At 71.2% G+C, this 114371-nt stretch carries 102 protein-coding genes, 3 tRNA genes and 2 pseudogenes (2 of these 107 cut by a window edge); 46 read left to right on the forward strand and 61 right to left on the reverse strand.

Annotated elements, in window-relative coordinates:
* Together OG736_RS18840 and OG736_RS18845 are read right to left on the reverse strand one after the other, a co-directional pair.
* Positions 1–1118, reverse strand: the start of a protein-coding gene (locus tag OG736_RS18840) for an SUKH-4 family immunity protein (protein WP_327187644.1). Its footprint begins 1852 nt before the window's first position; 1118 of the gene's 2970 nt are visible here — the first part of the coding sequence; it begins with the start codon at positions 1116–1118; its stop codon lies beyond the left edge, outside the window.
* 8 nt (positions 1119–1126) lie between these two features.
* Complete coding sequence (locus OG736_RS18845; protein ID WP_327183484.1) at positions 1127–2125, reverse strand: SMI1/KNR4 family protein; 999 nt, start codon at positions 2123–2125, stop codon at positions 1127–1129.
* Between the two features lie 307 nt (positions 2126–2432).
* On the opposite strand from OG736_RS18845, the gene OG736_RS18850 reads away from it, so the two are divergent.
* Both OG736_RS18850 and OG736_RS18855 read left to right on the forward strand, forming a co-directional pair.
* Entirely contained in the window at positions 2433–3020 is a 588-nt protein-coding gene (locus OG736_RS18850) for a YwqJ-related putative deaminase (RefSeq protein WP_327183485.1), read from the forward strand.
* A gap of 83 nt (positions 3021–3103) precedes the next feature.
* Complete coding sequence (locus OG736_RS18855) at positions 3104–3598, forward strand: SUKH-3 domain-containing protein (RefSeq protein WP_327183486.1); 495 nt, start codon at positions 3104–3106, stop codon at positions 3596–3598.
* Between the two features lie 24 nt (positions 3599–3622).
* Here the strand turns inward: OG736_RS18855 and OG736_RS18860 are convergent, their stop codons facing one another.
* The gene (locus tag OG736_RS18860) at positions 3623–4909 is read right to left on the reverse strand and encodes a sensor histidine kinase (protein ID WP_327183487.1); all 1287 of its coding nucleotides are present in this window, start codon (positions 4907–4909) and stop codon (positions 3623–3625) included.
* 329 nt (positions 4910–5238) lie between these two features.
* On the opposite strand from OG736_RS18860, the gene OG736_RS18865 reads away from it, so the two are divergent.
* The 6 genes from OG736_RS18865 (at position 5239) to OG736_RS18890 (ending at position 10132) form a co-directional block, all read left to right on the forward strand.
* Positions 5239–5313: transfer RNA gene (locus OG736_RS18865), tRNA-Gln, on the forward strand.
* Positions 5314–5425: 112 nt separating this feature from the next.
* On the forward strand, positions 5426–6874 hold the full coding sequence (gene glmU / locus OG736_RS18870) for a bifunctional UDP-N-acetylglucosamine diphosphorylase/glucosamine-1-phosphate N-acetyltransferase GlmU (RefSeq protein WP_327183488.1): 1449 nt from the start codon (positions 5426–5428) through the stop codon (positions 6872–6874).
* A 134-nt stretch (positions 6875–7008) separates the two neighbouring features.
* Positions 7009–7983: a ribose-phosphate diphosphokinase gene (locus tag OG736_RS18875; RefSeq protein ID WP_020128448.1), complete on the forward strand. Its 975-nt coding sequence runs from the start codon at positions 7009–7011 to the stop codon at positions 7981–7983.
* Between the two features lie 177 nt (positions 7984–8160).
* A complete protein-coding gene (locus OG736_RS18880) occupies positions 8161–8748 on the forward strand; it encodes a 50S ribosomal protein L25/general stress protein Ctc (protein ID WP_054244131.1) in 588 nt (195 codons plus the stop codon).
* A 70-nt stretch (positions 8749–8818) separates the two neighbouring features.
* The gene (pth, locus tag OG736_RS18885; RefSeq protein WP_054244130.1) at positions 8819–9421 is read left to right on the forward strand and encodes an aminoacyl-tRNA hydrolase; all 603 of its coding nucleotides are present in this window, start codon (positions 8819–8821) and stop codon (positions 9419–9421) included.
* Between the two features lie 264 nt (positions 9422–9685).
* Positions 9686–10132 carry a hypothetical protein gene (locus OG736_RS18890; protein ID WP_442817181.1) on the forward strand — a complete coding sequence of 149 codons (447 nt, stop codon included), beginning with the start codon at positions 9686–9688 and terminating at the stop codon, positions 10130–10132.
* Between the two features lie 101 nt (positions 10133–10233).
* Here the strand turns inward: OG736_RS18890 and ppc are convergent, their stop codons facing one another.
* Complete coding sequence (ppc, locus tag OG736_RS18895; RefSeq protein WP_327183489.1) at positions 10234–12975, reverse strand: phosphoenolpyruvate carboxylase; 2742 nt, start codon at positions 12973–12975, stop codon at positions 10234–10236.
* Positions 12976–13287: 312 nt separating this feature from the next.
* Between ppc and OG736_RS18900 the strand changes: the two genes are divergently transcribed.
* Both OG736_RS18900 and OG736_RS18905 read left to right on the forward strand, forming a co-directional pair.
* Positions 13288–14301: an acyl-CoA desaturase gene (locus OG736_RS18900; protein WP_327183490.1), complete on the forward strand. Its 1014-nt coding sequence runs from the start codon at positions 13288–13290 to the stop codon at positions 14299–14301.
* A complete protein-coding gene (locus tag OG736_RS18905) occupies positions 14298–14978 on the forward strand; it encodes a TetR/AcrR family transcriptional regulator (RefSeq protein WP_062645257.1) in 681 nt (226 codons plus the stop codon). Before OG736_RS18900 ends, OG736_RS18905 begins: the two co-directional genes overlap by 4 nt.
* 189 nt (positions 14979–15167) lie before the next feature.
* Here OG736_RS18905 and OG736_RS18910 read toward each other — a convergent pair whose 3' ends face one another.
* The 3 genes from OG736_RS18910 to OG736_RS18920 all read right to left on the reverse strand — a co-directional run bounded on the left by OG736_RS18910 (position 15168) and on the right by OG736_RS18920 (position 16574).
* Complete coding sequence (locus tag OG736_RS18910) at positions 15168–15341, reverse strand: CsbD family protein (RefSeq protein ID WP_020128441.1); 174 nt, start codon at positions 15339–15341, stop codon at positions 15168–15170.
* 65 nt (positions 15342–15406) lie between these two features.
* Positions 15407–15775 carry a VOC family protein gene (locus OG736_RS18915; RefSeq protein WP_327183491.1) on the reverse strand — a complete coding sequence of 123 codons (369 nt, stop codon included), beginning with the start codon at positions 15773–15775 and terminating at the stop codon, positions 15407–15409.
* A 1-nt stretch (position 15776) separates the two neighbouring features.
* On the reverse strand, positions 15777–16574 hold the full coding sequence (locus OG736_RS18920; RefSeq protein WP_327183492.1) for a trans-aconitate 2-methyltransferase: 798 nt from the start codon (positions 16572–16574) through the stop codon (positions 15777–15779).
* 89 nt (positions 16575–16663) lie between these two features.
* Here OG736_RS18920 and OG736_RS18925 point away from each other — a divergent pair, with 89 nt between their 5' ends.
* On the forward strand, positions 16664–17161 hold the full coding sequence (locus OG736_RS18925) for a MarR family winged helix-turn-helix transcriptional regulator (RefSeq protein ID WP_020128438.1): 498 nt from the start codon (positions 16664–16666) through the stop codon (positions 17159–17161).
* A 58-nt stretch (positions 17162–17219) separates the two neighbouring features.
* On the opposite strand, the gene OG736_RS18930 is transcribed toward OG736_RS18925, so the two are convergent.
* Positions 17220–17993 carry a LuxR C-terminal-related transcriptional regulator gene (locus OG736_RS18930; protein WP_327183493.1) on the reverse strand — a complete coding sequence of 258 codons (774 nt, stop codon included), beginning with the start codon at positions 17991–17993 and terminating at the stop codon, positions 17220–17222.
* A 269-nt stretch (positions 17994–18262) separates the two neighbouring features.
* Between OG736_RS18930 and OG736_RS18935 the strand changes: the two genes are divergently transcribed.
* A complete protein-coding gene (locus tag OG736_RS18935) occupies positions 18263–18718 on the forward strand; it encodes a GNAT family N-acetyltransferase (protein ID WP_327183494.1) in 456 nt (151 codons plus the stop codon).
* A 173-nt stretch (positions 18719–18891) separates the two neighbouring features.
* Here the strand turns inward: OG736_RS18935 and galK are convergent, their stop codons facing one another.
* From galK to galT, 3 genes are read right to left on the reverse strand one after another with little or no spacing between them, the layout of a single operon-like run.
* On the reverse strand, positions 18892–20049 hold the full coding sequence (gene galK, locus OG736_RS18940) for a galactokinase (RefSeq protein WP_327183495.1): 1158 nt from the start codon (positions 20047–20049) through the stop codon (positions 18892–18894).
* The gene (gene galE / locus OG736_RS18945) at positions 20049–21044 is read right to left on the reverse strand and encodes a UDP-glucose 4-epimerase GalE (protein WP_327183496.1); all 996 of its coding nucleotides are present in this window, start codon (positions 21042–21044) and stop codon (positions 20049–20051) included. The genes galK and galE overlap by 1 nt, the downstream gene beginning before the upstream one ends.
* Entirely contained in the window at positions 21041–22102 is a 1062-nt protein-coding gene (galT, locus tag OG736_RS18950) for a galactose-1-phosphate uridylyltransferase (protein WP_327183497.1), read from the reverse strand. Before galT ends, galE begins: the two co-directional genes overlap by 4 nt.
* A 149-nt stretch (positions 22103–22251) precedes the next feature.
* Between galT and OG736_RS18955 the strand changes: the two genes are divergently transcribed.
* Entirely contained in the window at positions 22252–23952 is a 1701-nt protein-coding gene (locus OG736_RS18955) for a sodium:solute symporter family protein (RefSeq protein ID WP_054244119.1), read from the forward strand.
* Positions 23953–23988: 36 nt separating this feature from the next.
* On the forward strand, positions 23989–24396 hold the full coding sequence (locus OG736_RS18960) for a hypothetical protein (protein WP_327183498.1): 408 nt from the start codon (positions 23989–23991) through the stop codon (positions 24394–24396).
* 81 nt (positions 24397–24477) lie between these two features.
* Here OG736_RS18960 and OG736_RS18965 read toward each other — a convergent pair whose 3' ends face one another.
* Both OG736_RS18965 and OG736_RS18970 read right to left on the reverse strand, forming a co-directional pair.
* On the reverse strand, positions 24478–24747 hold the full coding sequence (locus OG736_RS18965; protein ID WP_327183499.1) for a hypothetical protein: 270 nt from the start codon (positions 24745–24747) through the stop codon (positions 24478–24480).
* A gap of 55 nt (positions 24748–24802) precedes the next feature.
* Positions 24803–25255 (reverse strand): annotated as a pseudogene (locus tag OG736_RS18970) (ATP-binding protein).
* Here OG736_RS18970 and OG736_RS18975 point away from each other — a divergent pair.
* Positions 25256–25375: pseudogene (locus tag OG736_RS18975) on the forward strand (transcriptional regulator); the annotation flags it as partial.
* A 201-nt stretch (positions 25376–25576) separates the two neighbouring features.
* Here OG736_RS18975 and OG736_RS18985 read toward each other — a convergent pair.
* The 13 genes from OG736_RS18985 to rsmI form a co-directional block, all read right to left on the reverse strand.
* The gene (locus OG736_RS18985; RefSeq protein ID WP_327183500.1) at positions 25577–26149 is read right to left on the reverse strand and encodes a dihydrofolate reductase family protein; all 573 of its coding nucleotides are present in this window, start codon (positions 26147–26149) and stop codon (positions 25577–25579) included.
* Between the two features lie 77 nt (positions 26150–26226).
* Positions 26227–26682 carry a hypothetical protein gene (locus OG736_RS18990; protein WP_327183501.1) on the reverse strand — a complete coding sequence of 152 codons (456 nt, stop codon included), beginning with the start codon at positions 26680–26682 and terminating at the stop codon, positions 26227–26229.
* A gap of 83 nt (positions 26683–26765) precedes the next feature.
* Entirely contained in the window at positions 26766–27464 is a 699-nt protein-coding gene (locus OG736_RS18995) for a helix-turn-helix transcriptional regulator (protein ID WP_327183502.1), read from the reverse strand.
* Positions 27465–27730: 266 nt separating this feature from the next.
* Complete coding sequence (locus tag OG736_RS19000) at positions 27731–29791, reverse strand: outer membrane protein assembly factor BamB family protein (RefSeq protein ID WP_327183503.1); 2061 nt, start codon at positions 29789–29791, stop codon at positions 27731–27733.
* Between the two features lie 77 nt (positions 29792–29868).
* Positions 29869–31674, reverse strand: a complete 1806-nt coding sequence (locus OG736_RS19005; protein ID WP_327183504.1) for an outer membrane protein assembly factor BamB family protein — start codon at positions 31672–31674, stop codon at positions 29869–29871.
* A gap of 191 nt (positions 31675–31865) precedes the next feature.
* Entirely contained in the window at positions 31866–33671 is a 1806-nt protein-coding gene (locus OG736_RS19010) for an ABC-F family ATP-binding cassette domain-containing protein (protein WP_327183505.1), read from the reverse strand.
* A gap of 313 nt (positions 33672–33984) precedes the next feature.
* On the reverse strand, positions 33985–35316 hold the full coding sequence (locus OG736_RS19015; RefSeq protein WP_327183506.1) for a HEAT repeat domain-containing protein: 1332 nt from the start codon (positions 35314–35316) through the stop codon (positions 33985–33987).
* A gap of 98 nt (positions 35317–35414) precedes the next feature.
* Positions 35415–36320 (reverse strand): 4-(cytidine 5'-diphospho)-2-C-methyl-D-erythritol kinase, encoded by a 906-nt coding sequence (locus OG736_RS19020; protein ID WP_327183507.1) that lies wholly within the window; start codon positions 36318–36320, stop codon positions 35415–35417.
* The gene (gene rsmA / locus OG736_RS19025; protein ID WP_327183508.1) at positions 36317–37243 is read right to left on the reverse strand and encodes a 16S rRNA (adenine(1518)-N(6)/adenine(1519)-N(6))-dimethyltransferase RsmA; all 927 of its coding nucleotides are present in this window, start codon (positions 37241–37243) and stop codon (positions 36317–36319) included. Before rsmA ends, OG736_RS19020 begins: the two co-directional genes overlap by 4 nt.
* Positions 37244–37290: 47 nt before the next feature.
* On the reverse strand, positions 37291–38814 hold the full coding sequence (locus OG736_RS19030) for a resuscitation-promoting factor (protein WP_327183509.1): 1524 nt from the start codon (positions 38812–38814) through the stop codon (positions 37291–37293).
* Positions 38815–38928: 114 nt separating this feature from the next.
* Positions 38929–39819 carry a TatD family hydrolase gene (locus OG736_RS19035; protein WP_327183510.1) on the reverse strand — a complete coding sequence of 297 codons (891 nt, stop codon included), beginning with the start codon at positions 39817–39819 and terminating at the stop codon, positions 38929–38931.
* Positions 39820–39874: 55 nt separating this feature from the next.
* On the reverse strand, positions 39875–40294 hold the full coding sequence (locus OG736_RS19040; RefSeq protein ID WP_327183511.1) for a hypothetical protein: 420 nt from the start codon (positions 40292–40294) through the stop codon (positions 39875–39877).
* A gap of 271 nt (positions 40295–40565) precedes the next feature.
* Positions 40566–41426: a 16S rRNA (cytidine(1402)-2'-O)-methyltransferase gene (gene rsmI / locus OG736_RS19045; RefSeq protein ID WP_327183512.1), complete on the reverse strand. Its 861-nt coding sequence runs from the start codon at positions 41424–41426 to the stop codon at positions 40566–40568.
* Positions 41427–41488: 62 nt separating this feature from the next.
* Here rsmI and OG736_RS19050 point away from each other — a divergent pair, with 62 nt between their 5' ends.
* From OG736_RS19050 to OG736_RS19060, 3 genes are all read left to right on the forward strand, one after another.
* Positions 41489–43240, forward strand: coding sequence for a dolichyl-phosphate-mannose--protein mannosyltransferase (locus OG736_RS19050; RefSeq protein WP_327183513.1), 1752 nt, complete (start codon positions 41489–41491; stop codon positions 43238–43240).
* A 121-nt stretch (positions 43241–43361) separates the two neighbouring features.
* A complete protein-coding gene (locus OG736_RS19055; RefSeq protein ID WP_327183514.1) occupies positions 43362–44999 on the forward strand; it encodes a penicillin-binding transpeptidase domain-containing protein in 1638 nt (545 codons plus the stop codon).
* A 145-nt stretch (positions 45000–45144) separates the two neighbouring features.
* Positions 45145–46824, forward strand: a complete 1680-nt coding sequence (locus OG736_RS19060; protein WP_327183515.1) for a penicillin-binding transpeptidase domain-containing protein — start codon at positions 45145–45147, stop codon at positions 46822–46824.
* 70 nt (positions 46825–46894) lie between these two features.
* Here OG736_RS19060 and OG736_RS19065 read toward each other — a convergent pair whose 3' ends face one another.
* Positions 46895–47251, reverse strand: coding sequence for an SsgA family sporulation/cell division regulator (locus OG736_RS19065; protein WP_327183516.1), 357 nt, complete (start codon positions 47249–47251; stop codon positions 46895–46897).
* A 227-nt stretch (positions 47252–47478) separates the two neighbouring features.
* Here OG736_RS19065 and OG736_RS19070 point away from each other — a divergent pair, with 227 nt between their 5' ends.
* The 6 genes from OG736_RS19070 (at position 47479) to OG736_RS19095 (ending at position 52516) form a co-directional block, all read left to right on the forward strand.
* Complete coding sequence (locus tag OG736_RS19070; RefSeq protein ID WP_327183517.1) at positions 47479–48549, forward strand: energy-coupling factor ABC transporter permease; 1071 nt, start codon at positions 47479–47481, stop codon at positions 48547–48549.
* Positions 48550–48553: 4 nt separating this feature from the next.
* Positions 48554–49315 (forward strand): cobalt ECF transporter T component CbiQ, encoded by a 762-nt coding sequence (gene cbiQ / locus OG736_RS19075; RefSeq protein WP_327183518.1) that lies wholly within the window; start codon positions 48554–48556, stop codon positions 49313–49315.
* Entirely contained in the window at positions 49303–50091 is a 789-nt protein-coding gene (locus tag OG736_RS19080) for an energy-coupling factor ABC transporter ATP-binding protein (RefSeq protein WP_327183519.1), read from the forward strand. Before cbiQ ends, OG736_RS19080 begins: the two co-directional genes overlap by 13 nt.
* Positions 50088–50555 carry a MarR family winged helix-turn-helix transcriptional regulator gene (locus tag OG736_RS19085; RefSeq protein WP_327183520.1) on the forward strand — a complete coding sequence of 156 codons (468 nt, stop codon included), beginning with the start codon at positions 50088–50090 and terminating at the stop codon, positions 50553–50555. The genes OG736_RS19080 and OG736_RS19085 overlap by 4 nt, the downstream gene beginning before the upstream one ends.
* Positions 50556–50787: 232 nt before the next feature.
* On the forward strand, positions 50788–51252 hold the full coding sequence (locus tag OG736_RS19090; protein ID WP_142264737.1) for an organic hydroperoxide resistance protein: 465 nt from the start codon (positions 50788–50790) through the stop codon (positions 51250–51252).
* A 76-nt stretch (positions 51253–51328) separates the two neighbouring features.
* Positions 51329–52516: a serine hydrolase domain-containing protein gene (locus OG736_RS19095; protein WP_327183521.1), complete on the forward strand. Its 1188-nt coding sequence runs from the start codon at positions 51329–51331 to the stop codon at positions 52514–52516.
* 81 nt (positions 52517–52597) lie between these two features.
* Here OG736_RS19095 and OG736_RS19100 read toward each other — a convergent pair whose 3' ends face one another.
* From OG736_RS19100 to OG736_RS19130, 7 genes are all read right to left on the reverse strand, one after another.
* On the reverse strand, positions 52598–52870 hold the full coding sequence (locus OG736_RS19100) for a DUF1876 domain-containing protein (protein WP_327187646.1): 273 nt from the start codon (positions 52868–52870) through the stop codon (positions 52598–52600).
* A 74-nt stretch (positions 52871–52944) separates the two neighbouring features.
* Positions 52945–53853, reverse strand: a complete 909-nt coding sequence (locus tag OG736_RS19105; protein ID WP_327183522.1) for an arylamine N-acetyltransferase family protein — start codon at positions 53851–53853, stop codon at positions 52945–52947.
* 53 nt (positions 53854–53906) lie between these two features.
* Positions 53907–54752 (reverse strand): EamA family transporter, encoded by an 846-nt coding sequence (locus tag OG736_RS19110; RefSeq protein WP_327183523.1) that lies wholly within the window; start codon positions 54750–54752, stop codon positions 53907–53909.
* A complete protein-coding gene (locus OG736_RS19115) occupies positions 54749–55240 on the reverse strand; it encodes a YbaK/EbsC family protein (RefSeq protein ID WP_327183524.1) in 492 nt (163 codons plus the stop codon). Before OG736_RS19115 ends, OG736_RS19110 begins: the two co-directional genes overlap by 4 nt.
* A 52-nt stretch (positions 55241–55292) precedes the next feature.
* Complete coding sequence (locus OG736_RS19120) at positions 55293–55487, reverse strand: hypothetical protein (protein ID WP_327183525.1); 195 nt, start codon at positions 55485–55487, stop codon at positions 55293–55295.
* 116 nt (positions 55488–55603) lie between these two features.
* A complete protein-coding gene (locus OG736_RS19125; RefSeq protein ID WP_327183526.1) occupies positions 55604–57853 on the reverse strand; it encodes an MMPL family transporter in 2250 nt (749 codons plus the stop codon).
* Positions 57854–57991: 138 nt separating this feature from the next.
* Positions 57992–58597 carry a TetR/AcrR family transcriptional regulator gene (locus tag OG736_RS19130; protein ID WP_020128396.1) on the reverse strand — a complete coding sequence of 202 codons (606 nt, stop codon included), beginning with the start codon at positions 58595–58597 and terminating at the stop codon, positions 57992–57994.
* 158 nt (positions 58598–58755) lie between these two features.
* Here OG736_RS19130 and OG736_RS19135 point away from each other — a divergent pair, with 158 nt between their 5' ends.
* Positions 58756–62124: a S41 family peptidase gene (locus OG736_RS19135; protein WP_327183527.1), complete on the forward strand. Its 3369-nt coding sequence runs from the start codon at positions 58756–58758 to the stop codon at positions 62122–62124.
* A gap of 176 nt (positions 62125–62300) precedes the next feature.
* On the opposite strand, the gene OG736_RS19140 is transcribed toward OG736_RS19135, so the two are convergent.
* From OG736_RS19140 to OG736_RS19155, 4 genes are all read right to left on the reverse strand, one after another.
* Entirely contained in the window at positions 62301–62579 is a 279-nt protein-coding gene (locus OG736_RS19140) for a hypothetical protein (RefSeq protein WP_327183528.1), read from the reverse strand.
* 93 nt (positions 62580–62672) lie between these two features.
* Positions 62673–63557 carry an SDR family oxidoreductase gene (locus OG736_RS19145; RefSeq protein ID WP_327183529.1) on the reverse strand — a complete coding sequence of 295 codons (885 nt, stop codon included), beginning with the start codon at positions 63555–63557 and terminating at the stop codon, positions 62673–62675.
* Positions 63554–64498, reverse strand: coding sequence for an alpha/beta fold hydrolase (locus tag OG736_RS19150; protein WP_327183530.1), 945 nt, complete (start codon positions 64496–64498; stop codon positions 63554–63556). The genes OG736_RS19145 and OG736_RS19150 overlap by 4 nt, the downstream gene beginning before the upstream one ends.
* Positions 64495–66003, reverse strand: a complete 1509-nt coding sequence (locus tag OG736_RS19155) for a flavin-containing monooxygenase (RefSeq protein WP_327183531.1) — start codon at positions 66001–66003, stop codon at positions 64495–64497. The genes OG736_RS19150 and OG736_RS19155 overlap by 4 nt, the downstream gene beginning before the upstream one ends.
* Before the next feature lie 141 nt (positions 66004–66144).
* Here OG736_RS19155 and OG736_RS19160 point away from each other — a divergent pair, with 141 nt between their 5' ends.
* On the forward strand, positions 66145–66789 hold the full coding sequence (locus OG736_RS19160) for a MerR family transcriptional regulator (protein WP_171397788.1): 645 nt from the start codon (positions 66145–66147) through the stop codon (positions 66787–66789).
* 189 nt (positions 66790–66978) lie between these two features.
* On the opposite strand, the gene OG736_RS19165 is transcribed toward OG736_RS19160, so the two are convergent.
* Entirely contained in the window at positions 66979–67782 is an 804-nt protein-coding gene (locus OG736_RS19165; RefSeq protein ID WP_327183532.1) for an exodeoxyribonuclease III, read from the reverse strand.
* Between the two features lie 138 nt (positions 67783–67920).
* Here OG736_RS19165 and OG736_RS19170 point away from each other — a divergent pair, with 138 nt between their 5' ends.
* On the forward strand, positions 67921–68403 hold the full coding sequence (locus tag OG736_RS19170) for a GNAT family N-acetyltransferase (protein WP_327183533.1): 483 nt from the start codon (positions 67921–67923) through the stop codon (positions 68401–68403).
* A gap of 40 nt (positions 68404–68443) precedes the next feature.
* Here the strand turns inward: OG736_RS19170 and OG736_RS19175 are convergent, their stop codons facing one another.
* Complete coding sequence (locus tag OG736_RS19175) at positions 68444–69055, reverse strand: LuxR C-terminal-related transcriptional regulator (RefSeq protein WP_327187647.1); 612 nt, start codon at positions 69053–69055, stop codon at positions 68444–68446.
* Positions 69056–69075: 20 nt separating this feature from the next.
* Complete coding sequence (locus OG736_RS19180) at positions 69076–70449, reverse strand: sensor histidine kinase (protein ID WP_327183534.1); 1374 nt, start codon at positions 70447–70449, stop codon at positions 69076–69078.
* A gap of 133 nt (positions 70450–70582) precedes the next feature.
* On the opposite strand from OG736_RS19180, the gene OG736_RS19185 reads away from it, so the two are divergent.
* Both OG736_RS19185 and OG736_RS19190 read left to right on the forward strand, forming a co-directional pair.
* Positions 70583–71359: an ABC transporter ATP-binding protein gene (locus OG736_RS19185; protein ID WP_327183535.1), complete on the forward strand. Its 777-nt coding sequence runs from the start codon at positions 70583–70585 to the stop codon at positions 71357–71359.
* Entirely contained in the window at positions 71353–73809 is a 2457-nt protein-coding gene (locus tag OG736_RS19190) for an FtsX-like permease family protein (RefSeq protein ID WP_327183536.1), read from the forward strand. The genes OG736_RS19185 and OG736_RS19190 overlap by 7 nt, the downstream gene beginning before the upstream one ends.
* A gap of 118 nt (positions 73810–73927) precedes the next feature.
* On the opposite strand, the gene OG736_RS19195 is transcribed toward OG736_RS19190, so the two are convergent.
* From OG736_RS19195 to galU, 7 genes are all read right to left on the reverse strand, one after another.
* A tRNA-Ala gene (locus OG736_RS19195) sits at positions 73928–74001 on the reverse strand.
* Between the two features lie 82 nt (positions 74002–74083).
* Positions 74084–75412, reverse strand: a complete 1329-nt coding sequence (gene sepX / locus OG736_RS19200; protein ID WP_327183537.1) for a divisome protein SepX/GlpR — start codon at positions 75410–75412, stop codon at positions 74084–74086.
* A 144-nt stretch (positions 75413–75556) separates the two neighbouring features.
* A complete protein-coding gene (locus OG736_RS19205; protein ID WP_314222200.1) occupies positions 75557–76153 on the reverse strand; it encodes a GNAT family N-acetyltransferase in 597 nt (198 codons plus the stop codon).
* Positions 76154–76179: 26 nt separating this feature from the next.
* The gene (locus OG736_RS19210) at positions 76180–76716 is read right to left on the reverse strand and encodes a MogA/MoaB family molybdenum cofactor biosynthesis protein (RefSeq protein ID WP_327183538.1); all 537 of its coding nucleotides are present in this window, start codon (positions 76714–76716) and stop codon (positions 76180–76182) included.
* Entirely contained in the window at positions 76713–77192 is a 480-nt protein-coding gene (gene moaC, locus OG736_RS19215; protein WP_327183539.1) for a cyclic pyranopterin monophosphate synthase MoaC, read from the reverse strand. Before moaC ends, OG736_RS19210 begins: the two co-directional genes overlap by 4 nt.
* 63 nt (positions 77193–77255) lie before the next feature.
* Positions 77256–78581 (reverse strand): molybdotransferase-like divisome protein Glp, encoded by a 1326-nt coding sequence (gene glp / locus OG736_RS19220; RefSeq protein ID WP_327183540.1) that lies wholly within the window; start codon positions 78579–78581, stop codon positions 77256–77258.
* Between the two features lie 5 nt (positions 78582–78586).
* Complete coding sequence (gene galU / locus OG736_RS19225; RefSeq protein ID WP_327183541.1) at positions 78587–79489, reverse strand: UTP--glucose-1-phosphate uridylyltransferase GalU; 903 nt, start codon at positions 79487–79489, stop codon at positions 78587–78589.
* Between the two features lie 104 nt (positions 79490–79593).
* On the opposite strand from galU, the gene OG736_RS19230 reads away from it, so the two are divergent.
* Positions 79594–80208: a 5-formyltetrahydrofolate cyclo-ligase gene (locus OG736_RS19230; RefSeq protein WP_327183542.1), complete on the forward strand. Its 615-nt coding sequence runs from the start codon at positions 79594–79596 to the stop codon at positions 80206–80208.
* Between the two features lie 69 nt (positions 80209–80277).
* Here the strand turns inward: OG736_RS19230 and OG736_RS19235 are convergent, their stop codons facing one another.
* Positions 80278–83067 (reverse strand): penicillin acylase family protein, encoded by a 2790-nt coding sequence (locus tag OG736_RS19235; protein ID WP_327183543.1) that lies wholly within the window; start codon positions 83065–83067, stop codon positions 80278–80280.
* Between the two features lie 267 nt (positions 83068–83334).
* Here OG736_RS19235 and OG736_RS19240 point away from each other — a divergent pair, with 267 nt between their 5' ends.
* From OG736_RS19240 to mscL, 6 genes are all read left to right on the forward strand, one after another.
* Positions 83335–84834: a potassium/proton antiporter gene (locus tag OG736_RS19240; RefSeq protein WP_108221780.1), complete on the forward strand. Its 1500-nt coding sequence runs from the start codon at positions 83335–83337 to the stop codon at positions 84832–84834.
* A 277-nt stretch (positions 84835–85111) separates the two neighbouring features.
* On the forward strand, positions 85112–86404 hold the full coding sequence (locus OG736_RS19245) for an MFS transporter (protein WP_327183544.1): 1293 nt from the start codon (positions 85112–85114) through the stop codon (positions 86402–86404).
* Positions 86405–86471: 67 nt separating this feature from the next.
* Entirely contained in the window at positions 86472–86792 is a 321-nt protein-coding gene (locus OG736_RS19250; protein ID WP_327183545.1) for an FmdB family zinc ribbon protein, read from the forward strand.
* 75 nt (positions 86793–86867) lie between these two features.
* Positions 86868–87710, forward strand: coding sequence for an S-methyl-5'-thioadenosine phosphorylase (locus tag OG736_RS19255; protein WP_327183546.1), 843 nt, complete (start codon positions 86868–86870; stop codon positions 87708–87710).
* A gap of 165 nt (positions 87711–87875) precedes the next feature.
* A complete protein-coding gene (locus tag OG736_RS19260) occupies positions 87876–88544 on the forward strand; it encodes a hypothetical protein (protein WP_442817051.1) in 669 nt (222 codons plus the stop codon).
* Between the two features lie 108 nt (positions 88545–88652).
* On the forward strand, positions 88653–89120 hold the full coding sequence (gene mscL / locus OG736_RS19265; RefSeq protein ID WP_314222208.1) for a large conductance mechanosensitive channel protein MscL: 468 nt from the start codon (positions 88653–88655) through the stop codon (positions 89118–89120).
* Positions 89121–89196: 76 nt separating this feature from the next.
* On the opposite strand, the gene OG736_RS19270 is transcribed toward mscL, so the two are convergent.
* Entirely contained in the window at positions 89197–89379 is a 183-nt protein-coding gene (locus OG736_RS19270; RefSeq protein ID WP_054244066.1) for a hypothetical protein, read from the reverse strand.
* A gap of 119 nt (positions 89380–89498) precedes the next feature.
* Here OG736_RS19270 and OG736_RS19275 point away from each other — a divergent pair, with 119 nt between their 5' ends.
* From OG736_RS19275 to OG736_RS19290, 4 genes are all read left to right on the forward strand, one after another.
* Positions 89499–90767, forward strand: a complete 1269-nt coding sequence (locus OG736_RS19275; protein ID WP_327183548.1) for a low temperature requirement protein A — start codon at positions 89499–89501, stop codon at positions 90765–90767.
* A 50-nt stretch (positions 90768–90817) separates the two neighbouring features.
* The gene (locus OG736_RS19280) at positions 90818–91846 is read left to right on the forward strand and encodes a P1 family peptidase (protein ID WP_327183549.1); all 1029 of its coding nucleotides are present in this window, start codon (positions 90818–90820) and stop codon (positions 91844–91846) included.
* 145 nt (positions 91847–91991) lie between these two features.
* Positions 91992–93212 carry a L,D-transpeptidase gene (locus tag OG736_RS19285; protein WP_327183550.1) on the forward strand — a complete coding sequence of 407 codons (1221 nt, stop codon included), beginning with the start codon at positions 91992–91994 and terminating at the stop codon, positions 93210–93212.
* A gap of 177 nt (positions 93213–93389) precedes the next feature.
* Positions 93390–94136, forward strand: coding sequence for a DUF6227 family protein (locus OG736_RS19290; protein WP_327183551.1), 747 nt, complete (start codon positions 93390–93392; stop codon positions 94134–94136).
* 55 nt (positions 94137–94191) lie between these two features.
* Here OG736_RS19290 and OG736_RS19295 read toward each other — a convergent pair whose 3' ends face one another.
* The 5 genes from OG736_RS19295 to OG736_RS19315 form a co-directional block, all read right to left on the reverse strand.
* Complete coding sequence (locus tag OG736_RS19295) at positions 94192–94455, reverse strand: hypothetical protein (protein WP_327183552.1); 264 nt, start codon at positions 94453–94455, stop codon at positions 94192–94194.
* A gap of 239 nt (positions 94456–94694) precedes the next feature.
* A complete protein-coding gene (locus OG736_RS19300) occupies positions 94695–96797 on the reverse strand; it encodes a PTS fructose transporter subunit IIABC (RefSeq protein WP_327183553.1) in 2103 nt (700 codons plus the stop codon).
* A 367-nt stretch (positions 96798–97164) separates the two neighbouring features.
* Positions 97165–98112 carry a 1-phosphofructokinase gene (gene pfkB / locus OG736_RS19305; RefSeq protein ID WP_327183554.1) on the reverse strand — a complete coding sequence of 316 codons (948 nt, stop codon included), beginning with the start codon at positions 98110–98112 and terminating at the stop codon, positions 97165–97167.
* Positions 98109–98870 carry a DeoR/GlpR family DNA-binding transcription regulator gene (locus OG736_RS19310; RefSeq protein ID WP_020131916.1) on the reverse strand — a complete coding sequence of 254 codons (762 nt, stop codon included), beginning with the start codon at positions 98868–98870 and terminating at the stop codon, positions 98109–98111. Before OG736_RS19310 ends, pfkB begins: the two co-directional genes overlap by 4 nt.
* Positions 98871–99202: 332 nt before the next feature.
* The gene (locus tag OG736_RS19315) at positions 99203–100762 is read right to left on the reverse strand and encodes an MFS transporter (RefSeq protein WP_327183555.1); all 1560 of its coding nucleotides are present in this window, start codon (positions 100760–100762) and stop codon (positions 99203–99205) included.
* A gap of 62 nt (positions 100763–100824) precedes the next feature.
* Here OG736_RS19315 and OG736_RS19320 point away from each other — a divergent pair, with 62 nt between their 5' ends.
* Positions 100825–101856 carry a helix-turn-helix transcriptional regulator gene (locus OG736_RS19320; RefSeq protein ID WP_327183556.1) on the forward strand — a complete coding sequence of 344 codons (1032 nt, stop codon included), beginning with the start codon at positions 100825–100827 and terminating at the stop codon, positions 101854–101856.
* Here OG736_RS19320 and OG736_RS19325 read toward each other — a convergent pair.
* Positions 101853–102653, reverse strand: coding sequence for a TetR/AcrR family transcriptional regulator (locus tag OG736_RS19325; RefSeq protein WP_327187648.1), 801 nt, complete (start codon positions 102651–102653; stop codon positions 101853–101855). The two genes, OG736_RS19320 and OG736_RS19325, sit on opposite strands and share 4 nt — an antisense overlap.
* A gap of 920 nt (positions 102654–103573) precedes the next feature.
* Entirely contained in the window at positions 103574–104572 is a 999-nt protein-coding gene (locus tag OG736_RS19330; RefSeq protein ID WP_054244055.1) for a sigma-70 family RNA polymerase sigma factor, read from the reverse strand.
* A gap of 185 nt (positions 104573–104757) precedes the next feature.
* Between OG736_RS19330 and OG736_RS19335 the strand changes: the two genes are divergently transcribed.
* Entirely contained in the window at positions 104758–105297 is a 540-nt protein-coding gene (locus tag OG736_RS19335) for a GNAT family N-acetyltransferase (protein WP_327183557.1), read from the forward strand.
* A 126-nt stretch (positions 105298–105423) separates the two neighbouring features.
* On the opposite strand, the gene OG736_RS19340 is transcribed toward OG736_RS19335, so the two are convergent.
* Positions 105424–106233 carry a dioxygenase family protein gene (locus tag OG736_RS19340; RefSeq protein WP_314222220.1) on the reverse strand — a complete coding sequence of 270 codons (810 nt, stop codon included), beginning with the start codon at positions 106231–106233 and terminating at the stop codon, positions 105424–105426.
* Between the two features lie 232 nt (positions 106234–106465).
* Between OG736_RS19340 and OG736_RS19345 the strand changes: the two genes are divergently transcribed.
* On the forward strand, positions 106466–106975 hold the full coding sequence (locus OG736_RS19345; RefSeq protein WP_327183558.1) for a MarR family winged helix-turn-helix transcriptional regulator: 510 nt from the start codon (positions 106466–106468) through the stop codon (positions 106973–106975).
* Positions 106976–106988: 13 nt separating this feature from the next.
* On the opposite strand, the gene OG736_RS19350 is transcribed toward OG736_RS19345, so the two are convergent.
* A complete protein-coding gene (locus OG736_RS19350) occupies positions 106989–108527 on the reverse strand; it encodes an MFS transporter (protein ID WP_327183559.1) in 1539 nt (512 codons plus the stop codon).
* Positions 108528–108769: 242 nt separating this feature from the next.
* Entirely contained in the window at positions 108770–109417 is a 648-nt protein-coding gene (locus OG736_RS19355; RefSeq protein WP_327183560.1) for a TetR/AcrR family transcriptional regulator, read from the reverse strand.
* A gap of 436 nt (positions 109418–109853) precedes the next feature.
* Here OG736_RS19355 and OG736_RS19360 point away from each other — a divergent pair, with 436 nt between their 5' ends.
* From OG736_RS19360 to OG736_RS19370, 3 genes are all read left to right on the forward strand, one after another.
* Positions 109854–111176 carry a M6 family metalloprotease domain-containing protein gene (locus OG736_RS19360; RefSeq protein ID WP_327183561.1) on the forward strand — a complete coding sequence of 441 codons (1323 nt, stop codon included), beginning with the start codon at positions 109854–109856 and terminating at the stop codon, positions 111174–111176.
* 343 nt (positions 111177–111519) lie between these two features.
* On the forward strand, positions 111520–113124 hold the full coding sequence (locus OG736_RS19365) for an IclR family transcriptional regulator domain-containing protein (protein ID WP_327183562.1): 1605 nt from the start codon (positions 111520–111522) through the stop codon (positions 113122–113124).
* Between the two features lie 63 nt (positions 113125–113187).
* Positions 113188–113260 (forward strand) — tRNA-Arg (locus tag OG736_RS19370).
* 105 nt (positions 113261–113365) lie between these two features.
* Here OG736_RS19370 and OG736_RS19375 read toward each other — a convergent pair.
* Positions 113366–114371, reverse strand: partial view of a tyrosine-type recombinase/integrase gene (locus tag OG736_RS19375; RefSeq protein ID WP_327183563.1) — the 3' portion only. The gene runs 128 nt beyond the window's last position; the window shows 1006 of its 1134 coding nt (coding positions 129–1134); its start codon lies off the right edge, out of view; its stop codon occupies positions 113366–113368.

Genomic DNA, 114371 nt, shown 5'->3' on the forward strand with positions numbered 1-114371 from the left:
GGACCGGCCGCCGAAGACGAGGACAGGGAAGCACCCGCGGAAGAACCCGGGGACGAGGACGGAGCCCCGGGACCACCCGGCGCGCCCTCGCCCGGCCCCTGCGGGTAGCCGTACGACGAACCTGCCGCACCGGCCGGACCGGACGGCGGAGTCGGCGGAGCCGGAGCGGTCGGCGGGGTCGGGGAAGTCGGAGGAGCCGGGGAAGTCGAGGAGCCCGGTGTGTTCCCGGCCGCACCCGCGCCACCCGGCCCCGTGCCACCCGCCCCCGGAGCGTCGAGCGCGGGGGCGACCGCCGTCCGCGGAAGCTGGCTGCCGCCCGAGATGAGCGCCGTCTTGGCGTCCGGCGCGGACGTCGGCGGCGACGTCTCGTCGTCGGAGCCGCTCAGCGGCGGCGCGAACACGGTCGCGGGCAGCGAGACGGAACGGTCGTCACCGGCGTCGGCGTTGGTGTCCGTCCCCGCCCACGGCGTCGCCCCGACGGGAGCGGCGGGCGCGGACGACCCACCGGAACCCGGACCCGCGGGCACCCCCGCCTGTGTCTCGGGCAGCCCGCTCCCCGACACCCCACCCTGCGTCCGGGGAAGCGAGGGGTCACCGCCCGGCGCGACACCGGACGAACCGGAACCCGAACCCGCACCGGCACCGGCACGTACGCCGGACCCCGGCGCCGAAGCAGCCTCGCCGTTCCCGGAACCAGCCGCGGAACCGGAACCAGCCCCCGAACCGGCCTCCCGACGATCCGCGATCCCCAGCTTGTCCGCCGCCTCCTGCAACCACTCCGGCGGCGACAACAAGAACGACGTCTGATTCAGATCCACCCGTGCCGCGGGCGCCGGCACCGCGTCGGCGGGGGCGTCCGTGCGGCCGTACTCCTCCTCGTACCGGCGGATCACCTCGCCCACCGGCACCGAGGGCCACAGCGTGGCCTCCCCGCTGTCCCGGGCGATCACCAGCCGCTGCGCGCCGCCGTCCGAACGCGGTCCCTCCGCGCGGTCCTCGGCCCACACCACGAACCCGAGTTCGAACTCGCGCACCCGCACCTCACGGTGCTGGTACGCCGGCACATCCCCGTTGATCCACTCTTCGGCGCGCTCCTGCGCCTGCGCGAACGTCACCATCGTCCAGCTCACTCCCCCACCGAAGACGCGGCCGCCGCCGGCACCGCACGCGCGAACCCGCCGTCCACCATCAGATTGGCCACCGTCTCCAACTCCGGCGGATTACCGGCCAGCCTCGACAGGAAGACGTCGAAGTCCTCACCGCACGGCAGCAGCAGCCGCTCCATGCGCTCCGCGGGCGACCACGCCGGGTCGACGTCCCGGATGTCGTCGTACGCGCAGAACCACACCGAACCGGCCCGCTCGCCCCGCACCTTCACGGCGAGCAACCCGCCCTGCACGAACGCGACGCCCAGGTAGTCCTTGGTCAGGTGGTCACGCAGACACTTGTTCACGTACACGAGGTCGTTGACCGCCGCCTCGTCGCGCACCGTGAAGAACGGCTGATCGACGAGGAGCCCCAGTTCCGCGTCCAGGGCCGCGCCCACCGGCGCACACCCACCGGCCGCCTTCACGAACGACCGGTACGCCCCCGGCAGCCGGTACCCGAGGTCCTCCTCGACCCCCTGGACCTGCTGTTCCGTCACCGCCACGCCCGACTTCGGCAGCCCGAAGTGCACCGGACGCGTCTCCTGAAGCGGCCGCGTCCCGCGCTTCGCCTGGTCCACGACCGCCGACGACACCCCGCCGTGATGCCGCAGCAGCGCCTTCACCTCGACCGGAACCAACTCCAGCCGCCGCGAACCCACGACGTGGTGCCACGTCCAGCCGTGCGGTGTCGCCACGCTCGACACCGTGTCCCACAGCTCGTGGCCCGACGCCGCCAGCACCGCGTTCGCCGAAACGTAGTCCGTCAACCGCAGCTCGTCCACGCCGAAGCCCTCCGGCGGATCCGCGATCTCCGCCGCCGCCCGCGCATAGGGCGAGAAGTCGGGGTAGCCCCGCTCGTCCATCCGCACACCTCTCGGGTGCCGTGCCGCCCGGACCGGATCCGGGAAATGCACGACCTGCCCGGCATAGGCCGCGTTCGGCGGCGCGGCTTGCTGCCCGAGCCGACCTGTCGTCATGGCGGTTGCCCCCTGCGGCACTCTGTACGGCCCGCAGCGGCCGGTTCCGCTTCCGGATCCACCCACCACGCCCCGTATCGACTGTCTCCAACAATCTCCAACGCGCGTCAACCGCGCGCCGACGGTGCCGACAGCCTATGCGGTACGACGACAGCGGTCACCGGCCCTCCGCTTCCGTGACCAGCCGTCACCCCGCCGTGACAGCCCGCCCAAACCCGGGCGTGTCGAACCGCCCCAGCTTCCGCACCCGCCACGCCATTTGGCACTCTGTGACGTCCGGGGGGATGCACGGGAGGGGAAAACGATCATGAACGCGACTCAGACGGGGTCTCACACCGGCAGGTCGGACGACCTGTACACCGGCAACACGGCCGCCCACGACACCGGCCGCACCGGCGATCCGCACACCGGTCGGTCGGGCGATCCCCGCATCGGCTGGTCCGCCACCGAGACCCCGCACGCGCCCGTCCTCCGCCACCGCCGCGACGGCATACTCCCCACCGTCGCCGCCGCTCTCTCCGTCCGCGGCGCCACCCTCACCAGCACCGCCGCCCGCGCCGACCAGCCGCCGCCCCTGCACCCGCTCGTCCAGGACTTCCTCGACACCCTCACCAGCACCCAACGCGACCGCTTCACCGGACGCTGTGCCGAGGCGCTCCTCATCTCGCGGCATCTCACCGCCGCCGACGCCGCCCGCAGCAGACGCGCCGCACGCCGCCCCATGACCAACGGCGAAGCACGCAAGACCCTCAGACAGGCCAAGCTCACCACCCGCCGCATCCGCGAGGACGGCGACCCCCTGCACGGCAGCTTCGCCGCCCCGTGCCGCGCCTGCACCGCGCTCAGCGCCCACTTCGGCGTCCGCATCGTCGACCCGTCGACCGCAGGCGACTGAACCGCCCCCTACCGCCACCCCGCGCAGGACGACACGACGGCCCCACCGGGCCACGCACCACCAGCTCGACGAACGAAGGGCCGATGCACCCCGACCGCACCTCCACCACACGCTTCCCCGTCCCCCTCGACGCCGCACTGCGCGCCGCCGGCTGGCAACCCGGACGCTGGGACATCAAGCAGGCCGAGATCTGGGCCGACACACTCCGCGAACACACCTCGCCCGCCGGACACCGACACGCCGTCTTCCCCGCCGCCGTCGAGGCCTGGGCCGAATTCGGCGGCCTGACCATCGCCCCCACCGGCCCCGGCCGCCAGGTCGCGCCCACCACCGTCCACCTCGACCCCCTGCACGGCCTCCACCTCGCCCGTACCCTCGCCGACCTGGGCCGCGCCCTCGACACCGACGTCGCCCCCCTCGGCACCGAGACCGACACCCAGGGCATCCTCGCCATCGACGCCGAAGGCCGCGTCTACGCCCTCGACCACACCGGCGACTGGTACCTCGGCCCCGACATCGACCAGGCCCTCGGCGCCCTCGCCGCCGGCATCGAACCCCTCCGCCTCACCGCCGGCTGACCGGCCGACGCGGGCCTCCGAGGGCTACGACGCCGGAATCACCGCCGACACCCGGAAACCCCCCGCCTCCGTCGGCCCCGACACGAACACCCCGCCCAACGCCATCACCCGCTCCCTCATCCCCACCAACCCGTTGCCCCCCGACGGGAACCCCGCCGACAACGCCGACACCTCCGGCGGCGGCCCGTTCTCCACCTGCATCGCGATCTCCCCCTCCCGATGCGCCAGGCGCACATGCGTCTTGGCACCCGCCGCGTGCTTGTGGACGTTCGTCAGAGCCTCCTGCACCACCCGGTACGCCGTCTGCTCGACCTCCGCCGCATACGCCCGCACCTCCCCCTCCACCAGCAGCTCCACGACCATCCCCGCGGCCGCCGACTGCCCCACCAGCTCATCGAGCTCGGACAGACACGGCCCCTCGCCCTCCTCCACCACCACCGCGGCGGCCACCCCCACCGCCACCACCGGCACCGACGCCGCCCGCTCTCCCGGACCGCCACTGCGCAGCACCCCGAGCATCTCCCGCAACTCGGTCAACGCCTGCCGCCCCATGTCACCCACGAGCGCCGCGTTCCGCACCGCCTTCTCCGGGTCCTTGCGCGCAACGGCCTGCAACGCCGCGGCGTGGACGACCATCAGACTCACACGATGCGCGACCACGTCGTGCATCTCCCGCGCGATCCGGGTCCGTTCCTCGCCGCGCGCCCACTCCGCCCGCTCCTCCGCCCGCTCCGCGAGCAGCTGCAACTCCCGCTCGAGGCTGTCCGCCCGCTCCCGCAGGCTCTCCATGAGCCGCCGCCGAGCACCGACGTACATCCCGAGCAGCAGCGGCGGGGCGGTGAGCCCCAGCGAGGTCGTGATGGCGGCGAACGGGATGAACCAGTCCCCGATGGTCAACCGGCCCTGGTCCATGCTCTGCCGCACCCGCACGAACGTCACGATCAACGTCCCCACCAGCTGCATCCCGGCGAGCGAGGCGATGATCCGGCGGGGCAGCTCCGAGGCGGCGAGGGTGTACAGCCCCACGATGCCCATCAGGTAGCCCATCTGGGCCGGGGTGATCGCGATCGACACCAGCACCACCGCGATGGGCCACTTCCGGCGCACCACCAGGACCGACCCCGCGAGCAGTCCGAACACCACCCCCACCGCCGACGGGATCCCCGCGTCCCGCGCGAACGGAACCCCCTCCACCGCGCACTCCACGGCGGACACGAGCCCAAGGCTCCAGTCGAACGCCGCGCTCCGCCATCTGGCCCACCACCACGGCCCTCCCAGGGCCGCCGTGTCCTCTTCCCCCGTCGTGGTCATGCCTCCAGCCTACGGGCGCGACCCCCGGCTTTTCCGGCGACTTTCCCCGACCGGCCGACACCACACTCCGTAACCGAACAGCATCGAAAACCACCGGTATCCCTCGAACTGCTGAACCACGCCCGTTCGAGGGCGGAACCGACGATTCCACCCCGGGTCACGCCAGGGCGGACGGGCGCCGCCGACCCCGGCGAAGGCGACCACGATTGCCCTGCGGCGACGGTGCCCCGGAGCACCGGCCAACACCGTCGCATCGAGGGCTGATGGTGCGGCATAGTAGGAGGCGCCACTCGACGGCCTGACGGATTGTCCGGTCGCGTCGTCATCATTCCCCCGTGGTGTAATTGGCAGCACCGTGGCTTTTGGTGCCATTTGTCCGGGTTCGAGTCCTGGCGGGGGAGCCATACCAGAATCGGGCCCTGACAGCACTGTCAGGGCCCGCTCTCATGTCCCCAAAGAAACGCCCCGGTATCCTTCGGATGTCCCACCCCACTCCACAGCCGAAGGGCAACTTCCGTGAGCGCCATTCGCCCGGCAGCCGTCGTCGTTCTCGCAGCGGGTGAGGGCACCCGTATGAAGTCCGCCATACCGAAGGTCCTGCACGAGATCAGCGGCCGCTCCCTCGTGGGTCATGTGCTGGCCGCGGCCCGTGAGTTGGACCCCGAGAACCTGGTCGTCGTCGTCGGACACGCACGGGAGAAGGTCACGGCGCATCTCGCCGAGGTCGACGCCGGTGTACGCACCGCCGTGCAGGAGGAGCAGAACGGCACCGGGCACGCCGTCCGCATGGGGCTCGAGCAGCTCGGTGACGGCGTCGACGGCACGGTGGTCGTCGTCTGCGGCGACACCCCGCTGCTCACCGGCGCGACCCTCGCGGAGCTCACCGCCACCCACCACGCGGACGGGAACGCCGTCACCGTGCTCACCGCCGAGGTGCCGGACGCGACCGGCTACGGGCGGATCGTCCGGGACGGCGCCTCCGGCACCGTCACGGCGATCGTCGAGCACAAGGACGCGAACGACGCGGTGCGCGCGATCCGTGAGATCAACTCCGGGGTCTTCGCGTTCGACGGGCCGCTGCTGGCCGACGCGCTGAAGAAGGTCCGCACGGACAACAGCCAGGGCGAGGAGTACCTGACCGACGTCCTCGGGATCCTGCGGGAGGCCGGTCACCGGGTCGGCGCGTCCGTCGCCGCCGATCACCGGGAGATCGCCGGCATCAACAACCGGGTACAGCTCAGCGAGGCCCGCCGCATCCTCAACGACCGGCTGCTGACCGCCGCGATGCTGTCCGGCGTGACCGTGGTCGACCCGGCGACGACCTGGATCGACGTCACCGTCACCTTCGAGCGGGACGCCGTCGTCCTCCCCGGTACGCAGCTGCACGGCAGCACGCACCTCGGTGAGGGCGCGGAGGTCGGCCCCAACAGCCGGCTCAAGGACACCCAGGTCGGCGCGGGAGCCCGGGTCGACAACACCGTGTCCGACGGCGCCCGCATCGGTCCGGACGCGTCCGTGGGGCCGTTCGCGTACCTCCGTCCCGGCACCCGTCTCGGGGCGAAGGGCAAGATCGGCACGTACGTGGAGACCAAGAACGCCGCCATCGGCGAGGGGACGAAGATCCCGCACCTGTCCTACGTCGGTGACGCGACGATCGGTGAGTACACCAACATCGGCGCGGCGAGCGTGTTCGTGAACTACGACGGACAGGACAAGCACCACACGACCGTCGGGTCGCACTGCCGTACGGGTTCGGACAACATGTTTGTGGCTCCTGTCACGGTCGGGGACGGCTCGTACACCGCCGCCGGGTCCGTGATCACGAAGGACGTGCCGCCCGGTTCGCTGGCCGTGGCCCGTGGTCAGCAGCGGAATATCGAGGGTTGGGTGGCCCGCAAGCGTCCGGGCAGCGCGGCGGCGAAGGCGGCCGAGACGGCCTCCCGCCAGGCGGAAAGCGAAAGCTGACCGGAAACAGGCACGTCGGACACGGCGTACCGTGATAAGTGCACACCCGCACCCCACCAGCTGAGACGGCCCCGTCGCGCCCAGCGGCGAGGTCTCTCGACACCCAGCTGAGACACCTCTGAGGAGACAGTGCTGTGACCGGGATCAAGACGACCGGCGAGAAGAAGATGATGTTCTTCTCCGGCCGCGCCCACCCCGAGCTTGCCGAGGAGGTCGCCCACCAGCTGGGTGTCGGGGTCGTCCCGACGAAGGCCTTCGATTTCGCCAACGGTGAGATCTACGTCCGCTACCAGGAGTCGGCGCGAGGTGCGGACTGCTTCCTGATCCAGAGCCACACGGCTCCGATCAACAAGTGGATCATGGAGCAGTTGATCATGATCGACGCGTTGAAGCGCGCGTCGGCCCGCTCGATCACCGTCATCGTGCCGTTCTACGGCTATGCCCGGCAGGACAAGAAGCACCGCGGACGTGAGCCGATCTCGGCCCGCCTGATCGCCGACATGATGAAGACGGCGGGCGCGCACCGGATCCTGACGGTGGATCTCCACACGGACCAGATCCAGGGCTTCTTCGACGGCCCGGTGGATCACCTCTTCGCGCTGCCGCTGCTCGCCGACTACGTGGGCAGCAAGGTGGACCGCGACAAGCTCACGGTCGTGTCCCCGGACGCGGGCCGGGTGCGGGTGGCCGACCGCTGGTGCGACCGGCTGGGCGCGCCGCTGGCGATCGTGCACAAGCGGCGCGACAAGGACGTGGCGAACCAGGTGACCGTCCACGAGGTCGTGGGCGAGGTCAAGGGCCGGGTCTGTGTGCTCGTCGACGACATGATCGACACGGGCGGCACGATCTGCGCCGCCGCGGACGCGCTGTTCGCGCACGGCGCCGAGGACGTCATCGTGACGGCGACGCACGGTGTGCTGTCGGGTCCGGCGGCCGACCGCCTCAAGAACTCCAAGGTCAGCGAGTTCATCTTCACCAACACCCTGCCGACGCCGGGTGAGCTCGAGGTGGACAAGATCACCGTGCTGTCGATCGCGCCGACGATCGCGAACGCGGTGCGCGAGGTGTTCGAGGACGGTTCGGTGACGAGCCTCTTCGACGAGCAGTGACGGTCCTCGTCTAGATCGATTTCCTGTACGGCCTTCCCGCTGCGTAAACTGCCACAGTTGCTCGGCGAGGGAGGCCGTACACGTCTGTGTACAGCTGTCCGTTATCGACGCGCTCTTCGTAGCAGGCCGATGGTTTGGCCGGGTGACCACCTTTCCCCAGTTCTACGAGGAGTGAACATGGCCGAGGTCAAGCTCGCAGCCGAGACCCGCACCGAGTTCGGCAAGGGCGCCGCCCGCCGTATCCGCCGTGACAGCAAGGTTCCCGCCGTGGTCTACGGCCACGGTGCCGACCCCGTGCACATCACGCTGCCGGGCCACGAGCTCCAGCTCGCGCTGCGCACCCCGAACGTCCTGCTCAGCCTCGAGATCGACGGCAAGACCCAGCTGGCCATCCCGAAGGCCGTGCAGCGTGACGCGATCAAGGGCTTCCTGGACCACGTCGACCTGCTCCTCGTGAAGCGTGGCGAGAAGGTCAACGTCGAGGTCTACGTCCACACCGAGGGCGAGCTGGCCCCGGGTGCCTACCTGCTCGAGCACGTGCTGAGCACGCTGAACGTCGAGGCCGAGGCCACCCACATCCCCGAGTCGGTCACCGTCTCCATCGCGGGCCTGGAGGCCGGCGCGGCCATCCTCGCCAAGGACATCCCGCTGCCCAAGGGCACCACGCTGGCCACCGACGAGGACGCGGTCGTCCTCCAGGTCCTGGCCGCCCAGGCGGAGGAGGCCCCGGCGGAGTCCGCCGAGGCCGAGGGTACCGAGGCCTGATTTCCCGGCACCTCATCCCGTCGGCCGCCGCTTCCTCCGGGGAGCGGCGGCCTGCGCGTATCAAGGAGACATGGACGTGACGACCGACGCCAATGCCCCCTGGCTGATCGTGGGTCTCGGCAATCCCGGCCCCGAGTACGCCATGAACCGGCACAACGTCGGTTTCATGGTGGCGGATCTGCTGGCCGAGCGGATCGGGGGAAGGTTCAAGCGGGCGGGCAAGGCGCAGGCCCAGGTCGTCGAGGGCCGGCTGGGTCCGCCCGGTACGGGGAGCCGGCGGGTGGTGCTGGCGAAGCCGATGTCGTTCATGAACGTGTCGGGCGGGCCGGTGAACGCGCTGCGGGACTTCTACAAGGTGCCGGTGGCGAACATCGTCGCGGTGCACGACGAGCTGGACATCGACTACGGCGTGCTGCGGCTGAAGCTCGGTGGTGGCGACAACGGGCACAACGGTCTGAAGTCGATGACGAAGGTGATGGGCCCGGACTACCACCGGGTGCGGTTCGGGATCGGGCGGCCGCCGGGGCGGATGCAGGTGGCGGACTTCGTGCTGAAGGACTTCTCCTCGGCCGAGCGCAAGGAGCTGGACTACTTCGTGGACCGTGCGGCGGACGCGGCGGCGGCTCTGGTGCTCGAGGGGCTGGAGCGGGCGCAAAGCACGTACAACTCCTGACTTGTCACCCGCCCAGGTTGACGGGCCGTTCAGGCATGGCCAATGATCCCGGCCATGCCTGCCACAGCAGCCTCGTCCCACCGCCGCCCGGGTCACTCCCGTAAGGGCTCGGCCAAGAGCTCGGCCAGAGGCGCGGTCCCGGCCAAGGGCTCGGGTTCCGGCTCCGGCTCCGGCTCGGCCAAGGGATCGGAATCGGCCAAGGGGTCTTCCGGGGGCGCGGCCAAGGGATCCAGGTCGGCCAGGAGTTCGGCTTCGGGGACCGCGTTGCGGTTCGGGCGGTTCGTGGCGATGGGTGCGGTCGCGGTGCTCATCCTGCTGGCGGGGGTGTGGGGTTCCTGGGGGTCCGCGCAGCACGTGATGCTGACGAAGGGCCGGGAGCAGGGCACGGTCGAGGTGACGCGGTGCGGTGACGACAGGTGTGTGGGGCCGTACACGCCACTGTCCGCCGGATCGACGGCACGCGCGCGCGTGGAGATCGAGAAGTCGGTCGCGGTGCGCAAGGGCGGGATCTACACCGTGGTGATCAAGCCGGGCAGCGACGAGGTGGTGCGGTCCGGTCCGGCCGGGGTCCTGTACGCGTGGGTGCCGCTGGGCGGAGCGCTGCTGCTGGCGTCGGTGGTGGTCGCGGGCGGTCTGGGGCGGGTGCGGGTGGGCTGGGCGCTGGCGGGGTCGGGCGTCGCGTTGCTGACGGCGGCGTTCCTCGCGGTGTGAGCGTGTGAGCGTGTGAGCGTGTGAGCGTGTGAGCGTGTGACAAGAGGGTGCCCCCGGGTTCGTACGAACCCGGGGGCACCCTCTTGTGCGGAGTGCGGGGGTCAGCCGGTGTTGCGCAGGCCCGCGGCGACGCCGTTGACGGTGAGGAGCAGGGCGCGGGCGAGGAGCGGGTCGGGCTCCGCTCCCGCGGCCGCGGCGTCACGCTGCCGCTTGAGCAGGGTGACCTGGAGGTAGGAGATCGGGTCGAGGTAGGCGTCGCGGATGGTGAACGTCTGCTTGAGCACGGGGGTGGCGTCGAGCAGTTCCGGTTCGCCGGTGATCTTCAGTACCTCGGCGACGGTCAGGGCGTGTTCGGCCTTGATGCGGTCGAAGACGTGCTTGAGGTCGTCGGGGACGAGGGTGTCGACGTAGTGCTGGGCGATGCGTAGATCGGTCTTCGCGAGGGTCATCTCGACGTTGGAGATGAAGTTCTGGAAGAAGTGCCACTGTTCGCGCATCTCGTCCAGGACGGTGTCGAGGCCGGCGTCGCGCAACGCCTTGAGCCCGGAGCCGACGCCGAACCAGCCGGGGACGATCTGGCGGGACTGGGTCCAGCCGAACACCCACGGGATGGCGCGCAGGCCGTCGAGTCCGGCACCGGAGTCGGGCCTGCGGGACGGGCGCGAGCCGAGGTGCAGGTCGGCGAGCTGGTCGACCGGGGTGGAGGCGAAGAAGTAGGGCGGGAGGTCGGGGTCCTCGACGAGGGCGCGGTAGGCGTCGTGGGCGGCGTCCGAGACGACGTCCATGGCGGCGTCCCAGCGGGCGAGGGCCTCGTCGGACTGGCGGGGCGCGGTGTGCAGGGCGGAGGCCTGCAGCGTCGCGGCGACCGTCAGTTCCAGGTTCTCCCTGGCCAGGGAGGGGATGAGGTACTTGTCGGAGATGACCTCGCCCTGTTCGGTGACCTTGATCTCGCCCTCCAGGGTGCCCCAGGGCTGGGCGAGGATGGCGTCGTGGGAGGGGCCGCCGCCGCGGCCGACGGTGCCGCCGCGGCCGTGGAACAGCCTCAGCCGGACGCCGTAGCGGTGGGCGACGTCACGCAGTCGGCGCTGGGCGCGGTGGATCTCCCACTGGCTGGTGGTGATGCCGCCGAACTTGGAGGAGTCCGAGTAGCCGAGCATGACCTCCTGGACGTCTCCGCGCAGCGCGACCAGGCGCCGGTAGGAGGGGTCGGAGAGCATGTCCTCGAGGATGGTGTCGGCGGCCTTCAGCTCGTCCGTGGTCTCCAGGAGCGGCACGATGCCGATCTTCGCCCAGCCGGCGTGCAGGTCGACGAGACCGGCCTCGCGGGCCAGGACAGCCGCCGCGAACACGTCGTCGGCGCCCTGGCACATGGAGATGATGTACGACTCGATGACCTCGGGCCCGAAGACGGCGAGGGCCCGCTTGACCGTCTGGAAGACACCGAGGGTCTTCTCGCCGGCGGCGTCGACGGGGGCCGGGCTGGGGGCGAGCGGCCGACGGGAGCGCAGTTCCTTGGCGAGGAGCTTCGTGCGGTACTCGCGGGGCATGTCGGCGTAGCGCCAGGACTCCTCGCCGAGGCGGTCGAAGAGCTGACCGAGGGCGTGGTGGTGGGCGTCGGCGTGCTCGCGGACGTCCATGGTGGCGAGCTGGAGGCCGAACGCGGCGAGGGTGCGGATGGTGCGGTTCATCCGGCCGTCGGCGAACAGCCCGCCGCGGTGCTCGCGCAGGGACGTCTGGATGAGGGTGAGGTCCGCGAGGAGCTCGCTGGTGCCGAGGTAGTCGCGCCCGGCCTCGTGCGGGATGCCCTTGGCGAGGCGCTGCTTGGTGTTCTCCAGCTTCTGCCGGATGCAGGTGGCCTTGAGGCGGTAGGGCTCTTCGGCGTTGAGGCGCTTGTAGCGGGGGCTGATCTCGGGCAGCCGTTCGAGGTCGCCCTTGAGCGACTCCAGGAGTTCCTCGGTGGCGCCGGTGTAGCGGATGGAGTTGGAGAGGAAGCCGCGGAGCTCGTCGATCATCTCCAGGGCGTCGTTGATGCCGTGTTCGTGCTGGAGGATGAGGACGTCCCAGGTCACCTGGGGGGTGACGTTGGGGTTGCCGTCGCGGTCGCCGCCGATCCAGGTGCCGAAGGTGAGCGGGCGGGTGTTCTCGGGGAGCTTGACGCCGACCCGCTCCAGTTCGGCGGTGAGGTCCTCCAGGACGTCGCCGACGGCGCCCGCGTGGAGTTCGTCGAGGTAGTAGATGGCGTTGCGGGCCTCGTCGGCGGGCTCGGGGCGTACGACCCGGAGCTCGTCGGTCTGCCAGACGAGGTCGATGTTCTCGGCCAGGCGGGTGTCGTAGCGGCGGCGGTCGGCCTCGATGACGGGGGTCTCGAGGAGCGCGGCGATGCGCCGGAGCTTGTTGAGTACCGACCGGCGCGCGGCTTCGGTGGGGTGCGCCGTGAACACGGGGCGAACGTTGAGGTGGCGGACCGTCTGCTGGACGTGTTCGGGGTCGACGTCCTTGAGGCGGTCGGCGGTGCGGGCGAGGAGGCCGCCCTCGGCGGCGCGGCGCTCGCGCAGTTCGCGGCCGCGGTGGACCTGTTCGGTGACGTTCGCGAGGTGGAAGTAGGTGGAGAAGGCGCGGACCAGCTTGGCCGCGGTCTCCAGTTCGATGCCACGCAGCAGTTCGGCGGCGGCTTCGCCGTCCTCGCGGGTCAGGCGGCGGACCTTCTCGACCAGGTCGAGGAGTTCCGGGCCCTCCTGCCGTACGAGGGTCTCGCCGAGCAGGTCACCCAGTCGGCGGATGTCGGCGCGCAGGTCGGTGCTGGTCGTTGTGGTGGCCTGGCCAAGGTCGTCGGCACTGCTCACAGGTGCGGCTCCTTGCAGTGTTGAAGCTCGTCCGGGGGGAACTCGGACTACGGCCCCGCGGCGGGCGTCGCATAGGGGCCGGACATCCGGGAAGAAAACAGAGCGGACCGCGCTGTCCGACTGTCTCCAAGGATAGGTGTCCATGGGGACGCGCAGGTTGGCGGGCTCTTGCCGCCGGGCAGGGCGCTGCCATACTTACGATGCCGTAGGTTACGGAACCGTAGGGAGCATGGCATCGGTTCGCTGTGTGACCTTCCGCGGTGTGCGGAACAACGGCATCTCCCTCAATCCAAGACCCCCCAGGGGACGCGCATGACCACAGGCAGCTCCAACGTGATCGATGACCCTTCGAAAGCGCCCGACGACACCCCCGCGCCCTCCGCCACGCTCGGTGGCGAGCAGAAGCGTTCGATCGAGCAGATCATGCTGCTGATCTTCATCGTCGTCCCGTTCCTGGCGGTGCTGGCGGCGGTGCCGCTGGCGTGGGGCTGGGGGGTGAGCTGGCTGGACCTCGGTCTGCTGGTCTTCATGTACTTCCTCGGCTGCCACGGCATCACGATCGGTTTCCACCGCTACTTCACGCACGGTTCCTTCAAGGCCAAGCGGCCGCTCAGGATCGCGTTGGCGGTCATGGGGTCGATGGCGGTGGAGGGCCCGCTCGTGCGCTGGGTGGCCGATCACCGCAAGCACCACAAGTTCTCCGACGCGGACGGCGACCCGCATTCGCCGTGGCGGTTCGGCGAGACGCTCCCGGCCCTGATGAAGGGCCTGTGGTGGGCACACATCGCATGGATGTTCGACGAGGAGCAGACCTCGCAGGAGAAGTACGCGCCGGATCTGATCAAGGACCCGGCGATCCGCGCGGTGTCCCGGCAGTTCGTCTACTGGACGATCCTGTCGCTGGCGCTGCCGCCGCTGGTGGGCGGGCTGGTGACGATGTCCTGGTGGGGCGCGTTCACGGCGTTCTTCTGGGGCTCGCTGGTGCGGGTGGCCATGCTGCACCACGTGACGTGGTCGATCAACTCGATCTGCCACGCGGTGGGCAAGCGCCCCTTCAAGTCGCGGGACCGCTCCGGCAACGTCTGGTGGCTGGCGATCCTGTCCTGCGGCGAGTCCTGGCACAACCTGCACCACGCGGACCCGACCTCGGCGCGGCACGGCGTGATGCGCGGCCAGCTGGACTCCTCGGCCCGGTTCATCCGCTGGTTCGAGATGCTCGGGTGGGCCTACGACGTGCGCTGGCCGTCACGCTCGCGTATCGATTCACGCCGTAACACCGGTGAGGACGGCTCCCGACGGGGGAAGGCCACCGCCGAGGCGGCATGATTGACGGCGTGGCGACCGATCCCAGCAGCACCCCCAGTAACGAAGCCAAGCCGCGGCGCGCCCGGCGCACCCGTATGACGGGTGCGGAGAGGCGGCAGCAGCTGCTCGAGATCGGTCGCACCCTGTTCGCGGCGAAGGGTTTCGAGGGCACCTCGGTGGAGGAGATCGCGGCGAAGGCCGGGGTCTCCAAGCCGGTGGTGTACGAGCACTTCGGCGGCAAGGAGGGGCTCTACGCGGTCGTGGTGGACCGGGAGATGCGCCGGCTGCTGGACATGGTCACGTCGTCGCTGACGGCGGGCCACCCCCGTGAGCTCCTCGAACAGGCGGCGTTCGCGCTCCTCGACTACATCGAGGAGTACACGGACGGCTTCCGGATCCTGGTCCGGGACTCCCCCATCCCGCAGTCGACCGGGTCGTTCGCGTCCCTGATCTCCGACATCGCCACCCAGGTGGAGGACATCCTGGGCCGCGAGTTCAAGAGCCGCGGCTTCGACCCGAAGCTGGCCCCGCTGTACGCCCAGGCCCTGGTCGGCATGGTCGCCCTGACCGGCCAGTGGTGGCTGGACGTACGCCGCCCGAAGAAGGCGGAGGTGGCGGCCCACCTGGTGAACCTGTCCTGGCACGGGCTGGACGGGCTCGAGGCGAAGCCGCACCTGATAGGACGCCGAAAGGCCTGACGCGACGCCGTACGCACGTACGAACGGCGCGCCGTCCACGCATACGGACGGGTCGCCGTCCACAGAAGAACGCGGCACCACATACGAACGCGGCACCACATGCGGGCGGGGCCCCGACCACGAAGGTCGGGGCCCCGCCCGCATGTGTGCCGTCGGCGCCCGCGGGCGCGTCAGTGCCTCACGACGTCCTCAGTGCTTGAAGACGTCCTTGGTCTTCTCCTTGGCCTGACGGGCGTCGCCCTTCGCCTGCTCGGCGCGGCCCTCGGCCTCCATCCGCTCGTTGCCCACGGTGCGGCCGATCGTTTCCTTCGCCTTGCCCTTGGCCTGTTCCATCTTCGCCTTGGACTTCTGCTCGCCTGCCACTGTCCATCACTCCCAGTCAGGTCTGCGTGTGGTCTCAGTACTGCGAGTGACCCGTCCCGCGCCCCTCAAACCCCGCTGACGGGCTCCAGGAACTCCAGCCGGTTGCCGACGGGGTCCAGGGCGTAGAAGCGGCGGTGTCCCGGCAGGTCCGTGTCCCAGGTGACCGGTGTGCCCTCGGCCTCCAGCCGGGCGGCGTACGCCTCGATGCCGGTGACCCGCAGCCCGGGGTGGGCCTTCGCGGACGGTCGGAAGCCCGGCTCGATCCCCAGGTGCAGGTGCACGGCTCCCGCCCGGAACCAGCATCCTCCCTTCGCCGCAAGCACCGGCGGCTTGGGGACCTCGGTCATCCCGAGGGTGCCGATGCAGAAGCGGCGCAGCAGGTCCTCGGAGCCGGGCGGGGCGGCGAGCTGCACGTGATCGACGGCGGTCAGCACGTCAGGCCCCCTTCACGGCCACCGCGAACAGGCGGCGGAACGGCAGCACGGTGCCGTACTCCGCGCTCGGGTAGGCCTCGCGGAGCAGGTCGCGGTAGTCGGTGACGAAGGCGTCGCGGGCCTCGGGGTCGTCGGCGAGGGCGTCGAGGGCGGGGCGCAGGCCGGTGCCCTTGACCCAGTCGAGGACGGGGTCGTCGCCCTGGAGCACATGGAGGTAGGTGGTCGTCCAGACATCGGTGGCGCAGCCGAGGCGGGCCAACCGGTCGAGGTAGACGCCGGGGGCGTGGACGGAGTCCTCGTGCCGCAGGACATGGCCGAGGCGGCCCTTCCAGCGGACGCTGTTGCCGAGCTCGCGCATGAGGGCGTGCAGGGGCGCGTCGATGTTGTGGGGGACCTGGAAGGCGAAGGTGCCGCCGGGGGCGAGGCCGTCCAGCCAGCCGGCGAAGGCGTCGAGGTGGCCGGGCACCCACTGGAGGGCGGCGTTCGAGACGAGCAGGTCGTACGTCTCCTCCGGCGTCCAGGTGGCGAGGTCGGCATGGGCGAAGTCGAGGCGCGCGCCCGCGTGCGCCGCCGCGTCGGCGAGCATCTGCGGCGAGTTGTCGTAGCCGGTGACGCGGGCGGTGGTCCAGCGGTCGGCGAGGACGGCGGTGAGGTTGCCGGGGCCGCAGCCGAGGTCGGCGATCCGCGGCGGGTCGCCGGGCAGGCCGGGGACGCGGGCGAGGAGGTCGCCGAAGGGGCGGGCGCGGTGGCCGGCGTGACGCAGGTACTGGGCGGGGTCCCAGCTGGGGTTGGTCGTCATGCCCGGTACTTTCCCCTCCCATTTATCTTGATGTCAAGAGACTCGACATCAAGAGACTTCACGTCGACACAACCACTACACTGATCGTCATGGAGGACGAGGTCGATCGGCTGGTCGCAGCGTGGCGCCGGGAGCGCCCGGACCTCGACGTGGAGCCGCTGGAAGTACTCAGCCGGGTGAGCAGACTGGCCCGGCACCTGGACCGCGCACGCCGTCTGGCGTTCTCCGAGCACCAGCTGGAGCCCTGGGAGTTCGACGTCCTGACGGCGCTCCGGCGCGCGGGGGCGCCCTACCAGCTCTCGCCGGGCCAGCTGCTGACGCAGACGCTGGTGACCTCGGGCACGATGACGAACCGTATCGACCGGCTCGCGAAGAAGGGCCTGGTGGAGCGGCTGCCGGACCCGAGCGACCGCCGGGGTGTGCTCGTCCGCCTCACGGACGACGGCAAGGACCGCGCCGACCAGGCACTCGCCGGACTGCTCGACCAGGAACGAGCGATCCTGGCCGAGCTCTCGAACGCCCAGCGCGGCGAACTGGCGGGCCTGCTGCGCCAGCTGACCGCCCCGTTCGACAACATCCCCGGCTGAGGGCCTGCCGGGCCGATCAGGCCCGAGACGCGGGGTCCGGCACGCTCACCCGTTCCGATCAGGCGCTGTGGGTTTCCTCCGGCCTGATCTGTCCGGCAGCCCCCAGGTCGGCAGGTCCCACGCCCGCCCGGCGTGCGAGGGCGACCGCGGCGAGGGTGGAGTGCACGCCCAGCTTGCCGAGGACGTTCTGCATATGGGTGCGGACGGTGTGCGGGGAGAGGAACAGCCGGTCGGCGACCGCCTTCCTGCCCAGTCCCGCGACCATGCAGCGCAGCACTTCCCGCTCCCTCGGCGTGAGCGACTCGACCAGCCGTTCGCTCTCGGTGCGGTGCTTGCGGGCGGCCGTCAACTCCCGCAGGACGCCGGTGAGCAGGGCGGGCGGGAGGTGGGTCTCCTCGCGCAGCACGCCTCTGATGACGGTGAGCAGACGGGACAGCGAGCAGTCCTTCGCCACCCAGCCGGACGCCCCGGCCTGGAGGGCGAGGGCCGCGCGGCGCGGCTCGTCCTTCTCGGCGAGGACGACGATGCGGACATGGGGCTGCGCGGCACGGACCCCCACGACCAGCGATATCCCGTCGACGAGCCCGTCCTCCCCCACCTCCTGCACGGGCACGGCGGGCCGTATGCCCGGCAGCGCGGCGCCCAGGTCGGCGTCGACGAGCAGCACGTCGTACCGGCGCCCCTCGGCGGCCGCGCGCTCCAGACTGCGCAGTGCCGCCGGGCCGCTGCCGGCCGCGGACACGTCGACGTCGGGCTCGGCGGCCAGTGCCGCGGCGAGTGACTCGGCGAAGATGCGGTGGTCGTCGACGACCAGTACACGAATGCGAACCACGAAACCCCCTCCCCCAAGCTCCTTGACAGAGCAGGGGATACCCCAAGGTCCGGAGACGGAGAACGACGACCGCGCGGACACGACGCCCGGAGGGGATGCCACTGCCGCAACGGCCGCCGCCGTGCAGAGACTGCTACCCCCACCGCGGGCGCCGTACCCGACTGTCTCGCCCCCTGATCAGCACCGGCCCCCACCGGCACTGTTCACAGGGTAGGGCCGCGGGCGTAGAGCGGAAGGCAAATTGCAGGATTGGTTCGGCCACCGCGCTTATGGTGTGCCGCATGTTTCGTCTTGAGACAGAAGTCGACAGGACTCGCCGCGATCTTCTCCGTTCGCGGCTGCTCGCCACCAACACCGAGGCCTCCCCGGTCCTGCGCGCACTGCGCGGCACCCCCGCGGAACGCGAATCGGCGCTGCACGTCTGGGCCTCGGACCCGGGCGGCGATCTGGCCGGCGGTCTGGTGGGCCACACCTGGACGACCTGGCTGCACGTCACCTACCTCTGGGTGGACGCCCGGCACCGGGGCACGGGCCTGGGCAGCGCCCTCCTCGCCGAAGCGGAGCGCATCGCCCGCGAGCAGCGCGGCTGCGACCGCGTACGCCTGGAGACCTGGGACTTCCAGGCCCCGGAGTTCTACCGGCGCCGAGGCTACGAGGTGGTCTGCGTGATCGAGGACTACCCCCCGGGCCTGACGGAGTTCACCCTGACGAAGAGACTGGGGTAGCCCCTCCAACCCGTCCGGCCCCTCCAGCCCTCCAGCCCGTCCGGCACTTGAGGACGAGGCCCTTTCGGGGCCGACCCTGGGGTCTGGGGCACAGCCCCCAGGGTCGGGAACGGGAAGGGGCGGCGGGGGCGAGACTCACTCGCACACCCACCGCCCCGCGGAAAGGAAACCGCTCAGTTCAGCCGGCGCGCCCCCGCCGCGGGCACCGCCTCGAACACCCTCGGCGCCTTGTGCCCCGCGGCCGCGAACGCCTCTTCGACGGCCTTGGTGAGCGTCTCGACATCGGTGGCCTCGGCCAGCACGATCGCCGAGCCGCCGAAACCCCCGCCGGTCATCCGCGCACCGAGCGCCCCGTGGGCGAGAGCGGTGTCGACGACGAGGTCCAGCTCGGCGCAGGAGACCCGGAAGTCGTCCCGGAGCGAGGCGTGCCCCGCCGTCAGGACCGGCCCCACCGCGCGGGTGTCGCCGCCCGACTCCAGAAGGGCGACGACCTGCTCCACCCGCTGGTCCTCGGTCACCACATGACGGACCAGGCGGCGGACCTCCTCCTCGTCACCGAGCCGGGCGAGGGCCGCGTCCAGGTCGGCGTACGCGATGTCGCGCAGCGCGTCGACGCCGAGGAGGGCGGCGCCCTTCTCGCAGCCGGCCCGCCGCTTGCCGTACTCGCCACCGCTGTGGGCGTGCGTGACCTGCGTGTCGACGACCAGCAGGCGCAGGCCCTCGGCGGCCAGGTCGAGGGGGATCTGCTTCTGCGAGAGGTCGCGGGTGTCGAGGAACAGCGCGTGGCCTGCCTCGCAGCACGCGGACGCCGTCTGGTCCATGATGCCGGTGGGCGCGCCGACGTAGACGTTCTCGGCGCGCTGGCACAGGCGGGCGAGCTGCCAGCCCTGGAGCCCGAGGTCGTAGAGGTCGTTCAGCGCCAGGGCCACGACGACCTCGATGGCCGCGGACGACGACAGGCCCGCGCCCGACGGGACCGTCGAGGACAGGTGGACGTCGGCGCCGGTCACCGCGTGCCCGGCCTCGCGCAGGGCCCACACGACTCCGGCCGGGTACGCCGTCCAGGCGTCGTCGGACTCGGGCGTCAGCTCGTCGAGCCGCAGCTCGGCGACGCCGCTTTCGAGGTCGGCCGAGTGCAGCCGCAGCACGCCGTCGGTACGCCGTGCGACCGCCGCGACCGCGATGTGCGGCAGCGCGAAGGGCATCACGAAGCCGTCGTTGTAGTCGGTGTGCTCACCGATGAGGTTGACGCGGCCGGGCGCCGCCCAGACGCCCTCGGGCTCGGCCCCGTACAGCCGGACGAAACCCTCGCGAACTTCCTGTGCCCCCACTACGACTCCCTTGCGCTGCTTGCGATGTGCTGCGCGAACTCCCACGCGTCCGCGACGATACCCGCGAGATCCGCGCGGGACGGGTTCCAGCCCAGCTGCTCACGGGCGGTGGCCGCCGAGGCGACCAGCACGGCCGGGTCTCCGCCGCGACGAGGGGCCACGACCTCGGGGATCGGGTGGCCGGTGACCTCGCGGACCGTCTCGATGACCTCGCGCACGGAGAAGCCGTTGCCGTTGCCGAGGTTGCAGATGAGGTGCTCGCCGGGCTCGGCGGCGGCGACGGCGAGGAGGTGGGCCTCGGCGAGGTCGGCGACGTGGATGTAGTCGCGGACGCAGGTGCCGTCGGGGGTCGGGTAGTCGTCGCCGAAGACGGAGATGGCCTCGCGGCGGCCCTGCGCGACCTGGAGGACGAGCGGGATGAGGTGCGACTCGGGGTCGTGGCGCTCGCCCTGCTCGCCGTACGCGCCGGCCACGTTGAAGTACCGCAGGGAGACGGCACCGAGCCCGTGGGCGGCGGCCTCGCCGCTGATCATGTGGTCGACGGCGAGCTTGGAGGCGCCGTAGGGGTTCGTGGGCTGCGTCGGCGCGCTCTCCACGATCGGGACCTGCTGCGGCTCGCCGTACGTCGCCGCCGTGGACGAGAAGACCAGCTTGCGCACGCCGGCCTCGCGCATGGCGCCGAGCAGGGCCATGGTGCCGCCGACGTTGTTGTCCCAGTACTTCTCGGGCTTGACGACGGACTCGCCGACCTGCGAGAACGCGGCGAAGTGGAGCACGGCGTCGAAGGAGGCGTCGAGCCACTTGGCGGCGTCGCGGATGTCACCCTCGATGAACGAGGCACCCGCCGGGACACCCTCGCGGAAACCGGTGGAGAGGTTGTCGAGCACGACGACCTCGTGGCCGGCCTCCAGCAGATGCTGCGCGACCACGCTGCCGACGTAGCCCGCGCCACCCGTGACCAGATACTTGCCGCTCGTGCCGGTGGTGCCGCTCATGAACTCGCTACCTCTCGCAGTCGCTGGGCCGCGAACTCCGGCGGCACGTCGTTGATGAAGACGTTCATGCCTGATTCGGAGCCCGCGAGAAACTTCAGCTTGCCGGAAGTGCGGCGAATGGTGAAAAGCTCGAGATGGAGCGCGAAGTCGTCCCGGTTGACACCCTCGAACTCCTCCAGCGCGCCGAACGGCGCCTGGTGCCAGGCGGAGATGTACGGCGTGGGCGGTTCACCTTCGCCGAAGATCCGGTCGAAGCGCCTCAAGAGTTCCAGATAGACCTGGGGGAACTCTGTGCGCGCCTCCTCGTCGAGGGCGAGCAGGTCCGGCACCCGGCGCTTCGGGTAGAGGTGCACCTCGTACGGCCAGTGCGCCGCGTACGGCACGAACGCGACCCAGTGTTCACCCTCCAGGACCACCCGCTCGTCGGCGAGTTCACGCTCCAGGACGGCGTCGAAGAGGTTCTCCCCGCCGGTCGCCTCTTTGTGCGCCGCGACCGAACGCAGCATCAGGGCGGTGCGCGGAGTGGTGAACGGGTAGGCGTAGATCTGCCCGTGCGGGTGACCCAGAGTCACACCGATCTCGGCGCCACGGTTCTCGAAGCAGAACACCTGTTCCACGGAGGGCAGATGCGACAGCTCGGACGTCCGGTCAGTCCACGCGTCGAGGACCAGTCGCGCCTGCTCCTCGGTGAGGTCAGCGAAGGACGCGTTGTGGTCGGAGGTGAAGCAGACCACCTCGCAGCGCCCGGAGTCGCCGGCCAGCGAGGGGAAACGGTTCTCGAAGACGACGGCGTCGTACGACGAGTCCGGGATCTCGCTGAGCCGGTCGCCCTGGGAGGGGCAGAGCGGGCACTCGTCGGCCGGCGGATGGTAGATGCGCCCCTGCCGGTGCGAGGCCACGGCGATGGAATCGCCGAGCAAGGGGTCCCGCCGTACCTCCGAAGTGGTGACCGTGGGGTCCAGCGGACGCCTGTCCACCGCGTCGCGCACCGAGTCGTCCCGCTGGTCGTAGTAGATCAGCTCACGACCGTCGGCCAAGCGGGTCGAGGTCTTCTTCACCGCGACTCTCCATCCGTACCTCTAGACCCGCAGACCTAGATCCGTACACCTAGCGAAGCTTCCAACAGAACCAAACACATAAAACCATAAACCCCCACGCGAGTCACCAGCACAACCAAACAAAGAACACCAAACGAAGTGAGCAGGGCATGCGAACCCCCACAGACCCGGCCTACACGGCAGCACAGCTGGCGGCAGAGCTGCGGCTGCCGACGAACTGGCTCGACTACACGATCCTCGGCATCTACTTCGTCGTGGTCCTGGGCATCGGCTTCGCCGCTCGCAGATCGGTGAAGACCAGCCTCGACTTCTTCCTCTCCGGACGCTCGCTGCCCGCCTGGATCACGGGCCTCGCGTTCGTCTCGGCCAACCTGGCCGCCACCGAGATCCTGGGCATGGCCGCGAACAGCGCGCAGTACGGCGCGTACACCGTCCACTGGTACTGGATCGGCGCCATCCCGGCGATGGTCTTCCTGGGCATCGTGATGATGCCGTTCTACTACGGCAGCAAGGTGCGCTCCGTCCCCGAGTTCCTGCTGCTGCGCTTCGACCGGGGCGCCCACCTGCTGAGCTCGGCCCTGTTCGCCTTCGCGGCGATCCTGATCTCCGGCGTGAACCTGTACGCCCTCGCGATCGTCGTCGAGGCGCTGCTGGGCTGGCCGCAGTGGGTGGCGATCGTGGTCGCCGGCGCCTTCGTGCTGGCCTACATCACGCTCGGCGGCCTCTCCTCGGCGATCTACAACGAGGTCCTCCAGTTCTTCGTGATCCTGGCGGCGCTCATCCCGCTGTCGGTGCTCGGCCTGAAGAAGGTGGGCGGCTGGGACGGCCTGACGGACTCCCTGACCGAGGCCCACGGCGACGACTTCGTCACCGCCTGGGGCGGCACGGGCATCGGCAGCGACAACCCGCTCGGCGCGAACTGGCTGACGATCGTGCTGGGCCTCGGCTTCGTCCTCTCCTTCGGCTACTGGACGACGAACTTCGCCGAGGTGCAGCGCGCCCTGTCGGCGAAGAACCTGTCGGCGGCCCAGCGCACCCCGCTCATCGCCGCGTTCCCGAAGATCTTCATCGTCTTCCTGGTGATGATCCCGGGCCTGGTGGCGGCGGTGCTGGTGCCGAAGATCGGCACGGCCGACTCCGACCTCCAGTACAACGACGCGATTCCCTACCTCATGCAGGAGCTGCTGCCCAACGGTGTGCTGGGCATCGCGGTGACCGGCCTGCTGGCGGCGTTCATGGCGGGCATGGCGGCGAACGTCTCGTCCTTCAACACGGTGTTCACGACCGACATCTGGGCGAAGTACGTGGTGCGGGGCCGGGAGGACGCCTACTACGTGCGCTTCGGCCGTCTCATCACGGCGATCGGCGTCGCGGCCTCGGTGGGCACGGCGTTCCTCGCCTCGTCCTTCTCGAACATCATGAGCTACCTCCAGACGCTGTTCAGCTTCTTCAACGTGCCGATGTTCGTCGTCTTCATCGTCGGCATGTTCTGGAAGCGGGCGTCGAAGAAGTCGGGCTTCTGGGGCCTGCTCGCGGGCACGACGGCCGCGATGGTCAACTACTTCGTCCTCTACAAGCAGGACATCATCGGCATCCCCACCGACCAGGGCGCGAACTTCGTCTCCGCGATCGCGGGCTTCGTGGCGGGCGCGGTCGTGATGGTGGCGGTGTCGCTGTTCACGGCCCCCAAGCGGGACGAGGAGCTCCAGGGCCTGGTCTACGGCACCGTCTCCCCCGGCATGGCCGAGCCGCCGGCGGCGGGCGACGACGCGTGGTACCGGCGCCCGGCACTGCTGGGCTGGAGCGCGCTGATCCTGGCCGCCCTGTGCTACATCCCGTTCTCGTTCTGAGCCCGGTCGCGAATACCGCGGGAGACTGGAGAGACCATGTCCGACCAATTCGAACCCTCCGAACCCTCCGAATCCGCCGAGCGCGCCGAGCGTGCCGAGGCAGCCGAGCGGCTGCGGCGGGCGGGGTACTCCGAGGCCGACGTCCAGCGTGAGGTCACGGAACTCGAGGAGAAGTCCGCGACCGCGGCCCGCATCTTCGACCTGCGCCGCATCATCGGCGGCCTGTTCGTCGTCTACGGCGTGATCGTCACGATCGCCGGCATCACGGACAGCGACGCGGAGATCGACAAGGCCCAGGGGATCAACATCAACCTGTGGACCGGCCTGGCCATGCTGGCCCTGGGCATCTTCTTCCTGGCCTGGCTGAAGCTGCGGCCCGTGGCGCCGGTCACCCCGACGCTGCCGCCCGAGGCGCTGGAGGGGAAGCCCTCGCGCGGCGAGTAGCCGCGGGCCGAATGTGCAGGTCACGAAGCCGAGCCGGCTCCTGGATCCGTTGCGTCGGGTCCCGGAGCCGGCTCAGTTCGTCTACTCGTGGTCGGCGACGTTCGCGTTGATGGCGTCGTCCCCGTTGTTGCAGATCTGCTGCGTCGCGTCGTGGTTCGACGAGAGGCCGAGCAGCGGAAGGTTCAGGTTCGGGATGTTGATGAGGCCGAACGAGATGTTCTCCACGTGGTTGGAGCACTCCCGGGAGTCCCCGTCCGCGCCGTAGGCGGCGGCAGAGGCGAATCCGGCGCCGGCCATGCCGAGGCTTCCGATCATGGCGGCCACGAGAGCGGTGTTGCGGAGCTTGCGCATTGCATACCCTTTTCCGTCTGGATGGCATGCCTCGCTACAGAGCGAGACGTTACGGTTACGCACCGTATGACGTGATTATCCGCTTTGCATCACGGAATGAGCCGCATGACACCGCCAGCTCGCACCACACGAGCTTGCCCCGATGACCCATTCGGGACAGCGGCTGCCAGTGCCAGAGGTCCGAGCAGGCCCGGACGAGGGCCATACCGCGCCCACTCTCGGCGTCGGCGAGGCCCTCCAGTCGTCCCGGCGGCTCGGCGGCTCGGCTCAGGGTCCGCGTCCCAGGCGCCGATCCGGAGGACCCCGTCCCGGAAACGGAGACGCAGACAGGCGGGGCCCTTCGCGTGCAGTACGGCATTGGAGCCAGCTCCGAGGCGAGCGGCTCCGCGGTGTCCACGAGGTGGATCAGGCCGTGCAGGGTGAGGATCAGACGCAGGGTGCGGCGGCAGACGGTCACGGCGCGGGGGTCGCCGGGGATGTAGAGGGAGTACTCCCAGGGATCGGACATTTCATCGATGCGGAGCCTCAACTGGCCCAACTCCGAACCCTCTTCCGTAGGGTGGAGAAAGCGACGCTGGAACCGGCAGCTTCACGTGACTTCATCCACCGCCTGGAAAAGGGGCTGTGAGGCACCCCATGGACCACACCTTGCGCTGGCAGAAGTCCACGTTCTCAGACGGTGGGACGGCAACACCTGCGTCGAACTCGCCGCCTCCCCCGCCCCCGTGACCCTTCACCTCCGCGAGAGCGACACCCCGGACACGGCCCTCAGGACCACACCCGTCGCCCTCGCCCACCTCCCGGCAGGGATACGCACCGGACTCGCACCTCAGCGGACGACGTCGAAGACGTTCTTCTGAAGGCCGTTGGCGTACGCCTCGTGCTCGACGAGCTTCAGCTTCTGCGTGTCCTTGTCCGTGGCGCTGAAGAGCCGCTTGCCCGCGCCGAGCAGGAGCGGGAAGACGAGCAGGTGGTAGCGGTCGATCAGGCCGGCGTCCGAGAGGGCCTGGTTCAGGGAGGCGCTGCCGTGGACGATGATCGGGCCGCCCTCGGCCTCCTTCAGCGCGGCGACGTCGTCGAGTGAGCGCAGGATCGTCGTCTCGCCCCAGTTCGAGACGAGGTCGTCATCGGTGAGGGTGGTGGAGACGACGTACTTCGGCATCACCTTGTAGTCGGCGAAGTCCGCCATGTCGGGCCACACGGGGCTGAACGCCTCGTAGCTGGTCCGGCCCAGCAGCATCGCGGTGGCCTCGGTCTGCTCCCGGCCCTTGATCTCGAAGGCCTCGGGGAGGAAATCGATGTCCTTGAAGGTCCAACCGGCGTTCCGGTAACCGGGCTCGCCGCCCGGGGCCTCCACGACGCCGTCGAGCGAGATGAATGCGGTGCTGATCAGGGTGCGCATCTGAGGTCCTCGGGGTCTCGGGTCCGGTTCGGTCATGATCTCTGACCGCGGATCACGGCGAAACTCATCGGCGGCCGTCAGTGTCCGGTGCCGTACCCGGCGATGTCACCGCTGCGGGCCGCCGCCACCAGGGCGATCGCCAGGGTCGCCGACCAGGTGAGGAAGTGGATCGACGGCGGGTAGCTCGCGAGGGTGTAGCCGTCTCCGGTCAGGGCGGCGACGGAGAGGGCCGCCACCGGCAGCCCCGCGGTGAGTGCCGCCAGCAGGCCGCGCAGCGGGGCGCGTGTGAGGAGGCCGCGGGGAGCGAGCGCCAGGGCGAGGCCGGTGGCCGTGCCCACGGTGACGCCCACCGCCATGCTGCCGAGTACGGCGAAGGTGCCCGTGACCGTCAGCGTCCACGCGGTGCCGTCGTGGCCGCCGGCCAGGCAGACGAACGCCGCCACCAGGCACAGGGTGCCGACGATCCCCGCGGGCCAGACGCCGATCGTCACACCGAGGCGCGCTCCCCGCCAGACCACCGTCCGCACCCTCATGCGGTCAGCCTCGCAGCTTCACCGACCGGGTGTCCAGGACCGTTTGCCCCAGCCGCAACTCCACGGCACGGGGCCGGAGTTCGTCAGAACTCCGGCCCCGTACCCGTTTCCGTGTCCCGGGAGGTGTGCGGCAGCGGGCCCGCGCGGTCCAGCAGACCCGTGCGGGCCGCGAGCGCCGCCGCCTCCAGCCGGGAGCCGACGCCGAGTTTCATCAGGACCCGCTGGACGTGCGTGCGGGCCGTGGACGGGGCGATGCCCATACCGGCGGCGATCAGGCGGGTGTCCTCGCCGTCCGCGACCCGGACCAGGACCTCCACCTCGCGGGGCGTGAGCATCTGGAGCAGCCGCTGGCCCTCGTCGTCCGGCTGGGCCGCCGGGTTCAGCAGTTCGCTGAACGCGCCCTGCAGCAGCGCCGGAGCCACCGCCGACTCGCCCGCCCGCGCCTTCATGATGGCCCGCTCCACGCCCTCTATGCGCTCGTCGTGGCGTACGTACCCGGAGGCGCCCGCGGCGAAGGCCGCCGCGATGCCCCGGGGGCTCGGTACCGGACCGAGGACCAGCACCGCCACCTGTGGCCGCTCGCGCTTGATGCGGACCACCGGGTCGAAGATGCCCGGCTCGGCCGGGACCGCCGTGCCCAGCAGACACACCTCCGGGGCGCGGGTGATCACCAGCTCGGCCGCGCCCGCGGCAGGCGCCGCCGCGGCGAGCACCCGGTGCCCCCGCAGTTTGAGCGCCGAGGCCAGTGCCTCGGCGAGCAGTCGGTGGTCGTCGACCACCATCAGCCGCACTCCCAACGAGCAACCCCCCAGTCCCCCCATGGATGCCCGCACGGGCTCACACGGACTCACACGGACCAACAAAGGGTGCCCCCCGGCACCCCGTCCTTCATGCCCCCGGAAGCTACACGCTTGTTCGACGTTGCGCTCCCCCTACTGGTGAGAAGTGCCCCGGATCGCCGAAATTCCTCACATTCGAGGGTCATGGGCGGTAAGTGAACGGCCCCACCCCTGAGCAGGGGCGGGGCCGTTCACGGCGATTAGGACGATCAGCTGCCCGCGCCGTACGCGACCGCGAGGTACTGCGGGTCGCCGCTCGAGAGCGAGCCGTCGTCTGCGTACACCTCGGACATGAACAGGCGTCCCTGGGAGAACAGGACCTCGGAGTACTCCGGGGACATGCTGGTCTCCAGGTCGTGCACCGCGTCCGTGGCCGGGTTCTCCAGCAGCTTGGTCTCCTTGAAGGAGCCTCCGGCGATGCTGACGACCTGGCCGCCCTTGTCGTACGGCGGCCGCTTGTAGGCGATCAGGTTGCTGCCGTCCATGCGCAGCGGGTAGATCGTGTAGCCGTCGCCGGCGTCCGCGCGCTGGCCGGTCTGCTTGCCGGTGGCCAGGTCGAAGGCGATGACCTCGTTGGTCCGGCTGTACTCGCCGGTGCCGTCGTGCTCCTCGGTCGGGACGTAGATCCGGTCGTTGCCGACGGCCAGTCCCGTGCAGGCCTCGATCCTGGTGATGCCCTCGCAGTCGGCCGCGTACTGGTCGCCCGGGACCGAGATGCGGGTGCGCAGCTTGCCGGTCTTGTTGTCGATGGAGAAGAAGTCCGAGATGCCGCTGCCGTCACCGGCGCTGTCGCCGACGTCGGCGGCCACCACCAGGGGGTCGCTGGACACGACGGACGCGTAGTCGATGCCCGTGGCCAGCTTGTACTCGGAGATCACCTTCCCGGACACCGGGTCGATGGTCTGGATGTGCAGCTCGGGGTTGTCGTACGCGCCGCACTTGCGCACGGCCACCAGCTTCGGGCCGCCGCCGTAGCCGGCGTCGTAGCAGGTGTCGGCCGGCTTCGGCGACCACAGCACCTTGCCGGAGTCGATGTCGAAGGCGGCGCCGCCGTTGGTGCTGCCGAGGGCCACCGTGTTCGCGCTGACCGTCACGTTATTGAAACTGATCGGGTAGTCACCGGAGTTGACGGTCTTCTTCCACAGCTGCTTGCCCGCGGCGAGGTCGATCGCCGCGACCTGGTCGCAGGAGGCCGTTTCGGCGGCGCTCGCCTGGAAGGTGACCGCCGTGCGGTAGTCGTCGGTGGCGAACTTGCTGGCCTCGCACACCGGACCGGGCAGCGGGACCGACCAGAGCTTGGTGCCCTTGTCCAGGTCGTAGCCGGCGATCTCGCTGACGCCCGTCTTCACGTACGCCTTGTCGGTCAGCCAGGAGCCCTTGACGCCGACGCTGTCGTCCTTCTTGATCACGGGCATCGGGACCTTGAACAGGACGTCCGAGGCGGGGTCGGCCGGCACCTTCTCCTTGCCGCCGGAGGACGTGCCGCCGGTGCCGCCCGTGCCGCCGGTGTCACCCCCTCCGCCGGTCGGGCCCGCGGGACCCGCCTCTTCCTTCTTCCCGCCGTCGCTGGACTTCGCGTACCAGACGCCGCCGCCGATGATCAGCGCGATCGCCACGACCGCCCCGACGATGATCGCCACCTGCGCGTTGAACTTCTTGCCGACGCCGCCCGGTCCCTGGCCGGGGCCGCCGGCCTGCGGGTGCATGGGCATGGTGGGCTGCCCCGGGTAGCCGTAGCCCGCCGGAGCGGTCGGATACCCAGGCTGCCCCGGCTGCCCCGGCTGCCCCGGGTAGCCGTACCCGGGCTGCTGGCCGTACGGGGGCGTCGGCTGCCCGTAGGGACCCGGCTGCTGGGGCTGACCGTACGCGGAGGGCGCGGGCGCGCCCGGCTGGGCCGGGTAGCCGTAACCGGCGGCGGCCGGAGGCGCCGGCTGTCCGGGCGCCTGCGGGTAGCCGTACCCCGGCTGGGGCTGCTGCGGGGGCCCGGAGGGGGGCGGGGGCGGAGGCGTCTGCGGCGGCTGGGGGTGCTGAGCCGCCTGGGCCGGGGCCTGGGGCGGCTGGGACGCCTGACCCGGCTGGGGTGCCTGCGGGTAGCCGTAGCCCGGCTCCGGAGCCTTCGTCAGGTCGGGGGCGGGCGGCTGCGGCGCGGCGTCCTGCGGGGCCGCGTCCTTGGGCACGGCGTCCTGCGGCGGCGTGTCCTGCGGCGGCTCGGGCGGGCCGAAACCGCCCTGCGGGGGCTGGTTCGGCGGCGGGGGCGGCGGCTGGGTCATGGTGTGGATACCTCGGGAGAACGCTCGGAAAGCTCGGGCGGCGGGCGGGGACGGGGCGGGGAAGGCGGTGGGTCGCCTCACTTGCCGTAGGCGAGCATCAGCTTCTCCTTCGTCTCGTCGTTGCCCGTCAGCCGGGTGGAGGAGAGGTAGAGGCGCCCGTCGACCCAGGCGAGGTCACGCGAGTAGAAGCTGTCCTCGATCTCGGCCGTGCTCTGGGGCAGCTGCAGCAGCGTCGTCGGCGTGTGGGCGGACCCGGCCGTCGGGATGCCCACCACCCGGCCGGCCGCGTCGTACGACGGCTCGACGTACGCGACGAGGTTGCCGCCCTCGACCTTCACCGGCAGCATCGCCTCGTCGGTCGGGGACTTCACGCGCCATTTCTCCTTGCCGGTGGAGAGGTCGATCGCCACGATCTCGTTGGGACCGCTGCTCGACTCGGTCGGCAGGTAGAGCGTGTTCGCGTCGGAGGCCGTGCCCGTGCAGCCCGTGAGGTTGCGCTGGAGGAAGCCGGAGTCGCACGAGGGCGCGAAGTCCTCGTCGAAGCCGACCTGCGAGCGGTACGAACCGTCCGGCTTGAACGTCGCGATGTTCCAGGTGTTCTTGTCCTCGTTGGTGCTGTAGACCACCAGCGGGTCGACGGAGTACGTCTTCGCGACCGACCAGCCCTTGTCGAACTTCTGGGTCCACCTGGCCTTGCCGGTCGCCGGGTCCAGCTCCTGGATCTCGTCGTGCTCGTTGGCCTCGGTCGCGTCGCAGGACGCCACCGCGATCAGCCGGGTGCCGCCGGCGAACGCCGTCGGGAAGCAGGCGTCGCCGTACTTCTGCTTGTCGTACAGCTTCTTGCCGGTGCGGACGTCGTACGCCGTGCCGGACTGCGAGCGGCCCACCATCAGGGTGTTGCCGGCCAGCGACAGCTCGATGCTGATGGCGCTGTCGAACAGCGCGCCGTCCGCGACCACGCCCGTCCAGCCCTTGGCGCCGGTGTTGAGGTCGATCTGCTGGAGCTGGTTGCACTTGGCGCGGTCGCTGGTGCCGCTCATGTACGCCACGACGACCTTGTCGTCCGCCGTCTTCTGCGGGGTGACCGCGCAGATCTTCTGCGGAAGGGCGATGGTGTCCCAGGTGGGCTTGCCGTCGCCGACGTTGTACGCGACGACCTCCTTGTACGCCGCCTTCACGGCCGTCTTGGAGGTGATCCACATGCCGGGGGCGTCGGCGCCGGAGGCGGGCGCGTCGGGCGCCTCCTTGTACCAGAGCACCTTCGCCTCGCCGGCCTTGCGGTCCGCGTTGAAGTCCTCGGTGTCCTCGCCGCCGTCGCCGCTGCCGTCACCGGGGTTGACCGGGGCGCCGCTCGACGTGGCCTTGCCGTCGTCGCTCGGCTCGGCGACCGGCTTCTTGCCGCCGTCGTCGCCGTTCGTGACCGCGAACACCGTCCCGCCGATCACCAGCAGAGCCGCCACCGCGGCCCCGACCACCAGCGCGGGCCGCCCCTTGAAGGGGTTGCGCCCACCGGGCGGCGTGCCGGGAGCACCGGGCGCGCCGGGGAACTGGGGCGGCTGCGGATAGCCGTAGCCCGGCTGCTGGCCGTACGGCCCCGGCTGGGCGTAGGGGCCGGGCTGGCCGTAGGGGCCCGGCTGCTGGGGCTGACCGTACGGACCGGCCTGCGGCGGCTGACCGTACGGGCCGGGCTGCTGCGGCTGTTGCTGCGGATAGCCGTAACCCGGCTGCGGCGGCTGGGCGGGCGGGCCCTGGGGCGGCTGCGGCGGCAACTGGGGCGCGCCGAAGCCACCCTGTGGCGCCTGCGGCGGCTGTGGCGCCTGCGGCTGGTCCTGCGGTGCTCCGAAACCACCCTGCTGCGGCGGCTGATTGGGCGGCTGAGCCATCAGCGTGTTCCCCCTATGTCACTGGTTTTTAGCCACGCCCCCAGGTCAGTGACCCGCCCGGAGCCGTCTTCAGAGAGTTCTCAGACGGCTCTTTCTATCACCCGCGACGGACGGCTCCCGGGGCCGCTCCACCCCTGTTCCCAAGGGAGGACCGGCCCGTGACGCCGTCGTTATGCGCCTTCACGCACCCTTCACGCGTCCTCGGCGAGTTCCAGCCACCGCATCTCCAGTTCCTCGCGCTCGCCCACCAGTCCCCGCAGCTCGGCGTCGAGTTCGGCGACCTTCGCGAAGTCCGTGGCGTTGTCCGCGATCTGGGCGTGCAGCTTGGCCTCCTTCTCGGAGATCTTGTCCAACTGCCGCTCGATCTTCTGGAGTTCCTTCTTGGCGGCGCGCTGGTCGGCGGCGCTCTTCTCGGCCACCGGCTTCGCGACGGCCGCCGGAGCCGAGGCGGCCGCGGCCTCCTCCATGCGCTGCCGGCGCTCGATGTACTCGTCGATGCCGCGCGGGAGCATCCGCAGGGCGGCGTCGCCGAGGAGGGCGAAGACCCGGTCCGTGGTCCGCTCGACGAAGAAGCGGTCGTGGGAGATGACGATCATCGAGCCCGGCCAGCCGTCGAGGAGGTCCTCGAGCTGGGTGAGGGTCTCGATGTCGAGGTCGTTGGTGGGCTCGTCGAGGAAGAGGACGTTGGGCTCGTCCATGAGGAGGCGCAGGATCTGGAGGCGGCGGCGCTCACCGCCCGACAGGTCCCCGACCGGCGTCCACTGCTTGTCCTTGTTGAAGCCGAACGTCTCGCAGAGCTGCCCGGCGGTCAGCTCACGCCCCTTGCCCAGGTCGACGCGCTCACGCACCTGCTGGACGGCCTCCAGGACCCGCAGCCCGGGGTCGAGCTCGCCGACCTCCTGGGAGAGGTAGGCGAGCTTGACGGTCTTGCCGACGACGACCCGGCCGGCCACGGGCTGCACCTCGCCCTCGGTGCGGGCGGCCTCGGCCAGGGCCCGCAGCAGCGAGGTCTTGCCGGCGCCGTTGACCCCGACGAGGCCGATGCGGTCACCGGGGCCGAGGTGCCAGGTGATGTGCTTGAGCAGCACCTTGGGACCGGCCTGGACGGTGACGTCCTCGAGGTCGAAGACGGTCCTGCCGAGACGCGAGGAGGCGAACTTCATCAGCTCGCTGCTGTCGCGGGGCGGCGGCACGTCCTTGATGAGTTCGTTGGCGGCCTCGACCCGGAACCGCGGCTTGGACGTCCGCGCGGGGGCGCCCCGGCGCAGCCAGGCGAGCTCCTTGCGGACCAGGTTCTGCCGCTTGACCTCCTCGGTAGCGGCGATGCGCTCACGCTCGGCACGCGCGAAGACGTAGTCGGAGTAACCGCCCTCGTACTCGTGGACGTCGCCGCGCTGCACGTCCCACATGCGGGTGCAGACCTGGTCCAGGAACCAGCGGTCGTGGGTGACGCAGACGAGCGCGGAACGGCGCTCGCGCAGATGCCGGGCCAGCCAGGAGATGCCCTCGACGTCGAGGTGGTTGGTCGGCTCGTCCAGGACGATCAGGTCCTGCTCCTCGATCAGCAGCTTGGCGAGCGCGATCCGGCGGCGCTCACCGCCGGACAGCGGACCGATGACGGTGTCCAGGCCCTGCGGGAACCCCGGCAGGTCGAGCCCGCCGAAGAGCCCCGTGAGCACGTCCCTGACCTTGGCGTTGCCGGCCCACTCGTGGTCGGCCATGTCCCGGATGACCTCGTGCCGGACGGTCGCGGCCGAGTCGAGCGAGTCGTGCTGGGTGAGTACGCCGAGGCGGACCCCGCCGGAGTGCGTGACCCGGCCGGAGTCCGCGTCCTCCAGCTTGGCGAGCATGCGGATCAGCGTGGTCTTCCCGTCGCCGTTGCGGCCGACGACGCCGATCCGGTCCCCTTCGGACACGCCGAGCGAGATGCCGTCGAGGAGGGTACGGGTCCCGTACACCTTGCTGACGTTCTCGACATTGACCAGATTGACGGCCATTTCTCTCCTGCCACGGGGGATGCTCGACCCTCCAGGGTAGTCGGCGCGGCGGGCACCCTTCGGTGCCCGGTCTTTTCGCGGTCATGAGGGCGGCAGCGGCTTGCGGCAGGGCGCGCGATGGTCGTGCGCGCTGTTCACGAACGGCGCGTGCGCGAGCGGCTCACGCCCCCGGGGTTCCCGCGGGCGGACGGCGGCACCCGTCGGGCGGCGGCACGCCGCGAACGGTTGCGCGCGGGTCGGACGCCCCCTCGCGCACGCCGGGGCGGGCCGGGCCGGGCACGGGCGCGAGCGCGCCGGGCCGCCGGACGGGTCGTCACTCCGGCGCGCAAGGCTTCGCTTCGGCGGCCTCCCGCCGACCCTCCTCGTACCTCCACATCGCCCGCACGAGGTCCCCGTCCGGCCATCCGTCGGGGTCGAGGGGGAGCAGGCGGCGCTCCGCCTCCACGCAGCGCGGATCACCGCGCAGCGCAAGCCCGCGGGCAGCGTGCACCCGGGTCTCCCGCAGTTCGTCGTCGAGGAGTCCGGCGAGCACGTCGGTGAGACCGGGCGCCTCCGCCCGGCAGCGCGCCAGCCAGGCGGCCGTCCGCTCGCGCACGGCGGGGTCCGGATCGCGCGCCAGCGCGTACACGACCGCCAGCTTCCCGGGCGGCACCCGCGTGCGCTCGTACGGCAGCAGGTCGGGCACCTCCGTGCGCACCCGAGGATCGGGATGCCCGGCGTACGACAGACCGACGGCCTCGCACTCCGCGTCGCGGTCCGGGTCCTCCTCCCCGCCCTCGCTCAACCCGCGCAGCACCAGGGCGAGCACCTCGGGATCCCTCTCCTCCCGGGCCCAGCGGAGGAACACCTCGGACGCCGGCTTGTCGACCGCGTCCGTCGGCTGCCTGAGAAAGCCCCCGAACCCGATGACGAGACAGCGCAGCACGTCCGCGGCGAAGAGACGGCGCAGCCGGTCCGGATGATCGCGCAGCGCCTCCGCGGCCGCCCAGTTCCCGGCGTCCAGCCGACAGGCGAGGTGGATCAGGACATCGGACCAGACTCCGTGGTCCCGGTCCGGACGGGTGAGGGCGCGCGCGAGCAGTTCGTCGAACGGCGTACGGATTCCGAAGCGCTCCTCGAGCTGGGTGAGGACGCCGAGGTGGCCGTCCCACACCGTCTGCCCGCCGAGCGTGTACCGCTCGTGGTGGGTGGACCAGGAGTCGTTCCGCACGCGTCCTCGCCCGACCGGCCCGGCCGCTCCCGTCCTGCGCCGCAGCTCGGCCTCGATGTCCGCCTCGGCCCAGAGCCGCGCGCGGGCCAGCAGGTCGGCACGCGCGTCGGCGTCGAGGCGTACGAGGTCGGGGAGCAGCCTGGTGACCATCCAGGAACAGCCGCCGTCCACCGCCCGGGTCAGCGCGGTGTCCCCTCCCGGCAGCCCGGGGTCCCCTCCCGGTACCCCGGCCAGTGGGCGCAGCGGATCGGCGCCGGCATCGATCAACGCCTCGGCGACCGGTTCGTCGTACGCCGCCACGGCCACGCAGAGGAGCGGAACGCCGTCGGCCGGGTCGCAGGCGTTCGCGTCCTCCACGCCCTCCAGTAGCTCCCGAACGGCTTCGACGTCCCCGCGCCGAACGGCCGCAGCCAGATCGGCCGGTCCCATACGCATGCCTCCCCACCCCGGCTTCCTGGGTGGAACCGGCCGGGGGAGCCTAGAGGGGACGGGCCGCTGGTAGCAGCCGAATTACGGCCGGGGCAGCAGCCGCGTCACGGGCGGTCTTTGACGACCGTCGCGCCCGGCGCCGGTCCTGCCGCCACCCGCACGCTCCTGCAGGTGCCCGACGTGCGCAGCTCCTGCGCGATCTTCTCCGCCGCGGCGGTGTCGCGGGCGAGGAACGCGGTGGTCGGGCCCGAGCCCGAGACGAGCGTGGCGAGGGCGCCGGCCGCGTGGCCCGCGGCGAGGGTGTCGGCGAGTTCGGGGAAGAGCGACAGCGCGGCGGGCTGGAGGTCGTTGGAGACGGTGGCCGCGAGAGCCTCGAGGTCCCCCTCGGCCAGGGCGTCGAGGAGGCGCCGGGAGGCCACCGGTTCGGGGATGACCCGGCCCTGCGCCAGCCGGTCGAACTCCCGGAACACCGCCGGTGTCGACAGCCCCCGTTCGGCCATCGCGAACACCCAGTGGAACGTGCCGCCGACCTCCAGGGCCGCCAGCTTCTCGCCGCGCCCGGTGCCGAGAGCCGCCCCGCCGACCAGGCTGAACGGCACGTCGCTGCCCAACTCGGCGCAGATCTCCAGGAGTTCGTCACGGGTGGCGCCGGTGCCCCACAGCGCGTCGCAGGCCAGCAGCGCGCCCGCGCCGTCCGCGCTGCCGCCCGCCATGCCCCCCGCGACGGGGATGTCCTTGGCGATGTGGAGGTGCACGTCGGGCGTACGGCCGTACCGCTCGGCCAGCGCGATCGCGGCCCGCGCCGCCAGGTTCGTGCGGTCCAGGGGCACCTGGCCGGCGTCCGGGCCCTCGCAGGTGACGCGGAGTCCGTCGGCCGGGGTCACCGTGACCTCGTCGTACAGACCGACCGCGAGGAAGACGTTCGCCAGGTCGTGGAAGCCGTCCGCGCGGGCGGCGCCCACCGCGAGCTGCACGTTGACCTTGGCGGGCACCCGCACGGTGACGCTCACTCGGAGTCCTTCCGCTTCGGCGACGCGAGGGGTGCCGGGGACGCGACGGGCGTCCCCCGGTCCGGCGCGGCCTCGGCGATGCGGGCGAACTCCTCGACCGTGAGGGCCTCGCCGCGCGCCTGCGGCGAGACGCCGGCCGCCACGAGGGCCTCCTCCGCCAGGGCCGGGGAACCCGCCCATCCGGCGAGCGCGGCCCGCAGGGTCTTGCGGCGCTGGGCGAACGCCGCGTCGACGACGGCGAACACCTCACGCCGCGACGCCGTGGTCCTGATCGGCTCGCTCCGCCGCACCAGCGACACCAGGCCGCTGTCCACGTTCGGCGCGGGCCAGAACACCTTGCGCCCGATGGCGCCGGCCCGCTTGACCTCGGCGTACCAGTTGGCCTTGACCGACGGCACGCCGTACACCTTCGAGCCGGGCCCGGCGGCGAGCCGGTCGGCGACCTCGGACTGGACCATGACGAGGGTGCGCTCGATGCTCGGGAAGGTCTCCAGCATGTGCAGCAGCACGGGCACGGCCACGTTGTACGGCAGGTTCGCGACCAGCGCGGTCGGGGCGGGGCCGGGCAGCTCGGTCACCTGCATCGCGTCGGAGTGCACCAGCGCGAAGCGCTCCGCGCGCTCCGGCATGCGTGCCGCGATCGTCGCGGGCAGCGCGCCGGCCAGGACGTCGTCGATCTCGACGGCCGTGACCCGGTCGGCGGTCTCCAGCAGCGCCAGGGTGAGGGAGCCGAGCCCCGGGCCGACCTCGACGACCACGTCGTCGGGCCGGACCTCCGCGGTGCGGACGATACGGCGGACCGTGTTCGCGTCGATCACGAAGTTCTGGCCGCGCTGCTTGGTGGGCCGCACGCCGAGGACCGCCGCCAGCTCACGGATGTCGGCGGGGCCCAGGAGGGCGTCGGGGGCGGGGCTGGTACTCACGGGACAAGGGTACGGGGGCGCACGGACACCGTCCGCCGCCGCACCTCTCACCCGTGCAGCCGCGTCCCGCAGTGCGGCCAGGGACTGGCCCCGCGTCGCACGTACAGCTTCTTCGCACGAAGGGTCTGTTCCGCCGCCGGTGCGTCCTGGGGCCGTCCGCTGCCGCCGAGGCTCTGCCAGGTGCGGGTGTCGAACTGGTACAGCCCGCCGTACGTGCCCGAGGGGTCGACCGCGTTCGGCCGGCCGCCCGACTCGCAGACCGCGAGGCCCTGCCAGTCCAGGCCGTCGGCGCCCCGCACGGAGGCCGGCAGCGGCTTCGTCCCGACCTTCACCACCTGATCGCGCGGTTCGCGCACGATCTCGTCACGGATCCGCCGCGGTGTCTGCCGCACGCCGTTCACGGTGCGCAGCGCGTACGTGATCCGGCGCAGGCCGGGCCGTCCGGCCCGCTCCACCACCTCCGTGCCCTTGAACAGCGAGGAGTCGGCGGTGCGGCGCACGTCGAACGGGATCGCCTCCTCCCGCACCTCCTTGCTGCCGGTGATCCGCAGCACGGTGACCGTCTGTCCGTCGCGCGGGAAGCTGCCGGGCGCGACGGACGTGGTGTCCTGGCCGCGCAGGGTGATCCCGGCCGCCGCCACCGCCTCGCGCACGGTCGCCGCGTTGGTGCGGACGGTGCGGGCCCGGCCGTCGGCCATGACCGTGACCGAGCGCTCGGTGCGTACGTCCAGCGCGAGCCCCGCGCGGCCGATCGGCTGGGAGCGCGGGACGGACAGGTAGGCGCCCTCCGCGCGCACCCCGAACTGCCGGAGCGCCTCCTGCACGGTGTGCGCCGTCGTCCACACCTCGTGCCGGTGACCGTCCAGGGTGAGCCGGACGGGCCGCCCGTAGTGCACCGCGATCTCGTCACCGCTGGTGAGGGCGGTGTCGGGGCCGGGCGCCACCACGTCGTGCGCGCCCACCCGCACGCCTTCCTCCGCGAGGAGTTCGCTCACGTCGTCGGCGAAGGTGTGCAGCGTGCGCGGCTTGCCGTCGACGGTCAGCTCGACCGCCTTGTCCTCGGCGACGAAGGCGGTGGTGCCGCCGGCCAGGAACGCGACGACGAGTGCCTGCGGGACCAGTCGGCGGACCGTGGACTCCGGACGCTCGGCGGAGCGCGTCCGGCGCCGGCGCGCGGCCCGCCCCACGTCCTGCCCCACGTCCTGCCGCGGCAGCGGCGACAGCCGGGGCGGCGGCGTCTGCTGAGGCAGCACCGGTCCGGAGAGCTGGACCGTCTCGGCGTACGGGGCGGCCCCCGTGAGCTGGACCGTCTCGGCGTACGGGGCGGCCCCGGTGGGCTGGACCTGCTCGGCGAACCCGACCGGTTCGGTGAGCTGGAGCGTCTCGGGGAGCTGGAACGACTCGGGAGGCGGGGGCGGCGCTTCGTACGTCTCGTACGCGGGCCGGTAGGTGTCGTCGTACGTCCCGGGCGCCGCGTACACGCCGTACGCGATCGTCTCGGCGTTGTGCAGGTCGACGTACGACCCGCCACCGGCGTACGGCTCGTACTCGAAGTACTGCGAGTTGCTCACGCCGACACTCCAGGGGAGGGGTCCGGATCGGGCCCCCAGAACCTAGCGGAGCGACGGTCACTCTCCAAAGTGGCACGGCTACCGAGAGTTGTGTTCGACGGGTGGTGAGCGCCCTCAGTAGTCGAACGCGCGTGCGGTGTTCGCGGCGAGGGCGGAGGCCAGGGTGTCCTCGTCGATGTCCCGTACGGCGGCCATGGCGCGCACCGTGACCGGAATCAGATACGGGGCGTTGGGCCGTCCGCGGTAGGGCGCCGGGGTCAGGAAGGGCGCGTCGGTCTCCACCAGGAGCAGCTCCAGCGGGGCCACCGCGACGGCGTCCCGGAGGTTCTGGGCGTTCTTGAAGGTGACGTTGCCGGCGAAGGACATGAAGTATCCGGCGCGGGCGCAGATCTCGGCCATCTCGGCGTCGCCGGAGTAGCAGTGGAAGACGGTGCGCTCGGGGGCGCCCTCCTCCTTCAGGACGCGCAGGACGTCGGCGTGGGCGTCGCGGTCGTGGATGACCAGGGCCTTGCCGTGCCGCTTGGCCATCTCGATGTGGGCGCGGAAGGAGTTCTCCTGGGCTTCCTTGCCCTCGGGACCGGTGCGGAAGTGGTCGAGTCCGGTCTCGCCGACGCCCTTGACGTGCGCGAGCGCGGCCAGGCGGTCGATCTCGGCGAGCGCCTCGTCGAGCGCCTGCGCGCCGCCCGGCGTCCGCGCGCCCTGGCGGGACCAGCCGTCGGGGTCGCCGTGCACGATGCGCGGCGCCTCGTTCGGGTGCAGGGCGACCGTGGCGTGGACACTGCCGTGGGCGGCCGCCGTCTCGGCCGCCCACCGGGAGCCCCGTACGTCGCAGCCGACCTGGACGACCGTCGTCACGCCGACCGACGCGGCTTTCGCGAGGGCCTCCTCCACCGTGCCCGACTGCATGTCGAGGTGGGTGTGGGAGTCGGCGACCGGCACCCCGAGGGGGGCCGGAAGCGGCGGCGCGGCGCTCTTGTCGGCGTTCTTGTCGGCGTTCGAAGGCATGCCCCGATCCTACGGAAGGGGCACGCCCTCCTCGGCGGGCGATCGGCCCTCCCGGCTAGCTCGCCTTGCGGAACGGGTGCAGAAGGTCGGACAGGTGCCAGTGGTGGTGCTGCGACGCCTTGGACCGCGCGTCCGGCTGGGCGTCGGACGACTCCTCGGCCGCCGAGACCGGTCCGGCCGGGGGCGCCTTGTGCTGCCGGGCCGCGCTGAGCACCGACGAGACCTGCCCCGCCCGCATGATGCGCACCACGTGCCCGTCGCAGTTCTGGCACGAGGGGCGGCTCAGCGGCGACGGCACGACCCGCCCGTTCGCCACGTAGAGGACGAACTCGTGACCGTCGGCGTCGGTGTGGTGCTCTATCTCGAAGGCCTGCTCCCAGCCGTGCCCGCAGCGCATGCAGGCGAAGGAGTACGACTCGTTGACGACGGCGCCGGCGCCGCCGCGGAGGCCGGTCTGCCCTGTGATCTCACTCATGACCGCTCCTGGATGTCCGCTGGTGGGACCGCTCAGGTCCCGTCATCCAGTGGACGCCTCGCCCGGAGCGAATGCACCCGACCTGTGCACTGTTGAAGGCGATTTGGGCGTCCCTTGCCACAACGCCCGGCGCCCTTTGCCCGCACATGGGGCGCACGCTCAGACGACATGCGCCCTGCTCAGAGGGGGTGTGAGCCCCTTCACAGCACCCGGGCCACACCCGTCACGGATCCCCGGCGACAACCGTCACGGATCGGCTGCCGGCGACCCGTCACAGGCCTCCGGCGTTCTTCGCCGCCACCACCGCGTCGAACACCTCACGCTTCGGCAGCCCCGCCTCCGCCGCCACCGCGGCGATGGCCTCCTTACGGCGCTCGCCCGCCTCCTCGCGCACCCGCACCCGCCGCACCAGCTCCGCCGCGTCGAGCTCCTCGGGGCCGCGCTCGGGCGCCCCGGTGACGACGACGGTGATCTCGCCCCGCACGCCCTCGGCAGCCCACTCCGCCAGCTCGCCGAGCGGACCGCGCTTCACCTCTTCGTAGGTCTTGGTCAGCTCCCGGCACACGGCGGCCCGCCGGTCCGCGCCGAACACCTCGGCCATCGCGGCGAGGGTGTCGTCGAGCCGGTGCGGGGCCTCGAAGTACACGAGGGTCCTGCGCTCCTCCGCGACCTCCCGCAGCCGCGACATCCGCTCCCCCGCCTTCCTCGGCAGGAACCCCTCGAAGCAGAACCGGTCGACGGGCAGCCCGGACAGGGCCAGCGCGGTGAGCACCGCGGACGGGCCGGGGACGGCGGTGACGCGGATGTCCTGCTCGACGGCCGCGGCGACCAGCCGGTACCCGGGGTCGGAGACCGACGGCATCCCGGCGTCGGTGACGAGCAGCACCCGTGCGCCGCCCACCAGGTCCGCGACCAGATCGGGAGTACGGGCGGACTCGTTCCCCTCGAAGTAGGACACGACACGCCCCTTGGGCGTCACCCCCAGCGCCTGGGTCAGCCGCCGCAGCCGGCGCGTGTCCTCGGCGGCGATCACGTCGGCGCCGGTCAGCTCCTCGGCGAGACGGGGCGGGGCGTCGGAGACGTCACCGATGGGAGTACCGGCAAGAACGAGGATTCCGGGCGTAGCTGTCACGTTTCCATCCTCGCAGGGCCGGTGCACGGGACTCACACAGACCTGTTCCCTACGATGGCGCGGTGACCAGTACCGCGTCCTCCATGGACTCCACGGACTACCGGCAGGGCCAGACACCGCAAGACCAGCGGCCGTCGTGGCAGCAACGGCTGCGCCGTTTCGGATACACCGCGGAGCCCTCCGCCGACGTCCGGGAGCGGTTGGTGCCGCCGTTCGCGCAGCCCAGCCCCCGGTTGTGGCAGGCGCTGGGCATCTCGCACCAGCGGGCGGACCGGATCGCGCGCCGGTCGTCCTGGACCGGTCCGCTGCTGATCACGCTGCTGGCCGGCGTGCTCCGGTTCTGGCATCTGGGCAGCCCCAAGGCGGTGATATTCGACGAGACGTACTACGCCAAGGACGCGTGGGCGGTCGTCCACCGCGGGTTCGAGGTCAACTGGGACAAGAACGCCAACGACGTCATCCTCTCCTCCGGCGGGCACGTCACGATCCCGGCGGACGCGGCGTACGTCGTGCATCCGCCGGTCGGCAAGTACGTGATCGGGCTGGGCGAACTGCTCTTCGGGTTCGACCCGTTCGGCTGGCGGTTCATGACGGCGGTGCTCGGCACGCTCAGTGTCCTGCTGCTGTGCCGGATCGGCCGCCGCATCTTCCGCTCCACCTTCCTGGGCTGCCTGGCGGGCGCGCTGATGGCGGTCGACGGGCTCGCGTTCGTGATGAGCCGCACCTCGCTGCTCGACGGCGTGCTCATGTTCTTCGTACTGGCGGCGTTCGGCTGCCTGGTGGTCGACCGGGACAAGGCACGCGAGAAACTCGCCGCCGCGCTCCCCCTGGACGTGGACGGCCGCTGCCGCCCCGACCCGCACATCGCGGAGAGCACCCGCCTGGGGTGGCGCCCGTGGCGCTGGGGCGCCGGTCTGATGCTGGGCCTGGCCATCGGCACCAAGTGGAACGGCCTGTACATCCTGGTCGCGTTCTGCCTGATGGCGGTGTTGTGGGACGTCTCCTCGCGCAAGGTGGCGGGCGCCCGCCGCCCGTACCTGGCGGTGCTGAAGCGCGACACGGGCTTCGCGTTCCTGGCCACGGTCCCGGTCGCGCTGGTCACCTACCTGGTGTCGTGGACGGGCTGGATCCTGTCCGCCACCGACGGCAAGGGCGGCTACTACCGCAACTGGGCGGCCACCGACGGCAAGGGCGGCAACTGGACCTGGCTGTTCCCGGACTGGTGGCGCAGCCTGTGGCACTACGAGCACGAGGTCTACGAGTTCCACACCCACCTCACCTCGCCGCACACGTACCAGTCGAACCCGTGGAGCTGGCTCGTCCTCGGCCGCCCGGTCTCGTACTTCTACGAGTCCCCCACCCCGGGCCAGGACGGCTGCCCGACGGACGCGGGCGAGAAGTGCGCCCGCGAGGTCCTCGCGATCGGCACGCCCCTGCTGTGGTGGGCGGCCTGCTTCGCGGTCCTCTACGTCCTGTGGCGCTGGCTCTTCCGCCGCGACTGGCGGGCCGGCGCGATCGTCTGCGGCATCGCGGCCGGCTACCTGCCGTGGTTCATGTACCAGGAACGCACGATCTTCCTCTTCTACGCCGTCGTCTTCCTGCCGTTCCTGTGCCTGGCGGTGGCGATGATGATCGGCGCGCTCATCGGTCCCCCGGGCTCCAGCGACACCCGTCGCGTCGCCGGCGCCACCGGTGCGGGCGTCCTCGTCCTGCTCATCGCCTGGAACTTCATCTATTTCTGGCCCCTGTACACGGGGCAGGCGATCCCGATCGACGACTGGCGTTCACGTATGTGGCTGGATACGTGGGTCTAACGATTGCGGAAACTCTCGCCCCACGCGCCGCCCTTTCCGCTTACTGTGAGCCTGAGGGGATCTTTCTGAACGCGTTCAGAAACGCCCGCGAGGGCGACGGGGACAACGGGGAGGGCGTTACATGCGCAAGGGGGCCAAGGCAGCGATAGTCGGCTCGGTCTTCGCGGTGATGGTGGGCGGGGCCGGGTACGGGGCCTTCAACATCGTGAACGCGCTGAACGGCGGCGGGGGCGAGGCCGACGGATCGGGGGGCAGCGAGCCGGTGGCCGTGAAGACCGGGCCGCCCAGCGGGTCCGAGGTGAAGGACACGAGCGCCAGGTTCTTCGCGGCCTGGGAGAAGGGGCAGGCCGTGGCGGCCGCCGATCTCACCAACAATGCGGCGAAGGCCGAGCCCCTGCTGACCTCGTACGGCCAGGCGGCGCACATCACCGGAGTGAAGATCACGCCGGGCGCGGCGGTCGGCGACAGCGTGCCGTTCAGCGTCCGGGCGACAGTGTCGTACGAGGGGAAGTCCAAGCCGCTCGGCTACCGGAGCGAGCTGACGGTCGTCCGGGGCGTCACCACCGGTAAGGCGCTGGTGGACTGGGCGCCGTCGGTCGTCCACCCCGAGCTGAAGTCCATGGACGACACCCTGGTCACGGGCTCCTCGGCGGCGCCGTCGATCGAGGCCGTGGACCGTGACGGCAAGGTGCTCACGAAGGAGAAGTACCCCTCCCTGGGGCCGATCCTGGACCAGCTGCGCGCCAAGTACGGGGACAAGGCGGGCGGTACGGCCGGCGTCGAGCTGGCGATCAGACACGCCACCCCGGACACCGCCGACACCCCGCTGCTGACCCTCGCCGAGGGCAAGGCGGGCAAGGTGCCCACCACCCTCAGCGCCGCTGTGCAGGCGGCCGCGGAGAAGGCGGTCCAGAAGTACAACCAGTCGTCGGTGGTGGCCGTCAAGCCGAGCACCGGCGAGGTGCTGGCGGTCGCCAACAACCGGACGGACGGTTGGAACGCCGCGTTCCTGGGCGAGGTCGCGCCCGGCTCCACCATGAAGATCGTCAGCGCGGCCACCCTCATCGACAACGGCCTGACCACCGCGAACGGCCCCGCGCCCTGTCCGGACTCGGCCGTCTCCGAGAGCCAGACCTTCCACAACATCACCGACATGAAGCCGAACGAGAACGCGACCCTCGCCGAGAGCTTCGCCCGCTCCTGCAACACGGCGTTCGTGAAGTTCGCGGACGAGGTGAAGGTCGACTCGCTGACGAACGAGGCCCGGGACCGGTTCGGCATCGGCCTCGACTGGCAGACCGGCATCCCGTCCTTCGACGGCTCCGTCCCGGCAGCCGGCGGCCCGGACACCGCGGCCGGCCTGATCGGCCAGGGCCAGGTCCAGATGAACCCGCTGAACATGGCGTCGGTCACGGCGACCGCGATGACGGGCGCCTTCCGTCAGCCGGTGATCGTGCCGCTCAGCCTCGACGGCCGTGAACCGGCACACGCGCGTGGACTGTCGTCGAGCACCGTGCAGCAACTGCGCTCCATGATGAACCGCACCGCGACCAGCGGCACCGCGGCCGAGGTGATGGCCGGGCTGAGCGGCCGGATCGGCGCGAAGACCGGTTCCGCCGAGGTCGACGGGCAGAACAAGTCCGACAGCTGGTTCACCGGCTACCGGGGCGATGTCGCGGCCGCCGCGATGACCCAGGACGGCGGTCACGGCGTCGACGCGTCCGGCCCGATCGTCGCGGACGTGCTGCGGGCCGGCTGAACCGGCGCCACGGTGGTGGCTGACGTCACACATGACGTCACCTCACAGGACGGGACTCTAGGGTGGTAGCCGTCGTTGGGGTCAGTGAGGGCAACGAGGGCAGCGGGGCTGGGGGGAAGCCCCTGGGGATCCGGAGGATCTGGCAGTGGGCAAGAGAAGGCGCGTCGAAGAGCGGCGCAAGAAGCGGGGGCCCGCCGTCGCCGGCGGCATGATCGCCGTCGTGGCCTGTGGGGCGGGCATCGGCGTCTACGCGCTGTACGGGGGCGGAGCGGCGGCCGACGAGGGTTCGGCCGCGGCGGCCAACGGCAAGCAGGTGCCGCGGGTCAGGGCCGACGCGCCGTCGGCGACCGAGGCGAAGACCACCGCCGCCCGGTTCCTGACGGCCTGGCAGCAGGGCAAGGTGTCCGGGGCGGCCGCCGCCACGGACGACCCCGCGGCCGCCACCGCCCTCCTGACCGGCTACACCAAGGACGCCCACGTCACGGGCGCCACCTTCACCGCCGGCAAGGCCACCGGCACCAAGGTCCCGTTCTCCGTGAAGGGCACGGTGAAGTACAAGGGCGTCAGCAAGCCGCTCACATACGCCAGCGCCCTCACCGTCGTCCGCAACCCCGAGAACGGCAAGGCGCAGGTCGACTGGCACGCGTCCGTCGTCCACCCGGACCTCCAGGACGGCGACACACTCGTCACCGGCGAGTCCGGCACCCCGCCGGTCAAGGCCGTCGACAGTGCCGGCGGCGAACTCACCGCCGCCGAGTACCCCTCCCTGGAGCCGGTACTGGACGGGCTGCGGGAGAAGTACGGCAAGAAGGCGGGCGGCAAGGCGGGCGTGGAGCTCCAGGTCGTCCGCGGCAAGGCGTCGAAGGCGAAGAAGGCCTCCGACAAGACGCTGCTGGAGCTCAGCAAGGGCACGCCGGGCACCGTGAAGACCACGCTGAGCCCGACCCTCCAGGCGGCCGCCGAGCGGCAGGTGGCGAAGACCGCGCGCTCGTCCGTCGTCGTGATGCGCCCCTCCACGGGCGAGATCCTCGCCGTGGCCAACGCGAGCCACGGCTTCAACACCGCGTTCAACGGCTCGCTCGCGCCCGGCTCCACGATGAAGGTCATCACCTCGTCGCTCCTCATCGAGAAGGACCTGGCGTCGGCGGACAAGGTGCACCCCTGCCCGAAGACGTTCACGTACGGCGGCTGGAAGTTCCACAACGACGACGACTTCCAGATCACCGGCGGCACCTTCAAGGCGAGCTTCGCGCGCTCCTGCAACACCGCCTTCATCAGCCAGGCGCCCGACCTGGACAACGACAGCCTGACCAAGCAGGCGCAGCAGGTCTTCGGCCTGTCGATGAACAACTGGGCGATCGGCGTGCCGTCCTTCGACGGCTCGGTGCCGGTGCAGTCGGCGGCCCAGATGGCGGCGTCGCTGATCGGTCAGGGCGGGGTCCGGATGAACCCGCTGAACATGGCGTCGGTCGCCTCCACCGTGAAGGCGGGCACCTTCCACCAGCCGTATCTGGTCGCCCCGTCCGTGGACGACCGCACGCTGGCGACGGCCTCGCGCACGATGTCGTCGTCCACGCTGTCGCAGCTGCGGGAGCTGATGAACTACACGGCCGCGGCCGGCACCGCCGCCGAGGCGATGTCCGGTCTGGGCCCCGACTACGGCGCCAAGACGGGCTCGGCCGAGGTCGACAACCAGGACAAGCCCAACGGCTGGTTCACCGCCTACCGCGGCGACCTGGCGGCCGCGGGCGTCGTCCAGGCGGGCGGCCACGGCGGCGACACGGCCGGACCCATCGTGGCGTCACTGCTGCGCCTGGGCGGCTGACACCGCGACCGGAACACCCACCGGAACACCGACCGGATCACAGTCCCGCACGCCCACCGGGCCGACCCGGCTAGTGCGTGACGGGCTGCTGCACCGTCGCCATGTAGGTGCGGCGCAGGAACCGCAGCAGCGACTTCGACTCGAACTGGACGACCGAGACGCCGTGCGGGGAATGGAACTCGACGACGGTCTGGACGCGCCCGCACGGCCACACCCGGACCTCGCCGGTGCCGGTCGGGGCGCGCAGCCCCTGTTCCAGGAGGGTGCGGGAGAACGTCCACTCGCGCCGGTCGGGCAGCCCGACGCGGACCGACCGGGGGTCCTCGGGGTCGTAGCGCAGGACGACGGGTACGGCAGTGCGTTCTTCCTCGGCCTGATCGGCGTCGGTGACGATGTGGGCTCGCGCGTACTGTTCGACTACGGACATCGGCCGACCCTCTCACGCAGCGTGACCTGTGCGGAAGCTGTGCGTCCGCTCCCCTTCCAATGTCGCATATTTTGCGGATTGCGCTCCTCCGCGCAGGCATATCTCACATGTGCGATACATGGGTTCGGCATGGACCTGTCACAGGGTTGCCGCGAGCTTCCGCGCACCCGAAGAGACAAGCCACTCGCTCTTGCGAACCGTTCGCATTAAGCCACTATCATCGTCGGGTGCACGTACCCGACGGATTCATCAACGCCCCGACCTCCGCCGTGACCGGAGTCGTCGCCGCCGGCGCCATCGCCGTGAGCCTGCGCGGCGCGCGCCGCGAGCTGGACGACCGGACCGCGCCGCTGGCCGGCCTGGTGGCCGCGTTCATCTTCGCCGTGCAGATGCTGAACTTCCCCGTCGCGGCGGGAACCAGCGGCCACCTGCTCGGCGGCGCGCTCGCCGCGATACTCGTGGGCCCCTACACAGGGGTCCTGTGCGTGTCCGTGGTCCTGCTGATGCAGGGCATCCTCTTCGCCGACGGCGGCCTGACCGCGCTCGGCGTGAACATCACCGACATGGCCATCGTGACGACCGTCGTGGCCTACGCCGTCTTCCGCGGCCTGGTGAAGGTGCTGCCCCGCGGCCGCCGGTCCGTCACGGTCGCGTCCTTCGTCGCCGCCGTGCTGTCCGTGCCCGCCGCCGCCGTCGCCTTCACGCTCATCTACTGGGTCGGCGGCACCACCGACGTGGCGATCGGCAAGGTGGCGACCGCGATGATCGGCGTGCATGTGCTGATCGGTATCGGCGAGGCCGTGATCACCGCCCTGACCGTGGGCGCCGTCGTCGCCGTCCGGCCGGATCTCGTCCACGGCGCGCGCGATCTGCGGCAGAAGCTCCAGCTGCGGGTGCACGGCGAACTCGTCGACGCCCCGGCGGCCGAGGAGGCGCCGGCCGGCGCGCGCACACCCGTGGCGGCGCGCACCTCGCGGCGCACCCTGTGGGTGACGGGCCTGGTCACCTCCCTCGTCCTGGCCGGCTTCGTCAGCTTCTACGCCTCCGCGAACCCCGACGGCCTGGAGAAGGTCGCCGCCGACAAGGGCATCGACAAGAAGGCCGAGGAGCACGCGTCCGCCGACTCCCCGCTCGCCGACTACGGCGTCAAGGACGTGACGAACGCCCGTCTGTCCGGCGGCCTCGCGGGCGTGATCGGCGTCGGCACGACCGTCGTCGCGGGCAGCGCGGTGTTCTGGGCGGTGCGCAGGCGCCGGACGGGCGACGACGTGTCACCGACGGCCGTAGAGAACGTCTGACGTCATGGGCGCGGGACACGCACACCGGCTCTACCGGCACGGGCACTCGCCCGTGCACGGCCTCCCGCCGCACACCAAGCTCGCCGCCGTCTTCGCCTTCGTGGTGGTCGTGGTGTCGACGCCGCGGGAGGCGATGTGGGCGTTCGGCCTGTACGCGGTCCTGCTGGCCTTCGTCGCGCGCCACGCGCGCGTGCCCGCCGGTTTCCTGCTCAAACGGCTGCTGATCGAGGTGCCGTTCGTCGCGTTCGCGGTACTGATGCCGTTCGTGGCGGAGGGCGAGCAGGTGGACGTCCTCGGCATGTCGCTCAGCGTCAACGGCCTGTGGGGCGCCTGGAACGTCCTCGCGAAGGGCACCCTGGGCGTCGCCGCCTCCGTACTGCTGGCGTCCACCACCGAGCTGCGTGAACTGCTCCTCGGCCTCCAGCGTCTGCGGCTGCCCCCGCTGCTCGTGCAGATCGCGTCCTTCATGATCCGCTACGGCGACGTCATCACGGACGAGATGCGGCGCATGCGGATCGCCCGCGAGTCACGCGGGTTCGAGGCGCGGGGCGTACGGCACTGGGGGGTGCTCGCGAAGTCGGCGGGCGCGCTGTTCATCCGCTCCTACGAGCGCGGCGAGCGCGTGCATCTGGCCATGATCAGCCGGGGGTACGCCGGTTCGATGCCGGTGATCGACGAGGTGACCGCGTCACGGGCGCAGTGGTCGTACGCGCTGACCCTCCCGTTCGTCGCCCTCCTGGTCTGCGTGTTGGGATGGTCCCTGTGACTGACGCTGTGACGCCTTCCGTGACTCCCTCGTCCTCTCTGGAAGTGGTCGGCCTGGCCTTCGCCTACCCCGACGGCCACCAGGCCCTGTTCGGCGTGGACTTCTCCGTCGCGCGAGGCGAGCGGGTCGCGCTGCTCGGTCCCAACGGCGCCGGCAAGACGACCCTCGTGCTGCATCTCAACGGCATCCTGACCGGAGGCGCGGGCACCGTGACGGTGGCCGGGCTGCCTGTCGGCAAGCAGCACATGGCCGAGATCCGCCGCAAGGTCGGCATCGTCTTCCAGGACCCGGACGACCAGCTGTTCATGCCGACGGTCCGTGAGGACGTGGCGTTCGGGCCGGCCGCCGCCGGGCTGAAGGGGGCCGCCCTGGAGGCGCGGGTCGACCACGCCCTCGAACAGGTCGGCATGGCGGAGTTCAAGAACCGTCCGCCGCACCACCTGTCCTTCGGCCAGCGCCGTCGGGTGGCTGTCGCGACGGTGCTCGCGATGGAGCCGGAGATCCTCGTCCTGGACGAGCCGTCCTCCAACCTCGACCCCGCCTCGCGCCGTGAACTGGCCGACATCCTGAGGTCGTTGGACGTCACCGCGCTCATGGTCACGCACGACCTGCCGTACGCCCTGGAGCTGTGCCCGCGCGCGCTGATCCTGAGCGAGGGCGTGATCGCCGCGGACGGCCGGACCGGTGATCTGCTCGCCGACGACGCCCTCATGCGCGCCCATCGCCTGGAGTTGCCCTTCGGGTTCGACCCGCGCTCCGCAACAATGGGCGCGTGACGAACGAGGCACCAACCGCCGACGGCACGCTGCTCCTCGACGAGCAGCTGTGCTTCGCGCTGTACGCGGCCCAGCGGGCGGTGACGGCCGCCTACCGGCCGCTCCTGGACGAACTGGGGCTCACGTACCCCCAGTACCTCGTGCTGCTGGTCCTGTGGGAGCGCGGCGAGACGACCGTCAAGGAACTGGCGTCGGCCCTGCGCCTCGACTACGGCACGATGTCGCCGCTGCTGAAGCGGCTGGAGGCGGCGGGGCTGGTGCGCCGGGAGCGCTCGGCGCGGGACGAGCGCTCGGTGCTCGTCGCGTGCACCGGGCGCGGTGAGGAGCTGAAGGGGCGCGCGGAGCGCGTGCCCGCCACCCTGCTGGCGACGACGGGGCTCGGGACGGCGGAGGTCACGCGGTTGCGCGAGGAGCTGTGGGAGCTCGCGGAACGGGCCCAGGGCTCGGCGGACCGCACCCGCTGAGCCCGACGGAGTCCACCTGGGTCCGGCGCGGTCCGGCAGGTCCTGCGGGGCCTCACGGCCGCTCCGCGACGGCGTCACGGCTGCCCGGCGACGGCACGGCGGCTGCCCCCGCAACTGAAGTTACCCCCGGTTACGACCCCCCTGGTAAACAAGCGCCTACCTACCGGCCGGTACCTTGTGCACGATGTAATTGGGCAAGGTTATTGGGCAAGTTCCCGGGGGAGGTCCCGCCGTGACCGAAGGCAGCGCCGTCGACACCGTCAACACCGTCGACACCCGTCCGACGAAGATCACATACGTCGCCGAGGCAACCGCGCACGGCGGCCGCGACGGGTACGTGACCAGCCAGGACGGACAGATCGAGCTGAAGGTGGCGATGCCGCCGGAGCTCGGCGGCGACGGCAACGGCACCAACCCGGAGCAGCTCTTCGCGGCCGGTTACAGCTCCTGCTTCCACAACGCGCTGATCCTCGTCGGCAACCGCGCGGGCTTCGACCTCACCGGGTCCACGGTGGCGGCGAAGGTCGGGATCGGCCCCAACAAGACCAAGGGCTACGGGCTCGCCGTCGCGCTCAGCGTCTCGCTCCCCGTTCTCGACCCGGAGCTCGCCGGGAAGCTGGTGGACGCGGCGCACCAGGTGTGCCCGTACTCGAACGCCACCCGCGGCAACATCGATGTAACGATCATTCTCGGCTAGCGAAACGAAGGAATCGCAGGCTCGACGGGGGCGTTCCCCCGGGAGTTGAAGGCGATCTTCGAGAGGGCGTGCGGGCGTGAACGTGAGCGGTGCGGTGGCCGAGGGCTTCGAGCCGGTCCGGGAGGCGTTCGTACGGAACTTCGAGGTGCTCGGGGACCGGGGCGCGGCGGTGGCCGTCTACCGGGACGGGCACAAGGTCGTCGACCTGTGGGGCGGCACGCGAGACGTCGACGGTGCGGCCGGTGCGGCCGGCGGGGCACCCTGGGAACAGGGCACCGCGCAGATCGTGCGGTCGGCGACCAAGGGCGTCGCCGCCGTCGCGCTCCTGCTGCTGCACCAGCGCGGGGAACTGGACCTGGACGCGCCCGTGGGGACGTACTGGCCGCAGTACAAGGCGGCCGGCAAGGAGCGGACGCTCGTCCGGCACCTGCTCGCGCACCGCGCGGGCGTCCCCGTGCTGGACCGGCCGCTGACCCCCGCCGAGGCCGCCGACCCCGACCTCGGCGCGGCGGCGGTGGCGGCGCAGGCGCCGGCCTGGGAGCCCGGGACGGACCACGGGTACCACGCGCAGACGTACAGCTGGCTGACCGGCGAGCTGGTGCGGCGGATCACCGGGCGGACCATCGGCGAGTGGATCGCCGACGAGATCGCCGGTCCGTTGGGGGCCGACCTGTGGCTCGGGCTGCCGCGGGCGCAGAGCGCGCGGGTGGGACGCGTGGGGCAGGTGGACGCGCCCGCGCCGAGCGGGGCGCTGAAGACCCGGCCCAAGCCGGCCGTCACCACCGCCTACGCCGATCCCGCCTCCCTCACCCGCCGTGCCTTCGCCGCGATCACCCCGCTGCCCGACGAGAACGACCCCGCCTACCGGGCGGCGGCGCTCCCCGCCTCGAACGGCATCGCCACCGCCGACGGCCTGGCCCGCTTCTACGCGTCGCTGATCGGCGAGGTGGCGGGCGGGGTGCGGCTGCTGCGGCCGGAGACGGTGGAACTGGCGCGCGGCGAGCAGTCCTCCGGCCCCGACCGGGTGCTCGTCGTGAACACCCGGTTCGGCCTCGGCCCCATGCTGCACGGAGCCGCGTCCCCGCTGCTGTCCCCCACGTCCTTCGGCCACCCGGGCCGCGGGGGCGCGCTCGGCCTCGCCGATCCCGAGTCCGGCGTCGCCTTCGGCTATGTCACCAACGGCTTCCGGACGAGCGTGACGGCGGACCCGCGCGCGCAGGCACTGCTGCGAGCGCTGCGGACGTCCCTGACCGCCGAGCGCTGACGCCCACACGACTCACGCGCGCCTCACGGGCGTCTTGCGGCCTTCAGACGCGCCTCGCCCGCCTCGCACGCCTCACCTGTCTCACACGTTGATCGAGTGAGACCTGCGGCCCGAGTCGTCGTCGATCTCCACATGGGCCTTGGTCAGCAGCTGCATGGCGATCTCGTTGAGGGCGCGGGCGCCGGCGATCTCCTCGCCGACCCGTGGCTGGTCGACGTCCACGTTGTGCCGGGTGGCATGGCCGTGCGTCCTGATCTCGGTCCCGTCGGGCAGGCGGACCAGCGCCACCGCGCGCGTGTGCCGGCCGTCCTCCTCGAACTCCAGCTCGACATGCCATCCGACAGTGGTGTGCATAGTGGTCATGAGGTCACCTCCGGGAGTCCTCCTTCCAGGGTGCTCCCCGGAGCGGACGAACGCACCCAGTCGGCTCAGGGCAGCAGCCGCGTTCCGTCCGGTACGGCGATACCGAACTCCTCGTCGAGGACCCGGCGCGCCTGCGTCTCGTCGGTGAGCTCGCGCTGCTTGACGGTGCCGTCGGGGTGGGTCTCGGTGAGCAGCGGGCCGTTGAGGAGGAGATGGCGGTCGGGGGTGCTGTGCTGGACGTAGGCGCGGCTGCTGAACGGTGAGCGGGGGTTGGTGGCGATGTGCCAGTTGATCACCTCGAAGTCGGGCCGCTCGAACGGTTCGAGAGTGAAGGCGTACTGCGCCTGCCAGACGCCCGCGCCGGACGCCCCGGACCCCACGGAGTCTCCGGACGCCACGGATTCTGCCGACGTCCCGTTCTCCCTGTTCGCCGCGTGCGCCTGGAGCACCCACAGCTCCAGCGGGCCGCGGTGCGGGGCGTGGACGAGGCGATGGCGGCGGCCCGCGTCGTGGAACTCCACGTCCGCGGTGAGCGGGACCGCTTCGAGCAGGGCTCCGGAGGCGCCGAAACCGACGTCGGCGAGGTACGGCCGCGGGTCGCCCGGGACCTCGACGAGGAGCGCCATATGGGTGCGGGGCCGATCCTCGAACCGCTGCGCGCCCACGACGACCCGCGCCGTCAGCAGCGTCACCCCGAAGCCCAGCGCCTCCAGGACGCTCGCGAACAGCATGTTGTGCTCGTAGCAGTAGCCGCCGCGCCGGCCGCCCCGGACCAGCTTGGCGATCAGGTCCGCGGGGACGAGCGAGGGGACCGTGCCGCGCAACGGGTCCAGGTTCTCGAAGGGAACGGCGCGGCTGTGGGCCAGATGCACACCCCGCAGGGTCGCCGCGTCGGCACGGCGTTCCCCCTCCCAGCCGATCCTCCTCAGGTAGGAGTCGAGATCGTCAGGGCCGAACGCTGTTGTCTCGGGCATGACTTCACCCTAACCAGCCGCGCACCCGGACAGACGACGAGCCGGCGAGCGGGTCAGCCCGTGTGCAGCATCAGGCCGATACCGACGACGAGGAGTCCGGCGGCGACGAGCCGGGGCGCGCCGAACCGCTCCTTGAAGAACAGGGCGCCGATGGCCGCTCCGACGATGATCGACGACTCCCGCAGCGCGGCGATCGGCGCCAGTTCGGCGCGGGTCTGCGCCCACAGGACGAGGGCGTACGCGAGGACGGACAGCGCGGAGCCGAGCAGGCCCAGGGCGGCGTAGGGGCGGAGCACGGCGAGGGTCCCCCCGCGCCAGCGGTGGACGGCGTACGCCGGGATGACGACCCCCTGCACGGCCATCAGCCAGGCGATGTACCCCAGGGAGGACCCGGAGGCGCGGACGCCCAGCCCGTCGACGACGGTGTACGTGGCGATGGTCAGCCCGGTCGCCAGCGCGGCGCCGATCGCCGCCCAGTTCGGCCGCCGGCCGCGCAGCCCCCACAGGGCGACGCCGGTCAGCCCCGCGCAGGACAGCGCGACACCGGCGGCCGCCCAGCCGTCCGGCACCTCGTGCGCGAAGACGGCGGCGAGGACGGTGACGACGAGCGGCGCGGAGCCACGCGCGATGGGGTAGGCCTGCCCGAAGTCGCCGAGCCGGAACGACCGCATCAGCAGCACGTAGTAGGCGATGTGGACGACAGCGGAGGCCAGCAGGTACGGCCACGCGCGGGCCGCCGGGAACGCGGTGAAGGGCACGAGCGCTAGCCCGATGAGCATGCCGCCGCCGGCGATCAGCGTGAACCCGACGAGTTTGTCGGTGATCCGGTGGGCGATGGCGTTCCAACTGGCGTGGGTGACCGCGGCGACCAGGACGGCCGCGGTGACCAGCGGGGTCACGCGGTGCGCTCGCGCACGTCCACGAGGGTCGCGTCGGCGTGCTCGACGAGGTCCTGGGGCGCGATGGGGAAGACGACGTGCGGGTTGCCGGCGGCGGCCCACACGATGTCGTGGGCGAGGAGGTTCCGATCGGCCAGCACCCGCGTCCGCGTCCGGTGCCCGAAGGGCGGTACACCCCCGATCGCGTACCCGGTGGTCTCGCGTACGACGTCGGCGGCGGCCCGGGTCACCTTCGTCACGCCGAGTTCCCTGCGCACCAGGTCCACGTCGACGCGCGAGGCGCCGTCCATGAGCACCAGCACGGGCACCCCGTCCGCGGCGAAGATCAGCGACTTGCAGATCTGGCTCAGTTCACACCCGATCGCGGCGGCGGCCTCGGCGGCGGTCCTGGTCGCCTCGGGGAACCGGCGGACCCGGGTGTGCAGCTGGTCGAGGCCCAGGTCGTGCAGCGCCTCGGCGAATCGGGGATGCGCGGCTGTCGTCGTCATGCACGGCACGCTAGCGGTCGGTGTAGGGGGCACGCGAGCGAGTTGTCCCGTCTCACGACGCCGGGCCCGTGCGGAGCCGTCGTACGTCCCGCGCGAGCACGTACGAAGCGCTGAGCAGGATCGCGGCTCCGGCCCCGATCCAGAGGGCCGACGCCCCGTCGCGGTACTCACGGACGGCCAGGACGAGCAGCAATGCGCTGACGAGAACACCGAAGGACGAGATCAGAGCGCTGATGCGGTGAGTCACACGGACATCGTCGACGACGGCCCCGCCCGACCGGTGGCCGACCGCGAAAAAGAAGCCGGTGAGGGCGCCCCGTCCCCACGGAGCCCTCACCGGCGGTCTATCGGTGGACCGGTGCGTCAGGCGCGGACCAGTTCCCGGTCCTCGTCTCCGTCCCGGGACGAGGCGGCGTCGGCCCGGGTCTTCAGGCCCTCGCCCTCGACGTCCACGTTGGGCAGGGCGCGGTCCAGCCACTTCGGCAGCCACCAGGCCTTCTTGCCGAGCAGGGCCAGCACCGCCGGCACGATCGCCATGCGCACGATGAACGCGTCGAAGAAGACGGCGATCGCGAGGCCGAAGCCGATCATCTTGATCATCGACTCGGTGGAGCTGATGAAGCCGCCGAAGACGGCCATCATGATGATCGCGGCGGCGGCCACCACCTTGGCGCTGTGCCGGAAGCCGGTGACGATGGCCTGGCTCGGGCTCTCGCCGTGGACGTACGCCTCCCGCATCCGGGTCACGAGGAACACCTCGTAGTCCATCGCGAGACCGAAGACCACACCCACCATGAAGATCGGCATCATCGACATGATCGGGCCGGTCTCCTCGACGCCGATCAGGCCGCCGAGCCAGCCCCACTGGAAGACCGCGACGACGGCGCCGAGCGCGGCGAGCACGCTGAGCAGGAAGCCGAGGGCCGCCTTCAGCGGGACCAGGATGGAGCGGAAGACCACGATCAGCAGCAGGAAGGCCAGGCCGACGACCAGGCCCAGGTACGGGATCAGCGCGTCGTTGAGCTTCTGCGAGAAGTCGATGTTCATCGCGGTGGTGCCGGTGACCAGCACCTGCGCGCCGGTGTCGGCCCTGACGTCGATGCCCTGGTCACGGATGGCGTGCACCAGGTCCTCGGTCTGGGTCGAGGACGGCTTGGAGCCCGGGATCACGGTGATCGTGGCGGTGTCGCCGGCCTTGTTGAACATCGCCGGGGTGACCGTCGCGACGTCCTCGATGTCCTTGATCCCGTCGGTCACGGTGGTGGCCGCAGCCTTGGGGTCGTCGCTGTTCTCGGCGTCGACCACGATCATCAGGGGGCCGTTGAAGCCGGGGCCGAAGCCCTCCGACAGGAGGTCGTACGCCCGGCGCTGCGTCGTGGACGTCGGCTGCGAGCCGTCGTCGGGCAGGCCCAGCTCCAGCTGGGTGGCGGGGACGGCGATCGCGCCCAGCCCGATCACGCCGAGCAGCAGCACGGCGGCCGGACGGCGGATGACGAAGCTCGCCCAGCGGACGCCCAGGCCGGGCTTGGCCTGCTTGCCCTGCCGGCCCTTCTCACCGGTCCCGGCATCGGTCTTCTCACCGGTCGACCTGCGCTTCTCGCCCGTGGCCCTGACCCTCTTGCCGGCGTAGCCGAGCAGCGCGGGGATCATGGTCAGCGCGATGAGGACGGCCACCACGACCGTGCCCGCCGCCGCGAGGCCCATCTTGGTCAGCATCGGCACGTTGACGACCGCGAGGCCCGCCAGGGCGATCACGACCGTGAGACCGGCGAAGACCACCGCCGAGCCGGCGGTGCCGGTGGCGCGGCCGACCGCCTCCTCGCGGTCGCGGCCCTCGGCCAGCTCGCTCCGGTAGCGGGAGACGATGAACAGCGCGTAGTCGATACCGACCGCGAGGCCGATCATCAACGCGAGGGTGGAGGTGGTGTCGCCGAGGTCGAGCGCCTTGGCGAGGGCGGTGATGGTGGAGACGCCGATGCCGACGCCGATGATCGCCGTCAGCAGCGGCAGTCCGGCCGCGACCAGCGAGCCCAGGGTGATGACGAGGACGACGGCGGCGATCGCGAGGCCGATGACCTCGCCGATCGCACCCGGCTCGGCGCCGGCCTGAAGGGCGTCACCTCCGACGTCGACGGTCAGTCCGGTCGCCCGGGCGTCGTCCCCGGCCTTCTCGAGGGCGTCCCTGGTCGAGTCCTTCAGCTCCATGCCGGGGGCCTCGTACTTCACCGACGTGTAGGCGACCGTGCCGTCCTTGCTCACGGCGCCGGTCGTGAACGGGTCGGTGACGGAGACGACCTCGGAGCCGTCGCCGAGGGCGTTGACGGTCTTCTCGACGGTCGCCTTGTTGGCGGCGTCCGTCATCTTCTGGCCCTCGGGCGCCTTGAAGACGATGCGCCCGGTCCCGCCGTCGGCGCTGGCTCCGGGGAAGCGCTGTTCCAGCAGGTCGAAGGCCTTCTGGGCCTCGACGCCGGGGATGGAGAAGGAGGTCGTGCCGGCGGCGGGCGCGGAGGCGGCGCCGACGCCGGCCAGGGTCAGCAGGGCCACCCATATCAGGGCGACGAAGTGGCGTCGCCTGAAGGCGAGACGGCCGAGTTTGTAAAGGAACGTGGCCACGGAGGCGTACTCCCGGTCAGGTCGTGGTGTGGGGCCACAGGCCCCAAGGGCAGGGTTGACCAACCCGGCGGGGAGAGCAGGGGTGATCGGCCCGACGACGTGAGCGGTGACGTCAGGGTGGGCGGACCGTGGGGACGGTCAGGTAGTGGTGGAGACGCCGAGGGCAGGGAGGACCACGGCGTCGATGTACGAGAGGAGGAAGGCCTGGGTCGGCGGTTGTTCGTCGAGCATGGTGCGGGCGGCGAACGCGCCGATCATCATGTGCGGCACGTAGTCGAGCGCGGGGTTGTCCGCACGGACCTCGCCCCGGTCGATCGCCCGCTGGAGCACGTTGCGGAACTCCGCCATCTCCGGCTCGACGAGGTGTTCCTTGAACGCCCTCAGGAGGTCCGGGCTGCCATGGATCGCCATGGCCAGTCCTCGCATCAGCGCGGAGTTCTGCTCCATCTCGCAGTCGTCCGAACGCATCGTGAGGGCATGCAGGTCGCCCCTGAGCGATCCGGTGTCGACGCCGCCGGCGGAGGCGCCCGGCTTGTCGTGCCGCACCGCCTTCGCCACCAGCTCGGCCTTGCCGCCCCACTGGCGGTAGAGCGTCGCCTTGCTGGATCGGGTGCGGGTGGCGACGGCGTCCATGGTGAGGGCGTCGTAGCCGACCTCGCGGAGCAGGTCGAGCACGGCCCGGTACAGCTCGGCCTCGCGCTCGGGCGTGATGCGACTGCGACGCGTCGTTGCGATCTCAGTCATGTCACTCACCTTCCGGCTCCGTCGTCGCCAACTCGTCTCGTACACCATGAAGATACCCTGAGAAACAGCGAAACGAAACCGTTTCGTACGTGTGCTGGCTCACGAACGTGAAGGACACATAAGTTGCCCGGCCCCATTCGCCGGAAAAGCATGGGGAGGTGAGCTATCTGCGTCTGCCCCACCTCAGTGGTGACCTGCTGTGCTTCGTGGCCGAGGACGACCTCTGGCTGGCCCCGCTGGCCGACCCCGGCCGCGCCTGGCGGCTCACCGTCGACCGCACCAAGGCCGGACACCCACGGTTCTCCCCCGACGGGACCCTGATCGCGTACACGAGCTGGCGCAGTCTCGTCCCGGAGATCCATCTGGTGCCCGTGGACGGCGGACCGGGACGACGGCTGACGTACTGGGGCAGCTCCGACACCCAGGTCTGCGGCTGGACGCCCCCCGACCAGGACGGGAACACCGACATCCTCGCCGTCGCCTCCCACGGCGAGCCCTTCTCCTACTTCACCTGGGCCTACAAGGTCCCCACCGACGGCGCCCCCGGCCGCAGGCTCCCCTGGGGCCCGGTCTCCGACCTGCAGACCGCCGACATCGCCGGCGAACGCAAAACCCTCCTGCTCACCGGCACGCCACCGCACGAACCCGCCGCCTGGAAGCGCTACCGGGGCGGGGCGACGGGCCGCCTGTGGCTGCACGGGCAGCGGCTCCTGGCAGACCTCGACGGCCATCTGCACTCCCCTCTCGTCGTCGGCGGCCGGATCGCCTTCCTCTCCGACCACGAGGGCGTCGGCAACCTCTACTCCTGCGCCCACGACGGCTCCGACCTGCGCCGGCACACCGACCACGACGCCTTCTACGCCCGGCACGCCTCCAGCGACGGCACCCGGGTGGTGTACCAGTGCGCCGGCGACCTGTGGATCGTCGACGACCTCGCCGCCGACTCCGCGCCGCGCCGGATCGACGTACGGCTCAGCGGACCACGCGCGGGGCGGCGGCCCTACCAGATCCCCGCCGCCCAGCACGTGGACGGCATCTCCGTGGACGAGACGGGACGGGCGAGCGCCGTCGTCGTACGCGGCAGTCTCTACTGGCTGACGCACCGGGACGGCCCCGCCCGGACGATCACCGACACCCCCGCGGTACGGGTGCGGCTGCCGGAGATGCTCGGCTCGGGCGGCCAGGTCGCCTATGTGACGGACGCGGAGGGCGAGGACGCCGTCGAGATCGCCCATCTGCCCCGGGCCACCGGCGGCCGCGCGCCCCGCAGACTGGCCTCCGGGCGGCTCGGCCGGGTGCTGGAGATGGTGTCCGACCCCGACGGCGAGCGGCTCGCCGTCGCCGCGCACGACGGGCGGCTGCTCCTCATCACCGTGTCCGACGACCTCACCCTGGCCGACGACCTCGCCATGGCCGACGACGACGTCATCGGGTCCGACGACACGGACGGCGCAGACCCGGACGGTACGGACCCGAACAGCCCGGAATCGGACGGCACGGAATCCGACGGCACGGTCACCGAGCTGATCTCGTCGGTCAACGGACCCGTGCGGGACCTGGCCTTCTCCCCCGACGGGAGCTGGCTGACCTGGTCGCATCCGGGGATCGGCCGCTCGCTCCGGCAGATCAAGATGGCCCGCATCAAGGACCGGCTCATCGTCGACGTCACCAACGGCCGGTTCGAGGACGAGAACCCGGTCTTCACCAGGGACGGCCGCTACCTGGCCTTCCTCTCCTGGCGCGGCTTCGACCCGGTGTACGACGTGCACACCGGGGACCTGTCCTTCCCGCTCGGCTGCCGCCCCTACCTGGTGCCGCTGTCGTCGGCGACCCCCTCCCCCTTCGCCCTGACCCCGGAGGGCCGGCCCGCCGCCGGAGGCCTCGACCCGGTGGAGGACGACGAGGGCGGCGACGGGGCCGTGACCGTCGAGATCGAGGGTCTGGAGAGCCGCGTCACGCCCTTCCCGGTGCCGGCGTCCAAGTACTCGGCGCTGTACCCGGTGGCGGGCGGCGGGCTGGTGTGGCTGCGCTGGCCGATCTCGGGAGCGCTGGGCGAGACCTTCGCGAACCCGGACGACACCAGCGGGCGGCCGACGCTCGAGTACTTCAACATCAGCAAGGCGAAGAAGTCCGAACTCGTCGACCACCTCGACTGGTTCGCGCTCAGCGGGGACGGCTCCCGGCTGGTCGTGGTCGACGAGGGCGACCTGCGGGCGGTGCCGTCGGCCGAGTCCGGCGACCTGGACTCCACGGTCTGGATCGACCTGCGGCGCATCCTGCACGAGGTGGACCCGGGCGCCGAATGGCGTCAGTCGTACGAGGAGGCCGGGCGGCTGATCCGCGCCTACTTCTGGGACCCGGGGATGTGCGGCATCGACTGGGACGCGGTCCTCGACCAGTACCGACCGCTGGTCGAACGGGTCGCTTCACCCGACGAGTTCGCGGACCTGCTGCGTGAGGTGCTGGGCGAGCTGGGCACGTCCCACGCGTACGTCACCGCCGCCCGCCGCAACGAGGGCCCGCCGCACTACCAGCGCCTCCAGGGCCTGCTGGGCGCCAACTTGGTACGCCGGGACGCCGGTTGGACGGTCCGACGGATCCTGCCCGGCGACTCCTCCGACTCCAAGGCGCGTTCCCCGCTGGCCGGGACCGGGATCCGGGACGGGGCGGTCCTCACGCACGTGGACGGACGGCAGGTCGACCCGGTGACCGGCCCGTATCCGCTCCTCGCCGGCGCGGGCGGCACCACGGTGGAACTCACCTTCACCTCGGCCGAGGGCGGTTCGGGCCGTCCGCGCCGGGTGGCCGTGGTCCCGCTCATCGACGAACGCCCTCTGCGCTACCAGGACTGGGTGGCCAAACGGCGGGCCGTGGTACACGAGTTGAGCGGTGGCCGGTGCGGCTATCTGCACATCCCCGACATGGGCGGCTCGGGCTGGGCCCAGTTCAACCGCGATCTGCGGATGGAGGTGTCCAGACCCGCGCTGCTCGTGGACGTGCGCGGCAACGCCGGCGGGCACATCAGCGAGCTGGTGGTGGAGAAGCTGACCCGCACCATCCTGGGCTGGGACCTCACCCGCGACGCCCAGCCGGTGTCGTACGCCTCGAACGCGCCGAGGGGCCCGGTGGTGGCGCTGGCCGACGAGGCGACATCCTCGGACGGCGACATGATCACGGCCGCCTTCAAGCTGCTGAAGCTGGGCCCGGTGGTCGGCCAGCGCACCTGGGGCGGCGTGGTCGGCATGACCGGCCGCCACCAGCTCGGCGACGGCACCGTCATCACCGTCCCGATGAACGCGGCCTGGTTCGACGCGTACGGCTGGTCCGTGGAGAACCGGGGCGTCACCCCCGACCTCGAGGTGCTGCGCACCCCGCTCGACTGGGCCGAAGGCCGCCACGCCCAACTCGACGACGCCGTACGGCTGGCCCTGGACCTCCTCACCAGCCGCCCCCCGGCGAGCCCGCCGACCTACGACGACGTCCCCGACCGCTCCCGGCCCAAGTTGCCTCCCCGCCACGGTCTTTAGAGGCCGTCACCAGAGGCCGTCACCAGAGGTCGTCGCCGGGGGTCGTCTCAACGGTCTTCGCAACGACGGCCTTCGCAACGGCCTTCGTATCGGCCCTCGTATCGGCCTTCGCGAACGAGGCAGGGCGCCCTCCTGGAAGGGAGGGCGCCCCACGTCATCGCACAGACCGAGTTCGGCTAGAAGTCCTGGCCGATACGGTCGTCGTCCTCGCGCCGCATGCGCTCCGTGTCCTGGCCGGGACGCTGGCCGGAACGCTCGCCGGGACGCTGGCCCGAACGCTCTCCGGGCCGCTCGCCGGGACGCTCACCGGACCGCTCGCCCGGACGCTCACCGGGACGCTCGCCCGGGTGCTGCTTGCCGCGCTGCTGCGCCTGCTCCTTGGCCTGCCCGACCTTCTGCTTGGCCTGCTGCTTGAACTGCTCGGACTGGTCCTGGAACTTGTCCTTCATACCCATGTGGGTTCACTCCTGTGGGGAGATGAGGGGGGTTGGGGCCCCTTGGTGGGGCCTCGACCAGATTCACACGGGCGCTCACCGCGCGCATCTCGATCAACTACGCTGCGTAGCCCTGGCTTCTTCGTCGGCGGAGCCGCCGGCGCCCACCAGCCCCGTCCGCATCCCCTGGAGCCGGGGCGCGAACCGCTTCATCTCGCGCTGGCCCACCGTCCCGATGAGCGCGGGCAGATAGCCGCGCACCCCCTGCATCCCCCGCAGCCACCACTGTCCGTACACGTGCGCTGAGCGGCGTTCGATCCCGGCCACGATCCGGTCGACGGCCGGCCCCAGCGGGTACGTCTTGTTCGACGGCCACGGCAGCCGCTGCCTCAACTCCCGCATCACCTCGTCCTGATCGGCGCCCCGCACCATGTCGGTGTCGGTCCAGGACAGGTAGCCGACACCGACGCGGACACCCTGGTGGCCGACCTCGGCGCGCAGGCTGTGCGCGTACGCCTCCACGCCCGACTTGGACGCGCAGTACGCGGTCATCATCGGCGCCGGGGTGATCGCGGCGAGCGAGGCGATCTGGAGCAGATAGCCGCGGCTCTCCCGCAGCAGCGGCAGGAAGGCGCGGGCCGTGACCGCCGAGCCGATCAGGTTGACCTCGATGACCCGCCGCCAGGCCTCCGGGTCGGAGTCGGCGAACGGACCGCCGTTGGCCACACCGGCGTTGGCGACCACGATGTCCACCTTGCCGAAGCGCTCCTTCACCTCCGCCGCGACCCGGGCCATCGCCTCGTGGTCGGTGACGTCGGCGTACCAGTGGTCGCTGTCGCTGTGCAGCCGCTCGGAGACCTGCTTGAGCGCGTCCGGCTCCAGGCCGACCAGCGCGACCTTCACACCGCGCGCGGAGAGCTTGCGGGCCAGCAGCTCCCCGACGCCCCGCGCGGCCCCGGTCACGACGGCGACCTGTCCTTCGAGACTGACCCTGCTCATGCGCCCTCCTCCAACTGTGCGTATGTGGTGACGAGTTCCCGGATCCGGCCGGTGACCAGGTCGGGTGCCTCGACCGGCGTCATATGGCCGAGGCCGGGCAGTTCGGTGAGGCCGACGCAGTGCGGGAGCGCGGCGGCGATCCGGCGGGCGTGCACCGGCGGGGTGAGCCGGTCGCCGCTGCCGACGATCACCGCCGTGGGCACCCGCAACTCCCGTACGCCGTGGTCGAGGTCGAGCAGGTTCAGCACGTGCGACCAGGTGTGCCGCACCTTGCGCGGACAGGCGTGCACGATACGGGCGCACGCGTCCACCGTGTGCGGGGCGGAACCGGCGCCCATCGTGGCGTACTTGAGGATCCGCTTGGCGACCGGCGTGACCGGTCCGAGGGGCGCCCTGGACCCGAGGACGTGCCGGGTCAGCCAGGTCCGCAACGGACCGGGCCGCAGGGGGAGGACGGTGGACTCGGCGACCAGAGCCGAGGCGCCGGTGCTGCACAGCAGGACGGCCGCCGCGTGTTCCCGGAAGGCGTCTCTGGCGGCCGCCGCCAGCACCGTCATGCCGCCCATGGAGTGCCCGGCGATCACCGCCTTCTCGCCGGGCGCGAGCGTCGCGGCGAGGACCGCTTCCAGGTCGTCGGCGAGGGTGTCGGTGCTGCACGCCTGGCTCGGCAGGGTGCGTCCGTGGCCGCGCTGGTCGTAGGCGATGACCCGGTGATCGGCGGCGAGGTCGCGGATCTGGGCCGCCCAGAACGCGGTCGAGCAGGTCCAGCCGTGGGCGAGGACCACGGCGGGCGCGGTCTCGGGGCCGTGGACCTCGACGTGCAGGAGCGTGCCGTCGGCGGAGACGGCGGTGAGCTCCCGCGAAGGCACAGGGGAGGGCTCGGCGGACGAAGGCCTGGCGGAGGAGGGCTTGCCTGAGGAGGGCTTGGCGGAGGACGTCATGCCGTCACCTCGTTCGGCTCCTCGGCGGCCTTCCGCACGGCGGGCGCCCGCAGGACCTCGTACTCCGCGAGGTCGACGCGTCGGGTGGCCCGCCGGAACTCGGCCGTGGTGCCCGGCCAGATGGTGGTGTTGCGGCCGCTCGCGTCCAGGTACCAGCTGGTGCAGCCGCCCGTGTTCCACACCGTCCGCTTCATCCGGTCCTGCACCCGGCGGTTCCAGGCGTGCACGGCGCTCGGCCGGGCGTCCAGCGCCGCACGCCCGCCGAGGACGTCGAGCTGGCGCAGATAGTCGGCCATGTAGTTCAGCTGGGACTCGATCATCAGGATCATGGAGGAGTTCCCGAGGCCGGTGTTGGGGCCGATGATCGTCATCCAGTTGGGGAAGCCGGCGGCGGAGGCACCGCGCAGCGCCTCCATGCCGTCCTTCCAGCTCTCCGCGAGCGTCCGCCCCTCGGCGCCCACCACCCGGTCGGCGATCGGCATGTCGGTGACGTGGAAGCCGGTGCCGAAGACGATCGCGTCGACCTCGGCCTCGCTGCCGTCGGCGGCGACCAGCGTGGACCCGCGGATCTCGCTCAGCCCGCTCGCGACGACGTCCACGTTGGGCTGGGCGAGGGCCGGATAGTAGGTGCTGGACAGCAGGATCCGCTTGCAGCCGATGCGGTAGTCCGGGGTGAGCCTGGCGCGCAGGGCCGGGTCCTTGATGGCGCGGGCCATGTTCTGCTTGGCGAGCTGCTCGACGAGTCCGAGCTGGTTCGGATGCTTGGTGAACGCCTGGACCTGGAGTTCCCGGATGCCCCAGAGCAGTCCCCGGCGCAGCTGGGTGGTGAGGGGCACGGCGCGGTGCAGTGCGCGCTCCGCGCCGCTGATGGGCCGGTCCACGCGGGGCATCACCCAGGGCGGGGTGCGCTGGAAGAGCGTCAGCCGGGAGACGTCGGGCTGGACGGCGGGCACGATCTGGATGGCGGACGCGCCGGTGCCGACCATGGCGACGCGCTGCCCGGTGAGGTCGTGGTCGTGGTCCCAGCGGGCCGAGTGGAAGACCTTGCCGGGGAAGGTGTCGAGGCCGGGGATCTCCGGGATCTTCGGGTCGGACAGCGGCCCGGTGGCCGACACGACGACATCGGCGAAGTACCGCCCGCCGCTGGTCTCGATGTCCCAGCGCAGCTCCTGCGCGTCCCACGTCATCCGCAGCACCTCGGAGTCCAGCCGCAGATGCGGACGGAGCCCGAAGACGTCCGCCACATGCTCCAGATAGGCGCGGATGTGCTCCTGTCCGGAGAAGGTGCGCGGCCAGTCCGGGTTGGGCGCGAAGGAGAAGGAGTACAGGTGGGAGGGCACGTCACAGGCGCACCCCGGGTAGCTGTTGTCCCGCCAGGTGCCGCCGACGCTGCCCGCCCGCTCCAGGACGACGAAGTCGGTGATCCCCTCGCGGCGCAGCCGCACGGCCGCCCCCAGCCCACCGAAACCGGACCCGATCACCGCCACCCGTACGTGTTCGGTCATCCCGACACCTCCTAGCCGTGCGTGCGACTCTACGGACTCTGCCAGTGAACACTGGCGCAATGGGAGACTAGAGCAGCTCCGTACCGATGGGTAGGGGCCGGGAGAGGGAAAGTTACCGGCGGTACAACATAGGCTTCGCCCGTGACGGACAAGCGGGAGTACCGAACGGAGGAGCTGGCCACGGAGGCCGGCATCACGGTGCGCACCCTGCGCTTCTACCGCGAGCGCAAGCTCCTGGCGCCACCCCGCCGCGAAGGCCGTATCGCCTGGTACGACGACCATCACCTGGCCCGTCTGCGCACGATCGCGGCGCTGCTGGAGCGCGGCCACACCCTCACCGGCATCGCGGAGCTGGCGGACGCCCTCGACCACGGCCGCGGCGTGGCCGACCTCCTGGGCGTCGGCGGCCCCACCGAGGAGGAACCGGTCCGCCTGACCCCCGAGGAACTCGCCGCCCGCTTCGAGGGCCAGGTCACCACCGAGAACCTCGCCGCCGCCCTGGACCTCGGCTACCTGGGCACCGACGGCGACGAGATCGTCCACATCAGCCGTCGCCTGCTGGACGTCTCCTCCGCCCTGGTCCGCGAGGGCATCCCGCTCGCCGAGGTGCTGGCGGCCGGCGTCCGGGTCCGCGAACACGCCGACGCCCTCGCCACCCTCTTCACCGACCTGATCCTGCGCCACGCGACCGAGGACGACCTGCCCCGCCTGCGCCCACTGGCACGCAGCGTGGTCGAGGCGGAACTGTCCCTCGCCCTGGACCGACGACTGCACAAGACGACCTAGAGATCCCGACCGCGGTCGCGCTTGCGATGGTGGTCGCGGTGGTGATCACGGTCATACCCAGGTCGTACGTGCGGTCGCCCCAGAGGTCGCGGCCGGGGTTGCGGTCGCCCAGGACGCGCTTGCAGGCGTGCTTGCCGTCATACCCAGGTCGTACGTGCCGTCGCCCCAGAGGTCGCTCCAGCGGTCCCCCTAAAGGTCGTAGACCACCGTCACCGGAGCGTGGTCCGACCAGCGCTCGCCATGCGTGGCCGCCCGCTCCACGAACCCCTTGACGGCCTTGCCCGCGAGGGTGGGCGTCGCGACGTGAAGGTCGATGCGCCATCCCGAGTCGTTGTCGAAGGCCCGGCCCCGGTACGACCACCACGAGTACGGCCCCGCCACGTCCGGGTGCAGCGACCGCACGACGTCGACGTAGCCGCCGTCCGCCGGGGCGAAGACCTGGGTCAGCCAGTCGCGCTCCTCCGGGAGGAAGCCGGAGTTCTTGGTGTTGGAGCGCCAGTTCTTCAGGTCGGCCTGCTGGTGGGCGATGTTCCAGTCGCCCACCACGAGGACCTCGCGGCCGTCGGCGGCGGCACGGGCGCGCAGGTCCTTGAGATGGGCCAGGAACTCGCCCATGAAGCGGACCTTCTCGTCCTGCCGGTCGGTGCCGACCTCACCGGAGGGCAGGTAGAGGGAGGCGATCGTCACACCGGGCAGGTCGGCCTCGACGTAACGGCCGCTGCCGTCGAACTCGGACGAGCCGAAGCCGATGCGGACGGCGTCCGGCTCACGGCGGCTGTAGAGGGAGACACCGGCGCGGCCCTTCGCGGCGGCCGGTGCGTGGGTGACGAACCAGCCCTCGGGGGCCCGGACCGCCTCCGGCAACTGCCCCGGCTCGGCACGCACCTCCTGGAGGCACAGCACGTCGGCGGAGGTGTCCGCGAGCCACTCCACGAAGCCCTTCTTCGCGGCGGCACGCAGTCCATTCACGTTCACGGAGGTCACGGTCAGCACCCCGGCACGATACAGGCCCGGTCCCGCTCGGGCCTCCGGCCTCCGCCCACCGCCTCCGCCCTCCGGCGGATACCGGCACACTGGACGAGGTCCAGAATCGACTTTTCCAGGATTGTGCATACAACTACAGTGAGCAGCATGAATATACGTCCGGTCGCCTTCGACCACCCCGACGCCGTCAAGCTCAACGACGAGGTCCAGGCCGAGTACCACGAGCGCTACGGCGACGGCGGTGACGCCACGGTCCTGGAGCCGTCCGACTTCCAGCGGCCGCGCGGGGTCTACCTCATCGCGTACGACGAGCTGGACCGGCCGGTGGCCACGGGCGGCTGGCGCAGCCAGGACGACGACGGCGAGGGGCACGAGGACGGCGACGCCGAACTCAAGCGGATGTTCGTGATCCGGGAGATGCGGGGCAGAGGACTGGCCCGGCGGATGCTCACCGCGCTGGAGGAGGACGCGCGGGAGGCCGGCCGCGTCCGGATGGTCCTGGAGACCGGCACCGAGCAGCCCGAGGCCATCGCCCTGTACACCTCCAGCGGGTACGCGCCGTGCACGAAGTTCGGCTACTACCGCGAGTACGAGAACAGCCGGTGCTACGCCAAGCCGCTCGGCGCCTGAGGAACCTCGGTTCCGAAAGCGGCTCGGCTCCCGAGGAACCTCAGCTTCTGAGGTAGGCGAGCACCGCCAGGACGCGGCGGTGGGTGTCGTCGGCCGGGGGCAGGTCCAGCTTGGTGAGGATGCCCCCGATGTGCTTGCCGACGGCCGCCTCCGACACCACCAGCTGACGGGCTATCGCACCGTTGGACCGCCCCTCCGCCACCAGCGCCAGCACCTCGCGCTCGCGTGGGGTGAGCCGCGCCAGCGGGTCGCGGCGCCGGCGCAGCAGTTGCCGTACGACCTCCGGGTCGACGACCGTGCCGCCGGCCGCGACCTCACGCAGCGCGTCGACGAACTCCTCCACCTGGCCGACCCGGTCCTTGAGCAGATATCCGACGCCGGTGCCGTCGCCGGAGTCGAGGAGTTCGGCCGCGTACGCGCGCTGCACGTACTGGCTGAGGACGAGCACCGGCAGTCCGGGCCGCTCCGCGCGCAGCAGGACCGCCGCCCTCAGCCCCTCGTCCTGGAAGGCGGGCGGCATGCGGACGTCGGTCACGACGATGTCGGGCGCGTGGTCGGCGACCGCCGACAGCAGCCCCGGCGCGTCGCCCACCGCCGCCACGACCTCGTGCCCGAAGCGGGTGAGCAGCGTCGTCAGGCCGTCGCGCAGCAGGACGCCGTCCTCGGCGAGGACTACGCGGAGGCCTCGGTGACCGTCCCCGTCCGCTCGTTCGGCTCGCTCGGCGGGTTCGACCGGCTCGGCTGATTCGGCTGATTCGGCGGGCTCGGCTCGCAAGGGATCTCCACACGCAGCAGGGTCGGTCCGCCCGGCGGGCTGGTCAGGGTCAGTCTTCCATCGAGCACCGACACCCGGTCCGCGAGACCGGTGAGGCCGGTGCCGCGGGCGCTGTCGGCGCCGCCGCGGCCGTCGTCGGTCACCTCCAGGACGAGCAGCCGCCCGCCCCGGTGCTCCGCACGCACGCGTGCGCGCCGGGCACCGCTGTGCCGGGCCACGTTGGCCAGTGCCTCGCGGACCACGAAGTAGGCGGCGGCCTCCACGGCCTGCGGGAGCCGCGGCGCCGGCCGGGCGAACTCCACGTCCACGGGGACGGGCGAGCGGTCGGCCGCGTCGGCGACGGCCGCCTCCAGGCCGTAGTCGGCGAGCACCTGGGGGTGGATGCCGTGGATCAGCTCGCGCAGTTCCGCGAGGGCCGCGCCCGCCTCCTCATGGGCACGGGCGAGCTGCTCGGCGAGGGGGCCGCCGGTCGGGGCGTCGAGACGGGCCAGGCCGAGGTTCATGGTGAGCGCGACCAGACGCTGCTGGGCGCCGTCGTGCAGATCGCGTTCGATCCGTCGGCGCTCTCCCTCGAACGCGTCGACCAACCGCGCGCGTGAGCGTGTCAGTTCGACGACCCTGGCCTGCGGATCGCCCCCGCGCGGGGCGACGAGCAGCCGGGTCAGCGCGGCCCTGGCGCTCGCCGCCGCCCCGAGGGCGTACCCGCCCACGGCCAGCAGCAGCACGCCCAGCGCGGCGGCGCCGAAAGCGGCCGGCCAGCCGGTCACCGTCCAGACCTTGAGCACCTTCGTCTCACGGCCCCCGCCGACCGTCGCCAGCAGCAGCGGGGCCGCGACCGTCGCGAGGGGGACGAACAGGGCGACGGTCAGCAGGAGCGCCTCGGCCGGCCAGAGGAGGCACGCGGCGAGCAGGGTGTGGCCGAGCTCGCGCCAGGTGGCCCGTTCCCGGAGCCGGGTGGTGAGCCAGCTGCGCAGGCCCGGCGCGGCGGGCACGACATGCGCGCCGGGCGCGTCGTCCGCGTCGACGAGGCGCAATCGGCGCCGCTCCAGGGCGGCCACGGGCAGCCCGGCGAAGGCGACGGCCGCGAGCAGCGGCAGCCCGACGAGGACGACCGCGAGAACTCCGCCCACCGCCACCACCGCGACCAGCCCCACGAGGACGGCCGCTCCGGTGACCGCCCCCGTCAGCAGGTAGGCGACGGCCCGCCAGGGCCACGGCGACAGCAGGTAACCCGGGCGGATCAAGGCCTGCCACACGTTTCGGGGTTGCATATGGATCACCGTAGAAGGGGCGCCGCGCCGGGACCATCGGCCTGACCGGAGGTTCGGGGGTATGCCTGGCCCTACCCCAGGTCTCGGTCCTGCCCGAGAGACGGAACCGGGGCGCGCACGGTTTCGTGGGGCCATGACCACACACGCCGTCCAACTGACCTCCCTGAGCAGGCGATACGGCGCCTCGGGCACCGGGGTGACCGCGCTCGACGACGTCACCCTCGCCCTCCCCCGGGGCTCGTTCACCGCCGTCATGGGGCCGTCCGGCTCGGGCAAGTCGACGCTGCTCCAGTGCGCCGCCGGGCTGGACCGGCCGACCTCGGGGTCGGTGCGGATCGGCGGGACCGAACTGACCGGGCTGAGCGAACGACGGCTGACGCTGCTGCGTCGGGAGCGGATCGGCTTCGTCTTCCAGTCGTTCAACCTGCTGCCCACCCTCACCGCCGAGCAGAACGTCGCCCTCCCGCTGCGGCTGGCCGGCCACCGCCCGTCCAGGGCACAGGTCCGCGACGCCCTGCGGCAGGTCGGACTCGCCGACCGCGCCGGTCACCGCCCGGACCGGCTCTCCGGCGGCCAGCAGCAACGCGTCGCCCTGGCCCGCGCCGTGATCACCCGCCCTGAGGTCCTGTTCGGCGACGAACCGACCGGCGCGCTGGACTCCCGTACCGGCCGCGAGGTGCTGATCCTGCTGCGCTCCCTGGTCGACGAGGCCGGCCGGACGGTCGTCATGGTCACCCACGACCCGCTCGCCGCCTCCTACGCGGACCGGGTGGTCTTCCTGGTCGACGGCCGCGTCCACGGCGAACTCCGCGGCGCCGACGCCTCCGTGAAGGCGATCGCGACCCGGATGGCGGGGCTGGAGACCGCGGCCGACGGCGCCACGCTCTCCCCGGCGGGTGCCGCGTGCTGAGCGTCGCGTGGCACACCCTGCGCGCCCGATGGGCCGCCTTCGCCGGCAGTTTCGTCGCCCTCGCGCTCGGCGTCGCCCTGCTCACCGTGATGGGACAGGCGCTGGCCGCCTCCCTGGACGCGCCGGTGCGCGCGCCGGAGCGCTTCGCGGCGGCGCCGGTGGTGGTCAGGGGCCAGGACACCCTGCGGGTGGCGACCTCCACCGGTGAGCGGACGAAGGAGCTGACCCGGCCGCGCCCGGTGCCCGCCGGGACCGTCGCCGCGCTCCGCGCGCTCGGCCCGGTCACCGAGGACCGGTCCTTCCCGGTCCGGGCGTACGGCGCCCCCGCCGCACCGGACGACCTGGTCGGCCACCCCTGGTCGACGGCCCGCTTCGCCCCCTACCGGCTGACCGCGGGCCGGGCCCCGGCAGCGGCCGACGAGGTGGCGACCAGCGGCGACTGGGTGACCGTGGGCACCCGACTGCACACCGCGGACGGCCCGTTGCGCGTGGTGGGAACGGTCGGGACGGTCGGGACGGTGAGCGAACCCGGACCCGACTTCGAGCACGCCGTGTTCTACCCGGACGCCCGAGCCGCCCGTCTCGCCCCGGAGTCGATCCAGCTGGTCGTCGAGGCGGACGCGGCAGCCGTACGGGCAGCTGTAGCGGTCAAGGACCAGGACGAGGACGTGCGGATCCTCACCGGAGACGCCCGCCGGCTGGCCGACGCCGACCCGGGCCGCGACGCCGAGGCCCTGACGGCACTGAACGCCCTGTTCGGCACGGCGGGTGGGGTGACCGCCTTCGTGTCCGTCTTCGTCGTCGCCTCCACCTTCGCGTTCGCGGTCGACCGGCGGCGCCGCGAGTTCGGCCTGCTGCGCACCGCCGGGGCGACGCCGGGCCAGATCCGGCGGACGGTCCTGGCGGAGGCCCTGCTGATCGGCACGCTCGCCTCGGCGACGGGCTGCGTGCTGGGCACGTACGGCGCGCCGCACCTGGCCGAGCTGGTGGTCGACGGCGGGCTCGCGCCGAAGTGGTACGCGATCGGCGGCCCCTCGGCCGGCGTCTGGCCGTACCACCTGGCCTTCTGGACGGGCCTGCTGGTCGCCCTGTGCGGTGCGCTCGCCGCGTCCTGGCGGGCCGGACGAACCGCCCCGGCCCAGGCGCTGCGCGAGGCCTCGGTGGACGGGCGCGCGCTGACCCGGGGACGACGCGCGTGCGGTACGGCTCTCCTCCTCACGGCGGTCGCGATCCTGGCGTACACGCTGGCGACCGACCCGGGCGAGCTGCTCCACCGCAAGTCGTACATCAGCCGCCCCCTGTTGCTCATCACTGCGGTGGCGCTGCTCTCGCCCCTGACGGTGCGTCCGCTGGTGCCCCGGTTGCCGGGCGCGGTGGGTCTGTTGGCGCGGGCCGGGGCGGTCGCCGGGGTCCGCCGTACCGCCGCGGTGGTCGCGCCCGTCCTGGTCACCGTCGCGCTGGCGGGCTCCCTGCCGGGCGCGACGGCCACGATCGGCGCGGCGCGGGCGGCGGAGGTACGGCAGCAGACGGTCGCCGACTTCGTAGTGACCCCGCAGGACGGAACAACCCTGCGGGCAGGGGCACTCGAGAAGCTGCGGCAGGTACCCGGCACGGTCGTGTCGGCCAGTTCCGCCACCACCGTGTTCACACTGGAGGACGGCGTGGCGCTCGTGAAGTCCGAGGCCAGGGCGGCCGATCCGGCGCTGCTCGCCACGACCGTACGACTGCCGGTGACCGCCGGGCGACTCACCGACCTCGACGACGGGTCGATCGTCGTGACCGAGGAGTGGGCGCGGCACCGGGTGGGACAACGGGTGCGGGTGTGGCTCGGAGACGGCACGCCGAAGACCCTCCGGATCGCCGCCGTGTTGTCCACCGGCACCGGGGACAACGGCGCCTACGTCACCCCGGCCAACGCGGGCGGCGGGGGCGTGGACCGCGTGGACGTACGGGTACGGGCGGGCGCCGACCCGACGGCGGTGGGGGCGCGGCTGCGGACCGTCGACGGGGTGCGGGTGATGAGCAGGACGCAGTGGGTGCGAGCGGCGCACCCACAGACCAACCGGACGACCCGGCTCGGCATGCTGCTCGTCCTGGGCATCGCGCTTCTCTACACCGGCATCTCGGTGGCCAACACCCTGGCCATGGCTGCCGCCGAACGCAGAGCCGACCTGACGGCCCTACGGCGGGCCGGCGCCACCAGCGGCCAGATCCTGCGACTGGCCGCCACCGAGGCACTGATCGCCGTGGCGGTCGGCACACTGATGGGCCTCCTGGTCACGGCCGTCAACCTGACCGGCCTGAGCGCCGCCCTGCACCTGCTCTCGGCCCCACCGACCATCGCCGTGCCCTGGCAGGCACTCACCTGGACGACGGCAGCCTGCGCCCTGCTCGCGACAACCACGGCACTGACATCGACGACACCGGCACTACGCCCGCCCCGACCATGAACCACCGGACCGGCCACCAGAACTGCCACCGGACCTGAACCACCGGCCACGACCCGACCGATCGAGCCCGAACACGATAGAGCCCCCGTCGGTTACCCGACGGGGGCTCTATGCTGCGTGGACCTGTGGGGATTTGAACCCCAGACCCCCTCGATGCGAACGAGGTGCGCTACCAGACTGCGCCACAGGCCCTTGCAACGAGTGAAACTCTAGCATCCCGGTCGGCCTGCTTGGAAATCCGTTCCCCGAGGCCGGGCGCGGGATGCCGGGGCTCTCATTCGTTGGCGGCCAGCGGTCGCTCGCCGTTCTCGTACTGATCGAACAGCGGGGTGCGGCCGCGTTCGCGCGAGCGTCGGGCGGAGGCCGCGCGCCGGGCGTCGCTCCGCTCGTCGCCGTCCGCTTCGCGGTCCTCCGCGCGGTCCGCATCGTCGGATTCCCCGGCCGGCGCGTCCCCGGCGTCCGCCGCTTCGTGCTCGGGCGCCACGGAACTCGAGCGGGCCGAGCTCCAGGCGTCCGGCGCCCCGAGGTCCACGTCGGAGGTCGCCCGGGGCGCGACCGGCGCGGTCACGTACGTCGGCAGCGGTACCGGTACCGGGTCCCAGCTCTCGCCGTGGCCGGGCCGGCGCTGCCGCTCGCGCTGCTGGTCGACCCACTCCGCGTGATCGGTCTGCTCGACGAGAGCCCTGCGGTCCGCGGCGAGCGCCAGCAGCCCCGGGTCGGTCTCCGGCTCGGGGGCCGCGTGCGGCTCCTCTGCGCCGGCGTCGGGGCCGGTGTCGACGGACGAGGCGTTCGCCGAGGCGGGCGCGCGCCTGCGCGGCTGACGCTCCCGCAGCCGCTGCGCGGCGACCTCGGCGCGCCTGCGGTCCATCTGGAAGGCGAAGCGGCGGCGCTCCTGGGCACGCAGGTACCCGATGTACGCGCTGAGCAGGACGGCGGGCACGCCGGGCGCCCAGAGGAACGCGAGTCCGCCGACCGCCGCGACGATCGCGCCGAGCGTGAAGGCGAGGAAGAGCATCACGGTGGTGCGCCGACGGCGCGCGAGCGCCTTCGAGCGCTGGGCGCGCGCGGCGGACGCCTGCTCGGCGGGCGTCCGCCGGGCGACCGGCGCCCGTCGGCCGGCCGGAGCGGCGCTGCCTTCGCGTGCGGGCCTGGCGCCCTGCTCACGGTGGTCGTGCGCGGGCTTGGCCGCCGGATCGCGCGCCGGTTCACGCGCCGCCTCCGGACGCCCCGACCCTCGTTCCTGACCGCGCTCCTGGGCTCGGTCCTGCCCGCGCTCTTGAGCTCGTTCCTGCACGCGCTCCTGGACCGGCGCCTTCACCTGCGGGCGGGTCGGAGGCATGGCGAAGGACCGGACGTCCACCGATGCGGTGACGGCGTCCGGAACATCGGCGTCGGACTCCCCCTCCTCGGTGGAGCGCGCCCGCAGGTCCTTGGCGTACCGACGCTCCATTCCCGCCCGTCCGGACAGCAGCCGGATGGCGGTGCTGAAGCGTTCCGTCGGACGGGCCTCGTTCAGCTCGTCCTGCCTACGGAGCCACATAGGCACCAAGTAGGCGGCCCAGGCCCCGACAATGACTGCGTAGATGAGGCCGCTGCTGCTCACGCCTCACACGGTAGAGGGGTTTACGTGAGGCCATCCGCCAATTGGGCCGGTGTGTCGCACGATCTGGCTGATATTTCGAACTTTTTTTGCGACCGGTGCGATCAACCGATCATTTTCGAACATCTATTCGGCCAGTCGGGTAATTCAATTGGCCGCCTTCTGCGAGCGTGTGCGCCGCCACCGGTTCAGCAGTCCCTCCGGGACCTCCTCCGCCGTGAGCGCGAAGACGAGGTGGTCACGCCAGGCGCCGTCGATGTGGAGATAGCGCGGCCGCAGCCCTTCCTCACGGAATCCGAGTTTCTCCACGACCCGGCGGCTCGGCCCGTTCTCGGGCCGAATGCAGACCTCGATGCGGTGCAGTCCGACGGTGCGGAAACAGTGGTCCACGATGAGCGCCACAGCCGTCGGCATCACACCGCGGCCGGCCACCGACTCGTCCACCCAGTAGCCGACGTGCCCGGAACACATCGACCCCCAGGTGATCCCCGCCACCGTCAACTGCCCGACGAGCCGCCCCTGATACTCGATCACGAACGGCAGCATCCGGCCCGCGTTCGCCTCGGACCGCAGATGCCGGACCATCTGGCGATAGGTCGGCCGGTGTGCGATCGGCCCGCTGGGCGCGGGCGGCGGGATGGTCGCCTCCCAGGGGCGCAGCCAGTCCCGGTTGCGCCGGTTGACCTCGCGCCAGGCCCGCTGGTCGCGCAGCTTTATGGGCCGCAGGACGATGTCGCCCTCCACCAGCTCGACGGGCCAGGATGAGGTGTTCAGCTCGCACCCCCGTGGCTCGGTCTGGGGTGGTCGCCGCCACGGATCTGGTCGACGGCGTGGATCAGCAGGGGCTCCAGGACGGCCAGCCCGTCCTTCACCCCGCCGGTGGAGCCCGGCAGGTTGACGATCAACGTGCCGCCCGCAACTCCGGCCAGGCCCCGGGAGAGCGCCGCGGTGGGCACCTTCTCCCGGCCGTACGCCCGGATGGCCTCGGCAATGCCCGGCACCTCGTGGTCGATCACCGCGCGGGTCGCCTCGGGGGTGCGGTCGGTGGGCGAGATGCCGGTGCCACCGGTGGTGACGACGGCGTCGTACCCGGCCTCGACGGCGGCCCGCAGCGCCGCCTCCACCGGGTCCCCGTCGGGGACCACCCGCGGCCCGTCGACGGCGAAGCCGAAGCCGCGCAGGCCCTCGGCGATCAGCGGGCCGCCCCTGTCCTCGTAGACGCCGACGGCGGCCCGGTTGGAGGCGGTCACGACGAGCGCGCTGTACGGAGCGGGCACGGCGCCACCGACCGATGTGTCGAGTGTCATGCCCGGCTCCAGTCGCCCGACTTGCCGCCCGTCTTCTCCTCCACGCGCACGTCCGTGATGACCGCTCCCTTGTCGACCGCCTTCACCATGTCGATCACGGTGAGCGCGGCGACGGTGACCGCGGTGAGCGCCTCCATCTCGACGCCCGTGCGGTCCGTCGTCTTCACCGTGGCGGTGATCTCCACGGCGTCGTCCGCGACCGACACATCCAGTTTCACACCGGAGACGGCCAAGGGGTGGCACAGCGGGATCAGGTCCGGGGTGCGTTTGGCGCCCATGATGCCCGCGATCCGCGCGGTGGCCAGCGCGTCCCCCTTGGGTACCCCCTCGCCGCGCAGCAGCTCGACCACACGGGGCGAGACGAGGACCCGTCCGCTGGCACGCGCGGTGCGCGCGGTGACGTCCTTGCCGGAAACGTCGACCATGCGGGCGGCGCCCACGTCGTCGATGTGCGTCAGTCGGTCCTGCGTACTCATGGTGGTGTGGCGCTCCCGGTCCGGGCCTGTTGTGCGCGACACGGTACCCCCAACCAGGGGGACTCAGCCGAGGAGGACCACCTCGACATCGGCACCGGGCTCGACGGACTCCACGTCCTCGGGGACGACGATGAGCGAGTCGGCGTGCGCGAGGGCCGCGACCAGGTGGGAGCCGGCGCCCCCGACGGGGCGGACGGTGCCGTCGTCGTAGGTGGCGCGCAGGAACTGTCTGCGGCCCTTCGGCGAGGTCAGCGCCTTGTCGACGATCAGCTTCGCGCGCGTGGTGGGCCGGTGGACGTCCTCGAGGCCCATGAGGGTGCGGATGGCGGGGCGCACGAAGAGCTCGAACGAGACGTACGACGACACCGGGTTGCCCGGCAGGGCCAGCAGGGGGATGTGATCGGGCCCGATGGAGCCGAAGCCCTGGGGCTTGCCGGGCTGCATGGCGAGCTTGCGGAACTCGACACCGCTGCCCGCCTCGTCCTCGTCGCCGACGTGCTCGAGGGCCTCCTTGACGACGTCGTACGCCCCGACGCTCACCCCGCCGGTGGTGACGACGAGGTCGGCGCGGACGAGCTGGTCCTCGATGGTGGAGCGCAGCGTCTCGGCGTCGTCGGCGACCGCGCCGACCCGGTAGGCGATGGCGCCGGCGTCCCGGGCTGCCGCGGTGAGGGCGAAGCTGTTGGAGTCGTAGATCTGGCCGCTGCCCAGCTCCTCGCCGGGCTGGACGAGTTCGCTGCCGGTGGACATCACGACCACGCGCGGGCGCGGGCGCACGCGTACGGCGCCCCGGCCGATCGCGGCGAGCAGGGCGATCTGGGGCGGTCCGAGGACGGTCCCGGCGTCGAGGGCACGGTCTCCCGCCTTCACGTCGCTGCCCTTCGCGCGTACATGCGCGCGTGCCTCGGCGGGCCGGTACACGCGCACGTGCCCCGAGGCCTGCTCGGGGGCGAGGCTGCGGGCACGCATCCCGCTGACCGGACCCTCGCCGAGTCCGCCGTCGGTCCACTCCACGGGGACGACGGCCTCGGCTCCCGCCGGGAGCGGGGCGCCGGTCATGATCCGGGCGGCCTGGCCGGGTCCCACGTACAGCAGGTCGGCCGCCTGTCCCGCCGCGACGTCCCCGACGACGTCCAGAGCCGCCGGGAACTCCTCGCTCGCGCCCGCGACATCCGCGACCCGCACCGCGTACCCGTCCATGGAGCTGTTGTCGAAGGGCGGCAGTGAGACCGGCACCATGACGTCGTCGACCAGGACGCAGCCCTGGGCGTCGGGCAGTTGCAGCTCGATGGGCTCCAGGGGGCGGACGGTGGCGAGGATGTCCTCCAGGTGTTCGTCCACCGACCAGAGCTGGTCCTGGCCGGTGGGGCGGTGCGCGGCGGTGCTCAAAGTGGCTACATCTCCTCGGTGACGTAACTGCGAAGCCAGGACCGGAAGTCCGGACCCAGATCTTCACGTTCGCACGCGAGTCTGACAATGGCACGCAGGTAGTCGCCGCGGTCGCCGGTGTCATAGCGGCGGCCCTTGAAGACGACGCCGTGGACGGGGCCGCCGACCTTCTCGTCCTGCGCGAGCTGCTGGAGGGCGTCGGTGAGCTGGATCTCGCCGCCGCGGCCGGGCTCGGTCTGCCGCAGTATGCCGAACACGCTCGGGTCGAGGACGTAGCGTCCGATGATCGCGTAGTTCGACGGGGCGTCCGCCGGGTCCGGCTTCTCGACGAGGCCGGTCACCTTGACGACGTCGCTGTCCACGGTCGCCTCCACGGCCGCACAGCCGTAGAGGTGGATCTGCTCGGGGGCGACCTCCATGAGCGCGACGACACTGCCGCCGTTCCGCTCCTGTACCTCGATCATCCGCTGGAGCAGCGGGTCGCGGGGGTCGATCAGGTCGTCGCCCAGCAGGACGGCGAAGGGCTCCTGCCCTACATGCGGGGCCGCGCACAGGACGGCGTGTCCGAGGCCCTTGGGGTCGCCCTGGCGCACGTAGTGCATGGTCGCGAGGTCGCTGGACTGCTGGACCTTGGCGAGCCGGGCGGCATCGCCCTTCTTCTGCAGGGCCGACTCGAGTTCGTAGTTGCGGTCGAAGTGGTCCTCGAGCGGGCGCTTGTTGCGGCCTGTGACCATGAGGACGTCGTCGAGGCCGGCGGAGACGGCTTCCTCGACCACGTACTGGATAGCCGGCTTGTCCACGACCGGCAGCATCTCCTTGGGAGTGGCCTTGGTCGCCGGCAGAAACCGGGTGCCGAGGCCGGCTGCGGGGATGACAGCCTTGCTGATCCTGGGGTGCGACTGCGTCATGTCGGCAACCTTATCCGGTGACTTTGAGAGGGATCTGTGGCTCCGGTTAATTGATGATCATATGAGCGCATTGGAGCGGTGTAGGACAAGTGCAGGAGCGACATATGAGCCACCTCGAAGGCGGACCAGAGTCTGACAAACGTACGTTGCGGCGAGGGTTCCTCGCCGTGAGAAACAGGTTGACGCCCGATGACGTGCGCGCGGCGGCCGTCGCCCTGGCCGAGCGGGCCCTGGAGCTGCCCGAGTTGACGCACGCGCGCACGGTGGCGGCGTACGTCTCCGTGGGTACCGAGCCCGGCACCCTGGCGCTGCTGGACGCGCTGCGCGCGCGGGGCGTGCGCGTGCTGCTGCCCGCGCTGCTGCCCGACAACGACCTGGACTGGGGCGCCTACACCGGCGAAGGCTCTCTCGCGCGGGTCCTGCACGGCGGGAAGATGGCCCTCCTGGAGCCGGCCGGCGAGCGCCTCGGCCCGGACGCCGTGACGGCCGCCGACGTGGTGCTGCTGCCGGGACTGGCGGTCGACGCGCGCGGCATGCGCTTGGGGCGCGGCGGAGGATCGTACGACCGCGTGCTGGCCCGGCTGACGGACTCCGGGGCCCACCCCTCGCTGATGGTGCTCCTGTACGACGCCGAGGTCGTCGAGCACGTCCCCGGAGAGGCGCACGACCGGCCGGTGCACGCGGTGGTGACCCCGTCGGGGGTGCGCCGCTTCACCTGACATACGCACCCTCATACGGAAGGGGCCCTCCACGCGCGCGTGGAGGGCCCCTTCCGGACGGTCGGCAGCTCAGGGTTTGAGCACCAGGGTGTCGCTGGTGCTGTCGTCGACCGCCTTCTTCGAGAAGGACCAGTCGAGCAGTTCACCGTCGGCCCACTTGCTCGTCTGGTCGGTGTAGTGAGCGCTGAAGGCGTGCCCCGAGGCTCCGGTGAGGTTGATCCACTTCGACTTGTCGAGGTCGTCGAGGTTGACCACCATCCGCATCGACGGCACCCATACGACGCCGTAGCCGCCGGCCGCGTTCCAGCCGGTCGCGTTGACCGTCGCCTCGCCGCCGCCGAGCTTCCACGGGCCGCGGTTGAGGATGTACTGAAGGAAACCGGGACCGCTGGTGCCCAGGGTCTGGTTCTTCAGGAACAGGCGGTGCAGCCGGCCCCAGCTCCAGGTGTCGATGTCCTTGCCGAGCTTGGCGGTCAGCTCCCAGCGGGCGTCGATCATGGCACGCGCGAACAGCTTGTCGCGGTCGTGGTCCGCGCCGGGGCGGGTACCCGAGTCGGGCGTCGTCCACCAGTCGCTGTCCGTCTTCGTCATGAGGTTGCGCACGACCTCGAACCAGCGGTCGCCGCCGTCCGGCTGCGCCTGGTCGGCGTCGCGCTGGCCGCACTCGCGGACCTTCTCGGTGTCGTCGACCGGGCCGGTGGTGTTGACCGGGTCGACCCACAGGCACTGGTCCTCGACGCGCAACTCCTTGGGCAGCTTGTTGCCGAAGGCCAGCTTGAGGATGTTGCGCCAGACCGCGTTGAAGTAGGCGGCCGCGGCCGAGTCGGCGTCCTGGGTGAAGTCCCAGTTCTCCAGCAGCTTCTGTGCCTCGCGGACGTCCGGGTCGTCGAGGTTGATCTTCTTCAGCACGGGCACGAGCAGCTTCGCGATCTCACTGTCGTCGTCGAGCTGCATCTGGCGCATGTCGTCGGTGGAGATCTTGCCGCCGCCCTTGATCTTGCCCTTGATCAGGTCGGTGATCCGCTGGCTGCGCGCGCCGTAACCCCAGTCCGTGGTGAGCGTGTACGGGTACTTGTCCTTGTCGACGACGGCCTGGTTGGCGGTGACGATGTAGCCGCGGTCGGGGTCGTACTCGTAGGGCAGCTCATCGAAGTCGATGAAGCCCTTCCACTTGTACTTGGAGTCCCAGCCCGGCGCGGGGATCGAGCCGTCGACGCCCTTCGCGCGCGTGGGAATCTTTCCGGGCAGCTGGTAGCCGATGTGGTTCGAGGTGTCGGCGTAGACGAGGTTCTGCGAGGGCACGTCGAATTTCTCGGCCGCCTTGCGGAAGCTGTCCCAGTCCTTCGCCTTGTCGATCTCGAAGACGGCGTCCATGGAGGTGCCGGCGGTCAGCGCGGTCCACTTCAGGGCGACGCCGTAGCCGTCACCGCGGTCGGGCGCCGAAGCGTCGACGTCGTCGACGGTGGCCTTCTTGCCGACATCGATGAGTTCGTCGTCACGGTCGGACAGGAGGGGCATCCCGTCCTCCGTCTGCCGGACGACGATCTTCTTGGACTCGCCGCCGGCGACCTTGATGGTCTCCTCGCGCGTGACGAACGGCTTCACCTTGCCGTCGTACTGGTAGCCGTCGTCCCCGGAGAGCTTCTCCAGGTAGAGGTCCGTGACGTCGACGCCGGAGTTGGTCATGCCCCAGGAGATGGTCTGGTTGTGGCCGATGATCACACCGGGCATGCCCGCAAAGGTGTAGCCGGAGACGTCGTACTGGCACTTGCTGGAGACGGCACGGCAGTGCAGGCCCATCTGGTACCAGACGGACGGGAGCGACGCCGACAGGTGCGGGTCGTTGGCCAGCAGCGGCTTACTGGTGATCGTGTTCTTGCCGGCGACGACCCAGGAGTTCGAGCCTATGCCGTTACCGTTCACGCCGACGGCCGTGGGCAGGTCGTCCAGGACGTTGTAGAGGCCCGAGAGCTGACTCTGCAGGGCCGAGCCCTCCGTACTGCCCGAGGACGAGTCCGAGGACGTGCCCGTGCCGTCCGTGGAGCTGTCGTCGGAGTCGCTCTGGCCGTCGCTCTGCTCGAACGTCTTGGTCAGCTCGTCGTACTGGCCGTCCTGGACGATCGCCTGGTTCCGGTCGTACGGGTACTGCGGGTACAGCTCGGCGATCTGGGCCGGGCCGAGACGGCTGGTCATCAGGGCGCGGTCGATCTCGTCCTGCATGTTGCCGCGCAGGTCCCAGGCCATCGCCTTCAGCCAGGAGACCGAGTCGACCGGGGTCCACTCGGTGGGCTTGTAGTCGTTGGTGAACCCCAGAGCCGCGTACTCCAGGGAGATGTCGGCGCCGTCCTTGCCCTTGAGGTAGGCATTGACCCCCTTGGCGTAGGCCTGGAGGTACTTCTTCGTGTCGGCCGACAGCTTGCTGTCGTACTCCTTCTTGGCGACACGGTCCCAGCCCAGAGTGCGCAGGAACTCGTCGTTGTCGACCTGGCTCTTGCCGAACATCTCCGAGAGCCGCCCGGAGGTCATGTGGCGGCGGACGTCCATCTCGTAGAACCGGTCCTGGGCCTGGACATAGCCCTGCGCCATGAACAGGTCCTCGTCGGAGTCCGCGTAGATCTGCGGGATGCCGTAGCCGTCCCGCTTCACGTCGACGGGCCCGGTCAGGCCCTCGAGCGTGATCGAACCCTTGGTCTGCGGGAAGGACGCGCGGACGGTGCTGATGGACCAGTAGGCGCCGTAGGCGATGCCTCCGATGAGGGCCAGCACCAGCACAAGCACGATCAAACGGGCTTTGCGCCCCTTCTTCCTGCCGGACTTGCCGGGCTTGTCACCCGATGTGGCGGTGGTGTTGGGGGGCATCGCTGTCCTTGCTGTCCTAACGCGAGCGGCAGGCGGTCCTGGAGTGCTGGAGCAACCATAGGCGTAGGGCCTTGTGCCACTTGACGCGGAGTCGGGTACCGGTACGGAGGGATGTTCGATCTTCCCTCGCCGAGCGTCAAGAAATCGTCAAGAGTTAGGTAAGGTAACGAAGTAGTTGGGTCCGAAGCTCGCAGCTTCGTGTCCGATGTATCCGAAGCACATGTGCGCCCGCGCGCAAGCCGCGCGCGCCGGTGAAGGGAACCGCCGCTGACTGTCCACCACCTCAACCAGCTCCTGCTCGTCTGCTCGCTAGTCCTGCTCGTCGCCGTCGCAGCGGTCCGGATCTCCTCGCGCAGCGGGCTCCCCAGCCTGCTCGTGTACGTGGGCATCGGCGTCCTCATGGGCCAGGACGGCATCGGCAACATCCACTTCGACAATGCCGAGATGACCCAGGTCATCGGCTACGCCGCCCTGGTCGTGATCCTCGCCGAGGGCGGCCTGGGCACGAAGTGGAAAGAGATCGAACCGGCCCTGCCGTCCGCCACGGCGCTGGCACTGGCCGGCGTCGCGGTCAGCGTCGGCGTCACGGCCACGGCCGCACACTTCGTGACCGGGCTGGAGTGGAGACAGGCGCTGATCATCGGCGCGGTGGTGTCCTCGACCGACGCGGCGGCGGTCTTCTCCGTCCTGCGCAAGATCCCCCTCCCCTCGCGCGTGACGGGCACGCTGGAGGCCGAGTCCGGCTTCAACGACGCCCCGGTGGTCATCCTGGTGGTCGCCTTCTCCACGGCAGGCCCCGTGGAGCACTGGTACGTGCTGCTGGGCGAGATAGCGCTGGAGCTGGCCATCGGCGCCGCCATCGGGCTCGCGGTCGGCTGGCTGGGCTCCTGGGGCCTCAGGCACGTCGCGCTGCCCGCCTCCGGCCTCTACCCGATCGCCGTCATGGCCATCGCGGTCACCGCGTACGCGGCGGGCTCCCTGGCACACGGCAGCGGCTTCCTGGGCGTCTATCTCGCCTCGATGGTCATGGGCAACGCGAAACTGCCGCACTGGCCCGCCACCCGTGGGTTCGCCGACGGCCTCGGCTGGATCGCCCAGATCGGCATGTTCGTGCTGCTCGGCCTCCTGGTGACCCCGCACGAGCTGGGCGACGACGTGCTGCCCGCACTCGTCATCGGCCTGGTGCTGACCATGGTGGCCCGCCCGCTGAGCGTCGTGCTGTGCCTGACACCGTTCCGGGTGCCCTGGCAGGAGCAGACGCTGATGTCCTGGGCCGGGCTGCGCGGCGCCGTCCCCATCATTTTGGCGACGATCCCCATGGTGAACGGCGTCGACGGCAGCCGCCGCATCTTCAACATCGTCTTCGTCCTGGTCGTCGTCTACACCCTGATCCAGGGGCCGACGCTGCCCTGGCTGGCGCGCAAGCTGCGCCTGGGCGGCGACCCCGAGGCCGCCGACCTCGGCGTCGAGTCGGCGCCCCTGGAGCGGCTGCGCGGGCACCTGCTGTCCGTGGCGATCCCCGAGGGGTCGAAGATGCACGGCGTCGAGGTCAACGAGCTACGCCTGCCGGCCGGGGCGGCCGTCACCCTCGTCGTGCGCGAGGGGACGTCGTTCGTGCCGCTGCCGACGACCGTGCTGCGACACGGCGACGAACTCCTCGTCGTCGCCACCGACCCGGTCCGCGACGCGGCCGAACGGCGACTGCGCGCCGTCGGGCACGGCGGCAAGCTCGCCGGATGGCTGGGCACGGGCGGCGGCGCGCGTTAAGTGCATGTTTCGCACCGTTCACACCTCCTTCATTCGGAGGCGGCCAGCCTTACGGTGCTCATTTTCACAGGGATGACGCACCTTGATCCCTGTACGATGAAGGCACACCTTGATCGAACCAACTCTGCCTGACGCAGAGCTGGCGCGACCGTATGGCGGCCGGGACACCTCGTGCGGCGAGCACCGGCATCTACCGCAGCACGCGCAAGAGGACAGCTCTCGGCGCCCCCGCCCTCCGGGCGGGGTCGCGCTACCAGGCGGCAGAAAGGCACGGGCCGTGGCATCCACGGTCACCACCGAGCCGTCGAAGGACTCGTCGGCCTCGCCCCGCCCGGGATACGGACAGTTGCTGCGCACCCGCGGCGCCTGGACGTTCCTGCTGCCCGGCTTCGCGGCCCGCCAGCCGTTCGCCATGCTCACCATCTCCATCGTGCTGCTCGTGCAGCACACCACCGGCTCGTACGGCGCGGCCGGTGCCGCAGCGGCCGTCACCGGTGTCTCCATGGCGCTGTGCGCGCCCTACAGCGGTCGGCTCGCCGACCGCTACGGGCAGCGCGCGGTGCTGATCCCCGGCGTGCTCCTGCACACGCTGTCGGGCCTCACCCTCACCGTGCTCGCCCTGACCCACGCACCCCTGTGGACGGTGTTCGCGGCGGCCGTGCCCACGGGCGCCTCGGTACCGCAGATCGGGCCCATGGTGCGGGCCCGCTGGGGCGCGCGGCTGAAGGGCTCGCCCCTGATGACCACCGCCGCGGCCTTCGAGTCCGTCACCGACGAGCTCACCTTCGTCTTCGGCCCGCTGCTGGCGACCGCCCTGTGCACCGCCGTGAACCCGGCCGCCGGCCTGGTCACCGAGGCCGCGCTCACACTGCTCGGCGGTCTGCTGTTCGCCGCGAGCAAGAGCACGCAGCCCCAGGTCGCCGTCGCCGGGCACGCGCGCGTGGAGCACGCCTCGGCTCTGCGCGTCCCCGGGGTGCGTGTGCTGATCGTGGCCTTCCTGGGCATCGGTACCGTCTTCGGCGGCATGCAGGTCTCGCTGGCTGCGTTCACCGAGTCCATCGGCGAGCCCGGCCTGAACGGCGTCCTGTACGGCACCTTCGCCGCGGGCAACATGCTCTCCGGTCTGGTCTGCGGCGCCATCGCCTGGAAGGTCGCCCCACGGCGGCGTCTGGTCGTCGCCTATGCCGCACTGGCGCTCGTCGCCTCCGGCCTGTGGGCGGCGCACTCGGTGCCCGTCCTCGCGGGCCTCGGTCTCCTGGTCGGCATGTGCATCGCGCCCGCGCTGATCACCGGCTACACGCTGGTCGAGGACCTGGTTTCGGCCGGCGCCCGCACCGAGGCGTTCACCTGGCTGACGGGCGCGGTCGCGCTCGGGCAGGCGGCCGCCGTCACGATCGCCGGACAGCTGGAGGACCGCTTCTGGGGCGGCGCCGGTTTCCTGGTGCCCCTGGGGGGCACCGTGCTGGCCCTGGTGACCCTGCTGGCACTGCGTTCACGGCTGGAGACGCGCCCCCGCGCGCGTACCGTCGCACGTGGCGTCGGTCACCGCGTGCCGGTGACAGTGGACTGATCCCCCGGAATACGTCAAGATAGACCGTCGTTAGCACTCACTGAGTGAGAGTGCCAGGAGGAAGACAGTGCCGACCTACCAGTACCAGTGCACCGAGTGCGGCGAGGGCCTCGAGGCGGTGCAGAAGTTCACCGACGATGCCCTGACCGAGTGCCCCAACTGCGGTGGCCGCCTCAAGAAGGTGTTCTCCGCCGTCGGCATCGTCTTCAAGGGCTCCGGCTTCTACCGCAACGACAGCCGCGGCTCCTCGTCGAGCAGCTCGCCGGCGTCGTCCTCGAAGTCGTCGACGTCCGGCTCCGACTCGAAGCCGTCGACCTCGACGTCCTCGTCCTCGGACTCGAAGTCGTCGAGCACCGGCACCTCGACCGGCAGCAGCTCAGCCGCATAAGGCTCGCTCACAGGACCCTGTCGTCTTACGACGACGGGGTCTTCGGCGTTTCCCGGGGCGGTTAGGGTGCGACGCATGGCGAACAAGGCGAACGCAGAGATCGGTGTGGTCGGCGGCTCAGGCTTCTACTCGTTCCTCGACGACGTGACCGAGCTCCAGGTCGACACCCCTTACGGACCGCCCAGCGACTCGCTCTTCCTCGGCGAGATCGCCGGCCGGCGGGTCGCCTTCCTGCCCCGGCACGGACGCGGACACCATCTGCCGCCCCACCGGATCAACTACCGGGCCAACCTGTGGGCGCTGCGCTCGGTCGGGGCGCGCCAGGTCCTCGGTCCGTGCGCGGTGGGCGGTCTGCGCCCGGAGTACGGGCCCGGCACACTGCTCGTGCCCGATCAGCTGGTCGACCGCACGAAGTCGCGGATCGGAACGTACTTCGACGGGCTGCCCCTGCCGGACGGCACGGTGCCCAACGTGGTGCATGTGTCCCTGGCCGACCCCTACTGCCCTGCGGGACGGTCGGCGGCCTTGAAGGCGGCGCGTGGCCGTGAGTGGGAGCCTGTGGACGGCGGGACGCTGGTCGTGATCGAGGGGCCGCGGTTCTCGACCCGCGCCGAATCGTTGTGGCACCAGGCGCAGGGTTGGTCGGTGGTGGGCATGACGGGTCACCCGGAGGCCGCGCTGGCCCGGGAACTCGAGCTCTGCTACACGTCCTTGAACCTGGTCACCGATCTGGACGCGGGCGCCGAGAGCGGTGAGGGCGTGTCGCACGAGGAGGTGCTGCGGGTGTTCGCGGCGAACGTGGACCGGCTGCGGGACGTGCTGTTCGACGCGGTGGCCGCGCTGCCCTCCGCCGACGAGCGCGACTGCCTGTGCGCGAACGCGCTGGGCGGGCTGAATCCGGGGTTCGAGCTGCCGTAGCGGGTGCAGGGGGCGAAGCGGGAAAGGGATCCTCGGGCGCGGAAGTTCTCCTTCGGGTGAGGGAGTTGTCCACAATCCGGCGGTGGTCCACCGGCTCCGGCGGGCGGCGGCGCGAAGGCTCATCGTGGCTTCGCAAACCCGTTCCTCGTCGCTGGTGGTGACCCCATGTCCGACTCCCCCGTTCCTCCCTCTCCTCTCCCCCCTCTTTCCCGTCCGCTCCCCTCGCCCACCCCGTCCCCGCTCTCCTACGTGGCGCGTCCACCCGGCACGGACGCTCCGGCCATCTGCGAGGTGCCGCCCTTCGCTCCCGTACGGGTCCGCGGCGGGCGGTACCGGCTGGGACGGCTCGTGCGGAGCCGGCGGCGGGCCCTCGCCCTGGGGCTCGCCATCACCGCCGCCGCGCTCGTGGCGTCCGGCCCCCGGGACGGCGATCCGGCCCGCGGACACCCCGGTGGGGTCGCGCGCGCGGACGCGGGCGGGCGCTCACACCCCCGCGCGCATGCTCCACTACGCGCCCCTGCACATGGCTCTCGCGCCGGGGAGAAGGTGACGGCGCCGGTACGGATCGCCGACGCGGCCACGGTTGGGCTGCTGCGCCCCGGTGACCGGGTCGATGTCATCGCCGCCGAACCGGCGCCGCTGGGCGGTGTGGACGGCGCGGGCGGCGACGCCCATGTGGTCGCGCGCGGGGCCCTGGTGACGAAGGTGCCGGAGCCGCTGAACACCGATACCGCTGACGACGGGGCGCTGGTCGTCCTGTCGGTGCCCCGGTCCACCGCCGCGCGCCTGGCGGGGGCGAGCACGACAGCTCGGCTGGCGGTGACCCTGTGGTGACGTCGAGTTCCTCGTCCGAGGGGCCGAATTGGACACGCCCTCCTGGCGTTGACGTAGGTTGCGGAGCTGTTTGTTCCACAACCTGTACATGCGAGGAGTGTCCCCGAGGTGAGCGAAAAGAAGGCAAGCGTCTGGCAGGGCTTCAAGGCCTTCCTGATGCGTGGCAACGTCGTCGATCTGGCAGTCGCGGTGGTGATCGGCGCCGCCTTCACGAACATCGTCAACTCGGTGGTGAAGGGAATCATCAACCCGCTCATCGGAGCGGTCGGCACCAAGAACCTGGACAGCTACAGTTCCTGCCTCAAGGGCCCCTGCACCGGCACGGGGGACAGCGCGACGGGCGTCCGGATCCTGTGGGGGTCCGTCCTCGGCGCGACCCTCACCTTCGTGATCACCGCTGCGGTCGTGTACTTCCTGATGGTCCTGCCCATGTCGAAGTACCTGGCGAAGGTGGAGGCCCGCAGGAAGGCCAAGGAGGGCACGCAGGAGATCGTCGAGCTGACCGAGCTGGAGGTTCTCAAGGAGATCCGCGACGCGCTGGTCGCCCAGCGGGGCTCGGGGCACAGCGAGCGGTAGAGGCGCTCGACGGGGCCCTGCGGGCGGTGCTCCGTCAGGGCTCCCGGGCCTGCCGGACCGGCCCTGCCCGTCGGGTTCAGACGTGGTGGGGCGGCTTCTCGTCCAGGAAGCGCTTCAGGTCGGCGACGCTGTCGCCCTCTGCGGACGGACGCTCGCCCCAACCTCGGTCGGTGTCGTCCGAGGACTGCCGGTCCAGCGGGTCGTCGAAGATCAGCGCGGCCTTCGGGTCGCGCGGCTCGGAGGCGGAGGGGGTGCTCATCCCTCCAGAGTACGGCCCCCGCACCCGCTCGGGTCAGGGCCTGGCCGTCGGCCACGCACCGCGCGAGCCTGCGGATTCCGCACAAGATTTTCCGCCGGTTGTCTGCTGTGCTGGTACCCATGACGTCCAGTACGCCCCCGTCGGCCTCTCCCCCTCCTCCCGGGACCCCCATCCCCTCGGCGCCCACCCGCTTGAAGCCACTGCGCAGCCTGACCGCGCGCGGGAAGGGCGAGACGCACCGGGTCGCCTCGCCCCTCGAGCTCTTCTTCGACCTGTGCTTCGTCGTGGCCATCGCCCAGGCGGGCATCCAACTGGTGCACGCCGTGGCCAAGTCCCACGCGGGCGAGGGAATCCTCAACTACGCGATGGTCTTCTTCGCCATCTGGTGGGCGTGGATGAACTTCACCTGGTTCGCGTCGGCGTACGACAACGACGACGTCCTGTACCGGATCGTCACGCTGGTGCAGATCGCCGGCGTCCTGGTGCTGGCGGCGGGCATCTCGCGGGCGTTCGAGGACCACGAGTTCGTGGCCGTCTGGTTGGGCTACGTGATCATGAGGTTCGCGCTGAGCTTGCAGTGGCTGCGAGTCGCGTGGTCCGCCGAGGGCGCGGAGCGGACGATGGCGCTGCGGTACGCGGCGGGCGTGCTGATCTGCCAGATCGGCTGGCTGGGGCTGCTGATCCTGCCCGAGGACGGCAGGGCGTGGCTGTTCCTGGTGATGGCGCCGCTGGAGATGTGCGTGCCGATCTACGCGGAGAAGGACCATCCGACGTCCTGGCATCCGCATCACATCGCCGAGCGCTACGGACTGTTCACGATCATCGTGCTGGGCGAGACGATCGCGGCGGCGACGGTCGCCGTGAAGTCCGGCATCGACGAGAACGACGCGCTGGGCGAACTGCTGCCGATCGCGGTGGGCGGGCTGCTGATCGTCTTCGCCGCCTGGTGGATCTACTTCGTGGTGCCCATCCATGGGCATCTGCGCTCCAACAGGCAGGCGTTTCTGTGGGGTTACGGGCACTACGCCGTCTTCGCCTCGGCCGCCGCGATCGGTGCGGGTCTGGAGGTGGCGGTAGAGCAGGCGGTCGGCGAGGCCCATATCTCGACGCTCGCCGCGTCGGCCGCGGTCACCCTGCCGACGGCGCTGTACCTGATGGCCGTCTGGATCCTGCACGCACGCCACTTCAAGGTGGGCCTGGCCCAGCAACTGGTGCTGCCCGTCACCGCGCTGCTGGTGATGTGCAGCACCTTCCTCGGCGAGTGGGCGGTCCTCGCGGCCGGCCTGGTGTCGGCGCTGGCGGTGGCGACCGGGACGACCCTGACGGCGCGCCTGGTCGCGCGGGAGTCACGGGAGAGCCCCGAGCGAGCATCGAGCGCGGTGATGTGACAGGGCGTGACACCGTCACGCGCGACGCGGGTCGGGCGAGACTTGCCCCCATGACAGTTGATGCTCTGACGGACGTCGTCGGCCTGCGCGTGGGACACGCCACGCGGACCGGCGACGGTTGGCTCACCGGCACCACGGTCGTCCTCGCGCCGGAGGGCGGCGCCGTGGCCGCGGTGGACGTACGCGGTGGTGGTCCCGGCACGAAGGAGACCGACGCCCTCGATCCACGCAATGTGGTGCAGCGGGTCGAGGCGATCGTGCTGACCGGCGGCAGCGCCTACGGGCTCGACGCGGCGTCCGGCGTGATGGCCTGGCTGGAGGAGCAGAGGCGCGGGATTCCCGTCGGCACGGATCCGGCGCACGTCGTGCCGGTGGTGCCCGCCGCCTGCGTCTTCGACCTGGCGCGGGGCGGCGACTTCCGGGCCCGCCCCGACGCTGCCACCGGCCGGGCGGCCGTGGAGGCGGCCGCGGCGAGCGCTCCGGGGACTCGGGTGCGGGAGGGATGCGTGGGCGCGGGGACGGGTGCCGTCGTCGGGCCGCTGAAGGGTGGCGTGGGCAGCGCGAGCGTGCTTCTCGACTCGGGGATCACGGTGGCCGCGCTGGTGGTGGTCAACGCCGCGGGATCGGTGTCGGACCCGGAGACGGGCGTGCTGTACGGGGAGTTGTTCCAGGGGCGCGCCGAGTATCCAGAGGCCCGCGTGCACGAGAGCGCGCGCCGGCGTCTCGCCGAGAGCACGGCGAAGAACGCGCCTCCCCTGCTCAACACCACGCTCGCGGTGGTCGCCACCGACGCGGACCTGACGAAGGCACAGGCGCAGAAGCTGGCGGGTACGGCGCACGACGGGATCGCGCGGGCCGTGCGTCCCGTGCATCTGCTCAACGACGGGGACACCGTCTTCACGCTCGCGACGGGCGCGCGCCCGCTCGACCCCGGCCACCCGCTCGCCCTGAACGACATCCTCGCGGCGGGCGCGGACGTGGTCACGCGCGCCATCGTACGGGCCGTACGCGCCGCCGAGCCGGTGTCCGGTCCGGGCGGGGCGTGGTCGTCGTACGAGGAGTTGTACGGGGGCCGGTGACACCGCGGGCCGGGGAAGGCGATTGTCCCGGTTGCGTCACGTGACGGTGCCAATGGCGACCGGAGGGAACCCCACCGGTCGCCGGATCCCTCCTTCTCCACGTACCAGAGCGGATCACTCACATCACACGAAGCTGGAGCAGCCCGTGACAACGGCGGACATAGCGATGCGGCGCACGGTCGGAGCCTGTGCCGTCCTGATGGTCGGCGCCCTGACCCTGACCGCCTGCGGGGGCAGCGCCAACGCCAAGGACGGGGACGCCAAGGGCGGCAAGAACAGCGTCAAGACGTCCACGGCGAAGATCGTCATCTCGGCGAAGGACGGTTCGACGAGCGCGTCGATCAACGCGACCGGCGTGAAGGTGAGCGACGGCCGGCTCACCGAGGTGAAGATGACGGTGGCCGGATCGGGGCAGGTCGTCGAGGGCTCCCTGTCGGCGGACGGCAGCACCTGGAAGCCGAAGGAGCAGCTGGAGCGCGGGACGAAGTACCAGATATCGGCGACCGCGAAGGATGCGAACGGCAAGACCGCCGCCGCCAACTCCATCTTCACCACCGTCTCTTCGGCCAACAGCTTCATAGGGACGTACACGCCGGACAACGGCACCACGGTCGGCGTCGGAATGCCGGTGTCCTTCACCTTCGACAAGAGCATCAGCGACATGAAGGCCGTGCAGTCGCACATCACGGTCACCTCCAGCAGCGGCCAGCAGGTGGTCGGGCACTGGTTCGGGGCGCAGCGGCTCGACTTCCGTCCCGAGGAGTACTGGAAGGCCGGCTCCAAGGTGACGATGAAGATCGACCTGGACGGGGTCGAGGGCGCCAACGGCGTGTTCGGGGTGCAGAAGAAGACGGTCACCTTCACCATCGGGCGGTCGCAGGTGTCCACGGTCGACGTCGACACGCAGACCATGACGGTGGTGCGGGACGGACAGACCCTGAAGTCGGTTCCGATCTCGTCGGGCAGCCCGGAGCACACCACCTACAACGGGCAGATGGTGATCTCCGAGAAGTTCACCCAGACCCGGATGAACAGCCGGACCGTGGGCCTGGGCGGCGAGTACGACATCCCGGACGTGCCGCACGCGATGCGCCTGACGCAGTCCGGCACCTTCATCCACGGCAACTACTGGTACAACAGGGGTAATCCGCCCTTCGGCCGTACCGGCACCAGCCACGGCTGCGTGGGGCTCGCGGACGCGCAGGGCGCGCAGGGCGACACGCCCGCCAAGTGGTTCTACGACAACTCGCTGATCGGCGATGTGGTGATCGTCAAGAACTCGCCCGACAAGACGGTGTCGCCGGACAACGGGCTCAACGGGTGGAACATGTCGTGGTCCGAGTGGACCGCGGGGAGCTCCTCCTGATCGTCGGAGATGCCCTCTGACCGGCGATTTCTGAGGGGCTGTCGGGCCGTGCGGGAATTTTTCGCGCGGCCTCGACGTTTTCACGGCGTACGTTTTCTCGGTTCCCGGACATGATGTCCGACCGAGGGGCTACGGTATGCACCCACAAGGTGACATGCAGCAACGCCGGGAGAAACCTTGAGCGTTCCGTACGAGACAACAGCGTACGAACCAGCCGAGTCGCCCGAGTCTCCGGAGGAGCACCTCGCGCGACTGCTCGGTCGCGCCCTGAACTCGTTCGAGCTGCCCGACGAAGCACTGCGGCGGCTCGACTGCGCACTCGCGCACGACAGCTCCCTGCACTCCGCGCACCACAGCGCGGGCCTGCACCGGGAGACGTACCGGCACACCTGGCTGCTGGCCGACGGCTGCGCGCTCACGCTGTGGGAGCTCGTGCACAACACCGCGCCGGGCAGCGAGCCGCAGCACGAGGTGTACGTCGACGAGGAGGAGCTGCGGGCCGCCACGGCCCGGCTGCCACTGCCGTCGGACACCCCGGACTTCGAACTGCCGGTGCTGGTTCAGCTGTCGCCGATCCCCGGACCCCGGCATGTGTACGTGCCGGACGACTCGGCGGACCACGCGCGCAGACTGCTGCGCCGCGCGGAGAACCCCGACCAGCCCGACGCGGACACGGCGGCGCTGCTGAAGTCGGCGTTCGCGCACCAGATCACCCAGGCCTTCGGGCGCCCCTGCCGCGCGGGCAGGATCGGACTGGGCTACTCGCTCTACGAGCACGCGTTCCTGCTGCGGGACGGCCGGGAGATCTCCCTGTGGGAGGTCGAGCACACGGCGACGCCCGACGGTCGGCACATGTGCGAGGTGTACGTGTCCGAGGCCGCGGCACGGGACGCGATGGAACGCCGGGCAGCGCAGGTCTCCTGAGCCGCCGGGCGGCGCAGGTCTCCTGAGTCGTTCAGCGGGCCCGCCCGGCCGTCGGTCAGCGGCCCCCGTCGAGCTGTCGTACGAGGCCGGCGAAGGCGTCCCGCTCGGCCGGGGTCAGTTCGACGGCCTCACGGCCGGGACCGGACTGCCGTTGGCGCGGGAGGGCGGGCAGTGCCGGCGGGGTGGGGAGCACGGTGCGGGCCTCGCTGCCTGAGCGGCTGCGCCGCAGGATGCGGGTCACGAAGATCAGCCAGGCGATGGACGCCACGGCGAGAACCGTCAGGACCGCCAGCTGAGGGAACGTTAGATGCACGGGCATACCGACCAGTAGACACCACGGTCCGGGACCTGCGTCCCGGACCGTGACGTATCTCGCATGCCGCACACATCACGCAGATCACTCAGACCGCGCGATAGGCCTGTTCGGTGCGGAGATCCATGAATCACCGCAGATGGCCACCAGTAGCCGCAACCTGCCGCAGGATGCTTCGCCCTGCGGCAGGCAACTTCGACCCGTGGCAGGAGGCCGCGGCCGGAGTCGGCCGCGGCCGTCGCAGGCTAGGCGGCCACCGGCTGCTTCGCCTCCGCCGCCGTGGCGGCCGCGGATTCCGCCGTCGTACCGGGCTCGACGGCGCCCGGGGCCGGCTTGCGCAGGCCCTTGAGGACGACGACCACGGCCGTCGTCACGCACACGCCCGCCGCGATGGCGACCAGGTACAGGAACGGGTTGCCGATCAGCGGGACCACGAAGATGCCTCCGTGCGGGGCGCGGAGCGTGGCGCCGAAGGCCATCGACAGGGCGCCGGTGACCGCGCCGCCCGCCATCGAGGCCGGGATGACGCGCAGCGGGTCGGCCGCGGCGAACGGGATCGCGCCCTCGGAGATGAAGGAGGCGCCCAGGACCCAGGCGGCCTTGCCGTTCTCGCGCTCGGTCGGGGTGAAGAGCTTCTTGCGGACGGTGGTCGCGAGCGCCATGCCCAGCGGCGGGACCATGCCCGCGGCCATCACGGCGGCCATGACCTTCATCGCGGAGTCGCTCGGGTCCTGGACGGCGATGCCCGCCGTGGCGAAGGCGTACGCGACCTTGTTGACGGGACCGCCGAGGTCGAAGCACATCATCAGGCCGAGCAGCACACCCAGCAGGACGGCGTTGGTGCCGGAGAGACCGGCCAGCCAGTCCGTCATGCCCTTCTGGGCCTCGGCGATGGGCTTGCCGATCACGACGAACATCAGGAAGCCGACGATCAGCGAGGAGATCAGCGGGATCACCACCACCGGCATGACGCCGCGCAGCACCGGCGGGATCTTGATCCGCTGGATCGCGAGGACGACGCCGCCCGCCAGCAGACCGGCGACCAGGCCGCCGAGGAAGCCGGCGGCGATGTTGGAGGCGATCATGCCGCCGACGAAGCCGGGCACGAGACCGGGCCGGTCCGCCATGCCGTACGCGATGTAGCCGGCCAGGACCGGGATGAGGAAGCCGAAGGCGACCCCGCCGATCTGGAACAGCAGGGCGCCCCAGCTGTCTACCTGGGTCCAGGAGAAGTGCTCCATGACCGAGGGCGCCTTGTTGATCTCCCAGCCGCCGATCGCGAAGCCGAGAGCGATCAGCAGACCGCCGGCGGCGACGAACGGGACCATGTAGCTGACGCCCGTCATCAGCCACTTGCGCAGCTTGGTGCCGTAGCCGTCGCCGGACTCGCCGGTCCGCTCGACCGGGGTCCCGCCCTTGGCCGACGCGCTCACCTCACCGCGCGCCGCCTTCCCGCGCACCTCGGTGATGAGTGCGGCGGGCCGGCTGATGCCCGCCTTCACACCGACGTCCACGGTGGGCTTGCCGGCGAAGCGGTCCTTGTCGCGTACGGGGACGTCGTGGGCGAAGATCACGCCGTCCGCCGCGGCGATGACGGCCGGGTCGAGCCGGGTGAAGCCGGCCGAACCCTGCGTCTCGACGACGAGTTCGACGCCTGCCTCGCGGCCCGCGTTCTCCAGGGACTCGGCCGCCATGTAGGTGTGGGCGATGCCGGTCGGGCAGGAGGTGACGGCGACGATCCGGAAGGGACGCGCGGCCTCGGCGTCCGTGTGTTCGCCGGTGGCCGTGTCGGCGTCGGCGGAGGCCGCCGCCGACGCCGACACGGAGTCTGGGGTGGTGCCCTCGGCTTCGGCGGCCGGGGCGTCGGTGGCCGAGGTCTCAGCAACCGGGGCGTCGGCGCTCGGGGCCGCGTCACCGCGGATCAGCGCCGCCGCGGCCGTCGCGTCGCCGACCGAGCGCAGCGCGTCGGTGAACTCGGCGTTCATCAGCTGCCGGGCGAGCGACGACAGGATCGTCAGATGGGCGTCGTCCGCGCCGGCGGGGGCGGCGATCAGGAAGATCAGGTCGGCGGGGCCGTCGGGGGCGCCGAAGTCGATGCCGGTGGCGCTGCGCCCGAAGGCGAGCGTCGGTTCGGTGACGTGGGCGCTGCGGCAGTGCGGGATGCCGATGCCGCCGTCGAGGCCGGTGGGCATCTGGGCCTCACGGGCGGCCACATCGGCGAGGAAGCCCTCCAGATCGGTCACCCGGCCCAGGGCGACCATGCGCTCGGCGAGGGACCGCGCCGCCGCTTCCTTTGTTTCGACGGACAGGTCGAGATCGACCAGGTCCGCGGTGATCATGTCGCTCATCGCGGGCTCCTTCGCACGCGTATCGCCCGGGGCGTGGGGTGGTGGGCGAGGGTGGGGACGGGGACGGGGGTTGCTACGGCGGTGCATTGGTTGGAGGTGAGGGGTGCGGAGGCGTGGCCGGGGAAACCCCGCCTCCGCGGGGCGGCAGGCGGGTTCGGGCCATGCCTCCCCTGATCGGCAGGGCGCCTCGGGCGGCCCCGCTGACCATGTCGAGCGGCGAGTAACGAAGAACTTCGCCGCTCGACGACCGGTTGGCCGGGTGGTCCGGGAAACGCGGGAGCCGTCGTCAGCACGAGGGACGCCGCGGCCGTCGTCGGCACGGACAGCACAGGGGTCCTTGTCAGCGCGGACACCGCGGGGCTCGTCGTCATGACACCGGCTCCTTCAGTTCACGGTCCACCGGCACCTGCGCCGTGACCGTCACCGCCGCCGGGTCCAGGTCGTCCGGGGTCGGCATCACGCTGCCGGGCAGCTGGACGGCCGCGGCTCCGTGGGCGACGGCGGAGGCGAGCGCCGCGGGGCCGCTGCCGCCGGCGACGAGAAAGCCGGCGAGGGAGGAGTCGCCCGCACCCACGTTGCTGCGTACGACGTCGACGCGGGCGCTCGCGAACCAGGTACCCGTGTCCTCCACGAGCAGTTGTCCGTCGGCGCCCAGGCTCGCGAGCACGGCACGGGCGCCCATGCCGCGCAGTTCCTCGGCCGCCTTCACCGCGTCGCCGACGGTGGCCAGGGGGCGCCCGACGGCCTCCGCGAGCTCCTCGGCGTTCGGCTTCACCACGTCGGGCCGCTCCCGCAGCGCCTCCAGGAGCGCACGCCCGGAGGTGTCCAGGGCGATGCGCGCTCCCCCGGCGTGCGCGCGGGCGACCACCTCGGCGTACCAGGAGGGCGCGAGCCCGCGGGGCAGGCTGCCGCAGCAGGCGATCCAGTCGGCATCGCGGGACTGCTCGCGGACCGTCTCCAGGAGCAGTTCCTGCTCCTCCGGGGACAGCTCGGGCCCGGGTGCGTTGATCTTCGTCAGGACGCCGTCGGACTCCGCGAGCGCGATGTTCGAGCGGGTTGCTCCGGTGACCGGGACCGGCGCGACCTCGATGCCCTGCGCGTCGAGCAGGTCGGCGACGAGCGCGCCCGGCGCACCACCCAGGGGCAGGACGGCGACCGTGCGCCGTCCGGCTGCCGCGACGGCGCGCGAGACGTTCACGCCCTTGCCGCCCGGGTCCATCCGCTCGCCGGTGGCACGGATGACGTCGCCGCGGTCGAGGGACGGGACCTCGTAGGTGCGGTCCAGGGACGGGTTGGGGGTGACGGTGAGGATCATGCGCGTACTACTTCCGTGCCGCCGCGCTCGATGGCGGCCGCGTCGTCGGGGCTCAGCCCGCTGTCGGTGATCAGCAGGTCCACGTCGCTCAGGTCGCCGAAGCGGGCGAAGTGCTCCTGGCCGTGCTTGGCGGAGTCGGCGAGCAGCACCACGCGGCGCGCGGCGGCGACGGCCGCCCGCTTCACCGCGGCCTCGGCGAGGTCGGGGGTGGTCAGGCCGTGCTCGGCGGAGAACCCGTTGGCGGCGACGAACAGGACGTCGGCGCGGATCTCGCCGTACGCCCGCAGCGCCCACGCGTCCACGGCGGCGCGCGTACGGTGCCGTACGCGCCCTCCGACGAGGTGCAGCTGCATGCCCGGGTGGTCCGCGAGGCGGGCCGCGATGGGCAGGCTGTGCGTGACGACGGTGAGTTCGGCCTCGAGCGGGAGGGCCGCGGCCAGGCGGGCGACCGTGGTGCCGGCGTCGAGGATCATCGTGCCCTCGGTGGGCAGTTCCGTGAGGGCCGCCTTGGCGATGCGGTCCTTCTCGTCGGCGGAGGTGCCTTCGCGTTCGGCGAGGTCCGGTTCGAAGTCGAGGCGTCCGGCCGGTATGGCACCGCCGTGCACGCGGCGCACCAGACCGGCCCGGTCGAGGGCCTTCAGATCGCGGCGGATCGTCTCCGCCGTGACCTGGAACTCCTCGGCCAGCGACAGGACGTCCACCCGGCCGCCGTCACGGGCGAGCCGCAGGATCTCCTGCTGCCGCTCCGGTGCGTACATGTCCGTTCTCCTCCGACCGTTACCAGCTTTATGCCCGAACTTGTGGTTTCGCCACGGAGGCTACGCCCGGATTTCCGGAAAGTAAACAGGTTCGGACGCGATTCGGGCATGAACGGACTTCCGGCCCGGGCAGGGCAGGGCAGGGCAGGAACGGATTGCCGTCCCGGACAGGAACGGACTTCCGCTTCCACCCCCGCGCCAGGACATCTGCGGGCCCGTCACCACTCCCGCGTCAGTGCACGCGCGGAGGCCCGTCACCACTCCTGCGCCAGGACACGCGTGAGGGGCCCGTCACCACTCGGGTGACGGGCCCCTCACGCGGGAACGTCCGCTCAGGCAACGAGCTCGCGCTCCCGGCCCCCGGAGGGGGCCGCCTCCGGGGCGTCCTCGGCGCCGCCCTCCAGGTGCTGGGCCGGCCGCTTCGGCAGGGCGAACATCAGCAGGAAGATCGCGAACATCACGAGGGCCACCCAGCCGAGGGCGTGCTCGAAGGCGTTCACGAAGGCGGCGCCGACCTCGGCCGGGGCCAGCCGGTCGCCGATCCGGCCGAAGAAGACGACGGCGACCAGACCGAGCCCGAGCGCGTTGCCCATCTGCTGGACGGTGTTGATCAGCCCGGACGCCGAACCTGCGTGCTCGCGCGGCACGTCCGACAGCACCGCGTCCGTCAGCGGGGCGACGATCAGCCCCATGCCGACGCCCATCACGACCAGCGGAAGCGCCATCTGCCACGGGGCGATGCCGAGGTCGTACCGCTCGGACTCCCAGATGTAGAGGAGTACGCCGATGGCCATGGTCAGGGCGCCCGTCTGCAGCACCTTGCGCCCGAAGCGCGGAACCAGCTTCTGCACGGACAGCCCGGCGGCCGTCGAGACGGCGAGCGAGAACGGAACCCCGGTCAGACCCGCCCGCAGCGGGCTCCAGCCCAGGCCGGTCTGCATGTACAGCGTCCAGACCAGGAAGAACACGCCGAGACCGATGCCGAAGACGGTCTGCACGGCGACGCCCGCCGCGAAGCTGCGCACCCGGAAGAGGGAGAGCTCGATCAGCGGCGAACCGTCCCGCGCGCCCTTGCGTCGCTCGTACGCGACCAGCGCCCCGAAGACACCGATCGAGCCGGCCATCGACACGTACCCCCACACCGGCCAGTCCAGCTCGCGGCCGCGGGTGAGCGGGTAGAGCAGCATGAGCAGGCCGAGGGTGACCAGGACGACGCCGACGAGGTCCAGTTTCAGCGCCTTCGGCGCCTTGGACTCCGTGATGAAGCGGCTGCCGAGGATCAGTCCCGCGATGCCGACCGGCAGGTTGATGAGGAAGATCGGCCGCCACTCCAGGCCGAACAGGTTCCACTCCGTCAGCAGCGCGCCGAGCAGCGGCCCGGAGACGGCGCCCAGCCCGACGATGGCGCCGAAGAGCCCGAAGACCTTCCCCCGCTCGTGCGCCGGGAAGGTGGCGTGCACGATCGACAGCACCTGCGGCACCATCATCGCCGCCATGGCTCCCTGCAGGATGCGCGAGGCGACCAGCATCTCCGGGTTCGCGGCGAACCCGCACAGCGCGGAGGCGAGGGTGAAGCCGCCGATGCCGAGGAGGAACAGCCGCTTGCGGCCGTGGATGTCACCGAGCCGGCCGCCGGTGATGAGCCCGGCGGCGAAGGCGAGCGCGTAGCCGGCGGTGATCCACTGGATCTGGCTCCAGGAGGCGCCCGCGTCCTGTCGGATGGAGGGGATGGCGATGTTGACGATCGTGACGTCGACGAGGTCCATGAAGGCCGCGGTCATCACGATGGCGAGCGCGAGCCAGCGACGTCGGTCACCCGTCGCCGCCTGGGCCGGTCGAGGGTCGGGCGAGGACTCGGGCGAGGTCTCGAGGGAGGTCTCCGTGGAGGTCATGGTGTGACAGTAGGACCGCAATAGGTCAGATCGTGTCCTAGTTCTACGGCATCCTCGGATGCATGACGACGGACACTCCGGCTCGGCTGCTCCAGCTCCTCTCACTCCTCCAGACGCCCCGTGAATGGCCCGGCGGCGAGCTCGCCGACCGGCTCGGGGTCTCCCGCCGCACGGTCCGACGGGACATCGACCGGCTGCGTGAGCTGGGATATCCGGTGCAGGCGACCCTGGGCTCGGACGGTGGATACCGGCTGGTCGCGGGCAAGGCGATGCCGCCGCTGGTGCTCGACGACGAGGAGGCGGTGGCGATCGCCGTCGGGCTGCGGGCGGGGGCGGGTCACGCGCTGGAGGGCGTCGACGAGGCGTCCGTACGGGCCCTGGCCAAACTGGAGCAGGTGCTGCCGGCCCGGCTGCGCCACCGTGTCTCCACCCTCCAGGCCGCGACCACACCGCTGACCAGCGGGGACGGCGCGAGCATCGCACCCGAGACACTGACCGTCATCGCCTCGACGGTGGCCGGGCAGGAACGGCTGCGGTTCGCCTACCGCACGAAGGACGGCACGGAGTCGCGCCGTCTGACCGAGCCCTACCGGCTCGTGTCCACGGGCCGGCGGTGGTACCTCGTGGCGTACGACCTCGACCGCGACGACTGGCGGACCTTCCGGGTGGACCGGGTCGAGGACCCGTTCGCGACCGGGGCCCGCTTCACTCCGCGCGAGCTGCCGACCGGAAGCGCGGCGGAATACCTCCGTCGGTCCATCCAACTCCGCCCGGACGCCTACGAGTACGAGCTCGACGTCACGTTCGAGGCACCGACGGAGTTCGTGACGACACGCCTGCCGACGTGGCTGGGAACGCCGGTCGCGAACCCTGGGGCCGCGGGCACCGACGGCGGGAGCGGATGCCGCCTGCGGGGGACGACCAACCACCCGGTCGAGTGGGTGGCGATGCGACTGGCGACCCTGGGCTGCGAGTTCTCGGTCCAGGGTCCGCCGGAACTGGTGCAGTGCGTACGGGAGTTGGGCGGACGGTTGAGCCGATCGGCGGGCGCGAAGGGCGTCACGGCCGCCGCAGGCACGGCGGGCGCGGGTTAGGGCTCCTCCGCCGGGCTCTCTTCCCACGCGAATCCGCGCAGCGCCCGCAGATTGCGCAACGCCAGCTCTGCCGGGCCCTGCCGGCCGGTGGGAGGGGAGTCGGTCACCGCCCAGCTTTCCACCGCCACCCGAACCGCGGCCCCGGCCACCGCCGCGGTGAAGCGCTGATAGGGCGAGGCAACGTTGTCGGGAGCGGGAGCGGGAGCGGGAGCGGGCGTGGGGTTGGGTGTGGCCGCGGGCGCGGGTGCGGGGGCTGCGGCAGGAGTGGGAGCCGAGGACGACTTCGGGGCGGAAGTGGCGACGCCGGCGGCGTCGGAAGCGGCGTCGGAGGGGAACGCGGAAAGGGCCTCGGAAGTACTCGTGGAAGTGCTCTCGGAAGCCGGTGTACGGGACGTCGCCGCCGTCCGCTCCGCCAGTACCTGCGCGAGCGTCGCCTCCGAGGTGTGGCAGACCTCCGCCCAGACCTTGCCCAGGGCGGGGCTGGTTCCGGCCAGTCGGATCAGGGTGCGGACCCATTCCCAGGACGCCGCCGACACTCCGCGGCCGGGGACGAGGGTGTACCGCACCGCGTGCTCCAGGGCCTCCGGCACGGTCAGTTCGGCCGGGGCCTCGCGTACCGCCTCCGCCCAGCGCTGCGCGCCCGCCGCGTAGAGCGGGGCGACGGCCTCCTCCTTGGTCGCGAAGTACCGGTAGAAGGTGCGCGGGGCGATGCCCGCGGCCAGGGCGATGTCCTCGGCACGGGTGGCCTTCAGGCCCCGGCTGACGAAGAGGCCTGCCGCCGCACGGGCGATCTCCATACGGGTCGCCGCTTTGCGCCGCTCGGTCAGCGAAGCCGAAGCGGGATGGGAGGTGGAGCTGATCACGTCGGCAGGCTATGCCCATGTGGCACAATCTGCCATTCGGGCGGGCCACCCCGTGGTTCAGGTACGGGGTGCCCCGCCCTCTCAGCATGTCGGTTCCCCGTGTCATATGCCCGGTGGGGCGTGTGCGCCCGCAACGCCGGCCCGGACAGGAAGTCGGACGGCCCGGGTACGAAGAGGAGCCGGGCCCCGGCGCCTGGGGGGAGAGGCACCGAAGCCCGGCTCGGGGAAAGTCCCGGCGCCGGGGGGATGTGCGTCGGGACTTGGCTCATGTGCGGCGGAGATCTCGGGAAGGGCTGCGAGGTCCGGTCGGCCCGAACTCCTGTGCCGACTCGGACTCCCGTGCCCAGAAGTCTTGTTCCCGCGCTTCTCGCCATTGAAGCGGCGTTCCTCCGCCATGTTTGCGCGGCTCTCCACCACCCGGCGCACGCGGGCGGGAACCCGGCACCACCAGGCGCCTCAAGCCCATTCGCCGCAACTCCGGGCCGTAAAGCAGGCGCCCGTTCGGCCGCGAGCCTCGCGGCGACACCGACTCGGCCCCCGCACCAACACGGCGAAAGCGCCGGCTTCAGCCGCCAGGCACTGCACGCGCTCCAGGCACTCGATGCGCTCGGCGTACTCGATGCACTCGGCGCACGTCATTCGAATGACTCACGCGCCGCGCCCCTCGTCGTCCGACCCCCGGCCCCCGACGGGGTGTTGGCCCGATGCCCACCACCCCGCCGACGCCCCACCACGCAGCTGACGGCCGGTCACCGGCACCCACGGCACCCCGCCCTTCGACGATCGCCGGGCCAAGGACCCGCGCCGCCCGACGGAGCGTCACGCTCCGGTCGGTCGACGGAGGTTCCAGCGCCTTACGCCGCCGCCTCGAAGCCCGTGTCGCGAGCCAGCTTCTTCAGTTCCAGCAGGGCGTGCTTCTCGATCTGACGGATGCGTTCCCTCGTCAGACCGTGTTCCTTGCCGACCTCGGTCAGAGTGCGCTCACGGCCGTCGTCGATGCCGTACCGCATCTTGATGATGGAAGCCGTGCGCGGCTCGAGACGGTCGATCAGGCCGTCCAGCTCCTCGCTGCGCAGCAGGGTCATGACGGACTGCTCCGGCGAGACCGCGGACGTGTCCTCCAGCAGGTCGCCGAACTGGGTCTCACCCTGGTCGTCGACCGCCATGTTCAACGAGACCGGGTCGCGGGCCCAGTCCAGGACGTCCGTGACACGCTCCGGCGTCGAACCGAGCTCGGTCGCGATCTCGGCGGGCTCGGGGTCACGGCCGTTCTCGCGGTTGAACTCGCGCTGGACACGACGGATCCGGCCGAGCTCCTCCACCAGGTGGACGGGCAGGCGGATCGTGCGCGACTGGTCCGCTATCGAGCGGGTGATGGCCTGACGGATCCACCAGGTCGCGTACGTCGAGAACTTGAAGCCCTTGCGGTAGTCGAACTTCTCGACCGCGCGGACCAGACCGGCGTTGCCCTCCTGGATGAGGTCGAGGAGCGGGAGACCGCTGCGGGGGTAGCGGCGGGCCACCGCGACGACCAGCCGGAGGTTGGAGCGGATGAAGACATCCTTGGCCCGCTCGCTCTCGGCCACCAGGGTCTCGAGTTCTTCGCGCGTGGCGACGGACCTGGACTCCTCGTCGCCGTCGAGGACCTGCTGCGCGAAGACACCCGCCTCGATGATCTGTGACAACTCGACTTCCTTGGCGGCGTCGAGCAGAGGTGTGCGCGCGATTTCGTCGAGGTACATGCCGACCAGGTCGCGGTCGGCGATCTCGCCGCCATGGGCGCGAACACTGCGGGCCGCGTCGGTCGTCTCGCCGTTGGCGGACTTGCGACGGGCGACGGCACGGGTTGCCATGCGTGCTCCCTTGCGATGGAGGTTCAGCGGGTGGCCCTTCAGACACCAGGCGCTCTCGGACTCGGACTCTCCTCGGGTGCCCTGCATCTGATGGAAACAACGACTGGAATCAGGACAGAATTCCCAACCCGCACCCCGATTTTTATGATCTTGCAGTACCCTGTCCGACCACGCGAGGAGAAGCGATGTTGTCGGAACGTACAGAGGTGCAGGTCAGGCCGGGAGTCGAGGGTGACCTCGAAGCCCTCACGAGCCTCTACAACCACTATGTACGTGAGACGCCCATCACATTCGACACCGTGGCGTTCACTCCGGAAGAGCGACGTCCTTGGCTGCTCTCCCACCCTGAAGACGGGCCGCACCGCCTGATGGTTGCCACGAAAGCGGACTCACAGGGCACCCAGGGGATCTCACAGGAAATCCTGGGTTACGCCACATCCAGCGCTTACCGGCCGAAGGCGGCCTACTCCACCTCCGTGGAGGTGACGGTCTACGTCGCTCCGCACGCCGGCGGGCGCGGCATCGGCACGCTCCTCTACAAGGCGCTCTTCGACGCGCTGGCCGGCGAGGACCTGCACCGCGCCTACGCGGGCATCGCCCAACCGAACGAAGCGTCCGCGCGGCTGCACGAACGCTTCGGTTTCCGGCACGTCGGCACGTACCGCGAGGTGGGCCGCAAGTTCGACCGCTACTGGGACGTGGCCTGGTACGAGAAGGAGCTCTGACCCCGGAGGGAGTCTGGCCCCGGAGGGAGTCTGGCCCCGGACGGAGCGCCGACCACAGAGGGAATCCCGGCCCCGGACGGAGCCCCGACCCCAGACGGGACGGAGCCCTGGGGCCCGGCAGGAGCGTCAGCCGAACTGCACGGAGCGCTTCGCCATCCCCATCCAGAACCCGTCGATCACGGACTTCTGCGCGTCCAGCTCGCCGGACATCTCCGCCGCGCCCATGGTCACGAAGAGCGGGGCGAAGTGCTCGGTGCGCGGGTGAGCGTACCGGCCGGCCGGGGCCTTGTGGAGGAAGTCCAGCAGGCCGTCCCAGTCGCGGGTCTCCAGCGCGCGCCGGCCCCAGTCGTCGAACTCCGAGGACCAGGTCGGCACTCCCCCGCCGGTGTGCCGCAGCGCGGCCAGGTTGTGGGTGAAGAAGCCGGAGCCGACGATCAGGACGCCCTCGTCGCGCAGCGGCGCGAGCTTTCGGCCGATCTCCATCAGCTTCACGGGGTCGAGGGTCGGCATGGAGATCTGGAGGACCGGGATGTCCGCGGCCGGGAACATCTCGACGAGCGGCACGTAGGCGCCGTGGTCGAGGCCGCGGTCGGGGATGTCCTGTACGGGGACACCAGGGGCGCGCAGCAGCTTCCGTACGCTCTCGGCGAGCTCGGGTGCGCCGGGGGCGCCGTACTTCACCTGGTAGTAGTGCTCGGGGAAGCCCCAGAAGTCGTAGACCAGGGGGACCGGGTCGACGGCACCGAGGGCGAGGGGGGCCTCCTCCCAGTGGGCGGAGACCATCAGGATCGCCTTGGGGCGGGGCAGGTCGGCGGACCAGGCGGCGAGTTCGCCGGGCCAGATCGGGTCGTCCGCGAGGGGCGGGGCGCCATGGCTGAGGTAGAGCGCGGGCATGCGCTCCTGGGGGAGGGCACGCTCCTGAGGTGCGGCGGACATGGCGACTGCTCCTTCCGGGACCTCGGCCCCTGACTTCGGACACATCCGGCTTCGAACACATCCGACTTCGGACACTTCTGGCACCGAACGCTTCCGGTTCCGGACACCCCTGACTCCGAGTGCCCGGCGACGGGCGTTTCGCGACGCTTGATTGAAATCTAAAACGTCAACATCGCTCAGCATATTCCCGATTGGTTTAAATTTCAAGGAGAAGACGTTTACAGTGGAGTACATGACGAAGGCACCCGCATCCGCTGACGAGCCCCGGTGGCTCACCGCCGAGGAGCAGCTCATCTGGCGCTCCTACGTGCACGCCACGACCCTGCTCGAAGATCACATGGATCGCCAGCTCCAGCGTGAAGCGGGTATGCCGCACATCTACTACGGCCTCCTCGTCAAGCTCGCCGAGTCCACCCACCGGCGCCTGCGGATGACCGAGCTGGCCAAGTACGCGAAGATCACCCGCTCCCGTCTCTCCCACGCCATCGCCCGGCTGGAGAAGAACGGCTGGGTGCGCCGCGAGGAGTGCGACTCCGACAAGCGCGGCCAGTTCGCCGTACTGACCGACCAGGGCCTGGACGTGCTGAAGCGCGCCGCGCCGGGCCATGTCGCCGTCGTACGCCATGCGGTGTTCGACCGGCTCACCCCCGAACAGCAGAAGTCCCTCGGCGAGATCATGCAGATCGTCGCCGAGGGACTTCAGCCCGATGAAGCGGGTGCGGACCTGCCCTGGCTCCGCTAGTCGTCCAGCCGGGTCAGTGGACCATCACCGGCACCGCCGCGTCCTCGCCGTCCTCCGCGCCCGAGCCCGCGACCGCGCCCATGTCCGGCTTGCCGGCGTTGACGAGCGTGAAGGCGATGGCCGCGGCGGCGACCAGGATGCCGACGGCGAACCAGATGGCGCTGGTGTAGCCGTGCACCATGCCCTCCAGCTGCACCAGCTGCTGCTGGGGCTTGGAGGTGGCGCCGGCGACGTGGTCCTTGATGTACGAGGTCGTCGCGGACGCCGCGATGGTGTTCAGCAGGGCGGTGCCGATCGCGCCGCCCACCTGCTGCGAGGTGTTGACCATCGCGGAGGCGACACCGGCGTCACGCGGCTCGATGCCGTACGTGGCCAGGGACATGGCCGGCATGAACGCCGTACCCATACCGAGGCCGAGCAGCAGCATCGCCGGCATCAGCACCGTCGCGTACGAGGTGTCGACCTCCATCTGGGTCAGCAGCAGCATGCCGAGGGCGGCGACCAGGAAGCCGGGGCCCATCAGCAGACGCGGGGCGACCCGGGTCATCAGACGGGTGCCGATCTGGGTGGAACCGGTGATCATGCCCGCGATCATCGGAAGGAAGGCGAAACCGGTCTTGACCGGCGTGTAACCCTTCACGATCTGCAGGTAGTAGGTCAGGAAGAGGAACAGACCGAACATCGAGATGATCGCGAGGCCGAGGGAGAGGTAGATCCCGCCGCGGTTGCGCTCGGTGATCACGCGCAGCGGCAGCAGCGGGGCCTTGACCTTCGACTCGACGATCACGAAGGCGGCCAACAGCACGGCGGACGCGACGAACATGCCGATCGTCACGGAGTCGCTCCAGCCCTCGGACTCGGCTCGGGTGAAGCCGTAGACCAGGGAGACCAGGCCGAGCGTGGACAGGATGACGCCCGGGATGTCGAGAGCGGAGCGGTTGCGGCCGCCCTCGGGCTCACGGATGACGAAGTAGGCGCCGGCCGCGGCGACGATCGCGAACGGGATGTTCACGAAGAACGTCCAGCGCCAGTCCAGGTACTCGGTGAGGAAGCCACCGAGGATGAGGCCGACGGCGCCGCCACCACCGGCGATCGCGCCGTAGATGCCGAAGGCCTTGGCGCGCTCCTTGGCGTCCGTGAACATCACGGCGAGCAGGGAGAGCGCGGCGGGCGCGAGCAGGGCGCCGAAAGCACCCTGCAGGGCGCGGGCACCGAACATCATCGCCTCGTTGGCGGCGGCGCCACCGAGCGCGGAGGCCGCGGCGAAGCCGCCCAGGCCGACGACGAAGGCGCGCTTGCGGCCCCACAGGTCGGCTATGCGGCCGCCGAAGAGCAGCAGACCGCCGAAGGCGAGGGCATAGGCGGTGACGATCCACTGCCGGTTGCCGTCGGAGATGCCCAGGTCCTGCTGGGCGGAGGGCATCGCGATGTTCACGATGGTGGCGTCGAGGACGACCATCAGCTGGGCGAGGGCGATGAACGCCAGCGCCTTCCAGCGATTGGCGTCCGGGCCACCCGTCTTACCGGGGGCCTTCAGGGCTGTTTCAGACATGGGAATACCCGCTTCGGGACTTCGTGACGGAAAAGAAGTGAGGTAAGGGGCGGCTCGTCGGCACTGACGGGCCGTTGCTCTGTGGCGTGATGCTCGATGGCGTGATGCTTGTGAGGTTCAGCGACCGTCATCGAAGGTCACCGTCGGCAAGTGAGGGCGACCGGGGCCACCAGGATCACCGGGGACCGGCGACCACCGGCGAGGGTGATGACGACTGCTGCTGCGGTTCCGCGACCGCTCGTTCAGGCCTGGCGCAGATCCTCCAGGGTCACGGCCGAACCCGGCAGGACCGACGGGGCCGGGGCCCGCAGTCCGTCCAGGAACACCTGAAGGTGGCGGTGGACGAAGCGGTCGGCGTTCAGGCAGCCGGTACCGGCCGGGGGTCGGCTGAGCTGGGCCACCGCGATCATCACGTCCCCCACGCCGACGTCGGGCCTGAGCTGCCCGGCCGCCTTCGCACGGTCCATGACTTCTCCGATGATCAGCTCGACCCGTTCACGCGCGGCTTCGAGGTCGGGGTGGTGCTCGTCGAAGGTGCTGGAGATCATCGGGCACAGCGCACTGAGCCGCTCCTCGGCGGAGGCGTGCACGAACCGTTCCAGCGCCCCGAACGCGTCGCTCTCGGCGAGGGCGACCTGTCCGGCCTGGACCATGCGGTCCAGCACCGAGCAGACGACCTCGCGCACCAGGGCGTCACGGTCGGGGAAGTTGCGGTACACCGTGGCATTGCCGACGCCGGCCCGGCGGGCGATCTCGTCGAGCGGCACATCGGCACCGAACTCGACGAACATCTCGCGGGCGGCGGTGACGATCCGCTCCCGGTTGCGCAGAGCGTCGGCGCGGGGCCGGGTCACCTTGCGCACGGTGGGGGTAGCGGTCGCGGTCTGCACGGCGCACTCCTTCTGACGTGTCGGATGTTTCTGACGTTTCGGTTGTTTCGAGTTCTGACGTACCGGACGCTTCGAGACTCGTGACGATCCGGGGATCGACTCCCCGTTTCGCTCGGACACATGGCTAAACGGGGACGGCATCCCCGGTTATTTCCCAAACCCAGAAGTTTCTTGATGTGACCTGGATCACACCTTGAACCGGACGGCCGGGGGCGGGCGACGCAGCCGCGGCCGGAGCGGCCGAGAAGGCCTGCGACCAGGGGCGCTACCGGGGTGTGACCAGGGGATGTGCCCGCCGGAACGGGACCGCCAGAGCCATACCGGTCGGTAATCCACGATCGGTCTCCTCCAGCGCGCGCCCGCGTGCACCCCGTCGGAGGGTGATCGAAAGGGTGCAGCCGGTGATCGGTGGCTGCCTGGAGCGAAAGGCCCCTGCATGCAGCCGCAGCCCCTGCGCACCGCCTCGGCCCGCGCAGGCGAGCCACTCCGCCGTCGGATACGCCCGCGCCGCGTCGCCGCCCTCGCCTCCGTCTCCGTGCTGACGCTCGCGGTCAGCACGTCGGCCGGATCCGGGCACCTCGCGCCGCCCCCCGGTGCAACGGTCGGCGCGGGCCCCGTGTCCCTGGCCCGTTCCTCCGCCCTCGCCCCCTGCATGATCAACGGCCGCGCCACCGTCCAGATGTCCGAGGGCCTGCCCACGCCGGGCGGCTACTCCCGCTCCACCGGCACCGTCCGCGCCCTCACCCTGATGATCGACTTCTCCGACGCGCCCGGTCGGGGCAGCGCGCTGAGCCGCTACCGCGAGTTCTTCCCGCAGACCGAGGAATGGTTCCGCACGGCGTCGTACGGCCGCCTCGACTACCGCGCCGAGACTCCGATCCGGCACTGGCTGCGCATGCCCAAGCCGTTCCGCGAGTACGGCATAGAGCGTGGCGCGCCCTTCGACCCCGGCTACCGCGAACTCGTCCAGGACATCGTGGCCTCCGCCGACCCGACCGTGGACTTCCGCTCGTACGACCTCCTGAACGTACTGGTCACCCCGAACGCGGGCCCCTCCGCCCTCGACACGGTCCTTTCGGTGACGTTCGCCGGCAACGCCGAGGCGCCGGTCGCCGACGGGGTCACCGTGGCGAACGCGTCCTTCGTCTACTCCCGCCAGGACGACGGTTCAGGCTCCTACGACCGCACCGGCTACCGCGTCCTCCCCCACGAGAACGGGCATGTCTTCGGCCTGCCCGACCTCTACACCCAGGAGGGCGGGGGCGCCGTCGGCCACTGGGACATCATGAGCGAGGACTGGGGCGCCAACAACGATCTGCTCGGCTGGCACAAGTGGAAACTGGGCTGGCTGGACGCCTCCCAGATCTCCTGCGCGGCCGCACCGGGTACGACGGAGTACCCCCTGACCCCCCTGTCCCGCACGACCGGCCCGAAGCTGGTCTTCGTCCCGCTCAGCGACCGCACCGGTTACGCCGTCGAACTGCGCGCCCGCGGCGGCAACGACGAGACGGTGTGCCGCCCGGGCGTCCTCATCTACAAGGTCGACGCGGACGTGGACACCGGCATGGGCCCGGTCACGGTCTACGACTCCCACACCGACAGCGGCGGCTGCACCCGCAGCCCCAACGTCCACGCGGAACTCTCCGACGCCCCCTTCGCACCGGGCGAGACGTTCAAGGACCCCAAGAGGGGCATCCGCATCTCGGTGGTGGGGGCGGACCTGAAAGGCGACTACCGCGTACGGGTGAGCCGGGGGTAGCCGGCCTGACGGGAAGCCGACCGAGGGGTGGAGGGCGGGGAGGTGGATGAGCAGGACGCGGACGAGCGGAGGGGCGGTCAGGCGGACGGGGCGTGCGGTCCGCAGGACGACCGGGACTACCGTAGGCCTGCCGCGACGCCGTCCAACCACACGACACAACCATGACGACCACGTACGCGCGTACATGCACGCGCGCGTGGCCGCACCCTGCCGATACCCACCGCCACCGAACACCGCCACCGAACACCGACCGCCAGTCCGCGACCAGACGCCACACACCGCACACCGCACGCCACACACCGCCACCGTCAGTTCCGCCGCCGTATCGGAGAGCCGAGCAGCCATGTCCGCGAAGACGACCGCATCCGCCCCGGTCCCGACCCCGGAGGCAGGACAGGCGCCGGCGGAGGCGGTCACGCCGCTGATCCGCGGGGTCGCCGTGTTGCGGCAGCTGACCGAGGCGGGCGGCACCATGAGCCTGAGCGCCCTGGAGCGGACCACCGGCCTCGCCCGCTCCACGGTCGACCGCATCACCGCGACCCTCACCCGCATGGGGTACGTCCGTCTCGACGGCCGGGACGCGATCCTGACCCCCCACGTCATGGAACTCGGCAACGCCTACCTGGCCGCGCTGCGCCTGCCCGCGCTGCTGTCCACCCGCGCGGACCGCCTCGCCGACGAACTGGACGAGTCCGTGTCCCTGGCGGTCGCCGACCGCGACGGCATCCGCTTCATCCACCAGGCGACCCGCCGCCGCGCGATGTCCCTGAGCTTCCGCATCGGCGACCTGCTCCCGGCCGAACGCACCGCGCCGGGCCAGCTGTTCGCGACGGAGTGGACGGACGAAGAGTGGCAGGCCTGGCGCGCCCGCAGGACGAGGGACCCGCAGAACCGCGACTTCCCGACCCTGCCGCCACCCCCGCAGAACGCGAGGAGCGACGAGGACTTCACCCGACGGACCGCGCGGGCGGCAGCGGAGAACTGCGCCCTGGACGACCAGCTGATCGAACCGGGCCTGGTGGCCGTCTCCGTCCCCGTACGGGATCCGCGCACCGCCCGGATCGCGTGCGTGGCGAACGTCGTCAGCCATACGAGCCGGCACACGTCCGCGGACCTGCGCGAGACGCTCCTCCCCCGCCTTCGGCTGGCCGTGGCGGCGATGGAGGAGGGCCTGCGCCGGGCACCGCAACCCGAGCCGGGCCCACCCCCGGCGGGACTGGCGACCTGGACGGGCGCGTCGAAGCAGGAACTGGGCCGTGAGTTCATCGAGTCCCTCGCCCGGGGCCTGACGGTCCTGGCGGCGTTCGACGAGGGCCGGGCGGAGCTGACCCTCACGGAGGTCGCGAAGGCGACCGGCCTGGCGAGGGCGACGGCCCGCCGCGCCCTGATCACCTACGAACACCTGGGCCTGGTGACCCCCACCCCCCACCGCGCGTTCACCCTCACCCCCCAGGTCCTCTCCCTCGGCTTCCCGCCCCTCTCCCGCACGTCCCTCCCGCGGATCGCGACCCCCCACCTGACGACGCTGACGGACGCCATCCAGGAGACGACCTCCCTGGCGGTCCTGACCGAACGGCGCGACGAGATCCAGTACACGGCCCGGGCGACCGCGAACCACGTCATGAGCGTGGACATCGCCGTGGGCACACGGCTCCCGGCCCCCTCCACATCACTGGGCCGCCTCCTGCTCACCGGCCCCGCAGCGGCGGCCTCCGGCTCCTACGCCCTGGGCGACGAGGAACTGGAACAGGGCGTCCGCGCGATCGCGGTCCCGATCCACGACCGGGACGGCCAGGTGATCGCCGCCCTGAACGCGGCGACCCACGTCGCCCGCCGCACGGCCGAGGAGTGCGTCCACGACATCCTCCCGGCCCTGCTCTCCACCGCCTCCCACATCGAGACAGACCTCCACACAGCCGCCCGCTTCACCCACGTCCCCCTGACCTGACCCCCACACCCGCCAACCCGAATCCGGTACGCTGACGCCAGTGACCCACAGGGCCACCATCCCGCCTTCGTAGCTCAGGGGATAGAGCACCGCTCTCCTAAAGCGGGTGTCGCAGGTTCGAATCCTGCCGGGGGCACAGAGAAAGGGCCAGCTCAGGAGGGTTTCCTCCCAGGCTGGCCCTTCGTCGTGTCCGGGGTCGTGCCACACGCGTGCCACTAATGCCACGCGGATGCCACATCCCCTAGTCGGGGGTTGCCTCTCCCCCACCCTCGCGGATCATGGCCCCGAGCCGATCAGCGATGGCCCGGTCACGGTCGCTGGTCATGTGCTGATAGATCAGCGCGGCGCGCGAGCTGCTGTGGCCCATGCGGGTCATCAATTCACGGGTGCTGGCACCGGCGGTCGAGGCCAGCGTGTTGCCAGTGTGGCGGAGATCGTGGAAGTGGAGTTCCGACGTGACGCCCGCCGCCTTCCTGGCCGACACCCAGTCGTCGCGGAAGTTGCTTCGCCGGAGTTGGCCTCCCTGCGGTCCGACGAAGACGTGTCCATCGCGGCCGGGCGCGGCGAACTGTTCCAAGTGGCGTGTCACGTCGTCGAGCAGCTCGGCGGGAAACGAGATGGCACGTACCCCGGCAGCGGACTTCGGCGCTTTGTCGAAGAGGCGGCCGTCCTGCAACTCAGCCTGAGACCTGCGGACGCTGACGGTCAGTCCCTCCAAGTCGATGTCCCGACGGCGGAGGGCGGCGAGTTCACCGAAGCGCAGAGTGGTGAACGCCGCCAGGAGGACGAGCAGCCGGTAGCGCGGCGCGATGGTGTCGGCGACGGCGAAGACTTCGGCGACCGAGAGGACCGGCCGCTCGGGCACGTCGTAGCGATCGGCACCCTTGATACGGCACGGGTTGCGCCGGATCAGTTCGTCGTCCACAGCCGTGTTCATCAGGGCCCGCAGCAGTTGGTACGCCTTGACCACCGTCGGCTCACCGATGCCGGCCGCGAGGAGCTTCCCCCTCCAGCTACGCACACGAGCCGTCGTCACGTCTGCCATGGTCCCGGCTCCGAAGGTGGGCAAGATGTGCAGCCGTATGACGGACTCAGACCGCTCACGGGTGCGGTCGGCAAGCTTCCGGTCCCGCAGCCATGCCGTGGCGTACTCCACGAAGTTCACCGAACCGGCGTCCGGGTCCGACCACTGGCCACGCGAGATGTCAGCCTCGATTTGGGCGAGAGCGACTTGAGCGTCGCTCTTC

Source organism: Streptomyces sp. NBC_01334 (assembly GCF_035983595.1).
In the GTDB taxonomy this organism is placed as follows: Bacteria; Actinomycetota; Actinomycetes; order Streptomycetales; family Streptomycetaceae; genus Streptomyces; species Streptomyces coriariae.

What these genes read in the sequence shown, in the direction of transcription:
- OG736_RS18845 (WP_327183484.1), bottom strand. Translation starts at nt 2,125, where the DNA reads ATGACGACAGGTCGGCTCGGGCAGCAAGCCGCGCCGCCGAACGCGGCC.
- OG736_RS18850 (WP_327183485.1), top strand. Translation starts at nt 2,433, where the DNA reads ATGAACGCGACTCAGACGGGGTCTCACACCGGCAGGTCGGACGACCTG.
- OG736_RS18855 (WP_327183486.1), top strand. Translation starts at nt 3,104, where the DNA reads ATGCACCCCGACCGCACCTCCACCACACGCTTCCCCGTCCCCCTCGAC.
- OG736_RS18860 (WP_327183487.1), bottom strand. Translation starts at nt 4,909, where the DNA reads ATGACCACGACGGGGGAAGAGGACACGGCGGCCCTGGGAGGGCCGTGG.
- OG736_RS18880 (WP_054244131.1), top strand. Translation starts at nt 8,161, where the DNA reads ATGGCCGAGGTCAAGCTCGCAGCCGAGACCCGCACCGAGTTCGGCAAG.
- pth (WP_054244130.1), top strand. Translation starts at nt 8,819, where the DNA reads ATGGACGTGACGACCGACGCCAATGCCCCCTGGCTGATCGTGGGTCTC.
- OG736_RS18900 (WP_327183490.1), top strand. Translation starts at nt 13,288, where the DNA reads ATGACCACAGGCAGCTCCAACGTGATCGATGACCCTTCGAAAGCGCCC.
- OG736_RS18905 (WP_062645257.1), top strand. Translation starts at nt 14,298, where the DNA reads ATGATTGACGGCGTGGCGACCGATCCCAGCAGCACCCCCAGTAACGAA.
- OG736_RS18920 (WP_327183492.1), bottom strand. Translation starts at nt 16,574, where the DNA reads ATGACGACCAACCCCAGCTGGGACCCCGCCCAGTACCTGCGTCACGCC.
- OG736_RS18925 (WP_020128438.1), top strand. Translation starts at nt 16,664, where the DNA reads ATGGAGGACGAGGTCGATCGGCTGGTCGCAGCGTGGCGCCGGGAGCGC.
- OG736_RS18935 (WP_327183494.1), top strand. Translation starts at nt 18,263, where the DNA reads ATGGTGTGCCGCATGTTTCGTCTTGAGACAGAAGTCGACAGGACTCGC.
- galE (WP_327183496.1), bottom strand. Translation starts at nt 21,044, where the DNA reads ATGAGCGGCACCACCGGCACGAGCGGCAAGTATCTGGTCACGGGTGGC.
- OG736_RS18955 (WP_054244119.1), top strand. Translation starts at nt 22,252, where the DNA reads ATGCGAACCCCCACAGACCCGGCCTACACGGCAGCACAGCTGGCGGCA.
- OG736_RS18960 (WP_327183498.1), top strand. Translation starts at nt 23,989, where the DNA reads ATGTCCGACCAATTCGAACCCTCCGAACCCTCCGAATCCGCCGAGCGC.
- OG736_RS18965 (WP_327183499.1), bottom strand. Translation starts at nt 24,747, where the DNA reads ATGCGCAAGCTCCGCAACACCGCTCTCGTGGCCGCCATGATCGGAAGC.
- OG736_RS18985 (WP_327183500.1), bottom strand. Translation starts at nt 26,149, where the DNA reads ATGCGCACCCTGATCAGCACCGCATTCATCTCGCTCGACGGCGTCGTG.
- OG736_RS18990 (WP_327183501.1), bottom strand. Translation starts at nt 26,682, where the DNA reads ATGAGGGTGCGGACGGTGGTCTGGCGGGGAGCGCGCCTCGGTGTGACG.
- OG736_RS18995 (WP_327183502.1), bottom strand. Translation starts at nt 27,464, where the DNA reads ATGGTGGTCGACGACCACCGACTGCTCGCCGAGGCACTGGCCTCGGCG.
- OG736_RS19000 (WP_327183503.1), bottom strand. Translation starts at nt 29,791, where the DNA reads ATGACCCAGCCGCCGCCCCCGCCGCCGAACCAGCCCCCGCAGGGCGGT.
- OG736_RS19005 (WP_327183504.1), bottom strand. Translation starts at nt 31,674, where the DNA reads ATGGCTCAGCCGCCCAATCAGCCGCCGCAGCAGGGTGGTTTCGGAGCA.
- OG736_RS19010 (WP_327183505.1), bottom strand. Translation starts at nt 33,671, where the DNA reads ATGGCCGTCAATCTGGTCAATGTCGAGAACGTCAGCAAGGTGTACGGG.
- OG736_RS19015 (WP_327183506.1), bottom strand. Translation starts at nt 35,316, where the DNA reads ATGCGTATGGGACCGGCCGATCTGGCTGCGGCCGTTCGGCGCGGGGAC.
- OG736_RS19035 (WP_327183510.1), bottom strand. Translation starts at nt 39,819, where the DNA reads ATGCCTTCGAACGCCGACAAGAACGCCGACAAGAGCGCCGCGCCGCCG.
- OG736_RS19040 (WP_327183511.1), bottom strand. Translation starts at nt 40,294, where the DNA reads ATGAGTGAGATCACAGGGCAGACCGGCCTCCGCGGCGGCGCCGGCGCC.
- OG736_RS19055 (WP_327183514.1), top strand. Translation starts at nt 43,362, where the DNA reads ATGCGCAAGGGGGCCAAGGCAGCGATAGTCGGCTCGGTCTTCGCGGTG.
- OG736_RS19065 (WP_327183516.1), bottom strand. Translation starts at nt 47,251, where the DNA reads ATGTCCGTAGTCGAACAGTACGCGCGAGCCCACATCGTCACCGACGCC.
- cbiQ (WP_327183518.1), top strand. Translation starts at nt 48,554, where the DNA reads ATGGGCGCGGGACACGCACACCGGCTCTACCGGCACGGGCACTCGCCC.
- OG736_RS19080 (WP_327183519.1), top strand. Translation starts at nt 49,303, where the DNA reads ATGGTCCCTGTGACTGACGCTGTGACGCCTTCCGTGACTCCCTCGTCC.
- OG736_RS19100 (WP_327187646.1), bottom strand. Translation starts at nt 52,870, where the DNA reads ATGCACACCACTGTCGGATGGCATGTCGAGCTGGAGTTCGAGGAGGAC.
- OG736_RS19105 (WP_327183522.1), bottom strand. Translation starts at nt 53,853, where the DNA reads ATGCCCGAGACAACAGCGTTCGGCCCTGACGATCTCGACTCCTACCTG.
- OG736_RS19115 (WP_327183524.1), bottom strand. Translation starts at nt 55,240, where the DNA reads ATGACGACGACAGCCGCGCATCCCCGATTCGCCGAGGCGCTGCACGAC.
- OG736_RS19130 (WP_020128396.1), bottom strand. Translation starts at nt 58,597, where the DNA reads ATGACTGAGATCGCAACGACGCGTCGCAGTCGCATCACGCCCGAGCGC.
- OG736_RS19140 (WP_327183528.1), bottom strand. Translation starts at nt 62,579, where the DNA reads ATGGGTATGAAGGACAAGTTCCAGGACCAGTCCGAGCAGTTCAAGCAG.
- OG736_RS19145 (WP_327183529.1), bottom strand. Translation starts at nt 63,557, where the DNA reads ATGAGCAGGGTCAGTCTCGAAGGACAGGTCGCCGTCGTGACCGGGGCC.
- OG736_RS19150 (WP_327183530.1), bottom strand. Translation starts at nt 64,498, where the DNA reads ATGACGTCCTCCGCCAAGCCCTCCTCAGGCAAGCCCTCCTCCGCCAGG.
- OG736_RS19155 (WP_327183531.1), bottom strand. Translation starts at nt 66,003, where the DNA reads ATGACCGAACACGTACGGGTGGCGGTGATCGGGTCCGGTTTCGGTGGG.
- OG736_RS19170 (WP_327183533.1), top strand. Translation starts at nt 67,921, where the DNA reads ATGAATATACGTCCGGTCGCCTTCGACCACCCCGACGCCGTCAAGCTC.
- OG736_RS19180 (WP_327183534.1), bottom strand. Translation starts at nt 70,449, where the DNA reads ATGCAACCCCGAAACGTGTGGCAGGCCTTGATCCGCCCGGGTTACCTG.
- OG736_RS19185 (WP_327183535.1), top strand. Translation starts at nt 70,583, where the DNA reads ATGACCACACACGCCGTCCAACTGACCTCCCTGAGCAGGCGATACGGC.
- OG736_RS19210 (WP_327183538.1), bottom strand. Translation starts at nt 76,716, where the DNA reads ATGACACTCGACACATCGGTCGGTGGCGCCGTGCCCGCTCCGTACAGC.
- moaC (WP_327183539.1), bottom strand. Translation starts at nt 77,192, where the DNA reads ATGAGTACGCAGGACCGACTGACGCACATCGACGACGTGGGCGCCGCC.
- galU (WP_327183541.1), bottom strand. Translation starts at nt 79,489, where the DNA reads ATGACGCAGTCGCACCCCAGGATCAGCAAGGCTGTCATCCCCGCAGCC.
- OG736_RS19230 (WP_327183542.1), top strand. Translation starts at nt 79,594, where the DNA reads ATGAGCCACCTCGAAGGCGGACCAGAGTCTGACAAACGTACGTTGCGG.
- OG736_RS19235 (WP_327183543.1), bottom strand. Translation starts at nt 83,067, where the DNA reads ATGCCCCCCAACACCACCGCCACATCGGGTGACAAGCCCGGCAAGTCC.
- OG736_RS19255 (WP_327183546.1), top strand. Translation starts at nt 86,868, where the DNA reads ATGGCGAACAAGGCGAACGCAGAGATCGGTGTGGTCGGCGGCTCAGGC.
- OG736_RS19260 (WP_442817051.1), top strand. Translation starts at nt 87,876, where the DNA reads ATGTCCGACTCCCCCGTTCCTCCCTCTCCTCTCCCCCCTCTTTCCCGT.
- OG736_RS19270 (WP_054244066.1), bottom strand. Translation starts at nt 89,379, where the DNA reads ATGAGCACCCCCTCCGCCTCCGAGCCGCGCGACCCGAAGGCCGCGCTG.
- OG736_RS19275 (WP_327183548.1), top strand. Translation starts at nt 89,499, where the DNA reads ATGACGTCCAGTACGCCCCCGTCGGCCTCTCCCCCTCCTCCCGGGACC.
- OG736_RS19280 (WP_327183549.1), top strand. Translation starts at nt 90,818, where the DNA reads ATGACAGTTGATGCTCTGACGGACGTCGTCGGCCTGCGCGTGGGACAC.
- OG736_RS19295 (WP_327183552.1), bottom strand. Translation starts at nt 94,455, where the DNA reads ATGCCCGTGCATCTAACGTTCCCTCAGCTGGCGGTCCTGACGGTTCTC.
- OG736_RS19300 (WP_327183553.1), bottom strand. Translation starts at nt 96,797, where the DNA reads ATGAGCGACATGATCACCGCGGACCTGGTCGATCTCGACCTGTCCGTC.
- pfkB (WP_327183554.1), bottom strand. Translation starts at nt 98,112, where the DNA reads ATGATCCTCACCGTCACCCCCAACCCGTCCCTGGACCGCACCTACGAG.
- OG736_RS19310 (WP_020131916.1), bottom strand. Translation starts at nt 98,870, where the DNA reads ATGTACGCACCGGAGCGGCAGCAGGAGATCCTGCGGCTCGCCCGTGAC.
- OG736_RS19315 (WP_327183555.1), bottom strand. Translation starts at nt 100,762, where the DNA reads ATGACCTCCACGGAGACCTCCCTCGAGACCTCGCCCGAGTCCTCGCCC.
- OG736_RS19320 (WP_327183556.1), top strand. Translation starts at nt 100,825, where the DNA reads ATGACGACGGACACTCCGGCTCGGCTGCTCCAGCTCCTCTCACTCCTC.
- OG736_RS19325 (WP_327187648.1), bottom strand. Translation starts at nt 102,653, where the DNA reads ATGGAGATCGCCCGTGCGGCGGCAGGCCTCTTCGTCAGCCGGGGCCTG.
- OG736_RS19330 (WP_054244055.1), bottom strand. Translation starts at nt 104,572, where the DNA reads ATGGCAACCCGTGCCGTCGCCCGTCGCAAGTCCGCCAACGGCGAGACG.
- OG736_RS19335 (WP_327183557.1), top strand. Translation starts at nt 104,758, where the DNA reads ATGTTGTCGGAACGTACAGAGGTGCAGGTCAGGCCGGGAGTCGAGGGT.
- OG736_RS19340 (WP_314222220.1), bottom strand. Translation starts at nt 106,233, where the DNA reads ATGTCCGCCGCACCTCAGGAGCGTGCCCTCCCCCAGGAGCGCATGCCC.
- OG736_RS19345 (WP_327183558.1), top strand. Translation starts at nt 106,466, where the DNA reads ATGACGAAGGCACCCGCATCCGCTGACGAGCCCCGGTGGCTCACCGCC.
- OG736_RS19350 (WP_327183559.1), bottom strand. Translation starts at nt 108,527, where the DNA reads ATGTCTGAAACAGCCCTGAAGGCCCCCGGTAAGACGGGTGGCCCGGAC.
- OG736_RS19360 (WP_327183561.1), top strand. Translation starts at nt 109,854, where the DNA reads ATGCAGCCGCAGCCCCTGCGCACCGCCTCGGCCCGCGCAGGCGAGCCA.
- OG736_RS19365 (WP_327183562.1), top strand. Translation starts at nt 111,520, where the DNA reads ATGTCCGCGAAGACGACCGCATCCGCCCCGGTCCCGACCCCGGAGGCA.